General features: G+C 42.1%; 79 protein-coding genes and 1 tRNA gene. 56 read left to right on the top strand and 24 right to left on the bottom strand.

The features are described from left to right. Window positions 1-205: 205 nt before the first annotated feature. The 12 genes from G8O23_RS09315 to G8O23_RS09265 form a co-directional block, all read right to left on the bottom strand. Window positions 206-1,516, bottom strand: coding sequence for a hypothetical protein (locus tag G8O23_RS09315; protein WP_166364071.1), 1,311 nt, complete (start codon window positions 1,514-1,516; stop codon window positions 206-208). A gap of 11 nt (window positions 1,517-1,527) precedes the next feature. Then, window positions 1,528-2,646, bottom strand: a complete 1,119-nt coding sequence (locus tag G8O23_RS09310) for an ATP-binding response regulator (protein ID WP_166364069.1) — start codon at window positions 2,644-2,646, stop codon at window positions 1,528-1,530. A gap of 107 nt (window positions 2,647-2,753) precedes the next feature. Beyond that, the gene (locus tag G8O23_RS09305) at window positions 2,754-4,538 is read right to left on the bottom strand and encodes a Cache 3/Cache 2 fusion domain-containing protein (RefSeq protein ID WP_166364067.1); all 1,785 of its coding nucleotides are present in this window, start codon (window positions 4,536-4,538) and stop codon (window positions 2,754-2,756) included. Between the two features lie 157 nt (window positions 4,539-4,695). After that, window positions 4,696-5,193, bottom strand: coding sequence for a response regulator (locus G8O23_RS09300; protein ID WP_166364065.1), 498 nt, complete (start codon window positions 5,191-5,193; stop codon window positions 4,696-4,698). Window positions 5,194-5,364: 171 nt separating this feature from the next. Further along, entirely contained in the window at window positions 5,365-6,126 is a 762-nt protein-coding gene (locus tag G8O23_RS09295) for a hypothetical protein (RefSeq protein WP_166364063.1), read from the bottom strand. Between the two features lie 57 nt (window positions 6,127-6,183). Next, window positions 6,184-8,337, bottom strand: a complete 2,154-nt coding sequence (locus tag G8O23_RS09290) for a S46 family peptidase (RefSeq protein WP_166364061.1) — start codon at window positions 8,335-8,337, stop codon at window positions 6,184-6,186. A 90-nt stretch (window positions 8,338-8,427) separates the two neighbouring features. Beyond that, entirely contained in the window at window positions 8,428-9,027 is a 600-nt protein-coding gene (locus tag G8O23_RS09285; protein WP_166364059.1) for a Maf family nucleotide pyrophosphatase, read from the bottom strand. Between the two features lie 17 nt (window positions 9,028-9,044). Continuing rightward, on the bottom strand, window positions 9,045-10,013 hold the full coding sequence (locus G8O23_RS09280) for an aminopeptidase (protein ID WP_166364057.1): 969 nt from the start codon (window positions 10,011-10,013) through the stop codon (window positions 9,045-9,047). Window positions 10,014-10,213: 200 nt separating this feature from the next. Continuing rightward, entirely contained in the window at window positions 10,214-10,348 is a 135-nt protein-coding gene (locus G8O23_RS17555) for a hypothetical protein (protein ID WP_262888062.1), read from the bottom strand. A gap of 350 nt (window positions 10,349-10,698) precedes the next feature. Continuing rightward, a complete protein-coding gene (locus tag G8O23_RS09275) occupies window positions 10,699-11,775 on the bottom strand; it encodes an Ldh family oxidoreductase (RefSeq protein WP_166364055.1) in 1,077 nt (358 codons plus the stop codon). A gap of 68 nt (window positions 11,776-11,843) precedes the next feature. Further along, window positions 11,844-12,593 (bottom strand): SDR family NAD(P)-dependent oxidoreductase, encoded by a 750-nt coding sequence (locus tag G8O23_RS09270; RefSeq protein WP_166364053.1) that lies wholly within the window; start codon window positions 12,591-12,593, stop codon window positions 11,844-11,846. Between the two features lie 23 nt (window positions 12,594-12,616). Then, window positions 12,617-13,060, bottom strand: a complete 444-nt coding sequence (locus G8O23_RS09265; protein WP_166364051.1) for a CoA-binding protein — start codon at window positions 13,058-13,060, stop codon at window positions 12,617-12,619. Window positions 13,061-13,286: 226 nt separating this feature from the next. On the opposite strand from G8O23_RS09265, the gene G8O23_RS09260 reads away from it, so the two are divergent. After that, window positions 13,287-15,227, top strand: coding sequence for an ABC-F family ATP-binding cassette domain-containing protein (locus G8O23_RS09260; protein ID WP_166364049.1), 1,941 nt, complete (start codon window positions 13,287-13,289; stop codon window positions 15,225-15,227). A 206-nt stretch (window positions 15,228-15,433) separates the two neighbouring features. Then, a complete protein-coding gene (gene rlmB, locus G8O23_RS09255; protein WP_166364047.1) occupies window positions 15,434-16,177 on the top strand; it encodes a 23S rRNA (guanosine(2251)-2'-O)-methyltransferase RlmB in 744 nt (247 codons plus the stop codon). Here rlmB and G8O23_RS09250 read toward each other — a convergent pair. Further along, entirely contained in the window at window positions 16,172-17,068 is an 897-nt protein-coding gene (locus G8O23_RS09250; RefSeq protein ID WP_166364045.1) for a patatin-like phospholipase family protein, read from the bottom strand. The genes rlmB and G8O23_RS09250 overlap by 6 nt on opposite strands. A 2-nt stretch (window positions 17,069-17,070) precedes the next feature. Continuing rightward, complete coding sequence (locus tag G8O23_RS09245; RefSeq protein WP_219932480.1) at window positions 17,071-18,366, bottom strand: mechanosensitive ion channel family protein; 1,296 nt, start codon at window positions 18,364-18,366, stop codon at window positions 17,071-17,073. Between the two features lie 140 nt (window positions 18,367-18,506). Between G8O23_RS09245 and rpe the strand changes: the two genes are divergently transcribed. The 3 genes from rpe to G8O23_RS09230 are packed head-to-tail and all read left to right on the top strand — an operon-like array spanning window position 18,507 to window position 20,526. After that, on the top strand, window positions 18,507-19,157 hold the full coding sequence (gene rpe, locus G8O23_RS09240; protein WP_166364043.1) for a ribulose-phosphate 3-epimerase: 651 nt from the start codon (window positions 18,507-18,509) through the stop codon (window positions 19,155-19,157). A gap of 4 nt (window positions 19,158-19,161) precedes the next feature. Further along, entirely contained in the window at window positions 19,162-19,920 is a 759-nt protein-coding gene (locus G8O23_RS09235) for a dimethylarginine dimethylaminohydrolase family protein (RefSeq protein WP_166364041.1), read from the top strand. 12 nt (window positions 19,921-19,932) lie between these two features. After that, entirely contained in the window at window positions 19,933-20,526 is a 594-nt protein-coding gene (locus tag G8O23_RS09230) for an anthranilate synthase component II (RefSeq protein WP_166364039.1), read from the top strand. Window positions 20,527-20,580: 54 nt separating this feature from the next. On the opposite strand, the gene G8O23_RS09225 is transcribed toward G8O23_RS09230, so the two are convergent. The 4 genes from G8O23_RS09225 to hypD are packed head-to-tail and all read right to left on the bottom strand — an operon-like array spanning window position 20,581 to window position 27,594. Beyond that, window positions 20,581-21,969 (bottom strand): aminopeptidase P family protein, encoded by a 1,389-nt coding sequence (locus G8O23_RS09225; RefSeq protein ID WP_166364037.1) that lies wholly within the window; start codon window positions 21,967-21,969, stop codon window positions 20,581-20,583. A gap of 45 nt (window positions 21,970-22,014) precedes the next feature. Next, window positions 22,015-24,279 (bottom strand): S9 family peptidase, encoded by a 2,265-nt coding sequence (locus G8O23_RS09220; RefSeq protein ID WP_166364035.1) that lies wholly within the window; start codon window positions 24,277-24,279, stop codon window positions 22,015-22,017. A gap of 40 nt (window positions 24,280-24,319) precedes the next feature. Continuing rightward, entirely contained in the window at window positions 24,320-25,228 is a 909-nt protein-coding gene (locus G8O23_RS09215) for a glycyl-radical enzyme activating protein (RefSeq protein WP_166364033.1), read from the bottom strand. A 2-nt stretch (window positions 25,229-25,230) separates the two neighbouring features. Then, on the bottom strand, window positions 25,231-27,594 hold the full coding sequence (gene hypD, locus G8O23_RS09210) for a trans-4-hydroxy-L-proline dehydratase (RefSeq protein ID WP_166364077.1): 2,364 nt from the start codon (window positions 27,592-27,594) through the stop codon (window positions 25,231-25,233). 593 nt (window positions 27,595-28,187) lie between these two features. On the opposite strand from hypD, the gene G8O23_RS09205 reads away from it, so the two are divergent. From G8O23_RS09205 to G8O23_RS09005, 41 genes are all read left to right on the top strand, one after another. After that, a complete protein-coding gene (locus G8O23_RS09205) occupies window positions 28,188-28,700 on the top strand; it encodes a glutathione peroxidase (protein WP_166364031.1) in 513 nt (170 codons plus the stop codon). Further along, complete coding sequence (locus tag G8O23_RS09200) at window positions 28,700-29,143, top strand: MarR family winged helix-turn-helix transcriptional regulator (RefSeq protein ID WP_166364029.1); 444 nt, start codon at window positions 28,700-28,702, stop codon at window positions 29,141-29,143. The genes G8O23_RS09205 and G8O23_RS09200 overlap by 1 nt, the downstream gene beginning before the upstream one ends. A 9-nt stretch (window positions 29,144-29,152) precedes the next feature. Then, window positions 29,153-30,226, top strand: coding sequence for a tocopherol cyclase family protein (locus G8O23_RS09195; protein ID WP_166364027.1), 1,074 nt, complete (start codon window positions 29,153-29,155; stop codon window positions 30,224-30,226). Window positions 30,227-30,458: 232 nt separating this feature from the next. Further along, a complete protein-coding gene (locus tag G8O23_RS09190; RefSeq protein WP_166364025.1) occupies window positions 30,459-31,856 on the top strand; it encodes an anthranilate synthase component I family protein in 1,398 nt (465 codons plus the stop codon). A gap of 51 nt (window positions 31,857-31,907) precedes the next feature. Further along, window positions 31,908-32,489 carry an anthranilate synthase component II gene (locus G8O23_RS09185; protein WP_219932479.1) on the top strand — a complete coding sequence of 194 codons (582 nt, stop codon included), beginning with the start codon at window positions 31,908-31,910 and terminating at the stop codon, window positions 32,487-32,489. A gap of 12 nt (window positions 32,490-32,501) precedes the next feature. Then, window positions 32,502-33,494 carry an anthranilate phosphoribosyltransferase gene (gene trpD / locus G8O23_RS09180; RefSeq protein ID WP_166364023.1) on the top strand — a complete coding sequence of 331 codons (993 nt, stop codon included), beginning with the start codon at window positions 32,502-32,504 and terminating at the stop codon, window positions 33,492-33,494. Continuing rightward, window positions 33,491-34,291 (top strand): indole-3-glycerol phosphate synthase TrpC, encoded by an 801-nt coding sequence (gene trpC, locus G8O23_RS09175; protein ID WP_166364021.1) that lies wholly within the window; start codon window positions 33,491-33,493, stop codon window positions 34,289-34,291. Before trpD ends, trpC begins: the two co-directional genes overlap by 4 nt. Continuing rightward, window positions 34,281-34,901 carry a phosphoribosylanthranilate isomerase gene (locus G8O23_RS09170; RefSeq protein ID WP_166364019.1) on the top strand — a complete coding sequence of 207 codons (621 nt, stop codon included), beginning with the start codon at window positions 34,281-34,283 and terminating at the stop codon, window positions 34,899-34,901. The genes trpC and G8O23_RS09170 overlap by 11 nt, the downstream gene beginning before the upstream one ends. After that, window positions 34,898-36,094, top strand: a complete 1,197-nt coding sequence (gene trpB / locus G8O23_RS09165; RefSeq protein WP_166364017.1) for a tryptophan synthase subunit beta — start codon at window positions 34,898-34,900, stop codon at window positions 36,092-36,094. Before G8O23_RS09170 ends, trpB begins: the two co-directional genes overlap by 4 nt. 275 nt (window positions 36,095-36,369) lie before the next feature. Then, complete coding sequence (trpA, locus tag G8O23_RS09160; protein WP_166364015.1) at window positions 36,370-37,131, top strand: tryptophan synthase subunit alpha; 762 nt, start codon at window positions 36,370-36,372, stop codon at window positions 37,129-37,131. A 6-nt stretch (window positions 37,132-37,137) separates the two neighbouring features. After that, on the top strand, window positions 37,138-38,172 hold the full coding sequence (locus tag G8O23_RS09155; RefSeq protein WP_166364013.1) for a bifunctional 3-deoxy-7-phosphoheptulonate synthase/chorismate mutase: 1,035 nt from the start codon (window positions 37,138-37,140) through the stop codon (window positions 38,170-38,172). A 447-nt stretch (window positions 38,173-38,619) separates the two neighbouring features. After that, window positions 38,620-39,471, top strand: coding sequence for a prephenate dehydratase (locus G8O23_RS09150; RefSeq protein ID WP_166364011.1), 852 nt, complete (start codon window positions 38,620-38,622; stop codon window positions 39,469-39,471). An 8-nt stretch (window positions 39,472-39,479) separates the two neighbouring features. After that, the gene (locus G8O23_RS09145; protein WP_166364009.1) at window positions 39,480-40,394 is read left to right on the top strand and encodes a prephenate dehydrogenase; all 915 of its coding nucleotides are present in this window, start codon (window positions 39,480-39,482) and stop codon (window positions 40,392-40,394) included. Window positions 40,395-40,398: 4 nt separating this feature from the next. After that, window positions 40,399-41,499 (top strand): chorismate mutase, encoded by a 1,101-nt coding sequence (locus G8O23_RS09140; RefSeq protein ID WP_166364007.1) that lies wholly within the window; start codon window positions 40,399-40,401, stop codon window positions 41,497-41,499. A 39-nt stretch (window positions 41,500-41,538) separates the two neighbouring features. Further along, window positions 41,539-42,561 (top strand): 3-dehydroquinate synthase, encoded by a 1,023-nt coding sequence (gene aroB / locus G8O23_RS09135; protein ID WP_166364005.1) that lies wholly within the window; start codon window positions 41,539-41,541, stop codon window positions 42,559-42,561. A 65-nt stretch (window positions 42,562-42,626) separates the two neighbouring features. Further along, window positions 42,627-43,667, top strand: a complete 1,041-nt coding sequence (locus G8O23_RS09130) for a PDDEXK nuclease domain-containing protein (RefSeq protein ID WP_166364003.1) — start codon at window positions 42,627-42,629, stop codon at window positions 43,665-43,667. A gap of 162 nt (window positions 43,668-43,829) precedes the next feature. Then, the gene (locus G8O23_RS09125) at window positions 43,830-44,462 is read left to right on the top strand and encodes a type I 3-dehydroquinate dehydratase (RefSeq protein ID WP_166364001.1); all 633 of its coding nucleotides are present in this window, start codon (window positions 43,830-43,832) and stop codon (window positions 44,460-44,462) included. A gap of 62 nt (window positions 44,463-44,524) precedes the next feature. Then, the gene (locus tag G8O23_RS09120) at window positions 44,525-45,451 is read left to right on the top strand and encodes a shikimate dehydrogenase family protein (RefSeq protein WP_166363999.1); all 927 of its coding nucleotides are present in this window, start codon (window positions 44,525-44,527) and stop codon (window positions 45,449-45,451) included. Next, the gene (aroA, locus tag G8O23_RS09115) at window positions 45,420-46,670 is read left to right on the top strand and encodes a 3-phosphoshikimate 1-carboxyvinyltransferase (RefSeq protein WP_166363997.1); all 1,251 of its coding nucleotides are present in this window, start codon (window positions 45,420-45,422) and stop codon (window positions 46,668-46,670) included. Before G8O23_RS09120 ends, aroA begins: the two co-directional genes overlap by 32 nt. A 150-nt stretch (window positions 46,671-46,820) precedes the next feature. After that, entirely contained in the window at window positions 46,821-47,405 is a 585-nt protein-coding gene (locus G8O23_RS09110) for a helix-turn-helix domain-containing protein (RefSeq protein ID WP_219932478.1), read from the top strand. A gap of 98 nt (window positions 47,406-47,503) precedes the next feature. Continuing rightward, window positions 47,504-47,716 carry a hypothetical protein gene (locus G8O23_RS09105; RefSeq protein WP_166363995.1) on the top strand — a complete coding sequence of 71 codons (213 nt, stop codon included), beginning with the start codon at window positions 47,504-47,506 and terminating at the stop codon, window positions 47,714-47,716. Window positions 47,717-48,096: 380 nt separating this feature from the next. Then, window positions 48,097-49,053 (top strand): hypothetical protein, encoded by a 957-nt coding sequence (locus tag G8O23_RS09100; protein WP_166363993.1) that lies wholly within the window; start codon window positions 48,097-48,099, stop codon window positions 49,051-49,053. A 115-nt stretch (window positions 49,054-49,168) separates the two neighbouring features. Next, window positions 49,169-49,966 (top strand): OmpA family protein, encoded by a 798-nt coding sequence (locus tag G8O23_RS09095; protein WP_166363991.1) that lies wholly within the window; start codon window positions 49,169-49,171, stop codon window positions 49,964-49,966. A gap of 172 nt (window positions 49,967-50,138) precedes the next feature. Next, on the top strand, window positions 50,139-50,294 hold the full coding sequence (locus G8O23_RS09090) for a lmo0937 family membrane protein (RefSeq protein WP_166363989.1): 156 nt from the start codon (window positions 50,139-50,141) through the stop codon (window positions 50,292-50,294). 43 nt (window positions 50,295-50,337) lie between these two features. Further along, window positions 50,338-50,490: a hypothetical protein gene (locus tag G8O23_RS09085; RefSeq protein ID WP_166363987.1), complete on the top strand. Its 153-nt coding sequence runs from the start codon at window positions 50,338-50,340 to the stop codon at window positions 50,488-50,490. 2 nt (window positions 50,491-50,492) lie between these two features. After that, the gene (locus G8O23_RS09080; protein ID WP_166363985.1) at window positions 50,493-50,678 is read left to right on the top strand and encodes a hypothetical protein; all 186 of its coding nucleotides are present in this window, start codon (window positions 50,493-50,495) and stop codon (window positions 50,676-50,678) included. 39 nt (window positions 50,679-50,717) lie between these two features. Further along, entirely contained in the window at window positions 50,718-50,936 is a 219-nt protein-coding gene (locus G8O23_RS09075; protein WP_166363983.1) for a hypothetical protein, read from the top strand. 248 nt (window positions 50,937-51,184) lie between these two features. After that, a complete protein-coding gene (locus G8O23_RS09070; RefSeq protein ID WP_166363981.1) occupies window positions 51,185-52,165 on the top strand; it encodes a PAS domain-containing protein in 981 nt (326 codons plus the stop codon). 3 nt (window positions 52,166-52,168) lie between these two features. Further along, window positions 52,169-54,313, top strand: coding sequence for a PAS domain S-box protein (locus G8O23_RS09065; RefSeq protein WP_166363979.1), 2,145 nt, complete (start codon window positions 52,169-52,171; stop codon window positions 54,311-54,313). 277 nt (window positions 54,314-54,590) lie between these two features. After that, window positions 54,591-54,776 (top strand): general stress protein CsbD, encoded by a 186-nt coding sequence (locus tag G8O23_RS09060; protein ID WP_166363977.1) that lies wholly within the window; start codon window positions 54,591-54,593, stop codon window positions 54,774-54,776. A 103-nt stretch (window positions 54,777-54,879) separates the two neighbouring features. Further along, window positions 54,880-55,356 (top strand): hypothetical protein, encoded by a 477-nt coding sequence (locus G8O23_RS09055; protein ID WP_166363975.1) that lies wholly within the window; start codon window positions 54,880-54,882, stop codon window positions 55,354-55,356. A 25-nt stretch (window positions 55,357-55,381) separates the two neighbouring features. Continuing rightward, window positions 55,382-56,011: a porin family protein gene (locus G8O23_RS09050; protein WP_166363973.1), complete on the top strand. Its 630-nt coding sequence runs from the start codon at window positions 55,382-55,384 to the stop codon at window positions 56,009-56,011. Window positions 56,012-56,122: 111 nt separating this feature from the next. Further along, window positions 56,123-56,524 carry a hypothetical protein gene (locus G8O23_RS09045; RefSeq protein WP_166363971.1) on the top strand — a complete coding sequence of 134 codons (402 nt, stop codon included), beginning with the start codon at window positions 56,123-56,125 and terminating at the stop codon, window positions 56,522-56,524. A gap of 95 nt (window positions 56,525-56,619) precedes the next feature. Further along, window positions 56,620-57,633 (top strand): ice-binding family protein, encoded by a 1,014-nt coding sequence (locus G8O23_RS09040; protein ID WP_219932477.1) that lies wholly within the window; start codon window positions 56,620-56,622, stop codon window positions 57,631-57,633. A 205-nt stretch (window positions 57,634-57,838) separates the two neighbouring features. Next, a complete protein-coding gene (locus tag G8O23_RS09035) occupies window positions 57,839-58,723 on the top strand; it encodes a hypothetical protein (protein ID WP_166363967.1) in 885 nt (294 codons plus the stop codon). A 60-nt stretch (window positions 58,724-58,783) separates the two neighbouring features. After that, window positions 58,784-59,299 carry an OmpA family protein gene (locus tag G8O23_RS09030; RefSeq protein WP_166363965.1) on the top strand — a complete coding sequence of 172 codons (516 nt, stop codon included), beginning with the start codon at window positions 58,784-58,786 and terminating at the stop codon, window positions 59,297-59,299. Window positions 59,300-59,303: 4 nt separating this feature from the next. Continuing rightward, a complete protein-coding gene (locus G8O23_RS09025) occupies window positions 59,304-60,515 on the top strand; it encodes a hypothetical protein (protein ID WP_166363963.1) in 1,212 nt (403 codons plus the stop codon). A 27-nt stretch (window positions 60,516-60,542) separates the two neighbouring features. Next, window positions 60,543-60,677: a hypothetical protein gene (locus G8O23_RS17550; protein WP_262888061.1), complete on the top strand. Its 135-nt coding sequence runs from the start codon at window positions 60,543-60,545 to the stop codon at window positions 60,675-60,677. A gap of 487 nt (window positions 60,678-61,164) precedes the next feature. Next, window positions 61,165-63,426: a glycosyltransferase family 4 protein gene (locus G8O23_RS09015; protein WP_166363961.1), complete on the top strand. Its 2,262-nt coding sequence runs from the start codon at window positions 61,165-61,167 to the stop codon at window positions 63,424-63,426. Between the two features lie 218 nt (window positions 63,427-63,644). Next, a complete protein-coding gene (locus G8O23_RS09010; RefSeq protein ID WP_166363959.1) occupies window positions 63,645-64,571 on the top strand; it encodes a glycoside hydrolase family 130 protein in 927 nt (308 codons plus the stop codon). Between the two features lie 301 nt (window positions 64,572-64,872). After that, on the top strand, window positions 64,873-65,886 hold the full coding sequence (locus G8O23_RS09005; protein ID WP_166363957.1) for a glycosyltransferase family 4 protein: 1,014 nt from the start codon (window positions 64,873-64,875) through the stop codon (window positions 65,884-65,886). A gap of 469 nt (window positions 65,887-66,355) precedes the next feature. Here the strand turns inward: G8O23_RS09005 and G8O23_RS09000 are convergent, their stop codons facing one another. Beyond that, on the bottom strand, window positions 66,356-67,831 hold the full coding sequence (locus tag G8O23_RS09000) for a glycoside hydrolase family 130 protein (protein WP_166363955.1): 1,476 nt from the start codon (window positions 67,829-67,831) through the stop codon (window positions 66,356-66,358). A 325-nt stretch (window positions 67,832-68,156) separates the two neighbouring features. On the opposite strand from G8O23_RS09000, the gene G8O23_RS08995 reads away from it, so the two are divergent. Beyond that, window positions 68,157-68,645, top strand: coding sequence for a hypothetical protein (locus tag G8O23_RS08995; protein ID WP_166363953.1), 489 nt, complete (start codon window positions 68,157-68,159; stop codon window positions 68,643-68,645). Window positions 68,646-68,707: 62 nt separating this feature from the next. Here G8O23_RS08995 and G8O23_RS08990 read toward each other — a convergent pair whose 3' ends face one another. The 3 genes from G8O23_RS08990 to G8O23_RS08980 all read right to left on the bottom strand — a co-directional run bounded on the left by G8O23_RS08990 (window position 68,708) and on the right by G8O23_RS08980 (window position 73,260). Further along, window positions 68,708-71,155 (bottom strand): outer membrane beta-barrel family protein, encoded by a 2,448-nt coding sequence (locus G8O23_RS08990; RefSeq protein WP_166363951.1) that lies wholly within the window; start codon window positions 71,153-71,155, stop codon window positions 68,708-68,710. A 148-nt stretch (window positions 71,156-71,303) separates the two neighbouring features. Further along, entirely contained in the window at window positions 71,304-72,578 is a 1,275-nt protein-coding gene (locus G8O23_RS08985; RefSeq protein WP_166363949.1) for a sensor histidine kinase, read from the bottom strand. 10 nt (window positions 72,579-72,588) lie between these two features. Further along, entirely contained in the window at window positions 72,589-73,260 is a 672-nt protein-coding gene (locus G8O23_RS08980; RefSeq protein WP_166363947.1) for a response regulator transcription factor, read from the bottom strand. Between the two features lie 144 nt (window positions 73,261-73,404). Here G8O23_RS08980 and G8O23_RS08975 point away from each other — a divergent pair, with 144 nt between their 5' ends. The 4 genes from G8O23_RS08975 (at window position 73,405) to G8O23_RS08960 (ending at window position 79,736) form a co-directional block, all read left to right on the top strand. Continuing rightward, window positions 73,405-74,397: a chorismate synthase gene (locus G8O23_RS08975; RefSeq protein WP_166363945.1), complete on the top strand. Its 993-nt coding sequence runs from the start codon at window positions 73,405-73,407 to the stop codon at window positions 74,395-74,397. 18 nt (window positions 74,398-74,415) lie between these two features. After that, window positions 74,416-74,787, top strand: coding sequence for a RidA family protein (locus G8O23_RS08970; protein ID WP_166363943.1), 372 nt, complete (start codon window positions 74,416-74,418; stop codon window positions 74,785-74,787). A gap of 399 nt (window positions 74,788-75,186) precedes the next feature. Continuing rightward, window positions 75,187-78,420: a PAS domain S-box protein gene (locus G8O23_RS08965; protein ID WP_166363941.1), complete on the top strand. Its 3,234-nt coding sequence runs from the start codon at window positions 75,187-75,189 to the stop codon at window positions 78,418-78,420. A gap of 59 nt (window positions 78,421-78,479) precedes the next feature. Next, window positions 78,480-79,736, top strand: coding sequence for a DUF819 family protein (locus G8O23_RS08960; RefSeq protein ID WP_166363939.1), 1,257 nt, complete (start codon window positions 78,480-78,482; stop codon window positions 79,734-79,736). A 71-nt stretch (window positions 79,737-79,807) separates the two neighbouring features. On the opposite strand, the gene G8O23_RS08955 is transcribed toward G8O23_RS08960, so the two are convergent. Continuing rightward, on the bottom strand, window positions 79,808-82,537 hold the full coding sequence (locus G8O23_RS08955) for a PAS domain-containing protein (protein WP_166363937.1): 2,730 nt from the start codon (window positions 82,535-82,537) through the stop codon (window positions 79,808-79,810). A 117-nt stretch (window positions 82,538-82,654) separates the two neighbouring features. Further along, on the bottom strand, window positions 82,655-84,082 hold the full coding sequence (locus tag G8O23_RS08950; RefSeq protein ID WP_166363935.1) for an ATP-dependent DNA helicase: 1,428 nt from the start codon (window positions 84,080-84,082) through the stop codon (window positions 82,655-82,657). A gap of 88 nt (window positions 84,083-84,170) precedes the next feature. Between G8O23_RS08950 and G8O23_RS08945 the strand changes: the two genes are divergently transcribed. The 5 genes from G8O23_RS08945 to G8O23_RS08925 all read left to right on the top strand — a co-directional run bounded on the left by G8O23_RS08945 (window position 84,171) and on the right by G8O23_RS08925 (window position 86,892). After that, the gene (locus G8O23_RS08945; protein WP_166363933.1) at window positions 84,171-84,773 is read left to right on the top strand and encodes a hypothetical protein; all 603 of its coding nucleotides are present in this window, start codon (window positions 84,171-84,173) and stop codon (window positions 84,771-84,773) included. A gap of 12 nt (window positions 84,774-84,785) precedes the next feature. Further along, the gene (locus G8O23_RS08940; protein WP_166363931.1) at window positions 84,786-85,637 is read left to right on the top strand and encodes a DUF3822 family protein; all 852 of its coding nucleotides are present in this window, start codon (window positions 84,786-84,788) and stop codon (window positions 85,635-85,637) included. Further along, window positions 85,628-86,161, top strand: coding sequence for a 16S rRNA (guanine(966)-N(2))-methyltransferase RsmD (gene rsmD / locus G8O23_RS08935; RefSeq protein ID WP_166363929.1), 534 nt, complete (start codon window positions 85,628-85,630; stop codon window positions 86,159-86,161). The genes G8O23_RS08940 and rsmD overlap by 10 nt, the downstream gene beginning before the upstream one ends. 337 nt (window positions 86,162-86,498) lie before the next feature. Further along, window positions 86,499-86,575 (top strand) — tRNA-Asp (locus tag G8O23_RS08930). A 50-nt stretch (window positions 86,576-86,625) separates the two neighbouring features. Next, a complete protein-coding gene (locus tag G8O23_RS08925) occupies window positions 86,626-86,892 on the top strand; it encodes a GIY-YIG nuclease family protein (protein WP_166363927.1) in 267 nt (88 codons plus the stop codon). The last annotated feature ends 149 nt before the right edge of the window (window positions 86,893-87,041 follow it).

Genomic DNA, 87,041 nt, shown 5'->3' with positions numbered 1-87,041 from the left:
AGAAGGCAAATAATGAATTTGGTGCTAGTTCAAGTGAAATTCTAAAACGACAAGACTTTATAAATAAAAAAGAGGGTGCCAGTTTATGGACACCCTCTTACAGCGTAACAGCCTGTCATTTCGAGCGAAGCGAGAAATCTATCACATTATTATCATTTTACAAAATACTTAGTCGGACACTAATGAAAAAAACTAGCAATGGCAACTACTTCCTTTTCATGGTAAACTTTCCTTTCTGAATTTGCACAACTTCCCAGCCTTCGTTAAGCATTAGGTTGTAATCTGCTTCATCAATACTGCCCAATTTTGCTGATGTTGGTGCAGCAAGTATAAATAGCTGCCAATCGTTCGTGCGGAAAATACCGTTCTTAACCTCGGCAACGCCCCACTCTCCAGTTAGGCGCATAGTTTTGTATACAACACCATTATCAATTGGCACTAACTTTTCCTGAGGGTTAAAGCTGAACTGTATCTTATCATTCTTTATTAGAAGTATATCGCCCTGGGTAAACTTTTGCTTGTATTCGGCAATAAGAGCTTCTTGAGTCTCAAATCTGGCTACTTCATTTTCAATCATCTCATGAGCACCATACTTGTCTACAATTAAATCTACAGAAGCTTTTAGTGCAGATGTATCGGCAGATATTATACCCGGCAGCAAAGAAACTCCAATTTTGGGTATGGAGTTACCCCTTTTCACCCTAACAAGCCAATTTTTATCAAGTTGTTCAAGAACTAAACCGTAGGCTGGACCAGTAAGGTATGCAAACGAATTTGCTAGGCCCTCCTTATCTAATGCCAATTCCAGCTGCTTTGCAACAATTTTTCGAGATATACTGGATTCTAATCCGCATAGCTTAAAGCCGGTGTACTCGGGCATTCCCTCGTGAATTTCGAATAGATCTTCGTTATTATCTGGAAAAACTGATTGCCTGTAGGCTCTAACAGTTAATGCATTCTGTAAATGCTCAAGTAAATCTCCATAAGCATTCAAAGCACTTATCAAGGCCAAAAACTCTAGCTTTAGCAGAACACTCCCCTGCAACTCATCAAGATAGAAGTTCTTGGTCATTACGGGTTGAATTCCAATCTCCTCCTGAATTCGGTGCCAACTCTCGTGGAGAAGAAGCTTACGCCTCGAGTACCTATCGTTCGTTGGAATAGCATCCCAGTTTACCATAGTCCAACCCTTTCCGTTCCAACTGAACGATGTATTGGCAATATTAATATCGTTGGGTAATTGGCCAACGTAAACACCCTTTTTGAATGTGAGAAGCCCCTTGGTATCGGGCTCGTTGGCAATAATAAGTCTGCTTTGGGGAACTACTAACATGGTAGCACCATACAGTTGAACACCCCACATTATGCCATTATCAATCCTGCACAGCGAGTCCAGCTCGTTGAAGTAGGATAAGGCCATACCTAACCTTTCAGAATCTTTGGCCTGCCCACGGGCAAAATTTACTAATACTGTTAGCAACAAAAAGCATAAGGCTATTAGAATAATCTTTTTCATAAATGGTTCTGTTAGAATGGTAGTCGCACGGTGAACTTCGATCCCACATCGGGGGTGCTTTGCACCTCCACAGTACCGTTGTACAGCTCAATCATCTTCTTAGCAATGGAAAGGCCTAAGCCACTACCTGTGATATTACGGGTTTGAGTATTCTTTATGCGGACAAACTCCTGAAAGAGAAGTTTTTGATCGTCATCGCTAATGCCAATGCCGGTATCCTCCACAGCAATTTCGAAGAAATCGGGATCCTTTCTGATGGTAACATACACCTCTCCCCCATCCTTGTTGTACTTTACCGCGTTGGAAACAAAATTATTGAGGATAATCTCTACCTCATGGCTATCGGCCTTATAGAACGAGTTCTCCTCGGCATCGAGATGCACCTTAACATTCTTTTGGATGGCCAGAGGTTCAACGGTATCTATCACGCGCTTGGCAATTTCGTGTAGGTCGAGACTTCTGATGTCACGACTCTTTTTGCCCGTTTCGATTCGTGTGAGGTCGAGCAGATCTAGGATCAGGGTTCGCATCCCCTTAAGGCGCTCCACGGAGCGCTCGAGCATCACCTTGTAGTCGTCGATAGAATCGCCAGCCTGCTTCTCGAGCATAATCTTTATATAACCCTCCACAGCGTTGATAGGTGATTTGAGTTCATGCGACAGTACCGAAAGGAACTGGAATTGATTCTGCTGCCCCTCGGCCCGCATCTGGCGGGTCATCCGTTTCAGAAATAAATTCTTGGTGATACTCTCGATGGATGTGCGCAGCTCCTGCGGGGTAAATGGCTTTGGCACAAAGCTAAATGCCCCCATATTGGTGGCCTTTACGGCCAACTCGAGCGATGCGTAGGAGGTTATCATCATCACCGAGATATCGTAATCCTTATTCTTCACGTACTCCAGCACCTCAATGCCATCTATTCCAGGCAGCTTATTGTCGAGCAGCATTATATCGATGTGCTGGCTTTCAATTATTTCAATGGCCTTCTCACCGGTTTCGGCCTCAATAATATCGTAGGAGAATTCCTCCTCCATAAAAGGGTAGCCAACGCTAAAGTTGCGCAGGGCACGCTCAGCGCCAGTGCGGATTCCGGGCTCATCGTCGACTACAAGAAGTTTTAGTTGGCTCATGATTAGTTATCGGTTATCGGTTGTCTGTTGCTTGTCTATACTTTTATCGTAACTATAAACTGACGAAATAAGAGTAACATTCTTTATTGCGATGACGAGAATGTTCTTCAGCTCACCCTAGGGATTGTAAGCGTAAACGTGGTTCCCGTTTGACCCTTGTTGATATCGGTGTTGGTATCAATTTCAATCTTACCCTTATGCATCTTTACGATTCCGTAAACCAATGGAAGTCCAAGTCCGGTTCCTTTACCCATCTCTTTGGTTGTAAAGAAAGGGGTGAAAAGTTTATCCAAGTTTTCCTCAGCAATTCCAGTTCCAGAATCACTAAAACCAATTATTACATCTCGTTCTGTTCCAGATATATTTATGGTTAAGTTTCCTCCGTTGGGCATTGCCTCAATGGCATTCTTTTCGAGGTTGGTGAAAACCTGCATCATTTGCTCAGTATCGATCATTATTAGGGGATCATCAACGCTAGAGGTTACTTCGGTTTTCACGTTACTGGGTACCACAACAGACTCGAGACTTCTGTTTACAAATTCGTTTATATCAACCTCTTGGGGTTTCATCTTGCTCTTACGTGCAAAATTTAGTAGTCCACCCACAATATTTTTACAGCGATTGGCCTGCTCAACAATTAGCTCCACATCCTGAACCATGGGGTTGTCCTTATCGAGCTCCTCGAGAATAATATTGCTGTACATTGTAATTACCCCAAGGGGGTTATTGAGTTCATGGGCAATACCTGCTGATATTTGACCCATGGTGGCTAGCTTCTCCGATTGTTTTAGAGCAATCTCGGCCGAAGCAAGTTTTTTGTTGGAAATTTGTAGCGCTGTGAAGTAGCGATAAAGCTTATCGGTTGTAAAGAAATACAAAAACCCTAGTAGGAAAAGTATGGCTATTACCCCCACGGCCGATGCACCAATTATTGATTTTCTTATTAGCTCCCTGTTCTCTATATTCTTTACAATGGAGGCGGCAATAAACAGTTCAAATCGCTCAAAATATTTAAAGGCAATGGTTTTATCCTTGGAGTTGTAATGAAGGGGAAACAGCGCCTCCTTGTAATTCTCAATTTGACTCTGAAAAAAAGGATCGTCCCACGTATCGCCCTCCATGGTTGGGTGTATTATCATATGTCCACTCCTGTCGAATACAAAGGGATAACCACTTTTCCCTATTTTGAGCGTATACAGCAAGCGCTTAAGCTCTGCCAAATCCTTCTCCTTATCCCCCACGTAAATCATCCCAACCACCTCATTGTTGTACAAAACAGGCTCGTATGCCGTGGTATACCAGTCGTTTACAACATATGCACGGCCAAAATACCGTTCACCCTTATTAATCGATTCCACCACAGGAGAATCGTTGGGAATATATGTGCCAATGGCACGATTTCCGTCATCCTTAAGCACGTTGGTAGCCACTCTAACATATCCGCTATCAATTTTTTGGAAAATAGTAATGGTGCCACCCAGCTGCTCAAAGAGGTTATCAACCAGCTCGGTGTTACCAAGAAGTTTTTTACCATTGTGTACCCATTCCTTAACCCGGGTGGTATGGGTTACACCAGTTTTCTGATTTTCGACTTCAATGGGCACAGTGGAGCTAAGTATCCTTAGGTCGTAGCTATAAAACTGATGATTGGCAACCTTGAGATTGGTTTGAACATTCTTAAGCTTGAGCATGCTCTCGCGCTCAAACATCTTCGAGATGGTTTGCACCTCGAGCTTTAGGTTGTTCTCAATCTGCTCGTTAAAAGCATTGATTGATGTGTTGATGGACCAAATGGTCATTATGGTTACCACCGTAATGATGATAAGCGATACGGGCAGAAACAACCTAAGCCTAAGCGGAATTCGTATATTATTGAAGGGGTTAGATTTCATAAAGAACAATTTTGTTGCATTAAGCCCAATGGCGATTTGTTTTTACCACTTTGATGTGTGCTAGGAACATATCATACCTAAACAAAAAACCCTTTGCCACAGGTTACCATGCCAAAGGGTTTTACTGAAACCTTATACCTATATCCGAATGGACTATCTACTTAATGTGCTTTTCTATTTCGGGCAGAAGCTTGCTGGCATCAACAGGTTTGCGGATAAAACCCTTTACAGGGAACCAATGCGATTGGCCATCCTCGGCCTTGTAATCAATACCGGCGCTACCATCGTAGTTATTCTTTATGAGTAGCACCTGCAAATCTTTAAAGTTAGGATCCTGCCTATACTCACGGGCAACCGTTTGAATGCTGGCGTTTGATGTCATTAACACCTCTATTGACGACTGAATAAGGAAAGGGATATCCTTAAACTCGGGATTTTTTAGAATTTCTTGAGCTAGCTCAAACCCCTCGTAGTGAGTGGTCATCATCACATCCAGTATGGCAAGATTAGGCTTAACGCTGCGCAGCATCTCAATGCCTTCCTTTTTATTCATAGCTGAGTGTACCTCGTACCCCTGCTTGGTAAGAATGGTTTCGATAGCTGTAATTACATCAATATCGTCATCAACGATTAAAATCTTTTTTTTCGATTCCATAGCACTAGGTTTTGTTAAGTTAGTTGACCTACAATTAGTTAACCTTTGCTTTAAGTGTACACTAATTCTGATATCGCTATCTTAACATTAGCAAATGTAAGCTTTTAAAGCTAAATACCAATAGCTTAAATTGAATATTTGCAAATTTTTCAGTATGATTTATAACACAAACTACTCATCGAAACCAGGCCTAACAAAATCCATGGCACGGGGAAAGCGCGAAAGGATTTCGTTTTTTACTCTGGATAGAAGGGACAGGAACTTCAACGCATCATCCTCGAGCTGGGGTATAATCTCAAACGCCTTAACCCATGAAGCCATTGATCTATCGATAATTATAAGTGCCACCTTTGCTGTGCCCTGGGAGTCGTCGGGTAATTCGTCGTTGGGAGAATGTAGAAAAGCCCTAAAAGTTTTTGACGAGACAAGAATCATATAGTACTGAATAACCTCAAAAGCGTCGGCTAACTTACTACTGTTGGGTGATTGAATACCATCTAAAAGCTGATGCTTTTCTAACAAGCTATCGCGATTGGCTTTTATCCACTCCGCCAGGCTGGTTGAGTACTCTTTGGCCAGCTTAACGGCTCGTGCTTCCTTTGGATTATACTCCGAATCTGGTTCAATATTCTTTGCCATGCCCTCCAGCTCTTCGACATCAATTCCCATTTCCTCCATTTGCTCATTTAAAAGCTTTGCAGCTACGCTTAGCATGGTGCTTACATCCTCCCAAGTATTGTCAATTTGCTCGCTACCCTTCTCGCTACTCCTCATCCTATTCTCCATATGATACACAGTACATCGTGTTGCCAGCGGGCATCGCTCGCACCACCTATCGCAGTAGTTATAAATTCCCGGAACTATGTCGGGGTGTGATGCTATCTGCTTTAGAAACTTTGCTTCTTCATCAACCTTTCTGTGCTTATCACTCATAGTTTATGGTAAAAAAAAACCGACAGCAAGTTAGTGCTATCGGTTTTAAAAGTTTTGCTAATCAACTATTGTCATCTCTTCGATAAGATGGCCAGCGCCAGCAAACTTATCGATAATGAACAGGGCGTAACGAATATCGACGCTAATGTTTCTGCACATATCCGGATCGAACATAATGTCGCTCATGGTTCCTTCCCACACTCTATCGAAATTTACTCCAATTAAATGGCCATAGGCGTTAACAACGGGGCTACCGGAATTACCACCTGAAGTATGATTGCTGGCAAGGAAAGCTACTGGAACCGTGCCGTTAACCTCCCACCTACCGAAATCTTTTGCAGCATGCAAATCGAGCAGTCGCTGCGGAACAACATAGTCGTAAACTCCCATTTCCGATTTTTCGGCAATCCCGTCAAGGGTGGTTTGGTGAATGTACTCAACGGCATCGGACGGGTTGTACCCTCCAACATGACCATAAGCAACCCTAAGAGTAAAGTTGGCATCAGGGTAAAAACGCCTCTCGGGCATCATCTCCATTAAACCTTTAATATAAGCACGATACAGCAGGTCTAGCTCTTGCGAAATGGACCTTTGCTGTTGGTTAATGCTAGCGTTAAAAAGGCTATCGTGCTGCCAGTAAATCTCAAATGCTATATCTTTTTTAAGATTTTTTGCTGCCTCCACATCAAAATTGCTAAGCAGAGCGATAAGCTTTGTGCTATCAGCAAAAATGGATGATGAGAAAAAATTATTGGCTGCAGTGCTCCAGCTGGAATTGCTCTGTATGAATAGCTCGCTAAGTTTTGCTGGATGAAGCGAATCATGAAGATTTTGAGTAAACGCCTCCATCATCTCTGCAAATATCTCCCTATCAATAGGCAGGTAGTAATCCTTAAAGAATCTTCGGGTATTTTCAACCATACTTTGAGCTAAATCCGCATTGGGTTCAACATCTTTTAACGTACTACTTATTAGCCTATTAAACTGGCTTGCAAAGCGAATGGCCTCAACTGCAAAAAAGGCTTCGCGACTGTAATCGGTTGCTACCAAAAGGGGTTCACGCTTGGAGTACAGCTCCTCAAAACGAGGCAGTAAGTGACCGTACTCCGCTTTACGCTCTGGCGATTGGTTTACCCAGCTCTCGAAATCGGCCTCAATGGCTTGCTTTTTGGCAACTGCATCGAGACGAATAAGCCCATTGCGCTCGCCAATCCACTTTTTCCAGGCATTGGCTACGCTGGCCTGCTTGCTGGCATACTGAATACGAACAGTATCGTTGCTCTGCATATAGCCCTTCATAATATCGAGCCTAGCATCGCGCAGCGAAATCTTCAGGGGGTTTGAAATATTAGTCACCTGATTAACCTCATGCGAAGTGATGTATTGCTGCGTGCTACCCGGGTAGCCATACACCATGGTAAAATCGCCGGGTTCAATACCCTTTATGGAGATGGGCAAATGCCTTTTGGGAGTGTAAGGTACATTGTCGGGTGAGTACTCGGCAGGCTTATTATCCTTATCGGCGTAAATGCGGAAGAGAGAAAAGTCACCGGTATGGCGTGGCCACATCCAGTTGTCGGTATCGCCACCAAACTTACCAATACTTGAAGGAGGCGCACCCACCAAACGAACATCAAGGAACTCCTCGTAGATATATACAAAGTACTGATTTCCGTTGTACATAGGGGCTACACGCGCGGTGTAGTGAGTACCCTCAACCACTTCATCGGAAATCCTTTTGGTATTCTCGTTGACCTTAGCCTGACGTTCAACCTCTGTCATATCGGGAGAAACTCCCTCAAGCACCTGGGTTGTTACATCATCCATACGCACCAAAAACCGAACTGTTAGCCCTGGGTTTGGCAACTCCTCGCTCCGCGACATAGCCCAAAAGCCATTGGTTAGGTAGTCATGCTCAACCGAAGAGTGACGCTGAATAACCCCATATCCACAGTGATGGTTAGTAATAATAAGCCCCTCGGGCGATATAACTTCGCCAGTACATCCACGGCCAAAAATAACAATGGCATCCTTTATGCTTGGCTGGTTGATGCTATAGACGTCCTCAGCAGTAAGCCTAAAGCCTTTGCTCTGCATATCAGCAAAGTTGTACTTCTCAATAAGCATTGGTAGCCACATTCCCTCATCGGCCTTGGCTCCATAGGGAAGCAGCACAATTGCCATTAAAAATGATATAAAAAGTCGTTTCATACGTTTATGTTATTAATTATTCCTTTGCGTTTGATAAGGTTTGATGCAATAGGTTTACTTTAAACTTTAGCAAAAACGTTCCTAATCAATCTATTTTTCGCTAAGCAATGCAATTAACTCCGTGTACAACTTCTGTACGGGTAAACCCATAACGTTGAAATACGAACCATCAATACGCTCAATGCCAATGTATCCTATCCATTCCTGAATTCCATACGCCCCGGCCTTGTCAAAGGGTTTGTACGTGTCAACGTAATGTGTTATTTCCTCATCGGCAAGGTTACGGAAGTAAACATCGGTAGTAGCAGAAAAGGTATGTTCTCGGTTACCATGGTATAGCGCAACTCCAGTAATTACAGTATGTTTACATCCTGAAAGTTCCTTAAGTATTGCAATGGCATTGTCCCTATCGGTGGGTTTGCCCAACACCTTGCCTTTGCAGCAAACTATGGTATCGGACGTTAGAAGTATTTCATGGCTTGCAAGCGAATGGGTGTAGAATTCGGCCTTTTTCATTGCAAGGTATTCGGGTATGCTTTCGGGTTTAAGGTTAGCGGGATAGGTCTCCTCAACCTCGCCATTTATTCTAACCTCAAAGGGTAAGCCCAGCTCTGCTAGCAGCTGTTGCCTGCGAGGCGACTGCGAAGCGAGAACTATGGTCTTACCCTTTAAGAGCTGATTTAGCAACATATATTTAAATATAGTTCCTACATGTCGTAACCAATCATCTTACCTTTCTTCATGATTAGCTCGTCGTCGAAATAGACATCGGGCTCAGTAACCAGCCCATCGAGGTGACTACTAACCGAAATGCGACCGCCCATGGTAATATTATTGCCAAAGGCAATGTGGATAGTGCCAAAAACTTTCTCGTCCTCGAGGATTAGCCCTGTAAGCTTGGCCTTGTAGTTGGTTCCAATGCCAAACTCGGCTACGGCACGAGCATCGCGACCCGACTTATCGAGAATCTCGGTTAGCTTCTCGGCCTCTTTTCCACCAGTAATGCTCTCGGCATATCCATTAACAATATCAACAACAATTGGGGTTTCAATCATTCCAATGCTAGCCATTGAACCATCGATAACCAGCTTTCCATTGGTTTGATCCTCCCAAGGTGCAAGGAACACCTCGCCCGAGGGAAGATTACCACTCTCCCCCTTATTGCGGAGAACGCCCTTGCTGCGGATAATCATCCTGTCCTTAACGGGCATGGTTACATCAGTTCCCTTTTCGGTAACCACACGGATTGTGCTTACACCCTCCATTTTATCAGCGATAAAATCGGTTAGCGAAATAATTTTATCGTAATCGGCGCTTAGGCAACGGGCCATTGTGTCAACAGTAATGTTTGGCATAGTACCAACACGCACTCCCTCTTTCACTGCATTTCGGCGAGCATCGGTATGGGTAAGCGACTTGGAGGTAGGACAAACCACCACATCCACCATTTTCATCATATTGGCAACCGCCTCAGGTGGCTCCTGACCATTTATCTCGCGTGCTTTTATTTCGATTAGCATCGACTCTTTGCAGAGATCTTTACCTGCCTCATACAATGCTTGGCCAATCTCCCTTTTAAGCTCATCGGTAATTACCAGTAGGGTTTCGTGGGGCTGCAACCCCATACAATCTCTAAGTGCGATAATTGAGGAATCGCGAAGCTCGTTGTTTTTCATAGCTTATGTGTTATGTTATTATTATTTAATTAATTACTGCAATTAAAATGGAATTGAAATATTTCGAAAGCAAATCTACATTAAATTGATTTACAAATCAATAACCTAATCAAGAGAGGTAAAAGTAAGTCAATAAAAAAACCTTCCTAAATCTCGAAGTGAGACTTAAGAAAGTTTGATAAGCTTATAAAAAGCTTATTTTAACCGTTTTGCTCTACCTGAGCAGTATTTGCTTTACTGTACGCAGGGCAGGTCTTCTTGGCACATGAACCGAAAACCATAGCAACTGCCACAAATACAAGGGCTACAATAAGTGTTTTTTTGTTTGCTTTCATTCTGTAAGGCTTTTTATTACGGTTGGCAATTTAAAAAAAATATCTAACACGTTGTTTCGTCTACACAATTATTTTCAGTATCGGCATAAACTGCACATGGAATATTGTTGTGGCACGAAGTTATCGCAAGGCTAAAAAGGCAAATAACAATAAGAAGAACAGCCTGTTTGTTTAAAACCATCAATCTAGTCATTTTGTTAAAAGATTTGCCTGATTAGTCAGGATTGTTAATAAAATAATAGCTGCTTGAATAAGACAATGTAAAGATAAGTCAAAAAATTATTTTTCACCTCCAAATATATTGTTCTTTATCTCAATAAAAACGTTGAGATAAATCACCAAATCAGAAATTAAAGTTGTTCAACATTTAGAGCATCGGCAATTTCACATAGTTCATCAAATATCTTGGAAATTACTGGAACACCATCTTTTAGGTAAGCCGTTTCAGTTTTTCGCTCGTTATCACCAGGTATTTGCACTGGGTTTGCAAAGTCAGCACTTTTTGATGTGCGGAAAGTGTGAATCCAAGTATCCATCGATTTTTTAAACTCGACCGCTGGGCGGAATGCATCAATACGGATGGCCCCAAAGAAATGCCCCAACCCCTTCCCTACCGACTGTTCAAGCAAGGGTAAATAGGCTACCTGAGGGGGCACAAAGGGACCAAAGTTGGCACCCGATAGCACCGAGGAAAATATATCGACTAAAGCGGTCATACAGTAGCCCTTATGCCCTCCTAAATCAACGCCACCGCCACCAAGGGTAAGAATTGCGCCCCCCTGCTCAAGGATTCCTGGATTACTACTTGGGCTTCCCTCCTTATCCTGAACCAGCCCAATAGGAACAGACTCACCAAGTTTCGATTTTATGGCTAACTTTCCTCTAGCTATCGGTGTGGTAGCAAAATCGGCAATAAAAGGAGGTTCGTTTTGAGTGGGAATGGCCACGGCAATAGGGTTAGTCCCCAGTAAACGCTCAGCACTGTAGGTTGGAGCAACCAGAGGATTGGCATTGGTAAGCGATATGCCTATCATATCGTGCTCCAGCGCCATCATAGAGTAGTACCCTGCAATTCCGTAGTGATTGCTATTGTTGGTGGCTACCCATCCCGTTCCTGCAACTTTTGCCTTTTCGATAGCAATTTGCATCGACTTTTTTGCAGCCACAGGTCCTAAGGCATTATCTCCATCAACCGTTGCCGTTGAAGGCGTTTCGTATGTAGCTCTTACTTGGGGCGAGGTATTTATACGCTCGGCTTTAACCATAGCATAATAATCCTTCACACGCATTAATCCGTGCGAGGGAATACCGCGCAGCTCCGCTGCTATTAGCACATCGGCAACCACCTCGGCATCAGCCGAAGGGCATCCCATAGCCTCAAAGAGCGACTGGGTAAACCGCCGTAATTTCTGGTGATGAAACTTCATTGCAATGAAATTTTTATAACCAATCAACTTAGGGTACTATTTGTTAAAAAAACTAGATATAGAAATGCTTACTTACGAAAAACGTAGTAAGAACTAGCCTGAGCAGTTGGGGTAATCTCTAAATCGTTTACGTTTACATGAGGTGGACGTGTAATTGCGAAAAGAATGGCCTCGGCAATATCTTGTCCCGAAAGCGGAACAATACCAATGTAGGGTTTCTTGGCGCTGTCGGCATCGCCCTTAAATCGTACTAGCGAAAATTCTGTTTCTGCTAACCCGGGACGAATCTCAGTAACCTTTATGCCATGCTTTAGCATATCGATACGCATACCCTGCGATAGGGCGTGAACCGCATGCTTGCTGGCGCAATACACATTCCCATTCTCGTAGGCCTGAACACCAGCAATGGATCCAATATTTACGATATGGCCATACCCCTGTTCAATCATCTTATTTGCCACAATACGAGTTATGTAGAGCAATCCCTTCACATTGGTGTCTAGCATCTGCTCCCAGTCGTCAATAGCCCCCTCCTGTATGGGATTTAAACCAGCGGCCAAGCCGGCATTGTTTACCAGCACATCAATATTCTGCCACTGCTGCGGCAACCCGTTTATGGCAGCCTCTACCTCTTCCCTACTTCTGATATCGAAGCTTAAGCAATGTACTTCGTGTGAGGCTCCAATTTCAGACTTAACCTCCTCCAAACGATCATTACGTCGACCTGTTATTATAAGTCGATACCCATTGTTTGCAAGCAAAATGGCGGCTGCACGGCCAATGCCTGCTGTTGCTCCTGTTATTAGTGCTGTTTTCATACCTAGAATTCGGATATTTTGATTTAACTAAAAATGTTTCTCAAAAAGCGATGAAACGCATGAACCCCCTTAACGGGCTCGGCCCACATAAAGAAGCACTCGCCTGCAATAACAGTCACACCATACTCGTTGCATAGTTCCTTAATATCGGGCGCATCACACTTCACATGAATCCAAATCTTTTTAATCCCCTTATTGGCAGCCTCGCGCGCTAGATCCACAGCCACCTCCTTTCGCTTAATTATATACGCAGCATCTATGTAATCGGGTAGCTGAGTGATAGATTGGTAGCACTTTAGCCCATCAATCTCGGTTTCGTTTGGATTTACAGGAAATACTTCAAACCCCTTATCAACAAAAGCCTTCATTAACGAACGGCTGTAGCTTTGCTTATTACGCGAAACACCAATCAGTGCTACCGATTTAGAGCTAAGAAAGTTCTTTACATCAACATTATCTTTATACATATTGCATCTCCTTATATTGAGTTTTTATGATGATATGATGAGCAAATCGCATCGCAAGTTAAGAAAATATTGGGTTCGATTTTGATGTTCTTAAACCATTTTGGGTGATTGGGTGATTGGGTGATTGGGTGATTAATAATTCAATCAACCAATCTCCCAATCACTCCTCCCCCTTGGCAGTTCCCTATAATTTACTAATTTTGCACCTCCATAAAATTAATTTAAAATGGTATCGCTCAGTCAGGTAACAGTTTCGTTTGGAGGTTTCGATCTATTTAAGGATATCAACTTTTTGGTTAGCCCCAAGGAGAGTGTTGGTCTGGTGGGAAAGAATGGTGCCGGCAAAACAACTCTGCTTAAGCTAATTGTGGGGAAAATGGCTCCAACCAATGGGGTAATTAGTATTCCCAAGGATGTAACCATAGGATATCTCCCTCAACAAATGGATGTGGCCAATTCGCGCAGCGTAATGGACGAAACGATGATAGCCTTTAGCGATACGCTTAAGCTCGAAAAAGATATTGCAAAAATATCGAAGTCCCTGGAGCAACGAACCGATTACGAGTCGGACGAGTATGCCAAGCTAATAAACGAGCTAACCGAAAAGAGTGAACGCTTTAATCTACTGGGTGGGGATAGCCTCGAGGCACAGGCCGAGGTAACCCTGCAAGGGTTAGGATTTAAACGGAGTGATTTTGATCGCCCCACCAAGGAGTTTAGCGGAGGCTGGCGAATGCGAATAGAGCTGGCTAAAATTCTGCTTCGCAGGCCTGAGGTGTTGCTGCTCGACGAGCCCACCAACCACCTCGACATTGAATCGATTCAGTGGCTCGAGGATTACCTAAAAACATTTCCAGGGGCGCTGGTTCTTATCTCTCACGACCGTGCATTCCTCGACAATGTTACCGAGCGTACCATCGAACTATCGTTGGGTAAGGCATTCGACTATAGGGTTCCCTACTCAAAATACGTTGTGCTGCGCGAGGAACGCCGCGAGCAACAACTGGCCGCATATAAAAATCAGCAAAAGCAGATTGAAGAGACCAAAGATTTCATAGAGCGGTTTCGTTACAAGGCTACCAAGGCCAATCAGGTACAGTCGAGGGTGAAGATGCTCGAAAAGATGGATGTGATTGAGGTTGAGGAGGAAGACAACACCTCGGTAAACATCAGGTTTCCTGAGGCTCCCCGTTCGGGCGATTTGGTGGTTAAGGTGGATGAGGTGAGCAAAAGCTACGACGACAATCTAGTATTTGCCGATGCAACCTTCAACATTACCCGGGGCGAAAAGGTTGCCTTTGTAGGGCGTAATGGCGAGGGTAAAACAACTCTAAGCAAGATTCTTGTTGGAGAAATTGATTACAAGGGCGAGGTAAAGATTGGTCATAATGTGAGCATTGGGTACTTTGCCCAAAATCAGGATGAGCTTATGAACCCAACCCACACCGTACTCGAAACTATTGATAGGGTAGCTGTTGGTGATGTTCGAACAAAGATACGCGATATACTTGGGGCATTTCTGTTCAGGGGCGAGGATGTTGACAAAAAGGTATCGGTACTCTCGGGCGGCGAGCGCAACCGATTGGCCATGGTGAAGCTAATGCTACAACCCTACAACCTGTTAATTCTCGACGAGCCTACTAACCATCTGGATATGCGCTCCAAGGATATCCTTAAGAATGCGCTAAGAAAGTTCAAGGGCACCGTAATAGTGGTTTCGCACGACCGCGAATTCCTTGATGGACTGGTGTCGAAGGTATACGAATTTAGGGATGGAAAGGTAAAGGAGCACCTGGGTGGTATTTACGAATTCCTTGGAAAGCGCAAACTTGAAAACCTGAAGGAGTTGGAAACGCGCAAGCTACAAGAAAAAGAGGCGAAGGAGAAGAACGGGCAATCGGACAGAAAACAGGAATGGCTCGACCGGAAAGAACAGGATAAAGTGCTAAGAAAAGTTGCTTCGCAAATAGAAAAGGTTGAAAAAGAGATTAGCGAATTGGAAAATAAAATCGCCGAAATGGACTCTATCCTTAGCAATCCTGAGGGTAGAACTATTGCTGATGATTTCTTTAAGCAGTACGAAAGCCATAAGGTTAAGCTAAGCAACACCATGCATCGCTGGGAACAGCTGCACTACGAAATGGAGATTTTGGGAGGAGAAGGGTGAGTTGGGGATGTTAGTGATCGGTGATCGGTAATCGGTAATCAGTAATCGGTGATCGGTAATCGGTAATCGGTTTTCGGTGATCGGTAATCGGTGATCGGTGATCTGTAATCGGTTTTCGGTAAAATTTCGACTTTATACTTATGACTTTCGACTTTCAGACTTTCGACTTTCAGACTTTCAGACTTTCAGACTAATATAATAACACAATGAGACAGAACACATCGGATGTAATATACGGCATTAGGCCGCTGATTGAGGCCATAAACTCGGGCAAGGAGATTGACAAGGTAATTGTAAAAAAAGGCCTAAGCGGGGAACTGGTGCAGGAGCTTATGAGCCTACTACGTAGCCGAGGCATTGTGCCGCAGTACGTCCCTTCCGAAAAATTTGGGCAGTTTGGCCAGCGAAATCATCAGGGAGTAGTTGCCTACATTTCGCCCGTTGACTTTGAGCCCATTGAAGAGGTGGTGGCTCGCTTATGGGAGGAGGGCAAAACCCCATTCATTGTTATTCTCGATAGCGTAACCGATGTACGAAACTTTGGTGCCATAGTGCGCAGCGCCGAGTGCGCAGGTGCTCATGCCGTGGTGTTTCCCTCAAAAGGATCGGCACGTATAGGTGCCGATGCGGTGAAAACTTCGGCAGGTGCCATTCACCATATGCCTATTTGCAGAGTAAATAGCTTAAAGTCGACAATTTCATTCCTACAACTATCTGGATTAAAAGTGGTGGCCGCAACCGAAAAGGCAAGCAAACTTTACACCCAATCCAGTATGACTGATCCCTTAGCCATTATTATGGGCTCCGAGGATTCTGGACTATCCGATAACGCATTGAAAATGGCCGATGAGCTAATTACCATTCCCATTAACGGAAAGATTAGCTCGCTAAACGTATCGGTGGCATCGGCACTAATAATGTATGAGGTGGTGAGGCAGCGAGGGTTATAGGCCAGCCTCATCAAGCGCCTTGGCGCAGGATTGCTGACCATGGCTAATTATCTCTTTGGCGCGATAAAATTCGAAAACTCCACAGGCATCTTTAGATGTATTCACCAGCACATCGGGTGGAAAATCCTTTAGCGCTTGCTTTGTTGCGCTATTCATCATCACCTGAATTACACGGTAAAGCAAGTCGATATAGCCCAGCTTGGTATCCTTATCGAGTTTCTTCTTCTCGTCACCCTCAAAAAACTCGTACCACTTCTCCTTGAGTTGCTCAAAAGCTGACTTGTCCTCCTCAGATTCATGGTGAGTAACCTCCTCCTCCTTTGGCTTTTTGTAGGGAATAATTGCGTTACAATCGACCGCAATAACCAAATCGGCATCAGCCCTTTGGAGTTGCTCAAGGGGGAGCGGGTGAAGTACCCCACCATCGACCAAAAGCCCTTTCTCTCCCTTTATGGGTGTAAAAACGCCTGGTATGGAGATGGATGCACGTAGCGCTTTACGCAAATCACCCTTATCGTAAGCAATCGCTTTGTTGTTAATAATATCAGTGGCCATAATTACCATAGGCTTTGCCAACTTCTCGATGCTTTTATCGGGGATGAAACCTTTCTTTTGCATCTCCTCAAAAATTTTCTCACCCTTAATAAAGCCATTGGTACCTAGTGTAAAGTCAACAAGGCCTAGCACATCCATTCTGTTTAGCTTTATAATCCACTTCTTAAAGTCGGTGAGGGTGCCAGCCGAGTACATACCCCCCACCAATGCGCCCATAGAGCTACCCGAAAGGGATACTATTTCGTAACCACGCTTCTCTATCTCATCAATTACACCAATATGCACCAGCCCTCTAGCTCCGCCACTGGATAGTGCTAAAGCAACCTTTTTCCCCATACCTAGTTGATAATTGGCCTTTCTACCAAACTCTTTATATCATCGCCCGATGGGCTTTGGAACACCCTTAGCTCAAACTCGGGAACTACTGCCATGATATGATCGAACACATCTGCCTGCACACCCTCATAGTCCACCCAAGCCTTATCGGCCGAGAAGCAGTATACCTCCAAAGGGATTCCCCTGTCGGTTGGTTGCAGCTGGCGTACCATCTGTATGGCGTTACTATTTACCTTTGGATGATTTGTAAGATATCCCTCGATATACTTACGGAAAACCCCCAGATTGGTCATCCTGCGTCCATTCACCGGCATAGTGGTGTCGAAACCCATTTTGGTGTTGTACTCCTCTATCTCCTTGGAGCGCATCTCGATGTAATCCTTCAGGTAATGAATCTTCATGAGTTTCTCAAGTAGTTCAGGAGAGCAAAACTTAACGCTACGCATATCGATAAAGATGGATCGCTTAATACGGCGCCCGTCGGTTCCATCCTCCATCCCCTTCCAGTTGGTGAAGCTTTCCGACACCAGCGCGTATGTTGGTATGGTGCTTATGGTTCGATCCCAATTCTGAACCTTAACCGTATTCAGCGTAATCTCAAGCACCGTACCATCGGCCCCTCGGCTTGGCATCTCAATCCAATCGCCAGGTTTTACCATATTGTTGGCCGATACCTGAACGGAAGCAACCAGACCAAGTATTGTATCCTTGAAAACTAGGGTAAGTATGGCTGCTGAAGCACCCATTCCAACCAGTAGGTTCTTCACATCCTTATCAAAAACAATGGCAATCAGAATAATACCTGCAAAAATGTAAATTATTATTTTAAACAGCTGAATGTATCCCTTTATTGGTCTATTCTTAGCCATTTCGAGGTTAAGATACATATCGTGTAGCGCATCGAGAAACGAGCTAATAACAAACACCCAGGCCAACACAATGTAAACCTTGGTGAGGCTAACAATGGCATTGGTAAGCTCGGGGTTAAAGTCATATAGAGCAACACCGATGGTAAATTGTATAACGAGCGCTGGCGCTAGGTGAGACAGCTTATGAAAAACCTTACGGCTAACCAGGTAATCGTCCCATTTGCTCTTGGTTTTTTTGGTTATCCATGTTAGTCCAACAACTATAATCCGCTTGGCTATATAGTTTGCTATAACAGCAAGAATAATAATTGCTAGAACCGAAGTGAATACTTTTACATGCTGAGCCATCTCCACTCCAAGTCCAATATTTTGGAGCCATAGTTCAAAATTCTCAAGAAATTCATATGTTTTGATAGTGTTCTCTTCCATTTTAGTATATAGTTTGAATTGAGTATACAAATCTAATAAATGTATGTTGAATAATCGACAATAGAAAAACAAAACTACCATCATATTCCAAATTCATAGATACCGACATTTTATTTACCTTTGCGCAAAAGAAGTTAATTATGATAAGGTATATAGCCCCCTCGCTCCTTTCGGCCGATTTTAACAATCTGGGCCGCGATATAGAAATGGTAAACCAAAGCGAAGCCGATTGGTTTCATTTGGATATAATGGATGGCGTGTTTGTTCCCAACATGTCGTACGGATTTCCGGTGGTTGAGCATATTGCCAAGCTGGCAAAAAAACCGTTGGATGTACATTTGATGATTGTTGACCCCGACCGATACCTTGAACGATTTAAAGATGCTGGGGCAAATATCCTTACCGTTCATTGGGAGGCATGTACTCATCTGCACAGAACCATTGCCGAAATAAAAAGGCTTGGGATGCAGGCAGGTGTTTCGCTAAACCCACACACACCGGTTGAGCTGCTAAACGAGATTCTTCCCGATCTCGATATGGTGCTAATCATGAGCGTGAACCCTGGGTTTGGAGGACAGAGTTTTATTGAGAACAGCATCTCGAAAATTGAAAGGCTCCGCAAGATGATTGATGATAAAGGATGTAATACGCTTATTGAGGTGGATGGTGGTGTTGGCCCTCACAACGCTGGCAAGCTATACCAAGCTGGTGCCAACGTACTTGTTGCCGGCAATGCGGTATTTAAGGCTGATAATCCGAACGAAGCAATAAAAATCATTAAAAGTTCATAGCACTATGCCTCAATACACAAAAGCTATTGTAAGACAACCCGGAAAAAATTTTGCTGATGGAATAACCACATCAAACCTGGGTAAACCTGAATACGAAAAAGCCCTTGAACAACACAATGCATACTGCGAAATTCTCAAACGATGTGGAGTGGAAGTTATTGTTCTTGAAGCTGATGAGCGATATCCAGACGGTTGCTTTGTAGAGGATACGGCTGTTGTTACCAAGGAGGTAGCCATTACATCAAGGCCTGGCAACCCTGCTCGCCTTGGAGAACAGGAAAGGTTAGCCTCAGTACTTGCCGACTATAAATTGATTGAAAGTATTGTTGCACCCGGAACCCTTGAGGGGGGCGATATTATGAGGGTTGAAAACCATTTCTACATCGGGTTAACCAAGCGTACTAACATAGATGGGGCAAAACAACTTTCATCGGTCCTCGAAAAGTATGGATACACATCATCAACAGTTTCGGTTAACGATATACTTCATCTAAAGACAGGAATAGCATATTTGGGAAACAACAACTTTATTGCAGTCCAAGAGTTGGCTCACATAGCTCAAAATAGCAATGTTATCATTCTTAACAAGGGCGAGGAATACTCGGCCAACTGCCTAAATGTGAACGACAACCTACTTATCCCAAAAGGTTTTCCAAAATCGAAACAGAATATTGTTGACTTAGGCTACAATATTATTGAGGTTGAGATGTCGGAGTATAGAAAAATGGATGGTGGATTAACATGCCTTTCGTTACTGTTTTAGCAAGAAGTATCAATGCACAAAATTCTTATTCTCGACAATTTCGACTCGTTTACTTATAATCTATTCCACTACGTTAACGAGTTTGACGGGATTGAAGTTGATGTAATAAGAAACGATGAGATTAATCTTGATAAAGTTGAACTTTACGATGGCATTATTCTGTCGCCTGGCCCTGGGTTACCTAACGAATCGGGTCTACTAATACCTCTTATTGAACAGTACAAGGATATCAAAAAGATTTTTGGAGTGTGTTTAGGCCAGCAGGCCATAGCCGAAGTGTTTGGAGGAACACTTGAGAACCTCGACGAGGTATACCATGGTGTGTCAACACCTATAAATATCAACCAACCACAACACTACCTGTTCAAAGGTTTGCCCAGCAAAATTGATGTTGGCCGTTACCACTCATGGGTTGTATCACAACACTCTTTTCCTACTTGCCTAAGTATTGATGCCATTGACCAAAACGGATCAATTATGGCTTTAAGCCATCGTGAACTAGATATTTGTGCCGTTCAATTCCACCCCGAATCGGTGCTTACGCCTATGGGAAAGCAGATAATTTTCAACTGGCTTAAACGATTTGGCAAATGGAGTACTTATTGATTACAAAAAAAAAATCGTCTCGAGAGACGATTTTTTTGTAGAGTATTTCAAGAACTAGCTAAACGCAATCATCCGTTCTTTTTCAACATCCTTAATGGACTTTGCCAGGGGTTTACCCAAAATTCGATGCCCCGTTTCAGTAATCAGGATATCCTCCTCGTTACGTATTCCACCAAAGTTTCGGTATTGGTTAACTTTATCGAAGTTGATGTAATCGCTATTGATACCCGACTGCTGCCACAAATCGATAAGCTCAGGAATAAAGTAAATTCCGGGCTCGATAGTTAGCACAAATCCTGGCTTGAGTTCGCGACCTAAGCGAAGCGATTTTAATCCAAACTGCTTGCTTTTGGGAACGCCACAGTAACCAACATACTGCTCGCCAAGGTTCTCCATATCGTGAACATCGAGCCCCATTAAATGACCCGTTCCGCAGGGGAAGAACAGTGCGTGTGCACCGTTTTCAATGGCATTGCTGGTATTCCCTTTGGTGAAACCAAAATCTTTCAACCCATCGAAAATAATACGGGCAGCGTGCAAATGTACATCCCTAAAATGAACGCCAGGCTTAAGCATATCGATGGCACCATTGTGAGCCCTTAGGGTAATCTCGTAAATCTCTTTCTGAACATCGGTAAAAGTTTTGCCAACAGGGAAAGTGCTGCTCATATCGCCTGCATAGCCCAGCGGTGTTTCATAACCTGCATCTAAAAGAAAGAGTTGCCCCTCGCTAATAGTATTACCGTGGTAATGGTTATGTAGCGTTTGACCATTTATGGTGGCTATAATTGGGAAGCTGATATCGCCTCCCCTAGCTAGGGCAACCTCATGCACTTTGGCCGCTACCTGTGCCTCAGTCATTCCGGGTTGGGCATACCTCATTGCGGCCTGATGCATCTCGGCGGTTACCGATACGGCATGCTCTAGCTCAGCAATTTCTTCCTCCGATTTTACATTGCGTTGCTCGCCAACCGCTGTAATAAATGGTACGCTTACCTTGCTGTTAGCCTCGGCGGGTGAAATACCCAAGAACTTCATCAACTTAATGTAGTGTTCAGATCGATATGGTGGAAGATAATGAATGCTGCCACGCTGCACACGATAAAGCAACTCTGCCAAATCGACAATTGTACCCGTATCATCAACACCTACCTGGGTTGCCATCTCCCTGACCGTTGGCTGCGGCCCCATCCACACTATGCTATCGATGGTAAAATCATCACCAAAAATATAATCCTTTCCATTTTCAATGTCCATTATGGCAAACAACCCGGGTTTGTTGATGCCAAAGTAGTAGAGGAATGTGCTATCCTGACGAAACCGAAAGGTGTTATCCTCGTAGTTCATCCCCACCTCATCGTTTCCAATGAAAAATAAAACTCCCGACTTAAAGTTAGCTCTTAGCGCATTGCGCCGATCGACATAGGTTTGCTTGCTAAACATAGTGATTGATTTTAAAGATTATTTTTAGAAATTAAAAGATTCAAACTACTTGATTGTATACTCCTTTGGATGGTCTTTCCCTAACAAATGCTTTACAAAAAAATCCCAACGCTTGCGCAGAAAATATTTATTCCAATAGCAGGTATCATGGTTGTCGTTTGGTAAAACGATAAATTCAAAATCCTTATTGGCCTTCACCAACTCGCCCGCTAGCTTGTAGGTTGCCGATGGGTTAACATTATTATCCAAATCGCCAGTAACAATCATTAGGTTGCCCTTTAGCTTGCTGGCATTGGTTACGTTGGATTGGTTGTGGTACTGCGAATCGACAGGGAACCCCTGATAGAGCTCGGGCCACCATATTTTCTCCATTCGGTGATCATGATCGGCTGCGGACGATACGCCCACCTTGTAAAAATCGGGGAAAAGAAGCAGTGCCCTTGTGGCATCGTAGCCACCTGCCGAGTGCCCATAAATACCAACCCTTTCGGCATCGATGTATGGGTGTATCTCGGCCAGCTGTTTAATTACATAAACGTGATCGGTTAGCCCATATCCTAGCCTTGCATAGGATACATCATGAAACTCTTTTGATCGGTAAGCTGTGCCTCGACCATCGATATTAACCACTACAAAGCCTAACTCGGCCAGCGACAGATCCATATTGAGCACGCTCCGCGCAAAGGTTTTGGGCGTACGGATGGTATGTGGCCCAGTATAGGTTCCATCAATCACTGGGTACTTTTTGGTAGCATCGAAATTGGTGGGTTTTATTATAGTTCCGTACAGCATGGTCTGGCCATCGTCGGCAAGTATGCTAAACGGTTCTGATGGCTTCCAGCCCAACTCCAGCAGATCGTCGATATCGGTTTGCTCAACCTCCATTACCACCTTGCCATTTTTAAGATTTCGTACTACTGCACTGTTCGGGTCTTTATGTGAGGAGTAGTTATCGACAAAGTATTTCTTGTCGGGTGATATGCTGATATCATGCGTTGCCTCCTCGGGTGTGAGCAACTTCTGGCGCTTCCCATTTATATCAATAGAGTACAAGTATTTCTGATAGGGATCTCTGCTGAGATCGACACCACCCGCAGTAAACCAAATGGTTCCGCTCTTTCTATCGAAATGCTCAACACCATACACGTAGAAACTACCCCTGGTGATTTGGTTTTTCAGTTCACCATTCGACAAGCGATAACGGTACAAATGGCTCCAGCCATCCTGCTCCGAGCGCCAAATAAACTCATCGTTCTTATAATCAACCTCCAAGGTCTCAGTATAGATATCGACAAAAGTTTTGGGATAACTCTCGGTTAAAACTGAGTGTGTATTGCCCGTTTCAAGGTCAACCTCGAATAGTTCACGGGTTTTGTAGCCTCTGTAGTACCTTACATGGTATGCCTTAGGACTATCCTTAAAGGTGTAAAAGCTTGTCCCCAGAAAAGCAGGATTAGCGGGTAAATCTACTTTTATCGGGGTTCTGTCATCCACATCAAAAAGATAATAATCGACCATAGTAACTGCTGTGTCACCCGCCAGGCTTCGCTCGTACGATACAATCTCGGACTGATATCCTTCGACATCTACTTTAAAAAGCTGAAGCCAACGGGTATTCCTGCGGTCGAGCTTTGGAACGATTAGCTTTTGGGAATCTTGGCTCCAGTAAACCTCAATGTTGTAATCGTTCTTTTCGCCCTTACTGTCGTTGCGGGTAAAATACCAGCTAAGGGTGTGCCCATAACCGTTTTCGGGGGTGCCGTTGGTGGTTAGCTGATGCTCCTGACCAGAATTCTTTTCGCGTAGGTAGATATTGCCATCGCTAATAAATGCAATCCACTTACCATTGGGCGACTGCGATTCCTTGCGAGAGGGCTGATTGCTTACCATTGCCCTAAGCAAATTTTGGGAAGAGTTATATGCCCATTGCCTTTCCTTGGCCCAGAATGTGAGTTCATCCCATCCAACTTGCTGAATCCTGCTAATTGGCAAATCGTAGGGCTCAACTTTTTCGCCAAGGCTATCGGATAGCAAAGAGGCCAATGCATCATGATTAAATGCCACTGATTTGTGCTTCCTATCGGGATTTACCCGATAAAACTCCTTCCCCTTCCGAGTAGTAACATTGTATACAAAAGTACTATTATCGGATTGCCATACTGGCGAAACCCAACTTTTGTAAATGCTTTTACCTAGATTTTGTTGTAAAAACATCTCCGCACGCTGGTAATCCTCAACGGTAACCTGACCTAAAGAAAATAGCGGAATTACTACTAATGCGCTAACCAATAGCTTCTTAATATTCTTCATACTAATAAGTATTTGTGTTTTACTAATCAATCATTTTTAATTACCCTCCTACAGTTGCCAGGATTTCAAACACCGCAAATATTTCAACTGCTTTACTTAAAGTTGTTTTACTGGGCTCTGACATACGTTGGAAGGAGCTTTGCCCCCACAACTTGGCGTATTTTGCCTCGGCAATATTATGGTATGGTAAAAGGTTAACTGTAATTTTTGTGCCCGATAGTTCGGAAATGAACTTTGCTGTTTGCTCAAAATTTTGCACGGTATCATTAACACCAGCTATAACAGGTATCCGTATAATGATTTCTGCTCCGACTTCAGCAATTGCTTTAAGGTTCTGTTGAATCAATTCATTGTCTGCCCCTACCCATTTTCGGTGTAACTCGGCATCCATCATCTTTAGGTCGAACAGAAACAGATTGGTTCGTTTGGCTACCTCAAGAATTACTTCCGTGTTCACATTGCCAGCAGTATCAACCGCGGTGTGGATACCCCTTCGTTTGCACTCATCTAGCAATGGGATAAGCAATTTGGAATGCAGCAGAGGTTCTCCGCCCGAAAAGGTTACTCCCCCACCCGACTGGTCGAAGAAAACCCGCTCCTTTTCAATAATGTCCATAACTTCAACAACCGACATTTGCTTGCCCGACATCTCAATGGCTTTGGTAGGGCAAACCTCGGCACATTTTCCGCAAAGTAGGCAAAGCGAGCTATCGGTTACAATTCCTTGGGATGTTAATGATAGGGCATTCGCAGGACAAACTGTAACACAAGTACCACAGCCTATACACTTTGCCGGGCTATACATCTTTTCCGCCTTTGGCGATATACTTTCGGGATTATGGCACCAAGCACAATGCAGGTTACAGCCTTTAAAAAAGATAACAATTCGAATACCTGGCCCATCGTTTATGGCGTATCGCTTTATGTCAAAAATTAAGCTGTTGCTCATAATCAAAAGGCATCATTCTCGGTACGCTCAATTATCTCCTGCTGTAGGTCGGCATTCATATCGTTGAAATAATCGCTGTAACCAGCCATACGAACCATCAAATCCTTATAATCTTCGGGGCTTTTCTGTGCAGCCAAAAGCGTGGCCGTATCAACAATATTAAACTGAATATGATGGCCGCCAAGGGTAAAGTAGCTGCGGATAAGATGTCCAAGCTTCTTAACATCCTCTTCTCTTTTGAGCAGACTAGGTAAAAACCTCTGATTCAGCAATGTCCCGCCCGACTTACTCTGATCGATCTTGCTAAGCGATTTGATTACTGCCGACGGCCCGTGCGTATCGGCACCATGCGAGGGCGATGTACCATCGGAAATGGCTTTGCCAGCCATACGCCCGTTGGGCGTTGCTCCCAGCACCTTGCCAAAATACACGTGGCAGGTGGTGGATAGCATATTCATATGGTACTTACCTCCCGGTTTTATGTTGGGTTTTCCATCAATGGTCTCGAACAGATCATTGTATACCTGAACAGCAATTGAATCGGCATAGTCGTGGTCGTTGCCAAAGAAAGGGGTGCGATTCAATATGGTTTGACGCATAACCTCATCGCCCTCAAAATTCTTCTGTATTGCAGAAAGAATCTGATCCATAGAAAAATTATGCTCTTCGAACACATGTTTCTTCAGCGCAGCAAGGCTGTCGGTTACAGTGCCCAAACCGCAGCACTGAATATAGCTGGTGTTGTAGCGAGGCCCTCCATCGTAGTAGTCGCGCCCACTGCTGATGCAATCGTCAATTACAACCGAAAGAAACGGCGCTGGGGCATACTTAGCAAACATACGGTCGATATAGTTGCTTACGCGCATTTTCTGATCAACTACATATTGCAACTGCTTTACAAAAGCCTGATATAAATCGTCGAAGGTTTTAAAATCGATAGGATTACCAGTTTCAATGCTTACCTTATTCCCTGTCAACGGATCGATCCCATTATTTAGGGTTACCTCAAGTATTTTAGGAACGTTTAAATAGCCTGTTAGTAAGTAAGCCTCTTTACCAAATGCCCCAACCTCGATACAACCACTACAACCACCCTCGCGAGCATCTTGCAAATCCTTACCTTGGCGTAGCATCTCCATAATATAAACATCGGGGTTAAACACCGATGGAAAGCCATGCCCCTGCCGAATTACCCGAGCTGCAGCATGCAGAAACTTATCGGGTGTTTTGGCACTTATATGTACAGAATTTCCAGGTTGTAGGATATGCAGTTCCTCAGCCACCTCGAGCATAACATACGACAACTCGCTTGTTCCATCGGAGCCATCGTGCTTTACACCACCCAAATTGATGTTCGTAAAATCGTTATACGTTCCGCTTTCGCGGGCTGTAATACCAACCTTTGGAGGGGCAGGATGGTTATTTACCTTTATCCAAAAGCACGAAATTAGTTCCTTAGCCTCATCGCGTGTAATAGTGCCCTGGGCAATTTCCTGCTCGTAGAATGGGGTTAGGTGCTGGTCGAAATGACCGGGGTTCATAGCATCCCAACCATTAAGTTCGGTTATGGTTCCCAGATGAACAAACCAATACATCTGTATGGCTTCCCATAAATTGCGGGGAGCATGCGCAGGAACCCAACGGCACACCTCGGCAATGCGTTGTAACTCTTTAACTCTCTGTGGATTTTTTTCTTGCGATGCAAGCAGCTCAGCCAGCTCAGCATGGCGCTCAGCAAATACAATTACGGCATCGCACGATATGCTCATCGCTTTCCACTGCTCGGCCTTATCGGTTGCATCGGGATCGTTTAGATAGTCGAGGTTGGCAATGTTATCCTCAATCTCCTTTTTAAAATCGAGCATTCCCTTACGGTAAATCTTGCCATCGAGCGCAGTATGGCCAGGGGCACGCTGCTCCATGAACTCAGTAAACAACCCAGCTTCGTAAGCAGCCCGCCACTCGCTGGGCACATGGCTAAAAATCCTTTCGCGTTGGGTTTTGCCTTGCCAGTAGGGAATAACCTCTTTCTCGTAAAGGTCAATGTCTTGCTGACTAATGCTATATCGCTGGAGCTCGCGCGTGTTAAGCACATGCAAATCCTCAACGCTATGGCAGGTGAGCTCAGGAAACGTACAAACGCTTTTGGGTTTTGGGCCACGCTCGCCCACAATCAATTCATCATCGCCTATGTATATGGTTTTGCGCTTACAATGATCCAAAAAGTTTAAAGCCCTTAGCACTGGAATAGAATACTTTCCGTAATTTTCCCTATAAAACTCTGTTTCGTGCAATGCCCTTTCAATTGAAAGGGAGGGTTGCGTTTCAACGCTTAGCTTACGCAGTTTTTGAATTCGCTCAATCATACCTGGGTTATTTTCATTGGCCAAATGGCTTTTATAATTTTTCTCGGAGGATTTTGACCTCTCAGGCTTGGTGGTGTGGGGTATATTCTTATCAAACATAGCTGTAGCTCTTTGAAGGTAAACTGAATAATCAATTTATATTGATTTAGACGGTGCAGCAAGCACAATTCCCAACAGGGAAAAAGGATAAAAACGGGAAAAGGAATGAGAAGTGATCTAGCAAATCCAGCAAGCGTAAAGCCCCTTGCCGTTGTTGTGGTATAACGTTGATATTGATTTGCTATTAGCCATATGAATGGAGTATAGTAAATGCAAACATATACTATAAATTGCAAAATGTCAATGATTTTTGTCAGACATCACTATAAATCGCCTCATAATATGTGATAAGTTTCAAACTATACTGCTTGGCTATGAGTGTTCTTTAAAAAATACTTACACCCTATAGGTCTATATATCATCGAATTAAAAACAGTGTAGAAAAATTTTGTAATTATTTATTTATATCGCTTGCGACATATTATTTAATTCGTACATTTGCATCGTGTTCGATATTGTCTTTTTCGATATTTAAATCTTTAAAACTTATAGCAATGAAAACAGAAGCGATAAACAAAAGCATTTACGACATTACAGTAAAAGCAAAGGATGGCAGCGAGGTATCAATGGAGAAATACCGTGGTAAAGTGCTACTGATAGTGAACACTGCTACCATGTGCGGATTTGCCAAGCAGCTGGGTAGCTTGCAAGATATACATGATAGATTTGGTGGCAAGGGATTCGAATTGCTTGCATTTCCAAGCAATCAGTTTGCTAATCAAGAACCTCGCGATGGCGATGAGATTTCAGATTTCTGCAAGATGAATTACGGGGTTACCTTTAACTTTTTCGATAAAATTAGGGTAAATGGTGAGGGAGCATCGCCCTTGTTCATATATTTGCAGGAGGCAGCGCCTGGGTTGCTTGGCTCGAAAAGTGTAAAATGGAATTTTACCAAGTTTCTAATCAATAAAAATGGTATTCCAGTAAAACGCTATAGCCCCATGACGCCACCCGAAAAGATTATTCCAGACATTGTGAAACTTATTGAAAAAAACGAGCTGTAATGGCACACGACCAGCTAAAGCTTAGCAATCAGATTTGCTTTCCCGTTTACGCAGCATCGAGGCTTATTACCAGAGAGTATCAGCCTCATCTGGATGAATTGGGAATTACCTACCCACAGTACATTGCCCTAATGGTGCTGTGGGAAAAGGATGAAATTTCTGTTAACGAGATTACTCAAAAGTTAATACTCAACACTAATACTGTAACCCCATTACTTAAGCGTATGGAGTTGCAGGGGCTAATTACCCGCCAACGCTCAAATACCGATGAGCGTAAGGTGATAGTAAAGTTAACCCAGAAAGGAAAAGCCCTTGAGGAGAAGGCTGCCGAAATTCCACAAAAGCTTATTGAAGGGTTGGCTGATAGCAATATGACGGTTAACGAGCTAATTAGTCTGAAGGAAAGCCTTTACCAAATAATTAACTTTCTACATAACAAATAAGTTGGAAACTTGAAATTATCTAAAGTAGTAACACTCTTACTCGTTATACTCCCATTGTTTGTCAACGGACAAGAGGAAAGGTTCAATCGTATTTCAGATAATCCAGGTGGGTTGTATGGAGCCAAGAGTTTGTGGAATCCTCAATGGTTCCAGGGGTACGACAAGCAGCACAGCTACTTCGAGGGCTGGTACTTCAAAATGGTTTCGGCCGATGGAAACCACCGTTTTGCATTTATACCGGGGATTTCACTTGGTAAAGACACTCACGCCTTTGTTCAGTTTATCGATGGGCAAACGGGCAAAACCCAATACTTCAGGTTTGATATTAACGACTTCTACTACTCAAGCAACCGCTTTGCCGTTTGGGTTGGCCCCAATTTTTTCAGCGCCGACAGTTTTTTTGTTGATCTAGGGCGAGGAGATAAAAAAATAATTGGAAAAGGAATTATTTCAAATAGAGTTGAATACCCTGTAAGACCTTTATCACCGGGTATAATGGGATGGTACAGGTTTGTTCCATTCATGGAGTGTTTTCATGGTGTGGTAAGCATCGATCATAAAATTTCAGGCAATTTACTCATTAACAACAAATTAATATCCTTAGAGAATGGGAAAGGTTACATTGAAAAGGATTGGGGAAAGAGCATGCCTTCGGCATGGATTTGGACCCAGAGTAACACATTTGATGATGGCTCTAACACCTCGTTCATGCTATCTATTGCCAATATTCCATGGATAGGAAGATCGTTTACAGGTTTTCTAGGCTTTTTATGGGTAAATGAAACACTCTACCGATTTGCAACCTACACCGGAGCAAAGGTTGAAAGGTTAAATCGCACCGATGATAGAATTGAGGTTGTAATTAAAGATAAGAATTTTACCATAGAATTTTTTGGCCTCAAGGGTATGCGTGGCGAATTGCTAGCCCCAGTTGCCGGTGACATGTCGCGAACAATTCACGAAAGTATTGATGCGGAAATTAGAGTTATTTTAAGAGATATAAATGGCACAATAATTTACGATGGTACTGCAAAAAATGCTGGTTTGGAGCTGGTTGGTGATCCTAAAAAATTAAATCCATAAAAAATTTTCATCTGCAAACAGGATTTCTTAAAAAAAAGTTCTTATCATTGCAGTCAGAAAAAAAATGAAACACATGTTCAATTTCAACCTAAATAACGCATGGTGGTGGCACAGTAAAATTATTGCTGTGCTAAGCCCTATTGTAGTATGTTGATATAAGAACTAGATTCAATACAACTCATTTAAGAGCCCGCTTAGCAATAAGCGGGCTCTTTTTTTTAACTCTTACATTATGACAACTCAAACATTTACCGCAACCACAAAACACCTTCAAGCCGATTTGCTTACTCCGGTGGGCATTTACCTTAGGCTGCGCGACGCCTTTCCGCAAAGCATTCTTCTGGAGTGTACCGAGTATAACTCCAGATCGAATGCCTTCTCCTATATCTGCGCCAACCCAATGGTGGGTATCGAAGTAGATAATGAAGGAGTATTTATTAAGCAGAATGGCTATAGAACCCTTTTTAGCAGCATAAACAAAACTGTAGATGGGGTTAGCCAATTTACCGCTAGTATCAGAATTGAAGGAAACATACAGCACGATCTGATGCCAGGTTTATTCGGATTCACAACCTACGATGCAATAAACCTGTTCGACAATGTTGATATTGCTGTAGACAAAAGCAAAAACATTCCGTACATAAAATACGATCTTTACCAGATTGTAATTGCCTTCAACCACTTTACCAACACCCTTAGCATTACGGAGCTACTACCCCATAATGCTGAAAGCACTATGAATAGGGTGATCAACTCACTTAACAATAAGAACTCCACCCCTTACCCATTCACCCTAAAAAGCAATGAGCAAAGCAATACCTCCGATGATCAATATAAGGAATTGGTAAAAAAAGGAAAACATTACTGCGCCATTGGTGATGTATTTCAGATTGTACTTTCACGGCAGTTTACACGATCCTATCAGGGCGATGAGTTCAATGTTTATCGTGCGCTACGAACAATCAATCCATCGCCTTACCTCTTTTTCTTCGATTATTCTCGATACAAACTATTCGGGTCATCACCCGAGGCACAGCTAAAGGTAGGGGATGGTGAGGCAATTATTAATCCAATAGCCGGAACAACCAAGAAAACGGGTGACGCACTTAACGATGCCCTTAGTCTAACCGAAATGCTTAACAGCGTTAAGGAGAATTCCGAACACGCTATGCTAGTAGATCTGGCCCGCAACGATTTAAGCCGAAGCTGCTCTGAGGTAAAGGTCGACTCCTATAAGGAGGTTCACTCCTATTCGCATCTTTTCCATCTGGTATCAACAGTTAAAGGTAAGATTGAGGGCAACACCAAACCTTACCAGCTGCTGGCCGACACATCTCCCGCTGGAACGCTTAGCGGTGCTCCCAAGCACAGAGCAGTAAAGCTAATTTCAGAACTAGAGGGAACTCCCCGTGGTTTTTACGGAGGCTCCATTGGTTTTATGGGCTTAAACGGAAACCTAAATCACGCCATTATGATTCGATCATTCTGTTGTTATAAAAACGTAATCACCTATCAGGCAGGTGCCGGTGTGGTTATTGGCTCAACGCCCGAGGGGGAACTGGCCGAGGTGAACAACAAGATTGCTGCCCTAAGGCAGGCACTGGAACAAGCGGGTTTAAATGATTATTGATTAATGATTAATGGCAAATAGGTCTTTCCGACAATAAAAAAATAAAAAGCAATGATCAAGATATTGGTAATAGACAACTACGACTCTTTCACATACAATCTGGTTCACTACCTGAGGGAGTTCCCAAACACAAAGGTTGATGTGTATCGAAACGACAAAATCGCCATCGAGAAAATTGAAGAGTACGACGGCATTCTTATCTCACCGGGTCCGGGATTACCCAAAGATGCTGGAGAATTGATGTCAATTCTGAAAACCTACAAAGCATCGAAACCAATTTTGGGAATTTGCCTTGGACTGCAGGCTATTGGGGAATTGTTTGGCGGCAAGCTCGAAAATCTAGAATCGGTTTTTCACGGGGTGGCCACTGAAATCAAAATAAATCAACCTACACATTACCTGTTTGAAGGATTACCCGAAAGTATAAGCGCGGGAAGATACCATTCGTGGGTTGTTTCGAATAATCAACTACCTAATGATCTGAAAGTTGAAGCCACGGATAAATCGGGTTTTATTATGGCTTTGAGCCATACAAAATTTAATATATGCGGCTTGCAGTTCCATCCCGAGTCAATACTCACCCCCGATGGCAAGCAGATAATCTTTAACTGGTTAAAAAGAACACAAAGCTAAAACAACATAAAAATGGAAGTGCTAAAAAAACTAATCGACCTAAAGGAACTGTCGAGAAACGAGGCAAGGGACCTTATGAGTAGCATTGCCCAGGGTGATATTAACGATGCTCGGGTTTCTGCAATGCTTACCCTATTTCTGGTCAGAAGCATCAGCCTCAATGAGCTTGTGGGTTTCCGCGAGATACTTTTGGACCTTGCTGTGCCTGTTGATCTTGGCGACTTACCCACAATTGACCTCTGTGGAACTGGGGGTGATGGGAAAAATACATTTAATATTTCCACACTATCGGCTTTTGTGGTGGCTGGTGCTGGCATACCCGTGGCAAAGCACGGAAACTACGGCTTATCGTCCATATCAGGCTCATCTAACGTGATGGAGTATTTTGGCTATAAGTTCTCCAATAGCAATGACAAGCTAAGGAACGAAATGAATAAAGCAGGGCTTACTTTTCTTCACGCCCCACTATTCCACCCTGCACTAAAAGCGGTTGAACCTGTAAGGAAGCAGCTGGGAATTAAAACAATTTTCAATATCCTTGGTCCACTAGTTAACCCTGCGCGACCCAAATATCAGGTTAGCGGGGTTTATAACCTTGAGGTTGCTAGGCTTTACAACTACCTTTTGCAGAAAAATCACGAAGGGTATATGGTTGTTCATAGCGTTGATGGTTACGATGAGGTGTCGTTAACCTCTGAGGTTAAGATCTTTTCAAATATGGGCGAAGATATTTTATCTCCTGCCGATTTTGGGTTCGAAACCCTGACACAACAATCCCTTCACGGCGGCGATTCCGTTGAGGATGCTGCAAACATATTTATTAATGTTCTCAAGGGAGAAGGTACCGTTGCTCAAAACAATGCCGTTATAGCCAATAGTGCACTTGCAATTGCTTGCTATAAAGGGTTATATGAAATAAAAGATGCTGTAAGTGCTGCCAAGGATTCGTTGGAATCGGGTAGTGCCTATAGATGTTTTAAAACTTTAATCGATCTACAGAAATGAATATCCTCGAAACCATAATTACACATAAGCGCAATGAGGTATCGCTCAAGAAGGAAATATACCCCATTAAATTCCTGGAGCAGAGCATTTTCTTCAAAACAGATACCGTATCGCTGCAATGGTATATTGAGCGAGATGACCTTTACGGTATTATTGCCGAGTTCAAGCGTATGTCGCCATCCAAAGGGATGATTAACCAATACGCCAAACCCGAGAAAGTTTGTACTAACTATATGAGAGCTGGTGCATCGGCATTGTCGGTGCTAACAGATAACAAATTTTTTGGTGGCAGCAACGATGATTTAACCAATGCGCGAAAGTATAACTATTGTCCAATCCTCAGAAAGGATTTTATTGTTGACCCTTACCAAATATATGAAGCAAAGAGCATTGGTGCCGATGCCATTCTGCTTATTGCAGAAGTTTTGTCAGAAAAGGAAATGACATCCTATTACGCAACAGCCCAAAGCCTTGGGCTTGAAGTTCTTTTCGAGGTACACGCTGCCGAAAGCATAGTAAAACTTCCCGCCGATGCTAAAATTGTGGGTATCAATAGTCGAAACCTTAAATCGTTTGAGGTTAGTCTTGAGCATACCTTAAAAACGATGGAACAGCTACCCACAGGAATCTGTGCTGTAGCAGAAAGCGGCATAAGTTCAATATCCGATTATCGTTTATTTAAAAATGCTGGATTTAGCGGATTCCTAATAGACGAAAGGTTTATGCGTGAGGCAAATCCGGGCAAGGCACTCTCCAATTTTATTAAAAGCATTAAAGCGAATGAGTATGCTGATTAAGATTTGCGGAAATACCAATCAGGTAAATATTGAGCAGGTGGCAATGCTTAAACCCAGCCTTATGGGTTTTATTGTCCACCCATCATCCCCCAGGGATGTATCAAAAGATATAAACTCCCTTAATCTCGAAAAAATTCCCAAGGAGATTAGCAATGTACTGGTAACTGTTGATTTGCAACTTGATCAACTTAAAAAACTAGTTCAGCAATATGGTTTTGATACAGTACAGCTCCACGGCTCAGAAAGTCCATCGTACTGCAATAAGGCAAAAGATTTTGCTAGGGTGATAAAAGCATTCAAGGTTTGGGATAGCCTTCCCGTCTATCAGCTTAAAGAATACGAGGGCAAGGTTGATCATTTCCTATTCGATACCGATGGTAAACTGGCAGGAGGCAATGGATATAAGTTTAAACACTCCATTTTAGAGGATTACTCTCTGAGTACTCCATACTTACTGGCAGGTGGAATCGGCTCTGAGGACTCGGAGTATATTAAATCACTGAACCTACCAGAATGCATAGGAGTCGACATAAATAGCCGATTCGAAACAGAACCCGGAATAAAGGATATTGATAGTTTAAAAAGATTTCTAAAAAAGCTAAACCAATGATTTTAAAACCAGACATTAACGGCTTTTATGGTGATTTTGGCGGTGCATTCATTCCAGAAATGCTTTACCCCAACGTAAAGGAACTTACTGATAATTACCAAAGAATTATCAACTCAGATGAGTTTAAAAGTCAGTTTCAAAACTTACTTAAAAACTACGTTGGCCGACCAACTCCATTAACACCAGCTAAAAACTTAAGCAATGAAGTAGGCGCTAAGATTTACTTGAAACGTGAAGATTTATGCCACACTGGCTCGCACAAGCTTAATAACGTGGTTGGACAAATACTTATGGCCAAAATGCTTGGCAAGAAATACATCATTGCCGAAACGGGTGCTGGACAGCACGGCGTGGCTACGGCAACGGTTTGCTCATTGCTAGGTTTACCCTGCAAGGTATTTATGGGTAAGAAGGATGTTAGTCGCCAACAACCAAATGTTTTCCGAATGAAAATGCTTGGCGCAGAGGTTATACCCGTTGAATCGGGTAGCCAAACCTTAAAAGATGCCACCAACGAAGCTATTCGCTACTGGATAGCCAATCCTAACGACACCTACTACCTTATTGGGTCAACCATTGGGCCGCACCCCTACCCCGATATGGTGGCGCAGTTTCAGTCGGTGATAAGCGCCGAGATAATTGAGCAGATTAAGCACTTTGAAAACACTGATGCACCCACGCAAGTAATTACCTGTGTTGGAGGTGGAAGTAATTCAATTGGGGCATTCTATCATTTTATCGATAATCCAGTTGTTAAACTAATTGCCGCTGAGGCGGCAGGTAATGGGGTAAACTCAGGAGAGACGGCAGCATCCATTAACGCTGGAACTGAGGGTATAATCCACGGGTGCTATACCTACCTGATGCAAACCAATGACGGCCAGATTACTGAGGCTCACTCCATTTCAGCTGGACTCGACTATCCAGGAATTGGTCCTCAACATGCCCATTTGGCTAAAATCAAACGAGCTAAGTATGTTCCCATAACTGATATTGAAGCCATTGAGGCAGCCAACTGGCTAGCCCAAACCGAGGGAATAATCCCTGCATTGGAATCGGCTCACGCCGTGGCACTGCTAAAGAAAGAGAAGTTTAGCCCAACCGACATAGTGGTTGTAAACATCTCCGGCAGAGGCGATAAAGATATGGAGGAGTATATGATGGAATTAAATAACGTTAGAGAAAATATATAACACAGAGACACGGAGACACAGAGGAGTAGATAAGTTAAGAAGCGTTGAGAGTATATCTCACAAACCAAAGGTTGAGGAGAGAAGTTTGAGGTCGTAAAATTGAAGTTATACGGAATATCGAATGGTGAATAACGAATTAAAGACAAATGGACACTGTTACCTATGAGCATTTTGCCTTTGCGCCCTAGCGACTTAGCGTTTAAACCTAAAACAGGATCCCTCAACAATCAACCCAAAAAAACTCTGTGTCTCAGTGTTGAAAAAAAGAATAAGGTATGAAACTTCAAAAAAAATCAAAAATCCTTTCGGTTTACTTTACCGCTGGATACCCTTCGTTAAATAGCACTATTCCAATTTTGAAAGCGCTTGAACGTAATGGGGTAGATATGGTGGAGGTGGGTATGCCCTACTCCGACCCAATGGCCGATGGACCAGTGATTCAGCAATCAAGCGCAAAGGCCATTGCCAATGGAATGACCATTGATAAACTATTCGGTCAACTTCACGAGGCAAGATCAGTTTTTAGCAGGCCAATTATGCTTATGGGCTACCTAAATCCCATTCTGCAATATGGGCTAGAAAGATTTGCCCAAAGGGCAAGCAAAGTTGGGGTAAGCGGCCTAATTGTCCCCGATATGCCCTTGGATTACTACCGAAAATCGTTTAAATCAATCTGCGAGAAGCATAAGCTGGGAATGGTTTTCCTTGTAACGCCCAACACAACTGATGATAGGGTTAGGGAAATTGATGAGCTCTCGTCGCCCTTTATATATGCAGTAAGTACTTATGCCATAACCGGATCGCAGGGGTTGTTTTCGCAAAAGCAAAGCGATTACCTTACCCGGCTAAAAAACCTCAACCTACAAAACCCAGTAATTGTTGGTTTTGGAATACACAACAGGCAAACCATCGACTTTGCGCACACCTATGCCCAAGGGGCAATAATAGGCACTGCATTTATCAACTCCCTTAAAGGTGAAAAAACATTAGATTCAGACATAGATCTTTTTTTCAGAAACTTGGGAATAAAACAATAGAGTAAAATGCTAATACAACTAAATAACACCTGCTCAGAGGATAAGGCAAATGAACTAATTGACCACATTAAATCGGTTGGGCTCAAACCCAATCAAGTGGTAACCAACAATGCTCACTACCTAATCTGTTTAGGCAAAGCAGAGGTTGATATAAGAACCATTGGCAAACTTGATGGAGTAAAAGATGTGCATATTGTTGATGATGAAAGCAAACTGGTATCAAGGCAATGGAGGGTAAATGATACAGCTATTGATTTGGGTGATGAAATAACCATATCACGCGATAATCTAACCCTTACCCTTGGTCCCTGCGCCATTGAAAGTGAGGAGCAGGTAGAGGAAATAGTGAATTTCCTGAGCGAGAATGATGTAAAGCTGATGCGAGGAGGCATTTTCAAACCTCGCAGTTCCCCTTATGCATTCCGTGGGTTGGGTATTGAAGGACTAAAATTTTTCTCTCATCAATGCAAGACTAGAGGAATAAAAGTGGTTACGGAGGTGATGCAGGTTTCGCAGATTGAAGAGATGTACCCCTACGTTGATATCTTTCAGGTTGGTACACGCAATGCGCAAAACTATAACCTTCTCGATGCACTGGGGAGATTAGACAAACCCATACTACTTAAAAGAGGTATGTCGAGTACAATTTCAGAATTTCTGGCGGCAGCAGAGTACATATTCTGCAATGGCAACGAGAATATTATTCTGTGCGAAAGGGGAATAAGAACCTTTGAGAAGATGTACCGAAACACCCTCGACCTCAATGCCATTCCTTTACTGAAGGAGAAAAGTCATTTACCCGTGTTCTGCGATCCATCGCACGGCATAGGTATTCGAGAGCACGTAGAGACCATGGCTCTATCATCGGTTATGGCAGGTGCCGATGGCGTTCTAATGGAAATACATCCTATTCCTGAAAAAGCCTTCTCGGATGGACAACAAACACTTAATTTTCCGGAGGCAAAACGATCCATCGACAGGCTAAAGCAGACAAGGAACTTTAGAAAAATGTTATTCCAAGAAAATTCTAAAACTACATAAAGTATTGATATTATGAAATATAAACGAATAGTAAAAATAATTTAATGTTAAATATTAATTTTTGTTCTATTGAACGTACTATAATTCGCATAAAACAGCTATCATTGCAAAAAATATTGAAGATGAACAACACTCGCTCATATTACAGCTATTACTTTTACTTCTTTAGCAATAAAGGGGCTTAGCAGTGGTATGGACTAATAAAACAGAGAATAAAACCATAAAATACTGACAAGCCCCGTACAAGCGGGGCTTTTTTCGTTTTAATCGGAACTAAAAGAAACAAATAACAAAATGCACACTTTCAGCAATTCATATTTTGGCTTCTACTTTTACTTCTACCAAAGCAATTGGGAGCCAAAATATCTGTGTGCATAAATCAACAATAAAAATAAGGTTTAACAGATAAGGCTCCCAGAACGGGAGCCTTTTTTATTTAAGTATGCTATGAAAAGAATTGCAATTCAAGGGTATCAGGGAGCATTCCACCAGGAAGCAGCCGAAAACTATTTTGGTAAAGGAATAAGCTTAGCTGAGTGCGAAACGTTTGAACTACTAGTTGAGTCGGTTAAGAACGGGAAAGCCAAGTACGGCGTAATGGCCGTTGAGAATTCACTTGTGGGATGTATTCTCCCCAATTTTGTTCTACTGCGCGAATCGGGGCTAAACGTTATTGGAGAGGTTTACCTCAGGATATCGCAAAACCTAATGGCTTTGCCAAACCAATCCATTTTCGATTTGCATAGGGTGGAATCGCACAATATGGCCATTGCGCAGTGTAAACCATTCTTTCAATCGTTCCCAAATATTGAGCTTGTTGAGAGCGTTGACACTGCGCTTAGCGCAAGGGTTATTGCACAAAATAACCTTGTAGGAGTGGGAACTATCGGCAGTAGCCTAGCTGCCTCGCTTTATGGTTTAGAGGTTCTTGCACCATCAATTGAAACCAACAAGGTGAATTTCACTAGGTTTTTGGTTATTAGTCCGGTTGACAGCCCATTTGCCAAAAATAGTGCAATAAAGGCCACCATTGCATTCACGGCAAAGCATACTCCGGGCGGACTTGCAGCACTTTTATCGCCCTTAGCCAATGAGGGGGTAAATCTTACAATGCTTCACTCACTACCAATGGTTGGGTCGGCATGGGAGTATATCTTCCACGCCGACTTATGTTATCGGAGTATGGAGCATGCCCGTAGGTCGATGATTTGGCTTTCGAAGCAGGTATCGCAGCTATGGGTTATGGGAGTTTACCCAACTCACATTCAGAGCAATAACCAAAGTATCACATTAAATTAATAGTAACAATGGCAACAATCACAATAATTGGAACAGGATTAATTGGCTGCTCATTTGGAATGGCACTTCGCAAGCATGGACATTTTGTAATAGGTTGCGATAAAATTATGGCAAATCTTGAGCAGGCCAAGACAACTGGAGCAATTGATGCACCAAGTCATTCAGGCAATCAATCCTGCCTTTTCGGCAGGCAGGCAATCAACCAATCAACTATAGTAATTCTTGCAACTCCTGTTGATCATATTCTTGAAACCTTACCTCAAGTTCTCGATAATTTGCCAAATGATGCTGTGGTAATAGACACAGGATCAACCAAAATGGCCATTTGCCAGAGTGTACAGAATCACCCAAGGCGAAACGCCTTTATTGCCTCGCATCCAATGGCAGGGAGTGAACAATCCGGACCAAGTTCAGCAAGAGCAAACCTATTTAAAGGTAAAACAGTGGCTATTTGTGAACGCGAACTATCATCAGAGCAATCTTTGAATAAGGCTATGGAAATATTTAGCCAAGTTGGACTTAAGTCGATTTTTTTAACGCCCACACAGCACGATTGCAACGCAGCACTAGTTTCACATCTTCCACAAATAATGGCTTATGCATATGCTGGATTACCAGAATTTAGGGAAAGTACGAGCCAAAGCTGGAGCAAAATGGCATCAAGTGGGTTCGACTCATCAACCCGATTGGCAGCAAGTATTCCCGAAGTTTGGCTACCCATACTTTCGCAAAACAAGGAATTTGTGGTTGATGCGCTACGCTCATTGGGGCAAACCATCGACTTGCTTGCCGATAGTCTTAGCGAGAACAACTTAACTCCGCTTCAAACCCTGATGGAGCAAGCAAGAAAAACACGTGCTACCTACGAAAGCAAACAGAGTGCTAAATCAGAAGAAATTGAAATAATATCCCTAACAAAATAAACCAATGAAAACAGAGGTAAAAGTATCAACCAAACAGAAACGGATTAGCAATATCCTTGAGGAAACAGGGCGATTAATAATTGCCGGGCCCTGCAGCGCCGAATCGCAGGAGCAGGTTATAGAAACGGCCAAAGCATTGGCAGCCGATGGCCGAGTGCACTACCTTAGGGCAGGGATTTGGAAGCCCCGCACTAGCCCTGGATCATTTGAAGGAGTTGGAACCATAGGCTTTAAATGGTTAAATATGGCCAAAGCCATAACCGGACTACCTGTTGCCACCGAGGTTGGATCGGAACGACACGTTTACGAAGCTCTTAAGCACGGCGTTGATATGCTTTGGATTGGCGCTCGCACGGTTAGTAACCCATTCACCATTCAGGAGATTGCCGATGCTATTAGGGGTGTAGACATTCCCATCATGGTGAAAAATCCGCTTAGTCCCGATATTAACCTATGGGAAGGGGCTATAAATCGGTTTGCAAGGGCAGGCGTTTCGCAACTTGGCGCTGTACATCGTGGTTTCACACTCTCAGGGGAATCTATCCTACGCAATAATCCTAGTTGGAACATACCCCAACTCCTGCAAGAACGTATGCCCGAACTGCCAATTATTTGCGATCCAAGTCATATTGCCGGAAAAAACCACTTAGTGTCACCCATTGCCCAAAGGGCTATGGAGATGGGTTTTAATGGATTAATGGTAGAGGTACACCCCAACCCACAACAAGCCCTTAGCGATGCAGCGCAACAGCTAACTCCTCTCAGTTTTGCTAATATGCTCAACAGGTTAATCAGTGAGCCTGGATACAGTAATCCCGACGAGCTGCTTTCGGAACTTAGGCTTGAAATCGACCTAATTGATGATGAGCTAATTCGTGCAATTGCCAATAGAATGAACTTGGTAAAACACATTGCCGAAGCCAAAAAACTTAGTAATACCGATGTTATTCAGCCCTCACGTTGGGAAAGTATTTTGCAGCGAATTGGCCAATTGGCAAGCGATCAAGGTCTTAGGCCATCATTTGTTCGTAAACTCTTTAATAGCATCCACAAGGAGTCATGCGCTTTTCAGCAGGATCAAATACTACAATCGGCGGTAAAGTAAAAAAAACAGCCTAATTTTATGTGCTCAAAGCAATGCGTAATGGAGAAAATAGAAATTAGAGGTTTGTACGGACACTCGACAGTGCTAGTTGGTGAGACCATTGATAACGTTACTAAATATCTACCCAAGGCAAAGATATTTATAGTTGCCGACGAGAATGTTAAAACCCTTCACGGTAAGAGGTTTCCGCATTTCCCTACCTACAGTGTTGAACCCGGCGAGGGTTCAAAAAGTATTGAAGAAGTTGGCAGTATATGCCAATGGCTGTTAGAGAATGGAGCTAACCGCAACTCGTTTATACTTGGCATTGGTGGCGGCGTTACCTGCGACTTGGCTGGTTTTGTGGCATCGGTATTTATGCGTGGGGTCGATTTTGGTTTTGTGTCCACTTCGCTCCTATCGCAGGTAGATGCCAGCGTTGGTGGCAAGAATGGGGTGAACCTCCAACGATACAAAAACATTGTGGGCACTTTTACCCAACCAAAACTTGTTATCTGCGATATTAATCTGCTGAGCACCCTTCCACAGGAAGAGTACCTCAACGGATTTGCCGAGATTGTGAAGCACACCCTAATTGCCGATAAGCAAATGTTTGGTTTTATTGAGCAGAACGCCGAAGAACTAAAGTCATCCAATGCTGAGATGCTGGAAAAACTTGTTGCCCACTCGGTAAGGATTAAAGCAAGCATTGTGCAAGCCGATGAGCGCGAACAGGGAGAACGAAAAAAGCTAAACCTTGGGCATACCTGGGGACACGCCGTGGAAAAAGTAACTGGACTATCGCACGGAAAGAGCGTAAGCATTGGGCTTGAGTTTGCGGCACGGATATCGGCAAAAATGAGCTTAATATCAAATACCGACTACCTGCGTATTGTAAATGTGCTAATTGCCCTCGATTTACCCGTTTGCATTAAGAATAACCCTGAGGATATTTTCAATGCAATGGTTAAGGACAAGAAGCAAAACGAAGGTGGCATTGACTTTATACTAATAAAAAGGATTGGCGAAGTGGCGATTGAGCGGATTTCATTTAACGAACTAAAAACGTTTATTAATAGCTAATTACACAAAGATTATTGGCAATTTTAACTGAGAGCTGAACGTGAGAAAAATGCTATTTTTACTTTATGAACCAAGAATTGAACATAAAAGACTTTGGAAATTGGATTATTGACTTAAAATCCAGAATACATGAAGCGCAAAGAAAAGTTGCCTTTTCAATTAACTCACAATTAATTGAGTTGTATTGGGATATTGGAAAATCAGTTGCAGAGAAACAAGAAAAAGCAAACTGGGGAAGCAATTTTATCGAAAGGGTTGCAACTGAACTAAAGCATGAATTTCCACAAATCAAAGGTTTTTCTCGTAGAAATTTATACGCCATGAGTCAATGGTACAAATTCTATTCTCAGAAATATCAATTTGTGCCACAGCCCGTGGCACAAATCCCATGGAGTCACAATAGACTTATAATTAGTAAAGTAAAGAATATTGATGAGGCAGAGTTCTATTGTTTGAAAACAATTGAGAATGGCTGGGATAGAGACACTCTTGAAATACAAATTACCAAAAAACTTTTCGAAAAAGCTGGTAAAGCAATTCATAATTTTGGGAATACTCTCCCTGCTTCTCAATCGAAACTAGTAGAACAGACGTTGAAAGATCCGTATAACTTTGACTTCCTAGGGTTAGAAGACGATGCCCTTGAGAAAGCAATTGAGGATGAACTAGCAAAGCATATCACTGAATTCCTACTTGAATTAGGAAAAGGATTTGCATTTCTTGGCAGACAGTTTAAAATAGAAATTAGCGAAAATGACTATTTTATTGATATGCTTTTCTATCATGTTGAATTACGCTGTTATGTTGTAATTGAATTAAAATCAGGAAAATTCAAACCTGAATTTGCAGGAAAACTAAACTTCTACTTATCAGCAATTGATAGCCAGCTTAGAAAGACAAATGACAATCCATCAATTGGAATTCTTTTATGTAAAAGTAAAGACAGAATTGAAGTAGAATATGCACTAAGAGACATAAACAAACCAATGGGAATCAGCGAATATCGTCTGACAGATGCTATCCCTGAAAACTTTAAAACGAAATTACCCTCAATTGAAGAAATTGAAAGTGAATTAGAAAACAAGATAGAAAAAAACAGGCGGTAACAAGGGAAGTGTAGTCTCTTCTCGTCAAAAAGTGAAGAGACTAGATGGGCTGACATCGGAAATTCGCTACAATTCTAACCGTTAGGTGCGATTTCGTCAGAAACGAATCGTTGCTCGCTCTGCTACTCTAACCACAACCCAAACCATTAAAACAAAACCTAAATGAACCCAAAAATCTGCCTTAGCATTGGCAACCTAAGCTTTAGCGAGATTTTAGTACACCTAAAAAACGTTGCGCTGGCCGAAATACGTATCGACTTAATGCAACTTACAGATAACGAGTTGGCCACAGTTTTTAATCAGCATAAAAACCTAATTGCCACATACCGCACCACTACCGATTTCGAAGGAATGGTGACAACTCTCACCAAGGCAATACTGTCCGGTTGCGCATATATCGATATTGATATAGAAACACCCGGAAAGTATATATGCAGACTAATAGAAACAGCCCAAAAGAACAGCTGCAGGGTTATCTTATCGTATCACAATTTCTCCGAAACACCCGATACCGTTCAGCTAAATGAAATAGTTCGTAACCTTTTTGGCAATGGAGCCGAAATTGCCAAGCTTGCCTGCATGGCAAACAGTGAAAGCGATTGCGCGCGAGTGCTACAACTTTACACAAATCATAGAAACCTTGTGGCATTCGCCATGGGTGATATTGGCAAAAATACCCGAATACAGTCGGTAGAGCTTGGTGCGCCATTTACCTACGCATCGATAAAAGGGAAAGAAACCGCACCAGGACAAATTAGCTATGCGGATATGGAAATGTTATTGTTGAAACTTTAAATTTGTGGAAACACAGACCTGCCCGCTGGCAGGTCTGTGTTAAAAATTAATCCATTACATATATGACACAATTTTTTGCCGTTTTTGGCAACCCAATACTACACAGCAAGAGCCCCCAACTATTCAACTCAGTTTTTAATGAGTTTGATATGGATGCTTTCTATACCCGCATCAGACCGCAATCGGCTAGCGATATTATTGATATTATCCGCTCAATGCCGCTAGCGGGGGCAAATATCACAGCACCATTCAAGGAGGATATGGTTTCGCTGGTGGACGTGGTTTCGCTCGATGCCGAGGAAATTGGCGCCATAAATACCATTGTAAACTCATATGGCAGGCTAATTGGCTACAATACCGATCACTACGGTGTTACCCAATCGCTAAGGGAGGCTGGCATTGAGCTATTGGGAAAAAAATGCCTTGTGCTGGGCGGTGGTGGAGCTGCACGCTCGGTGGTTTTTGGTTTAAAAAGTAAGGGTGCTGATGTTACAATTTGTAACAGAACCCACAGTAAAGCTAAGATCATTGCCGATGATTTTGGTTGCAAGGTTGCAAGCTGGGAAAACTTTGACGTATCGGTAAGCTACGATGTAGTGGTGTCAACTCTGGTTCCAAATGCTCTTCCCCCATTTCTTGAAAAACTAGATTTTGAAACTCTTTTAGATGCATCCTATAAATCTTCAAAAGTAAGCGAGCTAGCAAAGAGTCGAGGTAAAAAAATTATAAAAGGTAAACGATGGCTGCTACATCAAGCCATTGAAGCATTTAGGCTGATTATGAGCGAAAACCCTCCCATACAAATTATGGAGAACGCTCTCAATATCAACCTTAAAAAACCCGATTTACAGATTTTGGAATACCCCACTTCAGCCAGCCAAACCGAGAAGTTAAAAAATGCTGATCTGGTAATATCAACAAAGAACCTAAGCAAAAAAAGCATAAAAGCTATTATAGATGAAGAAATTAGTAAAGCCTTCGGAAATTAAGGGAATGCTTGCAGCCCCCGCATCGAAAAGTGTAGCCCAAAGGGCCATTGCCCTTGCCAGCTTGGCAAAGGGAAAATCGGAGGTGTTATACCCTGGAACGTCCGATGATGTGATGGCGGCCATTAACGTATGCAAAGCTTTAGGAGCAAAAATACGTATTGATGACGACAAACTGTTAATTGAGGGAGGGATAACGGCACCTGAAAAGCCACTGCACTGCGGCGAATCAGGGTTGGGTATTCGGATGTTTTCATCCATAGCAGCAACGCTAAACCAACCGGTAACGCTAACAGGCGGAGGAACCCTTACCAAACGACCAATGGGAATTGTTGAAGAATCGATAAAAGCATTGGGCGCAAGCTGTGTTTGCCAACAGGGATTTATTCCCATAACCGTACAAGGGCCAATTAAAGGTGGTACGGTAAATGTAGATGGTTCGCTCAGTTCGCAAGTGCTTACCGGATTGCTTATGGCTGCACCATTGGCAATAGCCGATTCCACAATATATGTCAATAACCTGCAGAGCAAACCTTACATCGACCTCACCATTGAGATAATGAAGATATTCGGGATTTCTGTTGAACACGAAGATTACACCGAGTTCAAGGTAAGGGGAAATCAGCACTACAAACCAACCATTTACTCGGTAGAGGGCGACTGGAGCGGTGCAGCATTCTTGCTTGTGGCTGGCGCCATTGCAGGTGAGGTTGGGGTTAGCAACCTAAATCCGATGTCGAAGCAGGCCGACCGGGCAATAATTGAGGCGTTGATATGGGCGGGAGCAAAAATATCGATACAAGACAATTTGATTGTTGCTGGCAAGGGCGAGCTAAACGCTTTTCATTTTGATGCGACACATTGCCCGGACCTATTCCCTCCGCTGGCTGCGCTTGCAGCCCATTGCAAGGGCGAATCGCGAATTCTTGGCGTGAGCCGATTACGCGTAAAGGAGAGCGACCGCGCAGCCACGCTTCAGCAGGAATTTGCCAAGCTGGGTATTAACATTGAAATTGATGGCGAACTTATGCGTGTTTATGGTGGAAAGGTAAAAGGTGGAAAGGTACAATCGCACGGCGATCATAGAATTGCCATGGCCTGTGCTGTGGCAGCCCTGTCAGCAGATGGTGAGGTGGAGATTAATGAGGCCGAGGCGGTGGGAAAATCGTACCCTGAGTTTTTTGAGGATTTGGACAAAATAAAGCCAATTGTAAACCATTAGTGAAATAAGAATTTGTCTGATTTTGGCTTTTCAATTGAAATAGCCAATACTTATACTTTCAAAATTAATTGAATTCCATATAAATAATCCGTAACTTAGGGTGATTCAAATAGTTCATTTTATCTGCCACTTTAATCTATCCAATTGTAAATGCTAGTTATACCCGAAGTTAAGCACAAGCTGTATATAAAATTCATGGTTAGCCTCCGATGCAAGTTGATGGTTAAGGAGGAACTCAAAAAATTGGGCATAAAGTATGTTGCGGTTGACCTAGGTGTTGTTGAGATCCTTGAAGATATTACTCCTGAACAACGTATGCAGCTGAAGGCAAATCTACATAGAACAGGACTGGAATTACTTGATGATAAGCGAAGTATACTTATTGAAAGGATTAAAAATGTGGTCGTAGAAATGATCCATTACTCCGAGGAGCTACCCAAAGTAAACTACTCCGATTACATTAGCGAGAAGCTAGGCTACGATTACACCTACCTTTCAAATATCTTCTCCGAGGTAAAAGGGATTACTCTTCAGCAATACATAATTATACATAGGATTGAAAAGGTTAAAGAGTTGCTACTCTATGATGAGTTAAACCTAACCGAAATTTCATATCGACTTCAGTACAGTAGTGTAGCACATTTATCTACCCAGTTTAAAAAAATAACTGGCCTTACACCTTCATTTTTCAAACAGCTAAAGCAAAAACGGAAAGTTAACCTAGAAAATCTGTGATATATATAACTCTACCCTGAATTTTTGTAACAACTCCCCTTCCTATTGGGCATAACTTTGATGTGTCATAATTGGCCTAACTAATCCGTTCAAACAGAATGAGAAAAATTGGTATCATCATTATTGGTGTTGGTTTGCTATTTACCCTTATTACAGGATTCAAGTTCGTTACTAGAGAAAAGGTAGTGGAAATTGGCAACCTAAACATTTCTCGGAATAAGAGCCATCCAATAGCGTGGTCGCCATTGTTAGGTGTTGCAATTATGACATTGGGCAGTACTTTCTTTATATTGGGCATTAAAAAGCGTTAGTTATCATATCATTAAGCTTTGCTAATACATAAGGACACCCCATTTCTTGCTAGCTAGGGCATATTTTTTATAATACACCTCCATACTGATTCAGCTCTAAGAAACCTTTAAACCTACTTAAAGCTACAAATTGATAGTAAAACGAATTATTGTCTTGATTATAAGCATAATATGAACATTAACACTTCATGGGTCTCCATCCTGCTTAGGACTTCATAAAAGGTCAGTGGCAAGCAATATGGTTGGGACAAAAATAATCTACAAAATTCTGAACAAGACCTAAAGTTTAAGAGCATGAGATGCAGACCAAACAAATACTTAACAAGCAAAACATTACATTTTGCCAATACGCTTAACTAGAATAATCGAAACCTAAACTAATGATGAATAGGATTAAGATACTCCTTTTGCCCATAATGCTATTCTCAATAATTTGTGATGTTTATTCACAGAAGGGTGTTGATAGTTTAGTATCTAATGAACAAGAAGTTAAAGGAAGAAGGAATGCCATATCAACTTTCAATATGTTTCGCGACCCCAGCTACATTCTTTTTGGAAGCGGTCTTGGGAATATGGAGCCATTGATATTTGAGGGCAACCTAGCACCATACTTCATGATAAGCATTAGCGAAAATGTTAGATGGGGAATTGAACTCTCGCCTCGAATAGTAATTAGGATGTACAATGAGTACTCGCTACCCGTTCGGACACCATCCTTTATGCCAAAGGTTACTTTCTTTTACCAATTCCTCGACAAAGAGAATGGGAAACGAGATCTGTTTACTTACATTACGACAATGCACCACTCCAATGGACAGGAGGACGATTTTTTTAATCCCGATAGTACAACTATTAATACTCTCACGGGTAATTTCTCTACAAACTGGATAGAAGGAGGTCTCTTCCTCTCGCGTCCAAATGCAAAACTACTTTTTAACACCAACTATATAAAGCTATACGCTACCTACAATTATATGCAAGAACAAAAGTTGAGCGGAACTTACGGACGATTAAGGTTTTTTGTTAATATCAAGAGTTCTGTTAAACTTTCTGAGGCATTTAAAATAATTGTGGCTCCCGAGGACCTGAATAAAAAATATGCTTTTAATCAATCCATTAAGGTGGGTTGGATTGCAGGTAAACTAAATGACGAGCAAAACTTTAGCATAAAACGCTTTACTGTAAATTACACCGTTTCCTTTACTCCCACATTTCTTAAGGATGTAAATATCTTTTTTCAGTATTACTACGGCCAGGATTACTACAATATCCATTTCAACAGGCAGCTCAACGTGATCCGTATAGGGATTTCATCGAAATCAAGTATTCTATTCTAACAACGAACTCCTATGAACCTGTGAATGTTGTAACATTCATAATTAGTTGTGTAACATATCCCATTCATATGCTGCTCATCTTTGTAAGAATAAAACTCATTAAAAATCACCCGTTATGAAAGTAAAATTCAACCTCACAGTAATCTTATTACTGGCAGCAGGCTTTACATTTACCGCATGCGTATCGAACAAGAAATTTACCGCCTCTGAAGCCATGGTAGGTGAACTAACAAAAGAGAATGCTATTGTTCAGGCAAAGATTAACAGCTGTAACGCCAAAGTTGATGAGGTTACCTCAGAAAAGTTGAGCATTCAAACACTTTATGATTCCTTGCAAACCGATATAGACATATTCATAAAAGCATCCAATCTTACTATTGGTGATCAGGCTAAACGCATAAGGGGATTAAACAGCCTTGTTTACGCTCAAAAGGGTGCGCTTAGCGATTTGAGGACATCTCTAGATAAAGCCCTCGTGGGTTACAAGGCCAATGAGCTGAATGTTTACACTAAAAACGGTAGAGTTTACGTATCACTCGAAGAGGAGCTACTCTTTAGTTCAGGAAGCGATGAGATAAATTTGAAAGGGAAGCAGGCTTTAAAATCACTAGCCGACGTGCTCAATACCAGGAAAGATATTACCGTTACAATAGAAGGCCATACAGATAATGCCCCCATAAAAACGGTAAAGTATAAAGATAATTGGGATCTAAGCTCAGCAAGGGCCATATCTGTTGTACGTATCCTTTCAGTAGAGAATGGTTTTGACCCTGCTCGTATCACAGCATCGGGAAAAGGCATGCATCAACCTGTTAAAAGTAACGATAACGAAGAAGGACGAGCCGCCAATAGGCGAACAGAAATTACCCTAACACCAGATTTAGAAGATCTTTTCAAGGTGCTATACCATTAGTGCTGAAAACTGTACTGAAAATAGATGCCCAAGTTCTTTGCTCGTTGCCTAAGGGTGGGGTCGAATATTTATCCTCGTAATGTGTGAAAGATGTAAAAGATTAATGAATTTATGTAACGCTTTAAGCCAACTCATCGAGCACCTTTGTAGATCAAACTAGAACCTTATAAACATGGGAAACTTACTTTACATCATCGCAGTAATCCTTATCATCCTTTGGGCAATTGGTTTTATAGGATTTCATGCAGGAGGTATTATACACATACTCCTTGTAATTGCAATTATCGCTGTTTTACTAAGGATTATTCAGGGGAAAAGAATTTTATAAACCCTACAACAAAATTCAATAACTCAAACTAATACTCAATAGCATGACACAAGAAAAGGAAGTTAAAAAGAATTCGGGGAAAAAGGCACCTGCCAAAAACCTGAAAGAGAAGCGAGCCGACAAAGCAAGTAAACGCGACGAGAAATCATCAGCAGGGACCATTACGATTAACCCTTTTGCCAAACCCAAAAAATAATAATGAAGGATAACTCTGATTACTATCAGTGGGATAGGATAAAAAGCAAGCTAAGCCAAATGTATCCGAGCCTAACCCCAGCAGACCTGACCTGGAGGTATGGCACAAAAACCGATTTAATTGAGATGATAGCTAGCAAGTTGGGCAAAACAACGCAGGATTTACAGGCAGAAGTTGACAATCATTAACTCATTTTAATAACCAATAATTCTAAATCAATAAGAGTTATGAGCAAAAAAATATTCAACTCATCAAATAGGGTGGCAGGTTACATTATAATTGCCCTTGTTGCTATTATAGTAATAATGATATTGGGCGGAACAGACTGGCTAAGGGGTTTTCGTATCAACCAGTCGTTGAGCCTTAACAGTATAAACTGGAGTCATACAATTATAAGCATTGGAATAGGCTTTGGCCTAGGATGGTTGGTGTTTCGAAAACGATAATGGTTTTCGAATACAGTTTATTTTAGGCCTTAAGTAAACAAAAGCAGGCTCTAAAGGATATTCGCCATAGAACGTCGGGGCAAAAGGACTAGAAGATGTACCTAATTCATAAAAAGTTGCTCTGCTGCTTAACTATTCCATTAATGAAATACAGAATGAGGAATATAAACATTGATTAACCACAGGTTTCGACTCCAACATTAAACGATAATAACAAAACACTTGGGCTACATTAGCAATAAAATATCATGGGAAAGGCTGCGAATACAGAAAATAACGAAAAAAATGGATCAATCCTGATTGAGGAATTATATGCTTCTGAAGTCCGTTACCGCTGCTTGTTCGAATCGACAAAAGTCGGGATTCTAATCCTTGATGCCGATACCGGGAAAATTGTTGATGTTAACCCCTTCATAATTGATTTGCTAGGCTATACCAAACCAGATCTCATTGAGAAATCGATCTGGGATATTGGCGCTTTCCAGGATGTTATTGAAAATAAGGATAAATTCCTGGAATTACAGCAAATGGAATATGTAAGGTACGACGATTTGCCTCTGGAAACATCGAATGGGACTAAAATCCATGTTGAATTTATAAGCAATGTGTATCTAGTAAACAATGTTAGGGTTATTCAATGCCAAATACGCGACATCATGGCCAGAAAAAAGGCGGAAGCGGTGCTAGAGAAAACCAGAAATGAACTTGCGGATATAAAAAAAACGGCAGATGAACTGAATATACTCACAGAAAATATAATCGACACGGTACGTGAACCTTTACTTACAATTGATAAAGATCTTAGGGTAATAAAAGCCAGCCGTTCATTCTACGAATTTTTCAAGGTATCAGCCCATGAAACTATTGGAAAGCTTATTTACGAGCTGGGTAATCATCAATGGGATATTCCTAAGCTGAAAGAATTATTGGAGAAGATCATTCCGGAGAAAAAATCTTTTGATAATTATGAGGTTGAACACCACTTCTCTACCATCGGTAAACGGGTGATGCTTTTAAATGCGCGTCAGGTAGAAAGGGCATTGGGTAAAGAGAAAATTATTTTGCTTGCCATTGAGGATATTACTGATCGAAAGGGCAAAGAGGATACCTTAAAGGAGAAACATAGTGCAATTAGTGATTCGTTAAACTCCCTCCTAAACCATATGCATGCACCAATTATTATATGGGACACTTCCTTTGTAATAAAACGGTTCAATAGCAAATTTTAACTGTTGAGCGGGTATGCTTCGGCTGAAGTTATTGACAAAAGAATTGATCTGCTGTTTCCTAAAGAAAAAGTTACCGCAACGCTTGAATTGCTAAAAAATCATCTGGATGAAGAACGAGACCTAATTGAAATAGATATCTTAACAAAAGACAATAGTATTAAAACCGTTTTGTGGAACTCATCGCGAATTCTGGATGAGGAAGGAAAAAATATTATTGCAACAATTTCCGAGGATATAACTTGTCGCAAGCGCACAGAGGATGCTTTGAACTTTTCAGAAACCCGCTACCGTCGCCTGTTTGAGTCGGCCAAAGACGGTATTCTAATTCTTGATGCCGAAACGGGAAAGATTGTTGATGTAAACCCATTCCTAATAAATCTACTGGGCTATTCGCGTGATGAATTAATTGAAAAATCGATATGGGAAATAGGTTCATTTATGGATGTGTATGAGAACAAAGAGAAGTTTCTTGAATTGCAACAAAATGAATACGTTCGCTATGATGATTTACCACTTGAAACTTCAGATGGACGAATAGTTCATGTTGAATTCGTGAGCAATGTTTATTTGGCCAATAATGTTAAGGTAATCCAATGCAATATCAGAGACAATACCGAACGAAAAAAGATACAAGACGAAATAAAATTTCAAGCCGACCTGATAAATAATGTGGGCCAGGCTGTTATTGCTACTGATTTGCTGGGCAATGTGATTTACTGGAATAATGCTGCTGAAAACATTTACGGGTGGTCGGCTACTGAAGCAATTGGCGAGAATATTATCAACTTAACCCCTGCCCTACAATCCAACGAGCAGGCTCTTGAAATCATGGAACAGCTGAACGCAGGAAAATCGTGGGCTGGCGAATTTTATGTGAAAAGAAAGGACGGAAAAAGTTTTCCTGCATTTGTAACCGATACACCAATACTTGACACAAATGGGAAACTAACAGGTATTATTGGGATATCAAGCGATATTACCGAACGCAAGCATGCCCAGATGGAGTTGATAGAGGCCAAGGAAAAAGCCGAGGAGAGCGACCGCCTAAAAACTGCCTTCCTGCACAATATTTCGCACGAGATCCGAACACCCATGAATGCCATTGTAGGGTTTTCAAGTTTTCTTAACGACCCCGATTTAATAGCCGAAAAACGTAAATTTTTTACAGACATAATAATCCAAAGTAGCGATCAACTTCTTGCCATTATTGATGATATAATTTGCATTGCCTCCATTGAGGCAGGCTTGGAGAAAATTCATGAAACAGAAATAAACATTAACTCCCTGTGTAAGCTTATCAATGACCAATTTTCACAAAAAGCATTTGACAAAACGGTTACACTCAGTATAAAAGCAGCACTAGAAAACAATGATGCAATTATTGTAACCGATGCAACCAAGCTAACACAAATACTCAGTAACCTTATAGGTAACGCACTTAAATTTACTAAGCAGGGTTATGTCCATTTTGGCTATACGATTATTGATAACCAGCTGGAGTTTTTCGTAAAAGATTCAGGAATGGGCATACCTAAAGATATGCAAGAAATTATTTTCACTCGCTTTCGTCAGGTTGAAACTACCAATGATCAACTATTCGGAGGATCAGGAATAGGCCTATCCATATCAAAAGCTTATGTTGAATTGCTTGGCGGTAAAATTTGGCTTAATTCTGAAATAGGCAAAGGATCAGAATTCTATTTTACCATTCCCTATAAAAATGCTAATACTGTTAAGTCCACCGATATTAAATCCGCTAAAGGATTAGGCTTTGAATTTAAGCCCAATCAAACGCTGCTTATTGCCGAGGATGAAGACTCAAATTTTATGCTTCTGGCAGAATGGTTAGCACACAAAGAGATTCGCATTATCAGAGCCATAAATGGCCTCGAAGCAGTTGATGTATTTAAATCTTCCCAGCATATCGATATGGTATTAATGGATATAAAAATGCCCATAATGGATGGCTACGAAGCAACAAAACTCATAAAGGAACTTAAACCTAACATCCCCATCATTGCCCTAACAGCATACTCTACAGATATTGATAGAGATAAAGCCTTAGCATGTGGCTGTTCCGACTTTATAAGCAAACCTATAAAAAAAGAGCTATTGCTAACAAAAGTTAACGAACAACTTCAAAAGTAGAAACTTAGCCTTTCTTCAGACAGACTAAACTATACCATCTAAAATTTGCGTAAGCAAGAAATGGGTACATATATTTTTATAGCCAGAGCTATTTGTTAAATCAATATCTCGGCGATGAATGAATATCACCCCCACCGATAGGTGTGAAGTAAAATTACCCCTACAAATTCCAAATCAGTGATATATACAACTATTATAAATAATTATGTAACAATAATATAGTGCTTAGTAAGTATGTTTGTTAAACAATAAAGCAGCTCACATTAAGCCAAATACAATGGAAAATTTTAAAGTAGGCTTCTGGAACGAAAGGAAGGGAAAACTGAAAATGAAGTATCCCATTATCACTGACGAAGATTTAAACTTCTACAGGAATAAGGAGAAAGAGATGATTGAACGGCTAAGTTACAAGTTGGGGAAAACCCAAGATGAGCTTCGTACCATCATCAACACCATAAAGTAACCTGCCCGGCACAGGGTAAAGGTTGGGTCCGTTCCGTTCGGACTACTTCAGCGGAGGCGAAACCGAAAAGCCATATGAGTAGGAAATTACTAAACCCAATACGATGAAAAAACTAGTATTTACTTTTCTGCTGGCATTAGGCTGTTTCCTCTTTAGCAATGCGCAGGATTACAACACAGGGATTGGACTACGAGGAGGCTTTGCAAATGGCGTTACCATTAAGCATTTTGTTACATCAAAAGCTGCCTTTGAGGGCATAATTGCAAGCCGATGGAAAGGGCTTGAGCTAACCCTTCTTTACGAAGTTCATGGCCGTGCGTTTAACACCGAAAGGATGAAATGGTATATCGGCTTCGGCGGACACGTAGGCTTTTGGGATGGCGACAATACCAATAAGTACTGGGGTACTGCAGGCGAGAACTATACAGTTATTGGTGTAGATGGAATTTTAGGGCTCGAGTACAATTTTGCTCAAATACCTTTCAATGTAAGTATCGATTGGAAACCAGCCTTCAACTTTGTAGGATACTCAGGCCTCTGGGCCGATGGTGGCGCTTTATCGGTACGTTACATATTTTAATCACAACAACTAAAAAAACAATAAGATGAAAAAGACATTATTACTAATCATTGTTTCTACCTTGCTATTTGTAAATGCAGGCATAGCTCAGGATAAGGGTAGCTCATTACATTTTGGGCCAAAGGTTGGCCTTAACCTATCAAATGTTTACGACTCGGAGGGAGAGAACTTTGATGCCGATGCAAAAGTAGGATTCGCTGCGGGTATATTTGTTGCCATCCCTCTTGGGCGGCTCCTTGGCATTCAACCCGAATTACTTTACTCGCAAAAAGGTTTCAAAGCATCGGGCAGCATCCTTGGCAACGATTACACCTTTACTCGAACCTTAAACTACCTTGATATTCCTTTACTAGTAGTAGTTAAGCCTAGTGAAATGTTCTCGATTGTTGCTGGTCCTCAATACTCATACCTTATGAGCACTAAGGATGTTTTTGAAAATTCGTTTCTAAATATTGAGCAGGAAGAGGAGTTTGACAATGACAACCTGCGCAAGAACACCTTATGCTTTCTGGGCGGATTTGATGTTAACCTAAGTAGTATTGTTATTGGTGCTCGGGTTGGTTGGGATCTCTTCCAGAACAACGGCGATGGATCCTCAACAACACCACGCTACAAGAATGTTTGGTATCAGGCCACCGTTGGATTCCGATTCTAGGATTTTCCTGCTATTTATACATGCTTAAAGGATTCCGAATGACCACACATTACAAAGGGGTAAGTTCCGAAAAGCCATATGAGTAGGAAAAAAAACAATAGATAAAACACAATGGAAAACATAAGAAACACCACATTATTAGCACTTCTGTTCTTTTTCTCTTCCTGTGCTACTTCGGTAAAATTTCCAACCTCAAGCGTTACACCGGCCGCTGATATTTCGGCTAAAAAGAAGGCCGATAAGAATGGAAATTTCAAGGTTACGGTCACTGCTAAAAATATGGCTGCTGCCGATAGGCTAGAGCCTCCTCAGAGCGTTTACATTGCTTGGATTGTAACAAACACTGAGGGCACCAGGAGCATTGGGCGGCTTACAAACAAAAACGCAAAAACCGCAACCATTGAAACACTAACCCCCTTTGCATTTACTGAAATATTTATTACCGCCGAGGGCCAAGATGATATCTCATACCCCTCAGGGGTTGAGATTGCCAGAGCAATATTTAAGAAATAATTCAATAATGAATTATAATCGATTCGCTTACAAAAATTAGAATGACACTAAAAACAGTTTTACCAATTGTAGCAATAATGCTTCCGATTGTATTTATGTCAAGTTGTAAAGACGATGATGACAACATCTTACAACCCATTGTAACATCAACATCTCCCTTGGACAATGCCGAAGGAAATGCACGAAACATCACCATTTCAGCTACTTTTAGCATCGAAATGGATGCATCAACCATTAATGCGAATACATTCATGCTTAAGCAAGGCACCACAAGCATACCTGGAACTGTTGAGTATGCTGGAGAAACAGCAACTTTCACCCCGCTGGGAACACTGAGCGCCCTTACTGATTATACCGTTACAATAACAACATCTGCAAAAAGCACAAACGGTAAAGCGCTAGCAAACAACCATATGTGGACTTTTTCTACCGGGGGTAGCAGTGAAGGCATAAGCGCTGTGGCTCTGGGTGCAGCAGGTAACTACGTGATTTTAGCAAAAACTGCAGTTAATAATAATCCAACCTCAGCAATTACCGGTGATATTGGTCTAAGCCCAGCGGCGACCTCCTACATAGTAGGGTTTACATTAACAGACGCTACTGGCTATGCCACTTCCGATCAGATTACTGGAAAAGTGCATGCTGCCGATATGGCCGATCCTACACCAATAAACCTAACTACTGCCGTTGAAAATATGATAACTGCATACAACGATGCAGCAGGACGTACATTGCCCGATTTTATTGATTTAGCTTCGGGTAGCATTGGTGGATTAACCCTAAGCCCAGGCCTATATAAATGGACTAACACGGTTACTATTTCTTCTGATGTAACCATCTCTGGCAATTCAACCGATGTATGGATATTCCAAATTGCCGAGAATATTACCGTTAGCTCAGCTGCAAATTTAATTCTAAGCGGAGGAGCCCAAGCAAAAAACATCTATTGGCAGGTGGCAGGTCAGGCAACCTTTGGAACGACTTCGCATTTCGAGGGGGTAATCTTATCTATGACAGGAATAACTTTTCAAACCGGTGCTTCATTAAATGGTCGTGCGCTTGCACAAACAGCTGTTGTACTCGATGGTAACGCAGTTACTCTGCCATAGAAAGTAAGAGTAACCTCAACTTTATAAAAAAGGGGCTGCCAAAAGCAGCCCCTTTTAATGTACACGAAAGTTGAGTCTGTGAATTATGTAAATCATACCATAGGATATATAACAATTTTAGGATTTGTAAGAGCGAACTTTGCAGTATAAGAGTTCTATAAATTTCTTAAAACAGAACAGATCAATTACCCAAAAAAGTGAGAATATGAATGAAAGAAAAAATATTCGCGTCATCAAAGAATTGTTGGCGAGAATTCCATCAAAAAAATACATCATAAGCCTAGCTTTAACCCTTACCCTAGCGGTTACAATGGCACAATCACCATTGGCTTCGAAAAAACAAGTTGGGATGTTCCTGAACTCCACCACCTGTGTTGTGCTGGAGAATGGAGTAAATCCCTACAATGGGTTTATCAGCGAAGCCGTAGAAAAGCATTGGAAAATAACCCCTTTTGAATTTATTGACGAAACCGAATTTGAAATCCGTCGATTAGACACCAGATACTCCTTCTTGGTGCTAATGAAAAATATTTACGACAAGGATCCTGGAGGTGTGAGCTACAAATATATCAGCTTGGTACTGGGAGCAAAAGCGAAGAAAGTTATCGATATGCCCGAACTGTGCAACCTTCCACTTCAATATTCTAACGACAATAATCTGGATTACGAGTACGCAATGCCTGCCATCATTAAATTTATGCAAATTCATGTAAAAAACCTTGAGAACAGGCGTTTTAGGATTTCTCTTAGAGGTTTAAAATACTACAACTCCTCGGGATTTAAAGAAAAACAGCTACTCATGAACAGAGACAAAATGGCGCCTGATGCATATTCAACAGAAAAGATTAACACCGTTTACCCCTACTTCGTTAAGCTACTCTCCTCATCGGAGATAAAAAAAGAAATTGCATCAAACCCAAAGAATGCCCTATTCCACTTTCACGTTGGGCCAAACAGCGATAAAGGTGTGGGGAAATGCTTCGAAATGATTTTTGATGTGGATGGGAATCTCCACTACTATAACTCTCGTAGAATTACCAATGACAATGAGGATGGTTTTAATATGAAAGATTTTAAGCGCATCAGATAACCTAGCTGTTCATAATTTAATGATAACAATCACTATCCGTCAACTAAAACATTAAACGCCATGAGAATACTAATAATCGGATTAATCGTATTTATCGGCTGGGCAACTATGTCTACCTACATCTACGTTTGTAAAATCAAGGGGCTGTGCTCTGAACCCCAAATCACAATAGTTGCAGAGGCTAACCCCAACGGCTTAATGCCCATCGAACCATTAGCTACCAAAGAAATAACATTCCCTCAGGATTTGGTAATCTACTTTGCCTTCGATAAATCCGATTTCATCTCGGGGGCAAAGGCTAGCGAATACTACAATGCATCGAATGTCTCCCTGAATAATAATCAAGAGGCAACGCTCAGCATTACAGGCCATACCGATGCTGTTGGTACAATAGAATATAACCAAGACCTAGGGCTAAGAAGAGCACAAACCATGCACCGGTATTTTGTGAGTAAGGGGATATCTGCAAGCAGAATCAGCATTGACTCGAAGGGTGAAAAAGAGCCTGTTGCCGATAACAATTCGGAAGAGGGTCGAGCAAAGAACAGAAGATCAGTAGTAACCATTAAACAATAAGAAAATGAATGCAATAACCGTATTACTAGTGCTTACTAGGGTTGAAGCAACCCTTCTAATTATATCATTATTGCTCGTATCGGCAATAATTGGGTATGTTACCGCCTGGCTTTACTCTCGTTATATTCATAACAGGGAAGTTGCAGCACTTGAATCAACAATTGGAAAATGTGAAGACCAAATTGAAAGGCATAAAAACCATAACACCCAATTGGAGAAAGATTTATTGGATAAAACCAAAGAAATTAACCAGCAAAAGGATAAAGTTAAAAACCTAAATATTTTGAATGCTAAAGCCGACAACCAGACTAGCAGAATTACTCTAAAAAATGCTAAAAACGAACAAAAAATAAGTGAACAGGAGGAAACTCTTGATGAAATTTCAAAACGTAAACATTTGATAGACTATAGCAGTTTTGGACGAGCCACAATTGACGAGAAAGATGATTTGCAAATGATCAGTGGAATAGGCCCTTTTATTGAGGAAAGGTTGAATGCTATCGACATATACTCGTTTAAACAGATTAGTAAATTTAATGCAAAGGATATTGAAAAGATTAACATTGCCATTGAGTATTTTGCAGGTAGAATTGAACGCGACGAGTGGGTGGCACAGGCCAAGGAACTTATTCAAGATGAGATAAAAGAAGCCGCGCTAAATCGCATAAGGACAAGGAACACCAATATCTACTTCGAGCGAATTGGAATAGCCCATAAGCATGAAGCCGATAACCTTACCATAATCAATGGGATTGGCGGTTGGATAGAACAAAAGTTAAATGCTTTGGGCATTTTCACCTTTAGGCAAATTGCCAACTTTAATGATGAAGATGTGGAAATTGTAACCGAAGCCATTGAGTTCTTTCCTGGAAGAATTGAGCGTGACGAGTGGGTTAGCCAAGCATTAGAACTTTTAAAAAGTGAAGGAAGAAGAGATATTATCCTTGATAATGTTAAAGAAAAGAAGAGCACTATTTCTTACAATAGAATTGGGTTGGCTCCAAAGCTTCATGCCAATAACTTAACTCTTATTAAGGGCATTAGCCCTTGGGTAGAAGAAAAACTTAACACGCTCGAGATTTACACCTTTGCTCAAATCGGAAAACTATCCAATGAGGATGTAAACAGTTTAACAGAAATACTTGAAATTGCTCCTAAACGAATTGAACAGGATAATTGGATTGAACAGGCAAATGAACTACAAAAAATAAAGTAACCACTCCGATAGTTTAAATACAATGTGATGAAAGATAAAGAACTAGAGAAGGGAAGAATTTTTATTATTGTTGAGATTATTGAGTACGTACCCAATTCAGTGGTGATAAAAACAATTATTAAGAAAACAACGGGCAATGTGAGTGTGGCCTCCTTCGATTAAGGCGAAACCCTAACCGACAGACTATCGCCGTTCGATAACTTCATACAAATAATCGACGGCAGAGCCGAAATCATTATCGATGGCAATTCGAACCATCTAGAGACCGGCCAATCTATTATTATCCCAGCCCACTCGTTCAACACCATTAAGGCAAATATTCGCTTTAAGATGCTCTCAACAATTATTAAGAGTGGTTATGATGAAGTGAGTTAATGGGGTAGAGTTTATGCAGCTAATCCGTTAACATAAACACTGCGAGTTTGCCTTTGCCCTAATGCTTAGCCAACAAAGGTGGGCAGGCAAGCCAATCAACCAATCCTGCTCTCGTTATCTCGTCAAATAATGACGAGACCCGAGACAGGCAAGCATACAATCCCCCGATGGCTATCGGGGCAATCAATCAACCTGCCAGCCCACTGGCGGGTCAATCAAACAATCAAACAATCAAACTGCCCGCTAAAGGCAGATCAATCAATCCAAATTAGCAATGAAACTAGCATACATCGGAACATATCCTCCACGGGAGTGTGGTATAGCCACATTTACTCAGAATCTATACAATTCAATGATTAGCAAAACCCCTTCTGCTGAAGGTGAGATTGAAACAATAGCCAATCGGGTCGAAGGGTTTATTGTTGCCATGAACGACCACGATCAAACCTACAATTATCCCCAAGAGGTCAAGCTAACCATTAGGCAGGAACATCAACGCGACTACTTGAAAGCGGTAAAATTTATCAACCTGAGCGGTGCCGATGTATGTATTCTTGAGCATGAATTTGGAATTTTTGGTGGGCAAAATGGTATATACATCTTACCTCTGCTGCATCGATTAGAAATTCCGCTTATTGTCACCCTGCACACCATAATGAAAACGCCATCGTACAACGAGAAAGCAGTTTTGCAGGAGATTTGCAAGATGGCTCAAAAAGTTGTTGTGATGAGTCGCATCGCAATTAAGTTTTTAACCACAATCTATAATATTGATGCTGATAAGATTGAATATATTGAGCACGGGGTACCCGACATAAGGTTTAACCAGCATGTAGCCAAAGAGGAGTTTAATCTCGAGAACAAAAAATTCCTTCTCACCTTTGGTTTTGTTGGGCGAAATAAAGGAATTGAAACGGCAATTAAGGCGTTGCCCAAGGTTATTGAGAAACATCCTGATGTGCTTTACCTAATTATTGGGAAAACCCACCCTAATGTACTTCGCCACTCTGGAGAAGAATATCGTACATATCTTCAATTGTTAATTAAAAATCTTAAACTTGAAGACCATGTTTTTTTCCTCAACGAGTTTGTTAGCCAAAAGGAACTCTTTAAATATCTATCGGCTTCCGACATTTACATCACCCCCTACCTTAACGAAGCCCAGATTACCAGCGGTACACTTTCCTACGCAATTGGTGTAGGGTCGGCAGTTATTTCAACCCCCTATTGGCATGCATCGGAACTGCTGGCAGAGGGACGTGGCCGACTCTTTAACTTCAACGATTCTGACGAGCTATCCTCCATTCTCCAAGACCTTTTGGATAACCCTGAGGAATTGAAGAAGATCCGTAAAAAAGCTTACGATTACGGACGAACCATAACCTGGCCAATTTCGGGGGGGCATTATGTTGAGCTAGCTCAAAATGTTCTATCATCCAGCCCAACATTAGTGACAAAAGACGAAAATAGCATCGACCCACTTATGCTGCCACCTTTTTCACTAGCCCATATAAAACGGCTAACCGATGATACTGGTATAATCCAGCATGCAAAATTTGGTATACCTAACCTTAAAGACGGATACTGCCTTGACGATAACGCCCGGGCCCTCCTTCTGGTACTACTGGCATACCGTCAGAAAAAGGATTTGCTTGCCCTCGATTTAGCCCCGGTTTACCTTAGCTACATCCACTACATGCAGAACAAGGACGGAACGTTCAGGAATTTCCTGAGCTTTAATCGAAACTTCCTCGACGAAGTGGGCTCCGAAGATTCCTTTGGCAGAACAATTTGGGCGCTAGGCTACCTGCTTGGTAATGCCCCAAATGATGCATATTACCAAACAGGCAAGCAGATTTTCTTCGATGCTTCGCCTAACTTCGACAAGCTAAAATCCATTAGAGCCATTGCAAATACAATTATTGGAATATGCTACTACCTAAGGAGCAATTCGGGTGACGACTCAATGACTCAACTGCTAAAAACCCTTGCTAATAAGCTGGTCAAACACTATGATGAAAATAGCTCTCCTGACTGGAAATGGTTTGAGCAATTGCTGGCTTACGATAACGGAATGCTACCACTGGCTCTTCTGCATACTGCACAGGTACTTAACGATGAAAAAATTACCAGCACAGCTTTAGATTCAATGAATTTCCTTACAGAGAACACCCTTAAGGATGGCTACCTATCGATAATTGGGAATGAAAAATGGTATAAAAAGAATGGCGAACGATCACTATTCGCTCAGCAGCCAGTTGATGCGCTAGCCATGGTCTTAATGTATCATCAGGCTTTTCATGTTACCAAGGATAAGGAATATCTGTCAAAACTATTTACCAGCTTCATGTGGTTCTTAGGAAACAACGACCTTAGAATGAGCTTATTCGATTTCGAGACCAAGGGCTGCTGCGATGGATTTGAAATGGATGGCATTAATCGTAACCAGGGCGCAGAAAGCTCACTGGCGTACCTAATCTCTCACCTTACTGTACTACAAGCTTTTGAAGAGTTTGAGCATGAACACGTATCGTGATATCGAACGCTAAAGTAATAGGAAGCGATTAGTCTTTGAAAAATAGGGATGATTGAAGAAGGAAGAAGAAGTATTGGAACGATTACCGTTCCTTTCTTCACTTCATCATTCATTATTCGATATTCAATATTCAATATTTCCTCCCTGTCATACAATTCTCTTCGTGTGGCAATGAAGTAGGATTTTTTATACTGTAATACTCATTAAAAAAATACATTATGCTGATAAAGAGATACAAAAACAATCCGATACTTACCACTAACGATGTGCCCTACCCCGTTGCAACCGTACATAACGCAGGCGTTATTAAGCATAACGGTAAGTACATAATGATATTCCGGTCGCATAAACTTAACGGAAGGAGCATACTGGGCAAGGCCGTAAGCGACGACGGTTATAACTTTAAGGTTGATAATGAACCTTTTATGACACCCGCTACTAGTGGCCTATTCAAAGAATACGAGGAGTACGGATTGGAGGATCCGCGCATTGTTTTTATTGATGGTGAGTATCTTATAACCTACAGCGCATACTCTCGTCACGGCGTTAGGATTGCACTGGCAAAGACCAAAGATTTTAACACCGTTGAGCGGTTCTCTCTTATCACCCAAGCCGATTACCGCAATGTTGTAATTTTTCCCGAGAAGTTTAACGGCTTATACGCACGGCTCGATCGTCCCCATTCCGAGATATCGCCTTGGTCGGTTTGGATTTCCTATTCACCAGACCTCAGGTACTGGGGCGAGGCGAAGCTAATTATGAAGCCACTACAGTACCATTGGGACGAAATGAAGATTGGCCCCGGTGCCCCGCCCATTAAAACCTCACGGGGTTGGTTGAGCATCTATCACGGCGTATTTCCTACCATGGACGGATCTGTTTACCGTTTGGGTGTTGCATTGCATAGCCTGAAAGATCCATCGAAAATTATTGCCGTTGGCGACGAATGGATTTTACAACCCGAAGAAATGTACGAAATAACAGGCTATGTACATAACGTTGTGTTCACCTGCGGAGCCGTTCCCGAGGAGGATGGTAGCGTTAAAATTTACTGGGGTGGTGCAGATAAGGTGATGTGCGTTGGCACAGCCATAATTGAAGAACTGGTTGATCATTGTCTGGATAATCCGAGGGATGCTTTGTAACAAAAGGATTAATCAATCTCTATAAAAGCTGCAGCGCAGTGTTTATATTAATTCAAAACATTTGGAATTTTCAATCGGACATAGAGGGCAAAAGCATCAATAAATAGGGTGTCCCGATAGGGACAGAGTATTGGTAATTTAGTTAGATAAACAAGTTTTACGATGCCGTTAGGTACAGAATATTCCCTACCTAACGGGACAAAGAACACATTACGAAAAATCAAATTTGATTATAGAAAGAGTATTTTAAATGCGTTTGCCCTATTGAGGGTAGTAAAGTTATAAAAACCAGATAAATATTATGAAAATTGCTATTCTATCGCCAATCGCATGGAGAACGCCTCCTCGCAAGTATGGCCCGTGGGAACAGGTTGCCTCAAATATTACAGAAGGCCTAGTTAACAAAGGTATTGATGTAACACTCTTTGCAACAGGTGATTCTATTACAAAGGGGAAACTAGAATATGTTTGCGAACGGGCGTACTCCGAAGATCCTGAACTTGATCCTAAAGTTGGAGAATGCCTCCACATAAGCCATTTAATGGAACAGGCAGGCGATTTTGATTTAATTCACAACAACTTTGATTTTCTCCCCCTATCCTACTCGCGCTTAATTAAAACGCCAATGCTAACTACCATCCATGGTTTTTCATCCCCAAAAATTCTTGCAGTTTATAAAAAGTACAACAGCACTAGCAGCTACGTTTCCATTAGCAATTCCGATCGGAGTGCTGCGCTCAACTACATCGGCACGGTTTACAATGGTATAAATGTGAACGACTTTACATTCCACCCTCAACCAAAGCAGTACCTACTATACTTCGGTAGAATTCATCCTGAGAAGGGTACATCTGAAGCTATTCAAATCGCAAAAAAGTCGGGTTATAAGCTAATTATTTCCGGATTAATTCAGCATCAGGAGTATTTTGACAGCAAGGTTAAACCCTTTATCAACAATGATGATATTGTATTTGTTGGCAATTCGGGGCCATTGGAGCGCAACAAGCTACTGGGCGATGCACATGCTCTATTGCACCCAATAAGCTTTGAGGAGCCTTTTGGTTTAAGCGTTGCCGAAGCTATGCTTTGCGGAACACCCGTTATTGCATTTAACAGAGGGTCTATGCCAGAGCTAATCATTAGCGGTAAAACGGGCTATTTGGTTAATTCCATTGATGAGGCAGCTGATGCGGTAGCTAACATCAATCTGATTAATAGAGATTATTGCAGGGAGCACGCTGTTTCAAAATTTAGCCGTGATAAGATGATAGAGGGGTACTTGGAGATTTACAGGAAGATTTTGGGAGGTGAATAGACATTTATCTCATAACAATCCCACAAGCTCTCTTGGGTGGGAATGAATTAATGGATCTATTATTGCTATTACACGAGAAGCCTCGTAAAGCATTTATAGATTTTTTTATGTTTGAAAAAAATGTAGAATATTGAATTACGAATATCGAACGCCGAAGTGATAGTAAACAGTTGAACTTTGAAAAATTAGGTTGAATGTAAAAGGAAGGAGAGATCTTGGAGCGACATCCATTCCTATCCAACTTCATCACTCATCATTGAGTCCACTCCGAAAAGTCTCAAAATGCTGATTTTTTCCTTTTTTAACCCCTGACCCCTTAAGGGGAAGTCTAAAAATCAGCATTTTAAAAAGTCCCCTTTAGGGGATTTAGGGGTAAAAGGAATTTTCGGAGTGGACTCATCATTAAATATTTGTAATTCCTCCGGCAGGGTAAATTCTGAACTATTTCTCATCAAGGAGTAAGTAAAAGCTAATCGTTCAGGCGTTTAAGTTCCTCAAGCAGCTCCTTAAGATTAACAGTAGCATATGTGGCTGCGTAATCAGACATAGCGTAGGGAATAACCAAATTCCCGTTGTGAACAATCGATCCGCACGAGTATACAACGTTGGGTACATACCCCTCTCTTTCCTCTTCGTTAGGAGCCAATAGCGGTGTTTTCAGCCTACCAATTTCTTTTTCTGGATTACCCAGATCGTATAGCGATGCCCCCAAAGCATACTCCCTCATGGGGCCCACACCATGCGTAATTACCAGCCATCCCTCTTCCGTTTCGATAGGTGAACCCGAGTTACCTACCTGAACCAACTCCCACGGATATTTTGGCGATTGTATAAGCTTAGCTTCCCTCCAAATACTCAAATTATCGGAATAAGCTAAGTAGTTATTCACTCCATCGAGCCTACAAAGCATGGTATACTTGCCATTTATTTTCCTGGGGAACAAGGCCATTCCCTTATTATGGGCCAATTCGCCGTGAATTGGTATACATTTAAAATGATAGAAATCTTTGGTCTCGAGCAGCTTCGGCAGTATTGTTATACCATCATATGCAGTGTAGGTAGCATAGTAAACTACCTCACCATTATCACCTGTGAACTTAACAAAACGGGCATCCTCAATACCATTCCTTTCGGTTTCTGATATGGGAAAAATTACCCTCTCGGAGATAGCTGAATCAAGCGAAAAATCAATCTCGTAATGCGAGAGCGCTAACCACATAATCTGGTTTATGATTGACTCTTTTTCAGGCGTTAGCTGATGGGTTCTTTTAGTTTCTTTAACAGCTCTGGATAGTTCTCCATAAGTGAATTTATCTCCTAGCTTTTCAAACACAAACATAGGAGATATCTTATTATCGAAATCGGTCATGCCATCAAGCGTGAGGATAAAGGAGGTTTTATCGTAAATATGCCTTTCAATCCGATCAGCCTCTGCCAACATCTTTCCTACAGGCTCAATAATCATATCGCAATGCCTATCAATAACAGCCGAACGGAAAACAATGGATGAGATATGCCCTTCGCCTGTGGCTCTAAAGCTTAGAATCACCCTTTTTTCGCCCTGCAATAGCTCCGACTGATCCGGATCATCAACAATGGACGGATTAAAAAAAGCAGCCGATTCAATGGAATACTCCATGGTAAAATAAGAGCCTATTAGTACTTTTTGAGATTGATTAACCTCGTTTGGATTGATTCCCATCCTTTCAAACAGATGGGACAACTTATTAAAATGTTTTTCGAAAATCTTTGAAATATTCCTGTGCCTTTTGGCGAATCCCCTTAGCACTTGACTCATAGTAATTCTGACTTCATCTTCAGGCATTGCCAAAACACTATGAATGATTTTTTTGCTTCTTTCGTCGTTGGTATAAAGAAAGCGAGCGATTACCCTGCTTGGGTCCGGTGTAAAATGTGTATCCTTTCTAACTACTGCTACTTGCATACTAATATATTGATTTAAAACCAAGTGTAAAGGTAGGCTTAAATTGGTCAGTAATGTTGTTAAGGTCACTATTTAATTCGCATCTGTCAAGGAAACCAATATTGATAGTTAAAAAAAGGTAACACGGACGACTTGCAAAACTTGAGATATAATTATTTAGTAGAAGTATCCTTTCTTGCCATTACCCACTTCACAATTTGATATTTAAAACACCAGTTTGTCATCTCAATTAATTTGTTTAACACCAATACTTGTGTGGTTGTCAATTTCGCAGATCAGTGGAATGAATTTTGATTATTTTCACAACAATCAAAATCAAGAAACTATGAAAAAATGGATTATAAAATCCGGATTGCTAGTTATACTGGCAATATTCACGGCAGCGCTCAACAGCTGTGAAGGATTTACTCCCAACGATGAGGACGAAGACGAACAGGCTGATGAACTTTACGTAAAGTTTTGCAACGAGCCATCCTCAGTGTTCACCATTACAAGCATTGAAGTTCGCCCCCGAGGGCCAGCAACAGGAACCTATACCCCAACTGATAACTGGAGTTCAAACATACTTCCTGCTGGCACTACCATTGAACCGGGTGATCACGTTTTTTTTACACTCGAAATACCTAGCTTACACTGGTCGGAATATAGATTAAAGGTTGACGATGGCGATGGCAATATCATCAATGTAGACTCAGAGGATCTTTCAATTACCCATTGGGGTGACGATAAGAGAACCGTTGGCGTAACCATTAGCCTTCATGAGCCAACAAACAAGCCCTACATTTCTGGCCATTACGATTTTGCAGGAATTTAGATGGTAATTTAAAGTAAAAAGCCTTGGCTTGAACCAAGGCTTTTTTACACTAAAGTGTATGCCTAAAACTCTCCTTCACCTCCCATTTCATCCATTCCATTACCATTATCGCCATTCTGTCCACGGCGGCGATCGGGCATAAAATTGTTGAGCCTAAAGGATGCGGTAAGCGTAAAAATTGGCGTTCGGGGATTCCATTCAGAATAAGTGTAAAAACCTGTGTCCTGAACCGTGCTGCTGTGGCCCATGGTGCTAAACACATCACGAACCGAGAATGTGAGTGAAAATGCATTTTTAAAAAAATCTTGCTTTAGGGCAAGGTTTGCCATCATAAAGGCTTCGCGAGTTCCCTGTGCCGAAACGGTTGGGCTATTGTAAATACCCATAACTTGTAGGCGAGTGAAACGTGCCAGCTTAAACTGATTGTTCATCCTCAGGTTCCAGTTGAAGCTCGAAGCTGAATAGTCTCTACCATTAAGCTGCCCTTCCTGCCTATAATCGTAAATATTACCCATCAAATCGAAGTGCCACCAGCGGGTTGGATCGAAACCTACCATAATTTCGGTACCCAAAGAGAAGTCTTGACCTACATTGGCAAAAGTGGTTAAGAAAATATTATCGCTATCATCGTAAATACTACGAACCCTCTCAATGTTATTGTGGGTAACCCTATAGTACAAATCAACCGAAATCACATTTTTTGTAAACCGCTTCTGGTAGCTAACCTCATACGAATCGATATACTCTGGGATTAGGTCGGGATTACCTATACGAATATTATAAGCATCGCTCCAGGTATAGAATGGTTCAAGATACCAGCCCCTTAGCCTTTGCAAACGGCGGGTGTAACTGGCCATCAGCTCCTGATCGGCGGGCAGGTTATACGAGAAGTGAAGCGTTGGGTAAAAATCGAACCTGTTAAGTTTAAAATCAGTCTCTTCGCCCACCAAATCGATAAGCCTATCGGTATGCTCGGCCCTTATACCCAGCTGGTAGCCAAAATCGTTTCGCTGACCACCCAGCATGGCGTAAATGGCATGGATATTATTCCTGTAATAAACGTCTTTTGAGTATAGGTTATCAACCTCAAACTGGCCACTACCTAGATTGTATAGGCTCATGGTGTTAGCTTCCTCGGAGCGTCGGATATTCCCTTGGTAACCCGTCTCAAACCGGGTTGACTCACCAAGAGGTAGCGTATAGTCAAGCTTCATTGTTAGACTCTGGCTAGGCCCTTCCTCGGTCGATCGTTGGCCATTTGCAATAAGATTATTAGTATCAAACAGCAGATTTTCGGATCTTTCCCTAAAGTCGTTGCTACCTAGGGTAACCTGCGCCAAGATATTATGATCCTTGCTGTCGAACTCCTTGCGATAATCAATAGTTGCCCTGTGGAAAAACCCACCCCTACTGCTCTCATCGGTACTCGAATAGATGGTTTTATTTAGATCAGTGGATCGCCACTCCTCGAAAACTTGGTCTGAGTTCGAACCTCTATCCCTGTCGCCAAATCGGTAGCCCACGCTAAAAGTATTCTTTGGGTTGATATTAAAATCGGCACCAAACCTAAATCCCCAGGAGTAGCCTCCGCGGTTAAACTCGCCAAAGCGATAAAGGTATGATGTATCAGCTCTGTATGTCTCGTTTAAACTTGTAGATTCGCCAAACATCCCCCTTCGACGATAATCGGCTCCAAATATCAGGTTAACCCGCTCCTTACGGTAGTTCATCATAAAATCGCCACCGTAGCGATTGTGCGTGCCAACATTGGCATTAGCTACACCACTGATTCCCTGCAATCGATTCTTCTTCATCACAATATTAATAATCCCCGCAACGCCATCGGGATCGAACCTAGCCGAGGGGTTGGTAATAATCTCAATATTCTCAATTTGGCTAGCGGGTATCTGGTTCAGCACATCATTCGCATCCATAATGCTGGGTTTTCCATCGATAAGCACGGTGAAGCTACCGCTACCGCGGAGGCTCACATCGCCCTCAATACTCACAGTAATAGATGGAATATTCTCGAGCACCTCCACCGCCGATTCCGACGATGAGGTATGGCTCTGGCTCACATTTATTACCTTCTTGTCAATCTCGTACCGCATGGTGGGGCGCTCGCCAACAACCATCACTTCATCTATCGACTGATCGGTTGACGCAAGCAGTATTCGCCCAGCATCAACGCTACGAATTCCTCTCTGTACCTCAATACCATTCACCCTCTTGTTGTGATACCCAATAAAGGTTATATCCAATGCGTAGCTGCCAGGCTCCACTCCGGCAATTCGGAAAAAGCCCGTTTCATCGGTTATGGTTCCCGTAACTAGCGATCCTGTACTGGCGTTAACCACCGAAACGGTAGCGTACTCCAGGGGTTGAATGGATAATGAATCGTAAACAAACCCTTTAATGGCTCCAGGAGCCATACCCTCGCCAGCATTGCTGGCGTGGAGAGTTGTTAAAAAAGTAAGGGAGAGTAATACTGAAACTATTAGCCTATACATATTTTGAACTTTTACTTATTAAACGGTATTTACAATTAGCTGCAACAAAATTACAAGCCGATTCTGTAGAAATCCTATTGAAAATCTACATACAATCTGTTTACACTAGTACAACAGGCTTAAATGGGGGTTGTTTAGCTTTGTTTAGCTACGCTATAGGTTCGATGGTAAATGTATGCTGAGCATCGGAGAAAGCATAGGTAATGCTTAGCTTGTTCAGGTCGCAAATGCGCTTTACCAATGCCAAGCCTAAACCTAATGCCGATTTTGCACCGTTACTCCCCACAAATCGGTTAAATATTTTAGCCGAGTCGAACGGTAATGGGTTACCGTAGTTACTTATGAACAGCACCTTACCTTTTGTAGTGAGTAATACTGGCCCTACTCCTAACCCATACCGCAATGCATTCTTCAGCAAATTCTTTAGCATTACATCAAAAAGTAAAGGATCCAGATGAAGCGTATGACCGGGATCTAAATCGACCTTAAGGTTTAGCCCCTTAAGCTCGAACATCTCCTTAACTGCATCAACATGGCGAGATATTATATCAAAGGTATTCAACTTCTCAACCCGATCGTACTCGCCATTCTCAATCTTTGTAATTAGATTTAAAATATTACCAAGGTTTGAGAGATGTGTAGCCTCATCGTAAATAACCTTAACGGTTTTGGAGTGATCGTTCATTAGGTTATCGTCGGCTATAAGCACCTCGGCCTTGCTGCGAATTATGGCCAGTGGGGTTTGCATCTCATGGGCCATATTCTCGGTGTACTCCTTAAGCTTGTTATAATCGCTCTCTATTCTCGATATCATTTTACCCACTAGCAGCTGCATCTTCTTAAACTCGGTGGTAGATGTGCTTACGTCGGGCAGGTTAAAATCGCTCCCAATTTTATAGCGCGACATGGAGCCCAATATTCGATGGAAGGGTCTGAATAGGAATCCCGAAAGGAATAGGCTAAACAGCGTAAGCACAAGAACGAGGATAATAAACGTGTTGGTGATTGTTCCCAGTACCCCTTGCCTAAACTTATCGAAATCGCTTATGTTCTTATGCATCCTGTACTCAAAACTACCCTTTGAGGTTGAGAGAATAACCGTTTTTGCACGGAAAAGCATAGGGTCATCCATCTGACTAACAACCAGCGTGGTATCTTTATACCTTGGATAACTGGACATGTTGATACCTGAAAGATCATTAATTATGACCAAATCGTTAATTTCGCTTAAATTCCTGTCGCTCTCCTCAATAACCTTTATAACCCTACGCTCCCTACGATTAAAGTAGCTCTCGGTATCCTCGTCAATAAAACTATTTATACGTTGAGTGATGAAGGCGGCAGTGGCAAAAAATGCTATAAGTATAAACACCAAGTATATAAAGGTGGTTTTGGTAAGCAGTTGTATCGATTTTGGCTTCATAGATAATGTTTTATGAGAATTTATACCCCATACCATAAACGGACTGTATTTGCACATCGCCACCCGCATGCTGTAGCTTTTTGCGTAGGTTTTTTATGTGATTATAGATAAAATCGAAGCTGTCGGCCTGATCGGCATGGTCGCCCCACAGGTGTTCCACAATGCTCTCCTTGGTAAGCACACGGTTCTTGTTATACAGGAAGTATACCAGCATATCGAACTCCTTACGAGTAAGCTCAACGGATTTTCCAGCCACTAACACATCGAGCGAAAGTAGGTTAACGGTAATATTGCCCATTTCGAGAAGATTATTCCCATCGGCATTCTTTCGCCTAAGGATGGAACGAATGCGGGCATTCAGCTCGGCCTTGTGGAATGGCTTGGTGATGTAATCGTCGGCACCCAGCTCAAGCCCCGTAACCTTATCCTCAATGGCATTACGGGCGGTAACAATTAAAAAGCCCATATCCATACGTCTTGCTTTGGCTTCGCGCAGCAGGTCGAGGCCACTTCCATCGGGTAGTCCAAGATCGAGTATTACCAAGTCGTAGCTATAATCAAATACCTTTTGCTGCGCAGTGCTAAGGTTATAGGCCACCTCAACCACAAAACCATTATCGGTTAAAAAATTGGCCAAGTCGTCGGATAGCTCAGCATTATCCTCTACAATTAACAACTTCATAGATAATCTATTTATGCACAAATATATTGGCAAATTTTGTAGAAAATCTATTCTATGGAGATTTTGCACAATACAAACCCACCTAGTTGCTAATGGATAGACATTTGTTGCTATCTTTGAACAGCAATAAACGTAAGCAATACTATGAATTCATTTGGACGCATATTCCGCATTTCCATTTTTGGCGAATCGCATGGCGAAGCCATTGGAGTAACCATTGATGGCGTGCCATCGGGCATCAATCTTTCAGTTGATGATTTTATGGCCGACCTCAATCGCCGCAAGGCGGGTGCAAAGGGCACAACGCCTCGTAAAGAGGATGATACTCCCGAAATTGTAGCGGGATGGGTGAATGGTTACACCACAGGTGCTCCCCTTACCATCCTGTTTCGCAACAACAACACCCAATCGGGCGACTATGGAAATATAGCCAAAACCCCCAGGCCGGGCCATGCCGATTTTGTGGCCTACAAAAAATTTGGCGGTTACAACGATGTGCGTGGTGGAGGCCACTTCTCGGGAAGGCTTACGCTCACACTAGTATCGGCTGGGGTGGTGGCAAAAAAGATACTTGGCAATATTGATATAAATGCGAAGCTAATCTCTGCCGGAGGTGATGCTAATATTGAAAAGGCCATTGAGGAAGCAATGGCTAAGGGCGATTCGGTGGGTGGATTGGTTGAGTGCAAAGCAAGCGGAATTCCACTTGGCGTTGGTGAACCATTCTTCGATTCGATCGAATCGGTTATTAGCCACCTAGCCTTTGCCGTACCGGCAATTAAGGGCATTGAATTTGGCTCAGGATTCCAAGCAGCAGCCATGACTGGCAGCCAGCATAATGATCCTATACTCGACGAAACAGGCCGAACGGCAACCAATAATGCCGGAGGCATCACGGGAGGCATTTCCAATGGCAATGAGCTGGTATTTAGGGTGGCTGTAAAACCAACATCGAGCATTGGCATAAAGCAGCAAACCTATAGTACTGAAAGTGGCAAGGTTGAGGAGTTGGAGATAAAAGGACGCCACGATGCGTGTATAGCCCTACGAGTGCCTGTAGTTATTGAGGCCATTACGGCCATTGCGCTGGCCGACTTGTTGATGATAGCTAATGGACTTAAATCAACAAATTCCTAAATTAACAGAACATCGAATATGCAAATTGTATCAACCCCAAATATGCCCAAAAGCAATGGCCATTACTCCCATTGCGTTGAGCATAATGGAATACTATACCTATCGGGTCAACTCCCTCTCGATCCCGAAACGCGCCAAATGCCCGAGGGTATTGTTAAGCAAACCGAACAGGTTCTAAAAAATCTAGAACGTATTCTACACGAGGCTGGGAGTAGCAAGGAAAAAGTACTGCAGGTAAGAGTTTACATCCCAAACATCGATGATTGGAGTACTGTAAATGAAGTGTATGCCGAATTCTTTGGCAATCATAAACCAGCTCGGTGCATTGTTCCCACCCCCAATTTACACTTTGGTGCCCTAATTGAGCTTGAAGCAACTGCTTACATTTAACCAATAAGAAAGTGGGACACTAAACATTCACTTAGCCAACTGAGAGCCTTAACGGTTGATGACATTACAAGTAAATGGTTTATTCCAACTGATTGAATGCATGCTATAACCTAATTTAAGTTTTGCATCAAAAGGGTTTAAAGTATAAAAACAAATCACTGGTGACCGACAAAAACTTTAAATTCATTAATTGCTCTCCATAAGCTATAGGTTAGTCGATCAGTAGTGATAGTCAGACAAAATTAGTTGTGAATGGCATTCACGATAGAATATCACCATAAAAGATTGCATTATTCACTTAGCGTCAAAAACATATGCTTATAAGCTAAACATATGCCCAAAACGGTTGTTATCATTGCAAATATATTGTAAATTGCCATTAACCCATAATACTTGCTTATGCAAGGAGCAACTAGGCAACCGTATCATAGAATGACTCTACTGGGCATAATTCTCTATTCGCTTGGAGCATTACTGTCGATATGGGTATTAAGAATTGATAGCACCCCCTCCACCCTTTGGTTGCCTTTAGGAATTGGACTGGGAATGATTATCCGCTATGGCGAAAGGGCAATACCCGGCTTGGCGTTGGGCTCGTTGGCCTCGCATTTGCTAGTTCTGGGGTTTAATGTTGATAATGGTTTTAATCCAACCCATATTTTTGCTGCAGCACTAGTTGCTCTGATTGAAGTGGCAATTCTGTATGGCATTTCCAAAGCTTATACTTGGTTCAGAACATATCGATTATCAACTGGAAAACTACAACGAATAGTACCACTATCGCTGGTGTACCTTGTTGGAGGATTACTTTTTGCCCTGATCAACTCTGCGTTTTTAACTTTTAATGGCTTCTCTCTCGAAAAATCCTATCACCTACTAAACACAACGCTTGGTAGTTTTGTGATTCTACTTCTAATCCCACCTCTTATTATTGTCCCCAGAGCTGCTTACCCCATTTCCTACAATAGCTATAAAGTTTACGCCATTATAATTTTAACTTCAATTGTAGGCGCTTTACCTCTATTCCCATTTTTTGAGAACATTACACTAGGGCTCTACTATGCAATTGTAAGTTCCCTTGTTGTGTTTATTTCCACAAGTCAGAACTTTAGGATATATACTATTGCTCAAGCAATTATTATCTTGTTTACCACCACAAGCCTTTATGCTTCGGGATTTTTCGCAGATGCCACTATAGTAACAAATCATTTATTGCTATCAGCATCCCTAATCTTAATTTCGTATTACATAAATATTAAAATTGACGTTAGCGTTGCTGCACCCAAAAACCAGACTGCCAAAACATTTTCTATTGGGGACGAAGCAGAAAGGCAAACCGAGGAGTACCGCAGGCTAACCGAAGAACTTTTTGTTGAGGTTGATAGACGGGCTAAAGCAGAAAAGGAGCTGGTTGAAAGCAAACGGTTACTTGCAGAGGCACAGGAGTACAGCGGTATTGCTACATGGGAGTACTCCTTATCAACCAAACGCTTTAGGTGGATATCGTACAACAAAAGCAAGCCAATACTAAACTTCGATATTGAAAACGAAACGCTAAACACCTTTGCCAAAAGGCTTCATCCCGACGATTTGTATGCGTTGAGCAAGCTAAACCGAATGGCCGCCAAATCGAGCAACGATTTTGAGATTGAGATTCGTATTAAAAACGATGCCAATACATTCGATTACTACCTGCTGCGTGGAAGAAAGCTTATGGATCAGAAAAAATCGGTAAGGGTTGTGGGGCTAATTATGAATATAACCGAACGCAAAAAGTTCGAGCAACAGCTGCTCGAAAAGGAGCAGAAGTATCAAGCCCTTTTCGACTCGAACATTGATCCTGTTTGTGTGATTTATGCCGGCAACTACAAGATTAAAGAAGTAAACCCCGCCTTTGAAAAGGTTTATGAATACTCGCGCAGCGAGATTGTAGGAAAATCGTACATTGACCTCTCTGCAGAACCCAACGAGACCAAAGATGCCATTGCCTTTGGCCGACGCAAAGGGTACTACCGAATACCCCATAGGGTGCATTTAAAAAAATCGGGACAAAGGTTTCTTATTGAAGCTAACCTTATGAAATATAAGGTAAATGGTGAGGATATGCTTTTTATCATTACCCACGATATAACTGAGCGAAAAAAAGCAGAAAACTTACTGGCCGAGCGAGAGCAAAAATTTAGAGCCTACTTTGATTCTGACCTAATAGGTATGGCCGAAATATCAATATCAAAAGAAATACAAAGCCTTAACAACAAGTTGATTGACATACTAGGATACCCGAGCATAGATGAGCTGATGCGAAAGAGTTGGGAAGAAATCACCCACCCCGATGACAGGGAGGTAGAAAACCGACTATTCAACGGGGTAATAACCCATTCCATACCGGGATATACGCTCGAGAAAAAACTTGTTGCCAAAAATGGCAGCTACATCTACTGTAATGTATACATCAAGTCAATAAAAACCACCCAGGGTAACATATCGCATATGGTCGCACTGGTTGATGACATTAGCGAAAGGAAGAGAACCGAACAGGAAATTAAGGAGAGTAGAGCACAACTTAGGCAATCGCAAGCGGTAGCAAAGCTCGGGAGCATTAGGTTGCAACCCGGGAGTAGCAAAATAAGCCTGTCGGACGAAGCTTATGTTATTTTAGGTTACAAACATCGTAAACCATCATTGGTGCTTAATGATATTACCAAAATGATTATGCCTGGGGATACTGCAAAGTTTATCTCCTTTATCAAGGTGCTTGAGCATGGAGAGCCTGTTAGTGGCGATCATGAGATTGCTTTACTATGCACCCAAGGAGAGGTTAAGTACCTTCTTATAAATTTCGGGCTATCGCTAAACGCCAACAAGCAAGTTAAAGAAATACTGATTACCCTAGCCGATATCACCAGGATAAAAAAAGCCGAGATGGCACTCCACGAAGCCAATGCTTTAAAAGATCAGCTATTCTCAATTATTGGCCATGATCTTCGTTCTCCAATCAGCTCCATTAACCAGCTCGTTGAAATACTCAACGCTCACTGGAGCGACTGGGACGAGGAAACAATTCGCTCGACACTTGATACCCTGAAAACCACTAGTTCAGAAACTTATAAATTGTTAGTAAATTTGTTGGAATGGGCAAACGCGCAGCGAACCGATAGCTTTAAACCAACGCAAGTTGATTTATCACAACTGGTTGACGATGTGCTCACCCTTATGAAAAGTACTGCCAAGGGAAAAAGAATTGCTATTGAAAAGAATCTACTTGATAAAGCTATGGTATTTGCTGATGAGGAAATGATTAAAACAGCGCTGCGAAATCTTATTGGCAATAGTATAAAGTTTACACCCTCGGGGGGTAAAGTAATAATTGATATGAATGAAAACAGTAATACCTACCTCGTTTCGGTGCATGACAATGGAGTAGGAATTGCCGTAAAAGATCAACAGCTTCTTTTCGATAATGCTGCTACAGTTACAACCCCGGGCACAAACAACGAAAAGGGAACCGGCCTAGGTTTAAAGCTTGTAAAAAAATTTATTGATAAGAATAGTGGAGAGATCTTTGTTGAGTCCGAGCCAGGCGTGGGTTCAAAATTTTCGTTCACCTTGCCAAAGGTTAATCGGCGACAATAAGCCAAATCAGCATTCAGCTTAACGAAACTTTTAATACATTAGCAGTAAAATTATGGCCTATGGTAATTATTGGACTTGCACTATTCTACCTATTCGCCCCCCTACTAATTCTGCATCTTTGCCATCGCTACCCATTTGTAAATAAGCTCGGGGCTGTAATCATTGCTTATCTGGTGGGACTTCTTATTGGTAATATTGGGCTACTTCCTGGCTTTAGCACGTTTCTTAATGATTTTTTGCTAACGAATCCCGGCACTACGGTTGACCAGATAGAGGCGATGCATACCAGCGGACAGATTGAAAGCAGCGATGTATTGGCCTACAAAATATACAACCTTCGCGATATGCTAATGAGCGTTACCATTCTGTTGGCCATCCCTTTGCTCCTATTTTCGGCCAATGTAGCACAGTGGAAAAACTTGGCTGGTAAAACGGTTGCATCGGTTGTAATCGGTTTTTTTGCCGTGGTGCTGGTGGTGGTTGCAGGGTTTTTCATCTTCAGAGATGAAGGCACTAAAGACCTTTGGAAGGTGGCGGGGCTGCTTATAGGGGTGTACACGGGAGGTACACCTAACCTTGCCTCGCTAAAAATGATGCTCGATGTTGATGCCAACACCTACATACTCACTCATACCTACGATCTGGTAGTTGGTGTGGTATACCTAGCATTTCTTATGACCATTGGACAAAAACTCTTTCACAAATTTTTACCAAAATTCCCCATCCCCACAACCAACGATTTTGGTGAGAACCACTCTGGGGACGATCCATTCTGGGGGATATTAAAGAAAGACAAGTTCATACCACTACTTAGGGCCTATGGGGTTGCCGTAGCTATTTTTGCTGTGGGTGGTGCACTCAGCATGCTGGTACCGCAAAGCAAAGTAATGGTGGTGGTAATACTAACAGTTACTACCCTTAGCATACTGGCATCGCTAATTCCCAGTATAAATCGAATAGACAAAACTTTCGAATCGGGAATGTACCTAATTCTTATATTCAGCTTGGTGGTATCGTCGATGGCTGATGTGAGAAACTTTGCGGGCTTAACGCCCGGCCTACTGGCTTATATTAGCCTAGCTGTTTTCGGATCGCTATTTCTACAGGTTATACTCGCCAAACTTTTTAAGGTAGATGCCGATACTACCATGATAACCTCGGTAGCGTTTATCTGCTCACCACCCTTTGTGCCGGTAATTGCTGGAGCACTTAAAAATAGGCATATCATAGTTTCGGGGATTACAATTGGGATTATTGGGTATGCCGTAGGCAACTACTTGGGCTACCTTGTTGCAGAGATACTGAGTAAATTATAATCGAAATGGGAAGCACCAAAAAGGGGAATCAAAAATTTGGCTCCCCTTTTTGTTTACTTTACTTTGATATACTATACCTTTGCAGCAATGGCAATGACTTTCACCACATTGCCCGTTGCATCGGTTATGGGCGAATAGGTTTCAGTTAGGGTTATCTCGATCTTATCTACCTTAGCTTTAAATAGCTGATGTCTAACAATGCCCTTGCTTAAATCGGCCCACAGCGATTTGCTTTCGGCCTGTTTGCCTCCCAGTAAGCTGTATAGTTCGGAGTGATGCTTTCCAATCAAATCGTTGGCTGGCAAGCCAATAATACTTGAAAACTGATCGTTGGCCCGAATAATCTCACCCTTTGGGCTGTACTCCACCACGCATGAGGATGAGTCAACAATCTTAACAAAGGCTTGGTACTCCTCAACCTGCTGGGCTAGGTTTTCGAGGTTTTGCTCCGCCTCTTTCAAATCGGTAATAATACGGCTTATACCCCACGTACCTACTACCCTACCATCCATATCGAACAAAGGCATTTTGGTGGCCGATACCCAGTTATCCTTACCATCATCAAAAGTTTCGCGTGCAACCCTATCAACAATTGCAGTTTTTGAATGCATAATCACCTGCTCCTCATTATAAAACTTTTGAGCATTATCCTTGGTGTGGAAATCAAAATCGGACTTACCCACCAGCTCCTCGGGACTATCGGCATTAAAGAGTTTCACCATCGACTTGCTTATGCGGATGAAACGGCTTCGGTCATCTTTAAAGTATATATAATCGGGGATATTGTCCATTAGCGCATTCAGTAAGGTTAACTCCTGCTGCAGCTCCTGCTGAATTTTTTCCTGCTCAGATCGCTTGCGCTCCATCTCTTCCTGGGTGGCCTGCAGCTCCTCCATATTCTGTCGCATCTCCTCTTCCTGTGCCTGCATCTCCTCGGCTTGTTGTTGCGATTGCTCCAGAAGCATCTTGGTTTTGGCGTTAATCCTAACCGAAAGTAAGGTTGATGCAATGCTCTCGGCTATTCGCTCAAGGAATTCAACCTCAAAGGGCTCAAAAACATTAAACGATGCCATTTCGATTACTCCCAGCACATTATCTTCATGCTTAAGGGGGACCAAAATTACATAACGTGGAGTAGCCTTTCCTAAGCCTGAGGTGATCTCGACATAATCCTCAGGAATTTCGGTTAGTTGAATGGTTTCTTTCTCAAGGGCACAGGCTCCAATAAGCCCCTCCTTCGTATCTATCTTTTTATTGAGATACTTTTTACGATCCCAAGCGTAAGCCGATAGTAGCTCGAAGTATTTCTCGCCACGCTCCTCATCGTTCAAAACAAACATGGCAGCTTGATTGGCCTCGAGGTATTTCACCACATTCTTCACAATATCATCGGAAAGCTGCTGGATATCGTCGTTGTTGTGCCGGAGAATATCGGCAAACTTGGCAAAACCTTCGTTGGCCCAGGCACGCTTCCGATCCTCCTCCTTCCTCTTCTCCTCGTCAACCTTTGCCTGCTTAAGGCTATTTCGCATATCAATTAGCGAAGTACCCAGTATATCCTTTTCGCTTAGCAACTCTAGGCTACTCTCCAGCTGTCCATTACCTATATCGAGTGCAAACGAAGTTTTTTGGTTTAGCCCATCGATAGATCGATTGAATGCCTCGGCCATCTCCTCTATCTCATCATTCGATTTGATATCAAGCACCAAATCCTTTGATATCTCACCATTGGCCATCCATTTGAGCGAATTGGTAATTCCAACTATGGGTTTAGTAAGGCTATTTGAAATTAAGATAAGGATAATTACAATAACCAATAAAGCGACTAGACCTACTGCAAGCGATATGTACAGCATACTATTGGCTGTTTTCATAACCTGACGATAGGGTATTGAAATGGCCAGTGACCAACTCTTATCAATTCCATCAACCAAAACCGGTGTAAAAAACATGTAGTGGGTACTACCATCCACCTCGGTGCGCACAAAGGTAAACTCCTCGCCCTTTTGAACTCTGTCGATAATCTTCTCCTGCTCAGCCACATTAGGGTAGAGGTCACCAATACTTTTACTAATAAGCTCGCTATTGGGGTGCCCAGCAACAATACCCTCGTACGAAAGCAGAAAGGCAAAACCACCCTCAAGCGTCTCCACCTTGCTAACCAAATCCTGCAGAGCGGTAAGTTCCAGGTCTAGTCCAATTAGCCCCATGAACCGCCCATCAATTTGTATTGGCGAGGCAATTGTGGTCATCATTCTTGCCTCTCGTGATCCGTCCTCAACCACATCGAGGTATGGCTCCCAAACATCATCGGCATTTCCCCTCTTAAACGCTCCATATAAATCTGGATCGCCATCCATACTTCTTTCCTCCTTTGCGCTGGTAAACGTATTGTTATCTTCGCGCAGCACATACATTAGGATTCGCCCAAATTCCTTGTTGTAGTTGGGAACAAAACCATAGTACTCCCAGCTATCCCACAAAATGTATACGTGTGGGTTTGCTTCTAAAACTGGCTCGTACATCTTTAGGTATAGCTCAGTCCATTGCTCGCTAGGCATTTGCTGATATACACTGAGAGCCTGAGCCAAAGTTCGTGTGATGGTTATGTTCTTCTCGATAAATCGGCTGATCTCACTAGCAGAATTTTCAGCCAGTAGTTCTGTTTTTTCTAGCGTTTCGTTCAGAATGGTTTGGCGAGAGTTAACAACAATGTAGCCAATGGAAACCACATAAAAAAAGGAGAATACCGATAAGATGTAAAGAATTATCTTTTGACGAATGGAGCGTTTGTTTTTCATTGCGGCAAAAATTTTGTTAGCAAGGTAAATTTAGGGATTTATTTTGGGATTACTACGGTTTATAGCTCGTTTATAGCTTTTGTGGCAAATATCAAGTTAAATATGCCCTATTAGACTTTAGGCAAAATCGCTAACAAAAAAATCTTTAGCAAAATTCACCAGATAAACCTTTTCGGTTGCTCGGGTTAATGCAGTGTAAAGCCATCGAAGGTACTCCTTACTTATCATATCTTCGCGAAAAAAACCTTGATCGATATACACATGCTTCCACTGTCCGCCCTGTGCCTTGTGGCAGGTTACCGCGTAGGCAAACTTTACTTGCAGGGCATTGAAGTATGGGTCGGACTTTATTTTTTTAAAACGATTCCTCTTATTAATCTCATCGGCATAATCGAGCGAAACGCTTTCGAATAGTTCGTTAGATCGGCTAGAGGGGAGCGCAGGTCCATCGAGAGCAAGGGTATCGAGCATAATAAAAACGTCAAGTTCCTGCTGCTGATAGTCGGCTAGCCTTACTGTTACCTCTGCAAAACGAAAACCGTGTAGCTCTTTAACTCCTCTAATTCTAACTACTTCAACAATATCTCCATTGGCTATAAAATTTACATCGGGCACCTTCTCAACCCAAAAGTAGTTATTTCGCACCACCATAAGCAAATCGCCTATGGATAGCTCCTCCTCGCGCCATAGTATTTGATTACGAATCCCCTGATTGTACTTGTTTGCGCGCTTGTTGGAGTAGCTTATAACTATGGTATCTTCAATTCCAACCTTTGAGTAGCTGGTCTCAAGGGTTTCCACCAAATCAACTCCCGAAAGGCGAACAATGTCATCGAACCCAAGAAGTTGAAATTTGGGAATTTCGATATGGTTTTTGGCAATGTAAGTACGCAATGATGTTGCATTGCTCAATACGCCCGAATCAGCCGCTTGCCTCACCACCTCATCGAGAGTGATTTCAGTAACTTCATAACCATAACTCTCTAGTACACGCTTATCTAGCGCAGGGCTTAGGTCGAGCCTAACGGGTGGAAGCTGCGCCTGATCGCCAACTAGCATTAACCGGCAATTATCACCATCATCTATAAATTGCATCAAGTCCTCAAGCACATTACCCGTCCCAAACGACGAGTCCTCGGCCGAGGAATTATTAATCATCGAAGCCTCATCAACAATGAAAATGGTGTTGCTTCCCTTATTCTGGTTAAGTACAAAACGCCCAATAGCCTCCTTCTGCGACTGCTGCCGATATATCCACTTATGAATGGTATAGGCAGGGTATCCAGAATACTGCGATAAAACCTTGGCTGCACGACCAGTTGGTGCCAAAAGCACAACCTTTACACCTTGAACTAGTAACGCTCTTACGCACGCCGCTATAAGTGTTGTTTTACCAGTTCCTGCATAGCCCTTCAACAGAAAGATCTGACGGTCACTTCTATCGGTAAAAAACCGAGCAAGCATATGCGATGTAACCTCCTGGCTTTTAGTCAACTCAAACCCTATGCTTTTAATAAGAGATTTTTCCAGAGCGTCTTTTTTCATTACAATCGTGAATAAAATTTACTTTAGGTGTTAGAATTTAATTATATGTTTATAAATTTGCAGGCAAACTTAAATTAAATTGAGTAAAATGAAAACCGTTTATCAAATTCTGCTACTAGTTCTCATAGTGGTTTTATCGTATCTGGTATTTGAAAGCATTATGAACCCTATTCGTTTCAACAACGAGAAGGATAAAAGATATGCAAAAACCATCAATCGTTTAAAAGATATTAGAACGGCTCAATTAGCATATCGTTCTGAACACAACAAATTCACCGGGAGTTTCGATACGCTTATCAATTTTGTTAAGTACGACTCATTTCGCGTGGTTAGGCAAATTGGTTCAATGGACGACTCCCTTGCCGTTGCCCAAGGGCTTGTTCGTCGCGATACAGTTACAATTAGCGTACTCGACAGCTTATTCAAAAAGGGATACCCAGTTGATTCACTTCGTCTCGTTCCCTATACCGGTGGTGCACAGTTTGAGCTAGGAGCAGGAGAACTATTAACGGGTTCCGGTCTAAAGATAAAGGTTTTCGAAGCAAAAGTACACAACGACGTACTTCTAAAAGGACTTGACCGTCAACTTGTAGTTAACGAAAATGACCTTAGGAAAAAGTTGGAGCGTTTCCCTGGTCTACAGGTTGGATCGCTAACTCAAGCTACAAACAATGCTGGAAACTGGGAATAGGATGAGGTAACTATGCAAAAGTTTGAACTTTTCGACGAAACCTTTGATCCATTCCGTACCGAATCATACGAATTATCCATTCAGGTATCCCTGAATGGATTTTCTTTTTGCGTAAAGGATTTAACGCGCAACCTTTTTATTGCCCTTGGCGATAATGCCTTTGAACATCCTGTTGCTTTCGTTGATGACTGGAACGATCGGGTTAAATATATTCTTAGCCTCTACGACTGGATTATAAAGCCATTCAAAAAGATTAACCTGTGTTTCGATTCCCCCCGGTATGCGTTAATTCCGCAAAAGTTTTTTGATCCCCAAAAAGCAAAACAAATCCTTTCACTCTCGCATCGTATTGAGGACTTGGAAGAGATAAGATACCATAGCATCGACAATGATGTGATATGTATCTTTAGCATTCCGTCAACACTCTCGGCTAATTTCATTGCGGTTCACCCCAAAACAAACATAGTGAGCAGCGGAAGCGCACCTTTAAGCTTTCATCTATCTAAAAATAAAATCAGACACACACCTCAGCTAACATTGGCTATTTACAATGGTTTTGCCACAGCAAACCTATCAAACGGGGAGAAACTGATGCACTCGGGATCAATAAAACTTGTAAGTGCAGAGGAAACAACCTACCATCTGGTTAACATCTGCAATGAGCTAAAAATTGCACCTGCTGATGTTGAAATAACTCAGCTGGGAACTTTCGGCACCCAAGATAATGATACCACTTCATTACTTACCCGATTCTTTAAATTGGTGAAGCAGGAGGATAGCATAAAACATTCACACTTTAGCTATCAGCTAAGCCAACACAAAGTGCAGTATGCAACTCTTTTCAATCTATCGCTATGCGTATAGTAAGTGGAATGTACAAAGGGCGAATATTTAGCCCTCCCAAAAGTATAAAAGCCCGTCCAACTACAGATATTGCCAAGGAGGGGCTTTTTAATATCCTATCAAATAGCTATGATTTTGATAGGATTGCCATACTGGACATTTTCTCTGGCACAGGTAGCATTAGCTTTGAATTTGCCTCGAGGGGATGCCAAAGCATACACCTTGTGGAGATGAACCACTCGCATTTTAACTTTATACGATCGGTTATTAAGGAGCTAAACTTAGATCAGATTACTCCCATTAGGCACGATGCTTACAAATTTTTAAAAAACTGCAGAATTCAGTTCGATATCATTTTTGCGGATCCTCCCTACGAGTTTAAGGGTATTGAGACCATTCCGGACCTAGTTTTCCAGAATACCCTCCTCAAAGACAATGGGTTGCTAATTATTGAACATTCAAAACGAACAGATCTGTCGAAACTCAACAATTACAAGGAAACTAGAAATTACGGAAATGTTCATTTTAGTTTCTTTAAATTGTAATTTTTTTTGAAAAAGGTATTGCAGAAATAAAAAGAAGATTTATCTTTGCACCGTCAAAAACAGAGACACGTTCTTTAAAACAACATTGGTTCGGTAGTTTCTCGTCAAACAATAAGTTTTCCGAGATTAGAATACATGCCTGTCATCTCGTCACTGGTGACGAGACGAGTTCGAGGCTCGATCGGATTAAAGTTAGTTTGAAATTGTTCTTGTAAAGATATTGGTCCGGTAGTTCAGTTGGTTAGAATACATGCCTGTCATCTCGTCACTGGTGACGAGACGAGTTCGAGGCTCGACCGGATTAAAGTTAGTTTGAAATTGTTCTTGTAAAGATATTGGTCCGGTAGTTCAGTTGGTTAGAATACATGCCTGTCACGCATGGGGTCGCGAGTTCGAGTCTCGTCCGGACCGCCAACAATATAAAAAGCCTCTTCCTGAGGCTTTTTTCGTTTATACCCTATCCTATGTACTACACCTACATCATATGGAGCCAGAGCCTCGACATTTTCTACAAGGGCATCACGCAGGATCCTGAGCATAGGCTTTGGGAGCACAACAATGGCATGAGTCGGTTCACGGCCAGCAAGGGCCCTTGGGCGCTCGTGTACCTAAAGCAGCACACCACCAAGCGCGAGGCCATCATCGAGGAGAAGCGAATAAAACGCCTCAACGATAAGTCCATCCACAAGCTCATCAACTCGCCCAATAACATCGCCCCGCCGCTGGGATAATATAGCATAATAATACATGCCTGTCATCTCGTCAACTGAAGTTGACGAGACGAGTTCGAGTCTCGTCCGGACCGCCAACAATATAAAAAGCCTCTTCCTGAGGCTTTTTTCGTTTATACCCTATCCTATGTACTACACCTACATCATAT

The sequence above is a fragment of the Perlabentimonas gracilis genome (assembly GCF_011174675.1).
GTDB classification, from domain to species: Bacteria; Bacteroidota; Bacteroidia; order Bacteroidales; family Tenuifilaceae; genus Perlabentimonas; species Perlabentimonas gracilis.
Note: the sequence above shows the minus strand (reverse complement) of the source record. Positions and strands in the feature narration are given on the sequence as shown.

Bases quoted from the DNA above. Each gene is read 5' to 3' on its own strand.
- G8O23_RS08970 (WP_166363943.1), top strand. From the start codon at position 74,416: ATGCAAATTGTATCAACCCCAAATATGCCCAAAAGCAATGGCCATTAC.
- G8O23_RS09285 (WP_166364059.1), bottom strand. From the start codon at position 9,027: ATGTTGCTAAATCAGCTCTTAAAGGGTAAGACCATAGTTCTCGCTTCG.
- G8O23_RS09215 (WP_166364033.1), bottom strand. From the start codon at position 25,228: ATGAGCAACAGCTTAATTTTTGACATAAAGCGATACGCCATAAACGAT.
- G8O23_RS09075 (WP_166363983.1), top strand. From the start codon at position 50,718: ATGAGCAAAAAAATATTCAACTCATCAAATAGGGTGGCAGGTTACATT.
- G8O23_RS09290 (WP_166364061.1), bottom strand. From the start codon at position 8,337: ATGAAACGACTTTTTATATCATTTTTAATGGCAATTGTGCTGCTTCCC.
- G8O23_RS09025 (WP_166363963.1), top strand. From the start codon at position 59,304: ATGAATGCAATAACCGTATTACTAGTGCTTACTAGGGTTGAAGCAACC.
- G8O23_RS09150 (WP_166364011.1), top strand. From the start codon at position 38,620: ATGAAAAGAATTGCAATTCAAGGGTATCAGGGAGCATTCCACCAGGAA.
- G8O23_RS09205 (WP_166364031.1), top strand. From the start codon at position 28,188: ATGAAAACAGAAGCGATAAACAAAAGCATTTACGACATTACAGTAAAA.
- G8O23_RS08990 (WP_166363951.1), bottom strand. From the start codon at position 71,155: ATGTATAGGCTAATAGTTTCAGTATTACTCTCCCTTACTTTTTTAACA.
- G8O23_RS09220 (WP_166364035.1), bottom strand. From the start codon at position 24,279: ATGAAGAATATTAAGAAGCTATTGGTTAGCGCATTAGTAGTAATTCCG.
- G8O23_RS09095 (WP_166363991.1), top strand. From the start codon at position 49,169: ATGAAAGTAAAATTCAACCTCACAGTAATCTTATTACTGGCAGCAGGC.
- G8O23_RS08965 (WP_166363941.1), top strand. From the start codon at position 75,187: ATGCAAGGAGCAACTAGGCAACCGTATCATAGAATGACTCTACTGGGC.
- trpB (WP_166364017.1), top strand. From the start codon at position 34,898: ATGATTTTAAAACCAGACATTAACGGCTTTTATGGTGATTTTGGCGGT.
- G8O23_RS09260 (WP_166364049.1), top strand. From the start codon at position 13,287: ATGGTATCGCTCAGTCAGGTAACAGTTTCGTTTGGAGGTTTCGATCTA.
- G8O23_RS09185 (WP_219932479.1), top strand. From the start codon at position 31,908: ATGATCAAGATATTGGTAATAGACAACTACGACTCTTTCACATACAAT.
- aroB (WP_166364005.1), top strand. From the start codon at position 41,539: ATGGAGAAAATAGAAATTAGAGGTTTGTACGGACACTCGACAGTGCTA.
- G8O23_RS09270 (WP_166364053.1), bottom strand. From the start codon at position 12,593: ATGAAAACAGCACTAATAACAGGAGCAACAGCAGGCATTGGCCGTGCA.
- G8O23_RS09300 (WP_166364065.1), bottom strand. From the start codon at position 5,193: ATGGAATCGAAAAAAAAGATTTTAATCGTTGATGACGATATTGATGTA.
- G8O23_RS09145 (WP_166364009.1), top strand. From the start codon at position 39,480: ATGGCAACAATCACAATAATTGGAACAGGATTAATTGGCTGCTCATTT.
- G8O23_RS09010 (WP_166363959.1), top strand. From the start codon at position 63,645: ATGCTGATAAAGAGATACAAAAACAATCCGATACTTACCACTAACGAT.
- G8O23_RS09005 (WP_166363957.1), top strand. From the start codon at position 64,873: ATGAAAATTGCTATTCTATCGCCAATCGCATGGAGAACGCCTCCTCGC.
- rsmD (WP_166363929.1), top strand. From the start codon at position 85,628: ATGCGTATAGTAAGTGGAATGTACAAAGGGCGAATATTTAGCCCTCCC.
- G8O23_RS09105 (WP_166363995.1), top strand. From the start codon at position 47,504: ATGAGAAAAATTGGTATCATCATTATTGGTGTTGGTTTGCTATTTACC.
- G8O23_RS09090 (WP_166363989.1), top strand. From the start codon at position 50,139: ATGGGAAACTTACTTTACATCATCGCAGTAATCCTTATCATCCTTTGG.
- G8O23_RS09110 (WP_219932478.1), top strand. From the start codon at position 46,821: ATGCTAGTTATACCCGAAGTTAAGCACAAGCTGTATATAAAATTCATG.
- G8O23_RS09140 (WP_166364007.1), top strand. From the start codon at position 40,399: ATGAAAACAGAGGTAAAAGTATCAACCAAACAGAAACGGATTAGCAAT.
- G8O23_RS08985 (WP_166363949.1), bottom strand. From the start codon at position 72,578: ATGAAGCCAAAATCGATACAACTGCTTACCAAAACCACCTTTATATAC.
- rlmB (WP_166364047.1), top strand. From the start codon at position 15,434: ATGAGACAGAACACATCGGATGTAATATACGGCATTAGGCCGCTGATT.
- G8O23_RS17550 (WP_262888061.1), top strand. From the start codon at position 60,543: ATGAAAGATAAAGAACTAGAGAAGGGAAGAATTTTTATTATTGTTGAG.
- G8O23_RS09250 (WP_166364045.1), bottom strand. From the start codon at position 17,068: ATGGGGAAAAAGGTTGCTTTAGCACTATCCAGTGGCGGAGCTAGAGGG.
- G8O23_RS08945 (WP_166363933.1), top strand. From the start codon at position 84,171: ATGAAAACCGTTTATCAAATTCTGCTACTAGTTCTCATAGTGGTTTTA.
- trpC (WP_166364021.1), top strand. From the start codon at position 33,491: ATGAATATCCTCGAAACCATAATTACACATAAGCGCAATGAGGTATCG.
- G8O23_RS09000 (WP_166363955.1), bottom strand. From the start codon at position 67,831: ATGCAAGTAGCAGTAGTTAGAAAGGATACACATTTTACACCGGACCCA.
- G8O23_RS09080 (WP_166363985.1), top strand. From the start codon at position 50,493: ATGAAGGATAACTCTGATTACTATCAGTGGGATAGGATAAAAAGCAAG.
- G8O23_RS09050 (WP_166363973.1), top strand. From the start codon at position 55,382: ATGAAAAAGACATTATTACTAATCATTGTTTCTACCTTGCTATTTGTA.
- G8O23_RS09200 (WP_166364029.1), top strand. From the start codon at position 28,700: ATGGCACACGACCAGCTAAAGCTTAGCAATCAGATTTGCTTTCCCGTT.
- G8O23_RS09245 (WP_219932480.1), bottom strand. From the start codon at position 18,366: ATGGAAGAGAACACTATCAAAACATATGAATTTCTTGAGAATTTTGAA.
- G8O23_RS09130 (WP_166364003.1), top strand. From the start codon at position 42,627: ATGAACCAAGAATTGAACATAAAAGACTTTGGAAATTGGATTATTGAC.
- G8O23_RS08995 (WP_166363953.1), top strand. From the start codon at position 68,157: ATGAAAAAATGGATTATAAAATCCGGATTGCTAGTTATACTGGCAATA.
- G8O23_RS09315 (WP_166364071.1), bottom strand. From the start codon at position 1,516: ATGAAAAAGATTATTCTAATAGCCTTATGCTTTTTGTTGCTAACAGTA.
- G8O23_RS08960 (WP_166363939.1), top strand. From the start codon at position 78,480: ATGGTAATTATTGGACTTGCACTATTCTACCTATTCGCCCCCCTACTA.
- G8O23_RS09235 (WP_166364041.1), top strand. From the start codon at position 19,162: ATGCCTCAATACACAAAAGCTATTGTAAGACAACCCGGAAAAAATTTT.
- G8O23_RS09275 (WP_166364055.1), bottom strand. From the start codon at position 11,775: ATGAAGTTTCATCACCAGAAATTACGGCGGTTTACCCAGTCGCTCTTT.
- rpe (WP_166364043.1), top strand. From the start codon at position 18,507: ATGATAAGGTATATAGCCCCCTCGCTCCTTTCGGCCGATTTTAACAAT.
- G8O23_RS09030 (WP_166363965.1), top strand. From the start codon at position 58,784: ATGAGAATACTAATAATCGGATTAATCGTATTTATCGGCTGGGCAACT.
- trpA (WP_166364015.1), top strand. From the start codon at position 36,370: ATGAAACTTCAAAAAAAATCAAAAATCCTTTCGGTTTACTTTACCGCT.
- G8O23_RS09040 (WP_219932477.1), top strand. From the start codon at position 56,620: ATGTCAAGTTGTAAAGACGATGATGACAACATCTTACAACCCATTGTA.
- G8O23_RS09280 (WP_166364057.1), bottom strand. From the start codon at position 10,013: ATGAAAAACAACGAGCTTCGCGATTCCTCAATTATCGCACTTAGAGAT.
- G8O23_RS09305 (WP_166364067.1), bottom strand. From the start codon at position 4,538: ATGAAATCTAACCCCTTCAATAATATACGAATTCCGCTTAGGCTTAGG.
- hypD (WP_166364077.1), bottom strand. From the start codon at position 27,594: ATGATTGAGCGAATTCAAAAACTGCGTAAGCTAAGCGTTGAAACGCAA.
- G8O23_RS09070 (WP_166363981.1), top strand. From the start codon at position 51,185: ATGGGAAAGGCTGCGAATACAGAAAATAACGAAAAAAATGGATCAATC.
- G8O23_RS17555 (WP_262888062.1), bottom strand. From the start codon at position 10,348: ATGAAAGCAAACAAAAAAACACTTATTGTAGCCCTTGTATTTGTGGCA.
- G8O23_RS09230 (WP_166364039.1), top strand. From the start codon at position 19,933: ATGCACAAAATTCTTATTCTCGACAATTTCGACTCGTTTACTTATAAT.
- trpD (WP_166364023.1), top strand. From the start codon at position 32,502: ATGGAAGTGCTAAAAAAACTAATCGACCTAAAGGAACTGTCGAGAAAC.
- G8O23_RS09085 (WP_166363987.1), top strand. From the start codon at position 50,338: ATGACACAAGAAAAGGAAGTTAAAAAGAATTCGGGGAAAAAGGCACCT.
- G8O23_RS09035 (WP_166363967.1), top strand. From the start codon at position 57,839: ATGAATGAAAGAAAAAATATTCGCGTCATCAAAGAATTGTTGGCGAGA.
- G8O23_RS09015 (WP_166363961.1), top strand. From the start codon at position 61,165: ATGAAACTAGCATACATCGGAACATATCCTCCACGGGAGTGTGGTATA.
- G8O23_RS09045 (WP_166363971.1), top strand. From the start codon at position 56,123: ATGGAAAACATAAGAAACACCACATTATTAGCACTTCTGTTCTTTTTC.
- G8O23_RS09265 (WP_166364051.1), bottom strand. From the start codon at position 13,060: ATGTATAAAGATAATGTTGATGTAAAGAACTTTCTTAGCTCTAAATCG.
- G8O23_RS09125 (WP_166364001.1), top strand. From the start codon at position 43,830: ATGAACCCAAAAATCTGCCTTAGCATTGGCAACCTAAGCTTTAGCGAG.
- G8O23_RS09060 (WP_166363977.1), top strand. From the start codon at position 54,591: ATGGAAAATTTTAAAGTAGGCTTCTGGAACGAAAGGAAGGGAAAACTG.
- G8O23_RS08980 (WP_166363947.1), bottom strand. From the start codon at position 73,260: ATGAAGTTGTTAATTGTAGAGGATAATGCTGAGCTATCCGACGACTTG.
- G8O23_RS09120 (WP_166363999.1), top strand. From the start codon at position 44,525: ATGACACAATTTTTTGCCGTTTTTGGCAACCCAATACTACACAGCAAG.
- G8O23_RS08955 (WP_166363937.1), bottom strand. From the start codon at position 82,537: ATGAAAAACAAACGCTCCATTCGTCAAAAGATAATTCTTTACATCTTA.
- G8O23_RS09190 (WP_166364025.1), top strand. From the start codon at position 30,459: ATGACAACTCAAACATTTACCGCAACCACAAAACACCTTCAAGCCGAT.
- G8O23_RS09170 (WP_166364019.1), top strand. From the start codon at position 34,281: ATGCTGATTAAGATTTGCGGAAATACCAATCAGGTAAATATTGAGCAG.
- G8O23_RS09310 (WP_166364069.1), bottom strand. From the start codon at position 2,646: ATGAGCCAACTAAAACTTCTTGTAGTCGACGATGAGCCCGGAATCCGC.
- G8O23_RS08925 (WP_166363927.1), top strand. From the start codon at position 86,626: ATGTACTACACCTACATCATATGGAGCCAGAGCCTCGACATTTTCTAC.
- G8O23_RS09155 (WP_166364013.1), top strand. From the start codon at position 37,138: ATGCTAATACAACTAAATAACACCTGCTCAGAGGATAAGGCAAATGAA.
- G8O23_RS08950 (WP_166363935.1), bottom strand. From the start codon at position 84,082: ATGAAAAAAGACGCTCTGGAAAAATCTCTTATTAAAAGCATAGGGTTT.
- G8O23_RS08940 (WP_166363931.1), top strand. From the start codon at position 84,786: ATGCAAAAGTTTGAACTTTTCGACGAAACCTTTGATCCATTCCGTACC.
- G8O23_RS09225 (WP_166364037.1), bottom strand. From the start codon at position 21,969: ATGTTTAGCAAGCAAACCTATGTCGATCGGCGCAATGCGCTAAGAGCT.
- G8O23_RS09295 (WP_166364063.1), bottom strand. From the start codon at position 6,126: ATGAGTGATAAGCACAGAAAGGTTGATGAAGAAGCAAAGTTTCTAAAG.
- G8O23_RS09100 (WP_166363993.1), top strand. From the start codon at position 48,097: ATGATGAATAGGATTAAGATACTCCTTTTGCCCATAATGCTATTCTCA.
- G8O23_RS09055 (WP_166363975.1), top strand. From the start codon at position 54,880: ATGAAAAAACTAGTATTTACTTTTCTGCTGGCATTAGGCTGTTTCCTC.
- aroA (WP_166363997.1), top strand. From the start codon at position 45,420: ATGAAGAAATTAGTAAAGCCTTCGGAAATTAAGGGAATGCTTGCAGCC.
- G8O23_RS08975 (WP_166363945.1), top strand. From the start codon at position 73,405: ATGAATTCATTTGGACGCATATTCCGCATTTCCATTTTTGGCGAATCG.